This window comes from Paraburkholderia fungorum, from assembly GCF_046026025.1.
In the GTDB taxonomy this organism is placed as follows: Bacteria; Pseudomonadota; Gammaproteobacteria; order Burkholderiales; family Burkholderiaceae; genus Paraburkholderia; species Paraburkholderia fungorum_E.
Genome location: NZ_JAQQFL010000003.1, coordinates 228254 through 339710, shown reverse-complemented (window position 1 = coordinate 339710; position 111457 = coordinate 228254). Strand labels below are relative to the sequence as shown.

General features: G+C 60.3%; 113 protein-coding genes, 2 pseudogenes and 2 riboswitches. Of the genes and pseudogenes, 51 read left to right on the top strand and 64 right to left on the bottom strand.

The window, feature by feature from the left end; genetic code table 11:
• The first annotated feature begins 154 nt into the window (after nucleotides 1-154).
• A complete protein-coding gene (locus PQR67_RS05805; RefSeq protein WP_408455694.1) occupies nucleotides 155-808 on the top strand; it encodes a TetR/AcrR family transcriptional regulator in 654 nt (217 codons plus the stop codon).
• Nucleotides 809-931: 123 nt separating this feature from the next.
• On the opposite strand, the gene PQR67_RS05800 is transcribed toward PQR67_RS05805, so the two are convergent.
• Nucleotides 932-1522 carry a TMEM165/GDT1 family protein gene (locus tag PQR67_RS05800; protein WP_408455691.1) on the bottom strand — a complete coding sequence of 197 codons (591 nt, stop codon included), beginning with the start codon at nucleotides 1520-1522 and terminating at the stop codon, nucleotides 932-934.
• Nucleotides 1523-1531: 9 nt separating this feature from the next.
• Nucleotides 1532-1719, bottom strand: a riboswitch (yybP-ykoY riboswitch).
• A gap of 95 nt (nucleotides 1720-1814) precedes the next feature.
• Nucleotides 1815-1981, top strand: a riboswitch (yybP-ykoY riboswitch).
• Between the two features lie 10 nt (nucleotides 1982-1991).
• Here PQR67_RS05800 and mntP point away from each other — a divergent pair.
• Nucleotides 1992-2561, top strand: coding sequence for a manganese efflux pump MntP (gene mntP / locus PQR67_RS05795; protein WP_408455688.1), 570 nt, complete (start codon nucleotides 1992-1994; stop codon nucleotides 2559-2561).
• Nucleotides 2562-2661: 100 nt separating this feature from the next.
• Here the strand turns inward: mntP and PQR67_RS05790 are convergent, their stop codons facing one another.
• Nucleotides 2662-3897 (bottom strand): NADH:flavin oxidoreductase/NADH oxidase family protein, encoded by a 1236-nt coding sequence (locus PQR67_RS05790; RefSeq protein ID WP_408455685.1) that lies wholly within the window; start codon nucleotides 3895-3897, stop codon nucleotides 2662-2664.
• A gap of 70 nt (nucleotides 3898-3967) precedes the next feature.
• Between PQR67_RS05790 and PQR67_RS05785 the strand changes: the two genes are divergently transcribed.
• The gene (locus PQR67_RS05785) at nucleotides 3968-4405 is read left to right on the top strand and encodes a MerR family transcriptional regulator (protein WP_408455682.1); all 438 of its coding nucleotides are present in this window, start codon (nucleotides 3968-3970) and stop codon (nucleotides 4403-4405) included.
• A 27-nt stretch (nucleotides 4406-4432) separates the two neighbouring features.
• Here the strand turns inward: PQR67_RS05785 and PQR67_RS05780 are convergent, their stop codons facing one another.
• The 4 genes from PQR67_RS05780 to PQR67_RS05765 all read right to left on the bottom strand — a co-directional run bounded on the left by PQR67_RS05780 (nucleotide 4433) and on the right by PQR67_RS05765 (nucleotide 11141).
• Nucleotides 4433-5392, bottom strand: coding sequence for an alpha/beta fold hydrolase (locus PQR67_RS05780; RefSeq protein WP_408455679.1), 960 nt, complete (start codon nucleotides 5390-5392; stop codon nucleotides 4433-4435).
• Nucleotides 5393-5451: 59 nt separating this feature from the next.
• Nucleotides 5452-7314, bottom strand: coding sequence for a dihydroxy-acid dehydratase (gene ilvD / locus PQR67_RS05775; protein ID WP_408455676.1), 1863 nt, complete (start codon nucleotides 7312-7314; stop codon nucleotides 5452-5454).
• Between the two features lie 380 nt (nucleotides 7315-7694).
• Nucleotides 7695-9059, bottom strand: coding sequence for a DUF1214 domain-containing protein (locus tag PQR67_RS05770; RefSeq protein ID WP_408455673.1), 1365 nt, complete (start codon nucleotides 9057-9059; stop codon nucleotides 7695-7697).
• Between the two features lie 504 nt (nucleotides 9060-9563).
• Complete coding sequence (locus tag PQR67_RS05765; protein ID WP_408455671.1) at nucleotides 9564-11141, bottom strand: MFS transporter; 1578 nt, start codon at nucleotides 11139-11141, stop codon at nucleotides 9564-9566.
• A gap of 165 nt (nucleotides 11142-11306) precedes the next feature.
• On the opposite strand from PQR67_RS05765, the gene PQR67_RS05760 reads away from it, so the two are divergent.
• Nucleotides 11307-12203, top strand: a complete 897-nt coding sequence (locus PQR67_RS05760; RefSeq protein WP_408455668.1) for a LysR family transcriptional regulator — start codon at nucleotides 11307-11309, stop codon at nucleotides 12201-12203.
• Between the two features lie 80 nt (nucleotides 12204-12283).
• Here the strand turns inward: PQR67_RS05760 and PQR67_RS05755 are convergent, their stop codons facing one another.
• On the bottom strand, nucleotides 12284-13546 hold the full coding sequence (locus PQR67_RS05755; protein ID WP_408455665.1) for an SGNH/GDSL hydrolase family protein: 1263 nt from the start codon (nucleotides 13544-13546) through the stop codon (nucleotides 12284-12286).
• Nucleotides 13547-13615: 69 nt separating this feature from the next.
• Nucleotides 13616-14917 carry an aspartate aminotransferase family protein gene (locus PQR67_RS05750; protein ID WP_408455662.1) on the bottom strand — a complete coding sequence of 434 codons (1302 nt, stop codon included), beginning with the start codon at nucleotides 14915-14917 and terminating at the stop codon, nucleotides 13616-13618.
• Between the two features lie 79 nt (nucleotides 14918-14996).
• Here PQR67_RS05750 and PQR67_RS05745 point away from each other — a divergent pair, with 79 nt between their 5' ends.
• Both PQR67_RS05745 and PQR67_RS05740 read left to right on the top strand, forming a co-directional pair.
• Complete coding sequence (locus PQR67_RS05745; RefSeq protein WP_408455659.1) at nucleotides 14997-15881, top strand: LysR family transcriptional regulator; 885 nt, start codon at nucleotides 14997-14999, stop codon at nucleotides 15879-15881.
• Nucleotides 15882-16157: 276 nt separating this feature from the next.
• Complete coding sequence (locus PQR67_RS05740) at nucleotides 16158-17285, top strand: methyl-accepting chemotaxis protein (protein ID WP_408455656.1); 1128 nt, start codon at nucleotides 16158-16160, stop codon at nucleotides 17283-17285.
• Nucleotides 17286-17292: 7 nt separating this feature from the next.
• On the opposite strand, the gene PQR67_RS05735 is transcribed toward PQR67_RS05740, so the two are convergent.
• Complete coding sequence (locus PQR67_RS05735; RefSeq protein ID WP_408455654.1) at nucleotides 17293-18057, bottom strand: SDR family oxidoreductase; 765 nt, start codon at nucleotides 18055-18057, stop codon at nucleotides 17293-17295.
• Nucleotides 18058-18195: 138 nt separating this feature from the next.
• On the opposite strand from PQR67_RS05735, the gene PQR67_RS05730 reads away from it, so the two are divergent.
• Entirely contained in the window at nucleotides 18196-19119 is a 924-nt protein-coding gene (locus tag PQR67_RS05730) for a LysR family transcriptional regulator (protein ID WP_408455651.1), read from the top strand.
• Between the two features lie 43 nt (nucleotides 19120-19162).
• On the opposite strand, the gene PQR67_RS05725 is transcribed toward PQR67_RS05730, so the two are convergent.
• Entirely contained in the window at nucleotides 19163-19630 is a 468-nt protein-coding gene (locus PQR67_RS05725) for a GNAT family N-acetyltransferase (RefSeq protein ID WP_408455649.1), read from the bottom strand.
• 244 nt (nucleotides 19631-19874) lie between these two features.
• Between PQR67_RS05725 and cqsA the strand changes: the two genes are divergently transcribed.
• Nucleotides 19875-21167 carry an alpha-hydroxyketone-type quorum-sensing autoinducer synthase gene (gene cqsA / locus PQR67_RS05720; RefSeq protein ID WP_408455646.1) on the top strand — a complete coding sequence of 431 codons (1293 nt, stop codon included), beginning with the start codon at nucleotides 19875-19877 and terminating at the stop codon, nucleotides 21165-21167.
• Nucleotides 21168-21186: 19 nt separating this feature from the next.
• On the opposite strand, the gene PQR67_RS05715 is transcribed toward cqsA, so the two are convergent.
• The 3 genes from PQR67_RS05715 to PQR67_RS05705 all read right to left on the bottom strand — a co-directional run bounded on the left by PQR67_RS05715 (nucleotide 21187) and on the right by PQR67_RS05705 (nucleotide 24785).
• Nucleotides 21187-22215 carry a response regulator gene (locus PQR67_RS05715; protein WP_408455643.1) on the bottom strand — a complete coding sequence of 343 codons (1029 nt, stop codon included), beginning with the start codon at nucleotides 22213-22215 and terminating at the stop codon, nucleotides 21187-21189.
• Nucleotides 22212-23558, bottom strand: coding sequence for a sensor histidine kinase (locus PQR67_RS05710; protein WP_408455641.1), 1347 nt, complete (start codon nucleotides 23556-23558; stop codon nucleotides 22212-22214). The genes PQR67_RS05715 and PQR67_RS05710 overlap by 4 nt, the downstream gene beginning before the upstream one ends.
• Nucleotides 23559-23876: 318 nt before the next feature.
• Nucleotides 23877-24785 (bottom strand): LysR family transcriptional regulator, encoded by a 909-nt coding sequence (locus tag PQR67_RS05705; RefSeq protein ID WP_408455638.1) that lies wholly within the window; start codon nucleotides 24783-24785, stop codon nucleotides 23877-23879.
• Between the two features lie 132 nt (nucleotides 24786-24917).
• Here PQR67_RS05705 and PQR67_RS05700 point away from each other — a divergent pair, with 132 nt between their 5' ends.
• Nucleotides 24918-25691, top strand: coding sequence for an SDR family oxidoreductase (locus PQR67_RS05700; RefSeq protein WP_408455635.1), 774 nt, complete (start codon nucleotides 24918-24920; stop codon nucleotides 25689-25691).
• Between the two features lie 136 nt (nucleotides 25692-25827).
• On the opposite strand, the gene PQR67_RS05695 is transcribed toward PQR67_RS05700, so the two are convergent.
• The 4 genes from PQR67_RS05695 to PQR67_RS05680 form a co-directional block, all read right to left on the bottom strand.
• Nucleotides 25828-26211: a nuclear transport factor 2 family protein gene (locus tag PQR67_RS05695; protein WP_408455632.1), complete on the bottom strand. Its 384-nt coding sequence runs from the start codon at nucleotides 26209-26211 to the stop codon at nucleotides 25828-25830.
• Between the two features lie 36 nt (nucleotides 26212-26247).
• Complete coding sequence (locus PQR67_RS05690; RefSeq protein WP_408455629.1) at nucleotides 26248-27189, bottom strand: aldo/keto reductase; 942 nt, start codon at nucleotides 27187-27189, stop codon at nucleotides 26248-26250.
• 93 nt (nucleotides 27190-27282) lie between these two features.
• A complete protein-coding gene (locus PQR67_RS05685; RefSeq protein WP_408455626.1) occupies nucleotides 27283-28521 on the bottom strand; it encodes a serine hydrolase domain-containing protein in 1239 nt (412 codons plus the stop codon).
• Between the two features lie 198 nt (nucleotides 28522-28719).
• Complete coding sequence (locus PQR67_RS05680; RefSeq protein WP_408455623.1) at nucleotides 28720-30147, bottom strand: cytochrome P450; 1428 nt, start codon at nucleotides 30145-30147, stop codon at nucleotides 28720-28722.
• 81 nt (nucleotides 30148-30228) lie between these two features.
• Between PQR67_RS05680 and PQR67_RS05675 the strand changes: the two genes are divergently transcribed.
• A complete protein-coding gene (locus tag PQR67_RS05675; protein ID WP_408455620.1) occupies nucleotides 30229-31167 on the top strand; it encodes a helix-turn-helix domain-containing protein in 939 nt (312 codons plus the stop codon).
• A gap of 39 nt (nucleotides 31168-31206) precedes the next feature.
• Here the strand turns inward: PQR67_RS05675 and PQR67_RS05670 are convergent, their stop codons facing one another.
• Nucleotides 31207-31437, bottom strand: a complete 231-nt coding sequence (locus PQR67_RS05670) for a hypothetical protein (RefSeq protein WP_408455617.1) — start codon at nucleotides 31435-31437, stop codon at nucleotides 31207-31209.
• 92 nt (nucleotides 31438-31529) lie between these two features.
• A complete protein-coding gene (locus PQR67_RS05665; RefSeq protein ID WP_408455614.1) occupies nucleotides 31530-31778 on the bottom strand; it encodes a hypothetical protein in 249 nt (82 codons plus the stop codon).
• A 150-nt stretch (nucleotides 31779-31928) separates the two neighbouring features.
• Here PQR67_RS05665 and PQR67_RS05660 point away from each other — a divergent pair, with 150 nt between their 5' ends.
• Both PQR67_RS05660 and PQR67_RS05655 read left to right on the top strand, forming a co-directional pair.
• Entirely contained in the window at nucleotides 31929-32798 is an 870-nt protein-coding gene (locus PQR67_RS05660; protein WP_408455612.1) for an alpha/beta hydrolase, read from the top strand.
• Nucleotides 32799-32879: 81 nt separating this feature from the next.
• On the top strand, nucleotides 32880-33281 hold the full coding sequence (locus PQR67_RS05655; RefSeq protein ID WP_408455609.1) for a hypothetical protein: 402 nt from the start codon (nucleotides 32880-32882) through the stop codon (nucleotides 33279-33281).
• Nucleotides 33282-33377: 96 nt separating this feature from the next.
• Here the strand turns inward: PQR67_RS05655 and PQR67_RS05650 are convergent, their stop codons facing one another.
• The 8 genes from PQR67_RS05650 to PQR67_RS05615 all read right to left on the bottom strand — a co-directional run bounded on the left by PQR67_RS05650 (nucleotide 33378) and on the right by PQR67_RS05615 (nucleotide 41647).
• Nucleotides 33378-33980 (bottom strand): TetR/AcrR family transcriptional regulator, encoded by a 603-nt coding sequence (locus PQR67_RS05650; protein WP_408455606.1) that lies wholly within the window; start codon nucleotides 33978-33980, stop codon nucleotides 33378-33380.
• A 105-nt stretch (nucleotides 33981-34085) separates the two neighbouring features.
• On the bottom strand, nucleotides 34086-35333 hold the full coding sequence (locus PQR67_RS05645) for an MFS transporter (protein WP_408455603.1): 1248 nt from the start codon (nucleotides 35331-35333) through the stop codon (nucleotides 34086-34088).
• A 98-nt stretch (nucleotides 35334-35431) separates the two neighbouring features.
• Nucleotides 35432-35878, bottom strand: a complete 447-nt coding sequence (locus PQR67_RS05640) for a MaoC family dehydratase (protein ID WP_408455601.1) — start codon at nucleotides 35876-35878, stop codon at nucleotides 35432-35434.
• A gap of 15 nt (nucleotides 35879-35893) precedes the next feature.
• Entirely contained in the window at nucleotides 35894-37066 is a 1173-nt protein-coding gene (locus PQR67_RS05635) for a thiolase family protein (RefSeq protein WP_408455598.1), read from the bottom strand.
• Nucleotides 37063-37518, bottom strand: coding sequence for a Zn-ribbon domain-containing OB-fold protein (locus tag PQR67_RS05630; protein WP_408455596.1), 456 nt, complete (start codon nucleotides 37516-37518; stop codon nucleotides 37063-37065). The genes PQR67_RS05635 and PQR67_RS05630 overlap by 4 nt, the downstream gene beginning before the upstream one ends.
• Entirely contained in the window at nucleotides 37515-38672 is a 1158-nt protein-coding gene (locus PQR67_RS05625; RefSeq protein WP_408455593.1) for a thiolase family protein, read from the bottom strand. The genes PQR67_RS05630 and PQR67_RS05625 overlap by 4 nt, the downstream gene beginning before the upstream one ends.
• The gene (locus PQR67_RS05620) at nucleotides 38669-40633 is read right to left on the bottom strand and encodes an acetoacetate--CoA ligase (protein ID WP_408455591.1); all 1965 of its coding nucleotides are present in this window, start codon (nucleotides 40631-40633) and stop codon (nucleotides 38669-38671) included. The genes PQR67_RS05625 and PQR67_RS05620 overlap by 4 nt, the downstream gene beginning before the upstream one ends.
• A gap of 222 nt (nucleotides 40634-40855) precedes the next feature.
• Nucleotides 40856-41647, bottom strand: a complete 792-nt coding sequence (locus PQR67_RS05615) for a GntR family transcriptional regulator (RefSeq protein ID WP_408455588.1) — start codon at nucleotides 41645-41647, stop codon at nucleotides 40856-40858.
• A gap of 463 nt (nucleotides 41648-42110) precedes the next feature.
• On the opposite strand from PQR67_RS05615, the gene PQR67_RS05610 reads away from it, so the two are divergent.
• The 10 genes from PQR67_RS05610 to PQR67_RS05565 all read left to right on the top strand — a co-directional run bounded on the left by PQR67_RS05610 (nucleotide 42111) and on the right by PQR67_RS05565 (nucleotide 51938).
• The gene (locus PQR67_RS05610; protein WP_408455585.1) at nucleotides 42111-42938 is read left to right on the top strand and encodes an SDR family NAD(P)-dependent oxidoreductase; all 828 of its coding nucleotides are present in this window, start codon (nucleotides 42111-42113) and stop codon (nucleotides 42936-42938) included.
• A gap of 22 nt (nucleotides 42939-42960) precedes the next feature.
• Nucleotides 42961-43605 carry an L-fuculose-phosphate aldolase gene (locus tag PQR67_RS05605; RefSeq protein WP_120345581.1) on the top strand — a complete coding sequence of 215 codons (645 nt, stop codon included), beginning with the start codon at nucleotides 42961-42963 and terminating at the stop codon, nucleotides 43603-43605.
• Between the two features lie 116 nt (nucleotides 43606-43721).
• Nucleotides 43722-44741 (top strand): sugar ABC transporter substrate-binding protein, encoded by a 1020-nt coding sequence (locus PQR67_RS05600; protein ID WP_408455583.1) that lies wholly within the window; start codon nucleotides 43722-43724, stop codon nucleotides 44739-44741.
• 111 nt (nucleotides 44742-44852) lie between these two features.
• Nucleotides 44853-46376, top strand: coding sequence for a sugar ABC transporter ATP-binding protein (locus PQR67_RS05595; RefSeq protein WP_408455580.1), 1524 nt, complete (start codon nucleotides 44853-44855; stop codon nucleotides 46374-46376).
• Nucleotides 46373-47419 carry an ABC transporter permease gene (locus PQR67_RS05590; RefSeq protein WP_408455577.1) on the top strand — a complete coding sequence of 349 codons (1047 nt, stop codon included), beginning with the start codon at nucleotides 46373-46375 and terminating at the stop codon, nucleotides 47417-47419. The genes PQR67_RS05595 and PQR67_RS05590 overlap by 4 nt, the downstream gene beginning before the upstream one ends.
• Nucleotides 47416-48414, top strand: a complete 999-nt coding sequence (locus PQR67_RS05585; RefSeq protein ID WP_408455574.1) for an ABC transporter permease — start codon at nucleotides 47416-47418, stop codon at nucleotides 48412-48414. Before PQR67_RS05590 ends, PQR67_RS05585 begins: the two co-directional genes overlap by 4 nt.
• 17 nt (nucleotides 48415-48431) lie before the next feature.
• Entirely contained in the window at nucleotides 48432-49406 is a 975-nt protein-coding gene (locus tag PQR67_RS05580; RefSeq protein WP_408455571.1) for a carbohydrate kinase family protein, read from the top strand.
• 16 nt (nucleotides 49407-49422) lie between these two features.
• Nucleotides 49423-50184, top strand: a complete 762-nt coding sequence (locus PQR67_RS05575) for an SDR family NAD(P)-dependent oxidoreductase (protein ID WP_408455568.1) — start codon at nucleotides 49423-49425, stop codon at nucleotides 50182-50184.
• 51 nt (nucleotides 50185-50235) lie between these two features.
• A complete protein-coding gene (locus tag PQR67_RS05570) occupies nucleotides 50236-51657 on the top strand; it encodes an aldehyde dehydrogenase family protein (RefSeq protein WP_408455565.1) in 1422 nt (473 codons plus the stop codon).
• Between the two features lie 32 nt (nucleotides 51658-51689).
• The gene (locus PQR67_RS05565) at nucleotides 51690-51938 is read left to right on the top strand and encodes a hypothetical protein (protein ID WP_408455564.1); all 249 of its coding nucleotides are present in this window, start codon (nucleotides 51690-51692) and stop codon (nucleotides 51936-51938) included.
• A gap of 23 nt (nucleotides 51939-51961) precedes the next feature.
• Here PQR67_RS05565 and PQR67_RS05560 read toward each other — a convergent pair whose 3' ends face one another.
• Nucleotides 51962-52879 (bottom strand): LysR substrate-binding domain-containing protein, encoded by a 918-nt coding sequence (locus PQR67_RS05560; protein ID WP_408455562.1) that lies wholly within the window; start codon nucleotides 52877-52879, stop codon nucleotides 51962-51964.
• 180 nt (nucleotides 52880-53059) lie between these two features.
• Here PQR67_RS05560 and PQR67_RS05555 point away from each other — a divergent pair, with 180 nt between their 5' ends.
• The 4 genes from PQR67_RS05555 to PQR67_RS05540 all read left to right on the top strand — a co-directional run bounded on the left by PQR67_RS05555 (nucleotide 53060) and on the right by PQR67_RS05540 (nucleotide 56128).
• The gene (locus PQR67_RS05555) at nucleotides 53060-53758 is read left to right on the top strand and encodes a pirin family protein (RefSeq protein ID WP_408455560.1); all 699 of its coding nucleotides are present in this window, start codon (nucleotides 53060-53062) and stop codon (nucleotides 53756-53758) included.
• A gap of 47 nt (nucleotides 53759-53805) precedes the next feature.
• Nucleotides 53806-54228 carry a DoxX family protein gene (locus tag PQR67_RS05550; protein WP_408455557.1) on the top strand — a complete coding sequence of 141 codons (423 nt, stop codon included), beginning with the start codon at nucleotides 53806-53808 and terminating at the stop codon, nucleotides 54226-54228.
• Between the two features lie 288 nt (nucleotides 54229-54516).
• Complete coding sequence (locus PQR67_RS05545) at nucleotides 54517-55248, top strand: pirin family protein (RefSeq protein ID WP_408455555.1); 732 nt, start codon at nucleotides 54517-54519, stop codon at nucleotides 55246-55248.
• A 49-nt stretch (nucleotides 55249-55297) separates the two neighbouring features.
• A complete protein-coding gene (locus PQR67_RS05540) occupies nucleotides 55298-56128 on the top strand; it encodes an aldo/keto reductase (RefSeq protein WP_408455552.1) in 831 nt (276 codons plus the stop codon).
• Between the two features lie 26 nt (nucleotides 56129-56154).
• Here the strand turns inward: PQR67_RS05540 and PQR67_RS05535 are convergent, their stop codons facing one another.
• From PQR67_RS05535 to PQR67_RS05520, 4 genes are all read right to left on the bottom strand, one after another.
• Complete coding sequence (locus PQR67_RS05535; protein WP_408455549.1) at nucleotides 56155-57459, bottom strand: dicarboxylate/amino acid:cation symporter; 1305 nt, start codon at nucleotides 57457-57459, stop codon at nucleotides 56155-56157.
• A 294-nt stretch (nucleotides 57460-57753) separates the two neighbouring features.
• Nucleotides 57754-58368, bottom strand: coding sequence for a 3-isopropylmalate dehydratase small subunit (leuD, locus tag PQR67_RS05530; protein WP_408455546.1), 615 nt, complete (start codon nucleotides 58366-58368; stop codon nucleotides 57754-57756).
• Nucleotides 58365-59783 carry a 3-isopropylmalate dehydratase large subunit gene (gene leuC / locus PQR67_RS05525; protein WP_408455543.1) on the bottom strand — a complete coding sequence of 473 codons (1419 nt, stop codon included), beginning with the start codon at nucleotides 59781-59783 and terminating at the stop codon, nucleotides 58365-58367. The genes leuD and leuC overlap by 4 nt, the downstream gene beginning before the upstream one ends.
• Before the next feature lie 86 nt (nucleotides 59784-59869).
• Nucleotides 59870-60763: an alpha/beta fold hydrolase gene (locus PQR67_RS05520; protein ID WP_408455540.1), complete on the bottom strand. Its 894-nt coding sequence runs from the start codon at nucleotides 60761-60763 to the stop codon at nucleotides 59870-59872.
• A gap of 116 nt (nucleotides 60764-60879) precedes the next feature.
• Between PQR67_RS05520 and PQR67_RS05515 the strand changes: the two genes are divergently transcribed.
• From PQR67_RS05515 to PQR67_RS05505, 3 genes are all read left to right on the top strand, one after another.
• Nucleotides 60880-61770 carry a LysR family transcriptional regulator gene (locus PQR67_RS05515; RefSeq protein ID WP_408455537.1) on the top strand — a complete coding sequence of 297 codons (891 nt, stop codon included), beginning with the start codon at nucleotides 60880-60882 and terminating at the stop codon, nucleotides 61768-61770.
• Nucleotides 61771-61909: 139 nt separating this feature from the next.
• Nucleotides 61910-62869, top strand: coding sequence for an MBL fold metallo-hydrolase (locus tag PQR67_RS05510; protein WP_408455891.1), 960 nt, complete (start codon nucleotides 61910-61912; stop codon nucleotides 62867-62869).
• Between the two features lie 18 nt (nucleotides 62870-62887).
• Complete coding sequence (locus tag PQR67_RS05505; protein ID WP_408455534.1) at nucleotides 62888-63973, top strand: CobW family GTP-binding protein; 1086 nt, start codon at nucleotides 62888-62890, stop codon at nucleotides 63971-63973.
• 65 nt (nucleotides 63974-64038) lie between these two features.
• On the opposite strand, the gene yfcF is transcribed toward PQR67_RS05505, so the two are convergent.
• Nucleotides 64039-64614 (bottom strand): glutathione transferase, encoded by a 576-nt coding sequence (yfcF, locus tag PQR67_RS05500; RefSeq protein WP_408455888.1) that lies wholly within the window; start codon nucleotides 64612-64614, stop codon nucleotides 64039-64041.
• A 447-nt stretch (nucleotides 64615-65061) separates the two neighbouring features.
• Between yfcF and PQR67_RS05495 the strand changes: the two genes are divergently transcribed.
• Nucleotides 65062-65628 carry a cysteine hydrolase family protein gene (locus tag PQR67_RS05495; protein ID WP_408455531.1) on the top strand — a complete coding sequence of 189 codons (567 nt, stop codon included), beginning with the start codon at nucleotides 65062-65064 and terminating at the stop codon, nucleotides 65626-65628.
• Between the two features lie 114 nt (nucleotides 65629-65742).
• Here the strand turns inward: PQR67_RS05495 and PQR67_RS05490 are convergent, their stop codons facing one another.
• Nucleotides 65743-66654, bottom strand: a complete 912-nt coding sequence (locus PQR67_RS05490) for an AraC family transcriptional regulator (RefSeq protein ID WP_408455885.1) — start codon at nucleotides 66652-66654, stop codon at nucleotides 65743-65745.
• 166 nt (nucleotides 66655-66820) lie between these two features.
• Here PQR67_RS05490 and PQR67_RS05485 point away from each other — a divergent pair, with 166 nt between their 5' ends.
• Nucleotides 66821-67654 carry an oxidoreductase gene (locus PQR67_RS05485; protein WP_408455528.1) on the top strand — a complete coding sequence of 278 codons (834 nt, stop codon included), beginning with the start codon at nucleotides 66821-66823 and terminating at the stop codon, nucleotides 67652-67654.
• 90 nt (nucleotides 67655-67744) lie between these two features.
• Here PQR67_RS05485 and PQR67_RS05480 read toward each other — a convergent pair whose 3' ends face one another.
• Entirely contained in the window at nucleotides 67745-68302 is a 558-nt protein-coding gene (locus tag PQR67_RS05480; RefSeq protein ID WP_408455525.1) for a sugar O-acetyltransferase, read from the bottom strand.
• 255 nt (nucleotides 68303-68557) lie between these two features.
• Here PQR67_RS05480 and PQR67_RS05475 point away from each other — a divergent pair, with 255 nt between their 5' ends.
• Nucleotides 68558-69199, top strand: a complete 642-nt coding sequence (locus PQR67_RS05475; RefSeq protein ID WP_408455523.1) for an MAPEG family protein — start codon at nucleotides 68558-68560, stop codon at nucleotides 69197-69199.
• A 52-nt stretch (nucleotides 69200-69251) separates the two neighbouring features.
• Here the strand turns inward: PQR67_RS05475 and PQR67_RS05470 are convergent, their stop codons facing one another.
• Entirely contained in the window at nucleotides 69252-70217 is a 966-nt protein-coding gene (locus PQR67_RS05470) for an alpha/beta fold hydrolase (protein WP_408455520.1), read from the bottom strand.
• Nucleotides 70218-70334: 117 nt separating this feature from the next.
• On the opposite strand from PQR67_RS05470, the gene PQR67_RS05465 reads away from it, so the two are divergent.
• Nucleotides 70335-71270, top strand: coding sequence for a LysR family transcriptional regulator (locus PQR67_RS05465; RefSeq protein ID WP_408455518.1), 936 nt, complete (start codon nucleotides 70335-70337; stop codon nucleotides 71268-71270).
• On the opposite strand, the gene PQR67_RS05460 is transcribed toward PQR67_RS05465, so the two are convergent.
• Nucleotides 71267-71998 carry a class I SAM-dependent methyltransferase gene (locus tag PQR67_RS05460; protein ID WP_408455882.1) on the bottom strand — a complete coding sequence of 244 codons (732 nt, stop codon included), beginning with the start codon at nucleotides 71996-71998 and terminating at the stop codon, nucleotides 71267-71269. The genes PQR67_RS05465 and PQR67_RS05460 overlap by 4 nt on opposite strands.
• Nucleotides 71999-72182: 184 nt before the next feature.
• On the opposite strand from PQR67_RS05460, the gene PQR67_RS05455 reads away from it, so the two are divergent.
• A complete protein-coding gene (locus tag PQR67_RS05455; protein WP_408455515.1) occupies nucleotides 72183-72605 on the top strand; it encodes a RidA family protein in 423 nt (140 codons plus the stop codon).
• A 172-nt stretch (nucleotides 72606-72777) separates the two neighbouring features.
• Here the strand turns inward: PQR67_RS05455 and PQR67_RS05450 are convergent, their stop codons facing one another.
• Nucleotides 72778-73353 (bottom strand): hypothetical protein, encoded by a 576-nt coding sequence (locus PQR67_RS05450; protein ID WP_408455512.1) that lies wholly within the window; start codon nucleotides 73351-73353, stop codon nucleotides 72778-72780.
• Nucleotides 73354-73628: 275 nt separating this feature from the next.
• On the opposite strand from PQR67_RS05450, the gene PQR67_RS05445 reads away from it, so the two are divergent.
• A complete protein-coding gene (locus tag PQR67_RS05445; protein WP_408455509.1) occupies nucleotides 73629-73904 on the top strand; it encodes an immunity protein Imm33 domain-containing protein in 276 nt (91 codons plus the stop codon).
• Nucleotides 73905-74195: 291 nt separating this feature from the next.
• Entirely contained in the window at nucleotides 74196-74576 is a 381-nt protein-coding gene (locus PQR67_RS05440; RefSeq protein ID WP_408455507.1) for a hypothetical protein, read from the top strand.
• Nucleotides 74577-74632: 56 nt separating this feature from the next.
• Here PQR67_RS05440 and PQR67_RS05435 read toward each other — a convergent pair whose 3' ends face one another.
• The gene (locus PQR67_RS05435; RefSeq protein ID WP_408455504.1) at nucleotides 74633-74965 is read right to left on the bottom strand and encodes a barstar family protein; all 333 of its coding nucleotides are present in this window, start codon (nucleotides 74963-74965) and stop codon (nucleotides 74633-74635) included.
• Nucleotides 74966-76059: 1094 nt separating this feature from the next.
• Between PQR67_RS05435 and PQR67_RS05430 the strand changes: the two genes are divergently transcribed.
• The gene (locus tag PQR67_RS05430; RefSeq protein WP_408455501.1) at nucleotides 76060-77526 is read left to right on the top strand and encodes a surface-adhesin E family protein; all 1467 of its coding nucleotides are present in this window, start codon (nucleotides 76060-76062) and stop codon (nucleotides 77524-77526) included.
• Between the two features lie 302 nt (nucleotides 77527-77828).
• Here PQR67_RS05430 and PQR67_RS05425 read toward each other — a convergent pair whose 3' ends face one another.
• On the bottom strand, nucleotides 77829-79508 hold the full coding sequence (locus tag PQR67_RS05425; RefSeq protein WP_408455498.1) for an ABC-F family ATP-binding cassette domain-containing protein: 1680 nt from the start codon (nucleotides 79506-79508) through the stop codon (nucleotides 77829-77831).
• A 207-nt stretch (nucleotides 79509-79715) separates the two neighbouring features.
• Nucleotides 79716-80444: a hypothetical protein gene (locus PQR67_RS05420; protein ID WP_408455496.1), complete on the bottom strand. Its 729-nt coding sequence runs from the start codon at nucleotides 80442-80444 to the stop codon at nucleotides 79716-79718.
• A 336-nt stretch (nucleotides 80445-80780) separates the two neighbouring features.
• On the opposite strand from PQR67_RS05420, the gene PQR67_RS05415 reads away from it, so the two are divergent.
• Entirely contained in the window at nucleotides 80781-81449 is a 669-nt protein-coding gene (locus tag PQR67_RS05415; RefSeq protein WP_408455494.1) for a hypothetical protein, read from the top strand.
• A gap of 66 nt (nucleotides 81450-81515) precedes the next feature.
• Here the strand turns inward: PQR67_RS05415 and PQR67_RS05410 are convergent, their stop codons facing one another.
• Nucleotides 81516-82193, bottom strand: coding sequence for a DJ-1/PfpI family protein (locus tag PQR67_RS05410; RefSeq protein WP_408455491.1), 678 nt, complete (start codon nucleotides 82191-82193; stop codon nucleotides 81516-81518).
• A 131-nt stretch (nucleotides 82194-82324) separates the two neighbouring features.
• Here PQR67_RS05410 and PQR67_RS05405 point away from each other — a divergent pair, with 131 nt between their 5' ends.
• Entirely contained in the window at nucleotides 82325-83320 is a 996-nt protein-coding gene (locus PQR67_RS05405; RefSeq protein ID WP_408455489.1) for a GlxA family transcriptional regulator, read from the top strand.
• Nucleotides 83321-83356: 36 nt separating this feature from the next.
• Here the strand turns inward: PQR67_RS05405 and PQR67_RS05400 are convergent, their stop codons facing one another.
• Entirely contained in the window at nucleotides 83357-83737 is a 381-nt protein-coding gene (locus PQR67_RS05400; RefSeq protein ID WP_408455487.1) for a DUF1090 domain-containing protein, read from the bottom strand.
• Between the two features lie 144 nt (nucleotides 83738-83881).
• The gene (locus tag PQR67_RS05395; RefSeq protein ID WP_408455484.1) at nucleotides 83882-84844 is read right to left on the bottom strand and encodes a GlxA family transcriptional regulator; all 963 of its coding nucleotides are present in this window, start codon (nucleotides 84842-84844) and stop codon (nucleotides 83882-83884) included.
• Nucleotides 84845-84956: 112 nt separating this feature from the next.
• Between PQR67_RS05395 and PQR67_RS05390 the strand changes: the two genes are divergently transcribed.
• Together PQR67_RS05390 and PQR67_RS05385 are read left to right on the top strand one after the other, a co-directional pair.
• Entirely contained in the window at nucleotides 84957-85673 is a 717-nt protein-coding gene (locus tag PQR67_RS05390; RefSeq protein ID WP_408455482.1) for a GNAT family N-acetyltransferase, read from the top strand.
• 333 nt (nucleotides 85674-86006) lie between these two features.
• Nucleotides 86007-86456, top strand: coding sequence for an ester cyclase (locus PQR67_RS05385; protein WP_408455480.1), 450 nt, complete (start codon nucleotides 86007-86009; stop codon nucleotides 86454-86456).
• 185 nt (nucleotides 86457-86641) lie between these two features.
• Here PQR67_RS05385 and PQR67_RS05380 read toward each other — a convergent pair whose 3' ends face one another.
• Nucleotides 86642-87379, bottom strand: a complete 738-nt coding sequence (locus tag PQR67_RS05380; RefSeq protein ID WP_408455477.1) for a transporter substrate-binding domain-containing protein — start codon at nucleotides 87377-87379, stop codon at nucleotides 86642-86644.
• On the opposite strand from PQR67_RS05380, the gene PQR67_RS05375 reads away from it, so the two are divergent.
• Complete coding sequence (locus PQR67_RS05375) at nucleotides 87357-88172, top strand: cysteine hydrolase family protein (RefSeq protein ID WP_408455475.1); 816 nt, start codon at nucleotides 87357-87359, stop codon at nucleotides 88170-88172. The two genes, PQR67_RS05380 and PQR67_RS05375, sit on opposite strands and share 23 nt — an antisense overlap.
• Before the next feature lie 72 nt (nucleotides 88173-88244).
• On the opposite strand, the gene PQR67_RS05370 is transcribed toward PQR67_RS05375, so the two are convergent.
• The 3 genes and pseudogenes from PQR67_RS05370 to PQR67_RS05360 form a co-directional block, all read right to left on the bottom strand.
• The gene (locus tag PQR67_RS05370; RefSeq protein ID WP_408455473.1) at nucleotides 88245-89093 is read right to left on the bottom strand and encodes a tetrahydrofolate dehydrogenase/cyclohydrolase catalytic domain-containing protein; all 849 of its coding nucleotides are present in this window, start codon (nucleotides 89091-89093) and stop codon (nucleotides 88245-88247) included.
• Between the two features lie 208 nt (nucleotides 89094-89301).
• Nucleotides 89302-89553: pseudogene (locus PQR67_RS05365) on the bottom strand (hypothetical protein); the annotation flags it as partial.
• Nucleotides 89554-89592: 39 nt separating this feature from the next.
• Nucleotides 89593-90912, bottom strand: coding sequence for an adenylosuccinate synthase (locus PQR67_RS05360; RefSeq protein WP_408455880.1), 1320 nt, complete (start codon nucleotides 90910-90912; stop codon nucleotides 89593-89595).
• A 144-nt stretch (nucleotides 90913-91056) separates the two neighbouring features.
• Between PQR67_RS05360 and gcvA the strand changes: the two genes are divergently transcribed.
• Nucleotides 91057-91956, top strand: coding sequence for a transcriptional regulator GcvA (gcvA, locus tag PQR67_RS05355; RefSeq protein WP_408455471.1), 900 nt, complete (start codon nucleotides 91057-91059; stop codon nucleotides 91954-91956).
• Between the two features lie 252 nt (nucleotides 91957-92208).
• Here the strand turns inward: gcvA and PQR67_RS05350 are convergent, their stop codons facing one another.
• The 4 genes from PQR67_RS05350 to PQR67_RS05335 form a co-directional block, all read right to left on the bottom strand.
• On the bottom strand, nucleotides 92209-92871 hold the full coding sequence (locus PQR67_RS05350; RefSeq protein ID WP_408455469.1) for a dihydrofolate reductase family protein: 663 nt from the start codon (nucleotides 92869-92871) through the stop codon (nucleotides 92209-92211).
• Between the two features lie 199 nt (nucleotides 92872-93070).
• Nucleotides 93071-93553, bottom strand: a complete 483-nt coding sequence (locus tag PQR67_RS05345) for an amidase family protein (protein WP_408455466.1) — start codon at nucleotides 93551-93553, stop codon at nucleotides 93071-93073.
• Nucleotides 93528-94175 (bottom strand): amidase family protein, encoded by a 648-nt coding sequence (locus tag PQR67_RS05340; RefSeq protein ID WP_408455463.1) that lies wholly within the window; start codon nucleotides 94173-94175, stop codon nucleotides 93528-93530. Before PQR67_RS05340 ends, PQR67_RS05345 begins: the two co-directional genes overlap by 26 nt.
• Nucleotides 94176-94387: 212 nt before the next feature.
• The gene (locus tag PQR67_RS05335; protein ID WP_408455461.1) at nucleotides 94388-94999 is read right to left on the bottom strand and encodes an NIPSNAP family protein; all 612 of its coding nucleotides are present in this window, start codon (nucleotides 94997-94999) and stop codon (nucleotides 94388-94390) included.
• Between the two features lie 116 nt (nucleotides 95000-95115).
• Between PQR67_RS05335 and PQR67_RS05330 the strand changes: the two genes are divergently transcribed.
• Nucleotides 95116-95994, top strand: coding sequence for a LysR family transcriptional regulator (locus PQR67_RS05330; protein WP_408455459.1), 879 nt, complete (start codon nucleotides 95116-95118; stop codon nucleotides 95992-95994).
• Between the two features lie 231 nt (nucleotides 95995-96225).
• Here PQR67_RS05330 and PQR67_RS05325 read toward each other — a convergent pair whose 3' ends face one another.
• The 5 genes from PQR67_RS05325 to PQR67_RS05305 all read right to left on the bottom strand — a co-directional run bounded on the left by PQR67_RS05325 (nucleotide 96226) and on the right by PQR67_RS05305 (nucleotide 99552).
• Nucleotides 96226-96648, bottom strand: coding sequence for a YunG family protein (locus tag PQR67_RS05325; protein ID WP_408455457.1), 423 nt, complete (start codon nucleotides 96646-96648; stop codon nucleotides 96226-96228).
• Nucleotides 96649-96755: 107 nt separating this feature from the next.
• Nucleotides 96756-97433, bottom strand: coding sequence for an HAD family hydrolase (locus PQR67_RS05320; RefSeq protein ID WP_408455877.1), 678 nt, complete (start codon nucleotides 97431-97433; stop codon nucleotides 96756-96758).
• 587 nt (nucleotides 97434-98020) lie between these two features.
• On the bottom strand, nucleotides 98021-98350 hold the full coding sequence (locus tag PQR67_RS05315) for a TfoX/Sxy family protein (protein ID WP_408455454.1): 330 nt from the start codon (nucleotides 98348-98350) through the stop codon (nucleotides 98021-98023).
• 42 nt (nucleotides 98351-98392) lie between these two features.
• Complete coding sequence (locus tag PQR67_RS05310) at nucleotides 98393-98917, bottom strand: P-loop nucleotide/nucleoside kinase family protein (protein ID WP_408455452.1); 525 nt, start codon at nucleotides 98915-98917, stop codon at nucleotides 98393-98395.
• A 167-nt stretch (nucleotides 98918-99084) separates the two neighbouring features.
• The gene (locus tag PQR67_RS05305) at nucleotides 99085-99552 is read right to left on the bottom strand and encodes a hypothetical protein (protein WP_408455450.1); all 468 of its coding nucleotides are present in this window, start codon (nucleotides 99550-99552) and stop codon (nucleotides 99085-99087) included.
• 681 nt (nucleotides 99553-100233) lie between these two features.
• On the opposite strand from PQR67_RS05305, the gene PQR67_RS05300 reads away from it, so the two are divergent.
• Nucleotides 100234-100803 (top strand): YdeI/OmpD-associated family protein, encoded by a 570-nt coding sequence (locus PQR67_RS05300; protein WP_408455448.1) that lies wholly within the window; start codon nucleotides 100234-100236, stop codon nucleotides 100801-100803.
• A 367-nt stretch (nucleotides 100804-101170) separates the two neighbouring features.
• Nucleotides 101171-101653, top strand: coding sequence for a GlcG/HbpS family heme-binding protein (locus tag PQR67_RS05295; RefSeq protein ID WP_408455446.1), 483 nt, complete (start codon nucleotides 101171-101173; stop codon nucleotides 101651-101653).
• 175 nt (nucleotides 101654-101828) lie between these two features.
• On the opposite strand, the gene PQR67_RS05290 is transcribed toward PQR67_RS05295, so the two are convergent.
• The 3 genes from PQR67_RS05290 to PQR67_RS05280 form a co-directional block, all read right to left on the bottom strand.
• Nucleotides 101829-102131: a hypothetical protein gene (locus tag PQR67_RS05290; protein ID WP_408455443.1), complete on the bottom strand. Its 303-nt coding sequence runs from the start codon at nucleotides 102129-102131 to the stop codon at nucleotides 101829-101831.
• Nucleotides 102132-102582: 451 nt separating this feature from the next.
• The gene (locus PQR67_RS05285) at nucleotides 102583-103077 is read right to left on the bottom strand and encodes a GNAT family N-acetyltransferase (protein ID WP_408455441.1); all 495 of its coding nucleotides are present in this window, start codon (nucleotides 103075-103077) and stop codon (nucleotides 102583-102585) included.
• Nucleotides 103078-103316: 239 nt separating this feature from the next.
• Nucleotides 103317-104222, bottom strand: a complete 906-nt coding sequence (locus tag PQR67_RS05280; RefSeq protein WP_408455439.1) for a LysR substrate-binding domain-containing protein — start codon at nucleotides 104220-104222, stop codon at nucleotides 103317-103319.
• Nucleotides 104223-104388: 166 nt separating this feature from the next.
• On the opposite strand from PQR67_RS05280, the pseudogene PQR67_RS05275 reads away from it, so the two are divergent.
• Together PQR67_RS05275 and PQR67_RS05270 are read left to right on the top strand one after the other, a co-directional pair.
• Nucleotides 104389-104502 (top strand): annotated as a pseudogene (locus PQR67_RS05275) (sugar ABC transporter); the annotation flags it as partial.
• A gap of 193 nt (nucleotides 104503-104695) precedes the next feature.
• Complete coding sequence (locus PQR67_RS05270; protein WP_408455437.1) at nucleotides 104696-105541, top strand: MBL fold metallo-hydrolase; 846 nt, start codon at nucleotides 104696-104698, stop codon at nucleotides 105539-105541.
• 91 nt (nucleotides 105542-105632) lie between these two features.
• On the opposite strand, the gene PQR67_RS05265 is transcribed toward PQR67_RS05270, so the two are convergent.
• Both PQR67_RS05265 and PQR67_RS05260 read right to left on the bottom strand, forming a co-directional pair.
• Complete coding sequence (locus tag PQR67_RS05265) at nucleotides 105633-106394, bottom strand: isocitrate lyase/PEP mutase family protein (RefSeq protein WP_408455435.1); 762 nt, start codon at nucleotides 106392-106394, stop codon at nucleotides 105633-105635.
• Nucleotides 106381-107439, bottom strand: coding sequence for a saccharopine dehydrogenase family protein (locus PQR67_RS05260; RefSeq protein ID WP_408455433.1), 1059 nt, complete (start codon nucleotides 107437-107439; stop codon nucleotides 106381-106383). The genes PQR67_RS05265 and PQR67_RS05260 overlap by 14 nt, the downstream gene beginning before the upstream one ends.
• A gap of 136 nt (nucleotides 107440-107575) precedes the next feature.
• Between PQR67_RS05260 and PQR67_RS05255 the strand changes: the two genes are divergently transcribed.
• A complete protein-coding gene (locus tag PQR67_RS05255) occupies nucleotides 107576-108169 on the top strand; it encodes a TetR/AcrR family transcriptional regulator (protein WP_408455430.1) in 594 nt (197 codons plus the stop codon).
• A 72-nt stretch (nucleotides 108170-108241) separates the two neighbouring features.
• Here the strand turns inward: PQR67_RS05255 and PQR67_RS05250 are convergent, their stop codons facing one another.
• Nucleotides 108242-108616, bottom strand: coding sequence for a nuclear transport factor 2 family protein (locus PQR67_RS05250; protein WP_408455427.1), 375 nt, complete (start codon nucleotides 108614-108616; stop codon nucleotides 108242-108244).
• Between the two features lie 103 nt (nucleotides 108617-108719).
• On the opposite strand from PQR67_RS05250, the gene PQR67_RS05245 reads away from it, so the two are divergent.
• Nucleotides 108720-109679 (top strand): LysR family transcriptional regulator, encoded by a 960-nt coding sequence (locus PQR67_RS05245; RefSeq protein WP_408455425.1) that lies wholly within the window; start codon nucleotides 108720-108722, stop codon nucleotides 109677-109679.
• A 171-nt stretch (nucleotides 109680-109850) separates the two neighbouring features.
• On the opposite strand, the gene PQR67_RS05240 is transcribed toward PQR67_RS05245, so the two are convergent.
• Complete coding sequence (locus PQR67_RS05240; protein ID WP_408455423.1) at nucleotides 109851-110246, bottom strand: carboxymuconolactone decarboxylase family protein; 396 nt, start codon at nucleotides 110244-110246, stop codon at nucleotides 109851-109853.
• Between the two features lie 89 nt (nucleotides 110247-110335).
• Here PQR67_RS05240 and PQR67_RS05235 point away from each other — a divergent pair, with 89 nt between their 5' ends.
• Nucleotides 110336-111244: a LysR family transcriptional regulator gene (locus tag PQR67_RS05235; RefSeq protein ID WP_408455420.1), complete on the top strand. Its 909-nt coding sequence runs from the start codon at nucleotides 110336-110338 to the stop codon at nucleotides 111242-111244.
• The last annotated feature ends 213 nt before the right edge of the window (nucleotides 111245-111457 follow it).

Below are 111457 nucleotides of genomic sequence, written 5' to 3'. Positions count from 1 at the left end.
GGACGTTCAGGCAAAGAAGGCTATACTTAAGACAATGGTGAGTAACATTGTCATTGAGGTGAATTGTGGTCGCCCGACATAACGATGTCAATGGTGATCGACATTGTATTTTTTGATGGATCTGATTGGGCCGTGTTTGGCCAAAGGAGGGAGAGTGGGTGTTTCCAGGCAACAGGCGGCTGAAAACCGCCACGCGATCGTGGCCGCCGCCGAGAAGCTGTTTCGTGAGCGCGGCGTCGATGCGGTCGGGCTCGCCGAGCTGATGAAGGCGGCGGGCTTCACGCAGGGTGGTTTTTACAACCACTTCAAATCAAAAGACGCGCTGGTCGCCGCGGTGATGGAAAAGGCGATGGAGGAAGGTGGGGAGGCCTTTGCCACCCAGCTCGCAAGCTCCAGATCGGTAGACGCCGACCCGGTGACACAAAACATTCGGTGGTATCTGTCCGCCGAGCATCGCGGGAATATCGAGGCGGGGTGCCCCTTGTCCGGTTTTGTCGGCGACGCACGCCGGTTTGACGACGTGGCCCGTGGCTCTTACGCGGAAGGCCTCGCGGCGAACCTCGAACGGTTCGCCAAGGTCATCGAAGAGAGAGACGGGGTCAGTGAAGGCAGTCGCAGAAAGGCGATCGCTTTGTTCAGCCAGATGGTCGGCACGCTGCTGCTTTCACGTGCCGTTGCTGACATTGACCCGGCGCTCGCGGATGAAATTCTCGACGAGGGCCGCCAGCATCTCCTCAGCACGGTGGACACGCAACCCGGAACTCAATCGCACGGACACGCGCGCCGATCGAAACAGGCCCGAACGTGAGCGCGACGGCGTGAGCCCTGACCGCGCCGGCGATCCGCACCGGCAAGCGGCGTTCGCGCGCGAGAGACGGCCGGTTCAACCTCATCCCGCCTCGCGGCGTGCGCCAGGCGGTCATAAGGCAAGTTAGAACATCGGGTGTGCCGTCGGATAGAGCGCCGTTCTCAGCGCGAATCCGCCGAGTACGACAAAGATAATGGCGGCAAGAATGTGAACGGCCTTTGTCGGCAAGCGGTCGGCAAACTTGTGCCCAAGATAGATGACCGGCACATTCGCCAGCATCATGCCCAGCGTCGTGCCCGCAACCACGCCAAAGAACTCGTGAAAGCGCGCAGCGAGTGCGATGGTCACGATTTGAGTCTTGTCGCCCATCTCGGCGAGAAAGAACGTGACGGCCGTTGTGCCGAAGACGCCCATCGAATTCTTCGTCAATACCGCGTCGGCGTCGTCCAGCTTGTCTGGAATGAGAATCCACACCGCCATGACAGCAAATGACGCGACGACTGCCCAATTCAGGATCCCTGGGCTCAGAATGCTCGCAAGCCATGCCCCCAGCGCGCCAGATGCCGCATGGTTGATGAGCGTCGCCGCAAGCACACCCAGGACAATAGGAATCGGCTTGCGATATCGCGCAGCCAGTACCAGGGACAGCAGTTGAGTCTTGTCGCCGATTTCAGCGAGGCCGACCACACTGGTCGAGACGAGGAAGGATTGCATGGGGTTGTTGTACCCGGGCCGCGCTGAAAGTACGCGATGACGCGCATTCCGGCGACCCGGTTAGGTCGGAATGCGTGTCATCGGTCTTGCCAGGCATTTAGCTGCGCACGCCATGGCAGGTCTTTCGACTCGCCAAGTATGTTGACATGCGCCCTCGAACATGGCGTTCGAGGCGGCTACTCCCCAATGAGCAGGCGCGATTTTATCGCGTCGTATGCTGCATAAGCAAGCAAGTCGTCACGCCGAAAGCCCTCAGCTATTATTACGAAATGCTTTCTATCGTGATATGCTCGCGTCTGTCTTTGGGGAGTAGCCGGCTTCTACCCAGAAGCGCCTGCGTCAACATTCTCGGTCGCACAGACCGTGGTGCAGGTAGCCCTTTGGTTGGCAAGACCATCGACACACCACGCGACCGGTCGGGCGCGGCGGTGTGTCGCGGTTTTCCGCCCGACCTTGAGCCTCTCCTTCCATGAATCCTGTCGCAACGCTATTCCTTGCTTTCGCCATGTCTACCGATGCCTTTGCAGCGGCAATCGGCAAAGGCGCCACGCTCAATCGTCCTCACTGGCGCGAAGCGCTGAGGACGGGACTCATCTTCGGCGTCATCGAGGCGATCACCCCGCTGATCGGATGGTTCCTGGGTAAAGCAGCAGCCCAATATGTCTCCGCATGGGATCACTGGATCGCGTTTGCGCTGCTATTCGTGCTCGGCGCCCGCATGGTCCTGAACGGCTTGACCGCCAAAGACGTCGAGGAGAAAAAGGCAGCAACCCATTCGTTCTGGTTGCTGGCATTGACCGGCTTCGCCACCAGCATCGATGCGATGGCGGTCGGCGCGGGCCTCGCCTTTGTCGACGTCAACATCTATTCGACGGCAGCCGCAATCGGCCTCGCCACCATGGTAATGGTCACAATCGGCGTCATGCTCGGCCGTGTCATTGGCCACGTCGTGGGCAGACGCGCGGAGATGGCCGGTGGCGTCGTGCTGATCGGAATCGGCAGCACCATTCTGGCCGAGCACCTGAAGATCTTCGGCTAAGCATCGATCGACGGCCCCGCTGACGACGGTGAGCGTCAGGCGCGAGCGCAATCTCCCTGGGGCCGGGGTTCTCCCAGTTCCGCGCCTCGGCTTTGATGCTTCACGCGACTGCCTGCTTCCATTGGCGGTAGCGCCGCGTCAGCCGGCGGGTGCGCAGTTGATCGAGAATCAATGTCAAAACCACGGAATACCGTGCAGGGGGCGTACCTCCTGCGCCAAGCGTATGCAGATGACGTTTGACAACCGCCATGCGGGCCAGCCCCGCGAGCGCCCGGTCGCGCCATTCAATCGACTGAATCTGCGCCCCCAGATCCGCGCCTGCCCGCCAGCGCGCGGGCAGATCGGGGATCACGGCGAGCGCAGTGGCCATCCCTACAACCGCGACGCCGCTGTCCAGCACCTGCTCGGCCACAGCACGCCGCCGGATACCGCCGGTAGTCATGACAGGCATCGCGGCGACGCCGGCCAGATCCCTGGCAAACTCAAGGAAATAGGCTTCGCGCGCGAGAGTGCGGCCGTCGGCGGTATCGCCCTGCATCGCGGGGCTTTCATAGCTGCCCCCGGATAGCTCGACCAGGTCCACTGGCAGCTCATTGAGCCACAGCACGACTTGCCGGGCGTCCTCTTCCGAAAAGCCGCCACGCTGAAAGTCAGCCGAGTTCAGTTTGACGGCCACGCAAAAATCCGCTGAAACCTTTGCGCGTACCGCTCGGACCACATCCAGCAACAGGCGGGCACGGTTGGCAAGATCGCCGCCCCAACGGTCGGTGCGGCGATTGGTCAGTGGCGAAAGAAACTGCGAGATCAGATAGCCGTGTGCGGCGTGAATTTCCACGCCGGTGAATCCCGCCTGCTCGGCCGCACGCGCCGTTGCCGCAAAGCGGGTGATGGTTTCACCGATTTCGTCTTCGCTCATGGCGCTCGGTTGCGCGAACAGCTTGCTGTGTTTGCCGAGCGCCAACGGGATCGCCGAAGGCGCCCACGCCTTGCCGCCCATCGCCGCCATTACCTGCCGGCCCGGATGATTGATCTGCATCCACACCTGGGCGCCGTTGCTGCGTGCCGCTTGTGCCCATTGCACGAATGGCGCAAGCGGCGTATCGGCCTCAAGCACGATCCCGCCTGGTCCGGTCAAAGCCCGGCCGTCGATCATGACGTTACCCGTGACGATAAGACCTGCGCCGCCTTCGGCCCACGAACGGTACAGGCGATGGATGACCTCGCCGGGCAATTGCCCCGCGTCGGCAAGGTTTTCTTCCATTGCCGCTTTGGCCAGACGGTTGGGCAGCCAACTGCCGTTGGGCAACTGCACGGGTGTAAATAGCGATGAAGTCATGGCGACATTGACCTGCAAAATGAGTGATGCCGCTATACTAAGATTCAAGTCAACTTGAAGGTCAAGCGTTATGAGAATTGGCGAACTCGCGGAAAAAACCGGCCTCGCGCCGTCGGCTATTCGCTTTTATGAGCAGAGTGGCCTGCTGCCCGCACCGGAACGCACTGCCAACGGTTATCGCGTCTACTCCGAGGTAGCCGTTGAGCGTCTGCGCATGGTGCAGTTGGCGCAGAATCTCGGCTTCCCGCTCGACAGACTACGGGAGGCGCTGTCCGGTCCCGAGGATTGTCCGAAAGATGATTTGCTGCATGCACTCGATATGCGGCTCGACGAAATCGAGCAACTCATGACCGAGCTGCGCACGCAGCGAAAGGCGGTACGCACGCTTCGCACCACGCTCAGCGAAGCGTGGGCTGCGGGACATTGCGTCGACAGCCAGGAGTTGACCCATCACCTTCTGGCAGAGCAGCAGGAACCGGTGCGCCGCGCGAAACGTCGCGCGCGGTAGCGCACGACAGCGCGAACCCATTGGCGGCTAGTCTGGCGCCTTGATGGTCCGCAGGAAGTCGAGGAGCGCCGCCGTGACCGCTTCCGGCGCCTCCTGCTGTATCCAGTGGCCGATGCCTGGGAGCAGCGTGTTGGAGACAAGGCCCGGCAAAGTCTCCGGGTGGGCAGTGAACGCGTCACGTCGCCAATTCACCACCGGATCGCGCGCGCCCGCGAGAAACATCGACGGCTGGGTGATGCGCGCCCCGGCAAAGGCGCCGAGCAACGCCCAGTTCCGGTCGAGATTGCGATACCAGTCGAGCGGCGCACGAAAGCCGCGAGCGAAAGCCGCTGTCTGCAGGCTAAGGTCCTGCGGCGTCAACCAGTCCGGCAGGCCGGAAGGTACCGGGATAGTCGCAAGAAATCCGCTCTCGGCGACCATGCCGTTCCAGAGCGGATCGGGCGCTGCGCCAGAAAGGCCCCAGTAAATGCGGCGGAGGCTTTCCGCCGGATCCGCGTCAAGTTCGGCTTCGGCGCGGCCCCGCAGTTCGAACCAGAGCCAGTAGAAGCGCTCCCGCCCCAGCCGACGCAGAGTCGCGAGCGGCGCGGAGGCGGTGCGAGGGATAAACGGAACCGACAGTCCCGCGACGCCGATAAACCGGTCGGGCCGCAACATGGCTGCGGTCCAGGCGACCGTCGCCCCCCAATCGTGCCCCACGATCACGGCTTTCGGATGCCCGAGCGTATCGAGCAACCCGACCAGGTCGCCCACCAGATGCAGAATCGTAAAATCTTCGATCGCTTCCGGTGCGCTGCTGCCACCATAGCCTCGCATGTCGGGAGCGATGACTCGATATCCCGCTTCAGCGAGCGCCGGCACCTGGCGGCGCCAGGAATGCCGCGATTCAGGAAATCCATGGCAAAGCAGGACCGGTATACCGCTGCCGGCAATGTCGGCGCGTAGCTCGATGCCGTTGGTGGCAAAGTCCCCAGTCTCGATCTGAATCATGCGGCACCTGTCCGATCGAATTGGCCCTGATCGCCTTGCAGCGACAGGGCCGTTTCACATCACTTACGCTTGAGTTGCGAGAGGTCCCGCACCGCGCCACGGTCGGCCGAGGTCGCCAGCGCGGCATACGCCTGCAACGCCTGCGACACCACGCGCTCACGGTTCACCGGCATCCAGGCCTGGTCGCCGCGTGCCTCCATGGCTTCGCGACGGCGCGCCAAGTCCGCGTCCGATACCACCAGGTGCATCTTGCGGTTGGGAATGTCGATCTCGATCACATCGCCCTCTTCCACCAGACCGATCGTGCCGCCTTCGGCTGCTTCCGGTGACGCATGCCCGATCACGAGCCCGGACGACCCGCCCGAGAAACGGCCGTCGGTAAACAACGCGCAGTTCTTGCCCAGGCCCTTGGATTTCAGATACGACGTGGGGTAAAGCATTTCCTGCATGCCGGGACCACCCTTGGGACCTTCGTAACGGATCACGACCACGTCGCCCGCTACGACCTTGTCGCCCAGAATGGCTTCGACGGCGTCGTCCTGGCTCTCGAAAACGCGTGCGCGCCCGGAGAAAACCCACTGCGATTCGTCGACACCCGCGGTCTTGACGATACAACCCTTCTCCGCGAGGTTGCCATACAGCACGGCGAGGCCGCCGTCTTTCGAATACGCGCTCTCCTTGCTGCGGATGCAACCGGTCTTGCGGTCGGTATCCAGCGACGCGAACGTGGCTTCCTGGCTGAACGCAACGGTGGTCGGAATGCCGCCCGGGGCCGCGCGGAACAATTTCTGTGCTGCTTCGCCCGCGCCACCGGCGATGTCCCACTTGGCAATCGAATCACCCAGCGTGCCGCTATGCACGTTGCCGCACGAGAGGTCGAGCAGATCCGCGCGGGCCAGTTCGCCGAGAATGCCGGGAATGCCGCCGGCACGATGCACGTCTTCGATGTGGTACTTGTCGGTGGCGGGCGCCACCTTGCACAGGCACGGCACTTTGCGCGAGATGCGATCGATGTCGGACATCGTGAAATCGACCCCGCCTTCTTGCGCCGCGGCCAGCAGGTGCAGCACGGTATTGGTCGAACCGCCCATGGCCACGTCGAGCGCCATGGCATTCTCGAAAGCCTGTTTGCTGGCGATATTGCGCGGCAGGACTGACGCGTCTTCTTCCTGATAATAGCGGCGGCACAGGTCCACGATCAGGCGGCCCGCCTGTTCGAACAGACCCTTGCGCCATGCGTGCGTGGCGACGATCGTGCCGTTGCCAGGCAGCGCCAGGCCGATTGCCTCGGTCAGGCAGTTCATCGAGTTCGCGGTGAACATACCGGAGCAGGAACCGCACGTCGGGCAGGCGCTGCGCTCGATTTCCGCCACTTCCGCGTCGCTGACCCTGGAGTCGCCCGCCTTGATCATGGCGTCGATCAGATCGATCTTGGCGATCACCTGGCCGTCGGTCGGCGATTTGACCTTACCCGCTTCCATCGGACCACCGGAGACGAACACGACGGGGATGTTCAGGCGCATGGCGGCCATCAGCATGCCCGGGGTGATCTTGTCGCAATTGGAGATGCAGACCATGGCGTCGGCGCAGTGCGCGTTGACCATGTATTCCACCGAGTCGGCAATCAGCTCGCGCGAGGGCAGCGAATACAGCATGCCGCCGTGACCCATGGCAATGCCGTCGTCCACCGCGATGGTGTTGAATTCCTTGGCGACGCCGCCGGCCGCTTCGATTTCGCTCGCCACCAGCGCGCCCAGGTCGCGCAGATGCACATGGCCCGGCACGAACTGGGTGAACGAGTTCACCACCGCAATAATGGGTTTGCCGAAATCACCGTCCTTCATTCCGGTGGCGCGCCACAAGGCACGGGCGCCAGCCATGTTGCGGCCATGGGTCGAGGTTCGTGAACGATAGTCAGGCATCTGTATCCTCAGATATTGGGGGACGTCAAAATTGGAATTGTGCCCAGGCCGGTCAATGCGCAGTCAAGAACGGTGACGGCATACCGATAACCCACAAGCGGTGGCTCGCGATGGCGCACGGTGTGAGCTGGGAATGTACGAATAGTGCGAGAACGCCGGTAAGACGTCCAATATATTTTTACGGCGCAATTAGGTCGTAAAAGATATTAATCGACAATCGGCTAAGGCAGGAAGGCGCCGGAATGCTGGGCCTGGAACGGCAGCCACGGCGGTTGGAACATGGAACGTCCGGTGGGCACCCGGCTCATGGGGCGCCAGCCCAGTCTGCCGGGAGCATGCCCGGACAGACTGAACCAGCGAGCCCGCCAGCTTCGATAAAGTTAATTCACAGCCTTGATCGGTGCCGGGAACCATTCACCTTGCTGGACTTCGTCCTTCGGAACATAGGTACGGAAGTTCAGCGCGAAGCCCTTGCCCGCCGGCGTAGGCAACCAGTTGCTTTGAGGCACGTTCTTCGGTCGTGCCGGTGCAAGCCAGATGCTCGTGCTGCCATCCGCATTCGCCCTCAGATGGGACACGTTGTTCAGGTTATAGCGGTGCAATGCGTTAGGCACAACGCGATAGTCCGGCACGCTGTACAACGTCACCGACCAGAATCCCTTGACGTGCCCATCCGGCTTTTCGCCCTTCGGGAAGCGGATCTCGTAGGTCTTGCTGCCGTCGAGCGGTTGCTTGTCGCTGTCGTTCAGTCCCACAAAATAGATCGCTTCGCTGATCACGTTGGCCCACAAACCACCGTAGTTGATGATGTCGCGCGAGACGTAGTCGTTGCCAAAGTTGCCCGCCACGTAACTCACCGACCAGCCGTCCTTCTGCGTGCCGAAACCCTTGGCATAGGCAAGGAACGCCGGAAGTGCCCGGGTCTTGACAACATCGTTCACGCGTTTGCGGGCAGCGTCGCTGCTCTTCATGTAGTTGCCAACGTTGATTGCCGCTGCCTGATATTCAGCCGCCTTCGGCATCGCATCCGGATAGGTGGCCAATACTTCGCTTACGCGATCGAAAATCTCGGCGCCGATGGGCGCGGTCGGCGTAAAGACGGGCACAGGAAACGCCGGATCAATCTGCGTATCGGGCGACGCATTGACGGTGAATTGATGCTGCAACCTCACAGCAACCTTGGGTGAGCCTTTGAGTTCGACACGCGCCAGCAATTTTGCCTTGGCCGACGGCAATTCGATCTTGACCGCATCGGCCGGCACCGGCGGATTGGTCCCCTTGATCACCAGCGCAAACTTGCCATACGGGTGATCCGGATACGTGCGCTCATTGATGTTGGTAATGACTTCGCCCCAACCGTCGAGCAACTGAGCCGTGTAGTAGCGGCCCGTGACTTTAGGAACGCTCAGGATAACTGCGTGATCCTTGTCCGCCGCAAGCCAGGCTTCCAGGTAGGCCACGTCGAGGTTCGGATTCACGAACTGGGCGGAACCCAGCGGATTGTATTTGATCTTGTTGTAGCCGACCTTCTCGACGTTGATGTCGTAGTTCTCCTGCTGTAACACCAGATAGCGCCCGTACAGGTAATGCCAGGACGACACGATCTGCTCGTCAGACGGGACATTCGCACTCGCATTGGCCGCCACGTTTGTCCCCGGCGAGCTGCAGGCAGCGATGCCCAAACCGATCAAACCAGCCGCAATCACGGAGCAGGCCCATTTCGGCGCTTTCAAGGTGTTCAACATTTATTTAGCCTTGTTTTAGATGAGTGGAGGCAAGCTTACATTGAACCCGACAACGTTGAAAGCGTACCGCGGGGATTATTAGAAGGATCCGGAATACCCGCATGCAAATCGAATATTTCGCCGAATAACGAAGGCCATCTGTTATTGAAATGATTGAAAATCTGAAAGCAAAACGATCATGGTCATCTTGCTGGATTTAAAACCCGATTAATGGCGGAGTATCAGGCGACGGCAATGCGACTCGTCTTCGCGCGGCGCGCGCTGGGTTATCTTTTCCAACCCATGCGCGCTCCTGTGTGGTTTTTTCGCGACTTCCGCCCCGCCGGGACATGCCAACAGGCCTGTCCGGCAAGGCGGGCGGATGCTTCATACAAAACACCTGATTTGCATGTGCAGCAAGCTTCGATAGCATCAGGAAACACGTCAGCGTTCCCCAACGTCCGGCGTGTGTGTTTGTTAGCCGCAGCATTGTCTGCGGCTTTTTTTATCTGAATCGACGACACGTCAAGCAGGTTCGCGATCACTCGTCATTATCCGGGCATGACGCTCGCGATCCATCGACGAATCGTCGTCGGCGCGAGCGCGGCCAAGAATCGCAAACACCGCAATTGCACACAACAACGTAATGACGGTCAATCCCCCGAGTAAAAGACCGAACGCATCGGTATAGATGTGCAGCAACGTCGTACGAGCGACATGCGGAAGAAGCGCCGATGCGCGATCGAGATCGCCCGCTGCAAGACGCGCCGCCGCTTCGGACACGTCGGCGGCGGATAGGGCGTGGGGGTTGACGATCGACTGCACGCGAGTCTGCGTGAGCACGGCCAGAATCGCGCTGACCGTTGCAAGTGCAATGCACTCACCTGCAACACGCGTGGTGCTGAAGATCCCGGTCGCCATGCCGGCACGCTCTTTCGGCACGACGCTCACCGATAAACCGTCCATCAATCCCCACGGCATCCCCGCACCGATACCGATTGTCAACAGGGGCGCGATCGCGGCGCGGCTCGCACCGTCGCGCAACACAATAGTCAGCCAGCACAGGCCGGCTGCGGCAATCAACAAGCCGATGCCCGAGATGACGCCGGCGGACATCCAGCGCGTCAGCGTTGCGGCAGCGAGCGGCACGACCAGCATGGGGGCGGACAGCGCGAGCATCAGCCAGCCGGCGTCGATCTCGCTGTAACCGTCGACACCGACAAAACGCAGCGGCAGCACGACGAGCAGCACGATGTAGCAGTAGCAGGTCGCGATCGGCAACACTTGCACGCCGACAAAACGCGGATAGCGGAACAACGACAGATCGAGCATGGGCCGCGCGACGCGCGTTTCGATCCCCCAGAACGCGGCGGCCAGCACTACCGCGCCCAACAGGAATCCGACGACGAGAGGGTTCGACCAGCCGCTCTCCGAGGACTGGATCACGCCGAACGTGAAGCACGACAATGCTCCGGTGAACGTTGCGATTCCCGCCCAGTCGATCCGCCGCGCATCCGGGTCACGCGATTCACGCATCTGCGGCACACCGAACAACAGCGAGAGAACACCCACCACGGCACCCGTCGCGAAGATCGCTCGCCAGCCGAAGCGCTCGATCATGACACCCGCCAATACCGGCCCGAATGCCAGCCCAAGCCCGAAGGTCGTACCGAGCAGACTGAATGCACGAGTGCGGGCGCGGCCATCGAACTCCTGTGCAAGGGCCGCGGTCCCGCCCGCCAGCGCGGCTGCGGCGGCAACACCCTGCACGGCGCGCAGCAGATCGACAACCAGGATCGACGGCGCAAAGCCGAGCAGCAGCGAGACCAGCGCGAATCCACTGACGCCGATCGCAAACAGGCGCTTGCGTCCAAACCGGTCCGCGAGTGCGCCCGCCGCCATCAGCAAGCTGCCAAAGGTCAGCATGAATGCGTTCGCGATCCAGTTCATTTCGACCGGGCCACCCGCGAGTTCCCGGCCGATCGCGGGCGTTGCCAGCGCCCCCGCCGAAAAGCTGAGCGGCAACGCGAGCGCAGCGAGACAAACGGCCGTGAGAATTGCGACGGGCCGTCTCAACGAAACGGAAGAAAAAGTTTTGCTCATCACCGCTCCCCAAAGGAAACCGGTCCGCGCGACGCCTCCTGCGCGCGCCTCCCGGTAGAGCGATCAACGATAATTCGGATTCAATCAAACAAAAACCGTGTGAAATTCCGCTGATAAAGGAGTTAAATTCCTTAATTCAATTGACTGTACGGGCATCGGGACGGGATGGACAACCTCAACGGCATCGTCGCGTTTGTGCGCACGGCGGAGGCGCTTAGCTTTGTCGCCGCCGGGCACAAGCTCGGCATCTCGGCGTCGGCGGTTGGCAAGACGATTGCGAAGCTCGAGCAATCGCTCGGCGTGCGGCTCTTCCATCGCACCACGCGCAAGGTCACGCTCACCGATGAGGGACGTCACTTCTACGATCGCTGTCACCGGATTCTGGAAGATCTGCGCGATGCCGAAGCCATGCTCTCGGAGGCCGCACAAACGCCACGCGGCAAGTTGCGTATCAGCGTCCCCGCGATCGGCTATCGATTCCTGTTGCCCGTGCTGCCGGAATTCACGCGCCGTTATCCCGATGTCGAGCTTGATCTGGATTTCAACGACCGGCTCGTGGATGTTGTCGAAGGCGGTTTCGACGCGGTCATCCGCAGCGGCACGCTGACAGATTCGAGTCTGATGTCACGCCGTCTCGGCGCATTCTGCTTCATGCTGTGCGCGTCGCCGGGCTATCTTGCGCAAGCTGGCATGCCGCGCACGCTGCACGACCTGGAAGAGCACGCGTGCGTGCGTTACCGGTTTCCCACCACAGGCAGGCTTCAGCCGTGGGAGCTGTTGGCGGATCGCAGTGAGCCTGCGAACTTGCGCACGGCCATCACCTGCAACAACATGGAGGCGCTGCGCGAGGCTGTCATGGCGGGTTTTGGCATCGGGTACATGCCGGATTTTCTGGTACGCGATGCAGTCGCGACAGGCATGCTCACCACGCTGCTCGACGCGCATCGGATCGCCCCGGGACAGTTCTCGATCTTATGGCCATCAAGTCGGCAGTTGTCGCCGAAGCTTCGCGTGTTCGTCGATTTCATGTGCGCGAAATTGTTCAAGGTTCCTGGCGGCTGATTCATCGCCGGCACCGGACATTCATACGCCCCCCGCTTGAAAGTCCGCTCGCCCAGCCTTTCCGGAAGCCAGCGTGCCGGTTACTCAACAGAAAAGAGTCCTCCGCCGCCGAACGCGACCTTCGCGAACCGCTCGCCAATGCGACGATGCGCAGGCCCATCCGGGTGAAGTTGATCGGGAAGCGGCAGATCGGCGAAATCCTGTTGACCGTAGAGTTCCAGTCCGTCGAGATAGCGCAGATGCGGGTCGCTCACTGCCCGCTGCTGCACGACGCGCCGCAACTCGTCCCGGATGACCGTCAGGGTCAGCTTTCCAGCCTTGCGTTCGGCCGGGTCCCCCGTCGCCCGAAACGAAACCTTCCCTGCGGCCAGCGCATTCATATCGAACGCGCCAGGGCCCGGCGTGTCTTCATGAATCGGGCAATAAAGCGGCGAGATGACCAGCAGCGGCGCGCTGGGGTGGCCGTCCCGGATGGTGTCGAGAAAACCGTGCACTGCCGGCGTGAAAGCGCGCAGCCGCATCAGATCAGTGTTGACGAGGTTGATGCCGATCTTAATGCTGATCACGTCGGCAGGCGTATCGCGCATCGCTCGAGCAGTGAAGGGGTCGAGTAGCGCGCTACCGCCGAATCCAAGATTGATCAGCTCCACATCGCCGAGGGAAGCGGCAAGCGCGGGCCAGATCGACGTGGGACTCGCTGCGTTGGAGCCATGGCTGATCGAACTGCCGTGATGCAGCCAGACTTTTCGCCCCTCGTTGCTGACAGGCTCGACGTGGGCGTTCGAGCGCAACGCGACAAGCTCCGTGATTTCGTTGTGCGGCAGCCAGATCTCGACTTTCTTGTCATGGCCGGGCAGGCCGGCAAACCGTAGAGTGGCCGGCGCGCCGGACTGCTTCGAAACCGTACCGGTGACCATGTCGATGGTTACGGTGTCTCCACCGGCCGCGCTGCGCTGATGGACGAGCCGGCCGTCGACGAGCAGGTCGTACACACCGGCCGGCCGTGGCGGGACACCCGCATAGACGTACCGTGTCGGCAGAACATCGATTTCGATGTCCGTCGCCTGGGTGCGAAACACCAGTCGTACTCCTGAGGGTTGCGACTCGGCCATCGCCAACTGAGGGTCCGCGCATTGAGCGCGCGCTCGGGCAGGCAGGCGGTGCGGCAGCACCCCGCGTTCGGTTTGCTCGAGTTCCAGGGCACCGCGCAGGAACGCCTCGCTAATGCGTGTGGTAATCAAGATGTCCTGGTCGTTCGTCATCTTTGGTTGAGGGCATACGGCTTTGCCCAACTGATGTGTGACGGCGAGGATCCGGAAGGGAACGTATTCCAGCTTTCGCAAGCAGACTGACGTCGCGTGGCTCAGGCGCAGTCCGGCCGCTCGCCGCTCATCGATGAATACCGCGGCGATTTATAGCGAACGCTCAATCGCCTGCCCGAGCAGTGCCAGGCCCAGGTCGATCTCATCCTCGTGTACCGTCAACGGCGGGGCGATGCGGAACACGCCGCCCATCCCGGGCAACTGCACGATGTTCATGCTGAGCCCCAGATTCATGCACTCGCGGGTGATCTTCGCACCAAGACCGTCCGCCGGTTCCTTCGTGCGGCGGTCCTTGACGATCTCCATGCCGAGCAGCAGCCCTCGTCCGCGAATGTCGCCGATGCACTCGAAGCGCTCCATCAAATCCCGCAGCCCACGCTTGAGCCGCTCGCCCATCAGATTGGCACGCGCCACCAGTCCCTCGCGCTCGACCACCTCCAGCACCCGCAGACCGACGGCGGCGGGCAGCGGATCGGACACATGAGTCGTATAGAACAGGTAACCCAGTTCGTGAGCCCGCTCTTCGATCTGTGCGGAGGTCACGACGGCCGCGAGCGGCAGACCGGCGCCTAGCGTCTTCGACAGGGTGAGGATGTCGGGCGTGACGCCATCGCGCTGGCAGGCGAACATCGTGCCCGTGCGTCCCACGCCGGTTTGCGCTTCATCGAGGATCAGCAGCATGCCGCGCTCCTCGCATTTACGCTTCAGCGCGGCCATATAGCCTTGCGGCAATTCGATGATCCCGCCGGAACTGAGGATCGGCTCGGCGATGAACGCGGCGAGATTGCCGCTGGACTGACGATCGATGAGATCGAAGGCGTAGTCCAGTTCCGCGAGGTAATCGTATTCACCATTGCGCTCGAAACGCGGCCGATACAGGAACGGCGCGGGGATCGCGAAGGAACCGGCGGCCGCCGGACCAACACCCTTGCGCCCGGCACTGTAGGTAGCGGATGCCGCGGCGCCCGTCATGCCGTGCCAGGACTGCGCAAAGCCGACGATTTCGTATTTGCCGGTGACCAGCTTTGCCATGCGGATGGCGGCCTCGTTCGACTCCGCGCCGGTGCTGAGCAACAGCGCCCGGTCGAGTCCGTCGGGCGTGATGTCGGCCAGGCGGGTCGCCAGATCGACCACCGGTCGCGAAAGCATGCCGCTGAAGAGGTGGTCGAGCTTGCCGGCGTATTCGTTGATGACCGACACGATTTCCGGATGGCTGTGCCCGAGCACCGCGCTCATCTGCCCCGAGGTGAAATCCAGGATCGCGCGACCGTCCGCGTCATAGACAAAGCTGCCCTGGGCACGCTCAATGATCATTGGCTCGAAGGTGCCGCCATAGCGGATGAGGTGCTGCCTGGCGTTGCGCCAGAAAACTGCGTCATTGTTCCCGGACACTTTGCTTCTCCCTGGACGGATCGCTGGAATAGCTTGCAGTCTAGATGGCTCTCTGCTTTCATAGAATCGAATACTTCTTATGGAAGCTAGAAGCGAGTCTAATATCTTGAGCCTTTCACTCGAAATCGATCTGCTGCGTTCGTTTATCGTCATCGCCGAAGTCCGGGCGCTCAGCCGTGCGGCCGGCCGGATCGGCCGGACCCAGTCGGCGCTGAGTCAGCAGATGAAGCGGCTTGAAGACATCGTCGATCAGCCGCTGTTCCAGCGCACGGGTCGCGGTGTCGTGCTGACGAATCCCGGCGAACGCCTGTTGATCCACGCCCAGCGCATTCTGCGTGTGCACGACGAGGCGATGGCCGATCTTTCCGGCAAAGGGCTGTCAGGGACCATCCGCTTCGGCTGCCCGGACGACTACGCCGCCGTTTTTCTGCCGCATCTACTGCGCCAGTTCTCACGCCAACACCCGCATGCGCTGGTGGAGGTCATGTGCGTGCCCACTCCGCGATTGCTCGAACAGCTGGAGATGCATGCGCTGGACCTTGCGATGATCTCGTTGCCTGAAGACTCACCGAATGCTGACATCATTCGCCGCGAACCGCTGGTCTGGGTAGGCTATCCGGGACTGGACTCCGCGCACTTCGACCCCTTGCCGCTGGCGCTCTCCGATCCAGACATGCTCGACCACGTGGCGGCCTGCGAAGCGTTGCAACGCGCCGGCAGGGCCTACCGCATCGCCTATGCGAGCAGCAGCCTTGCCGGACTCACGGCGCTGGTCCGCTCGGGGCAGGCCATCGCCGTTATTACACAGACTGCCGTCGCCCCGGATCTCAGCATACTCAATGGCGATCCCGGACTTCCGGCTTTGCCCAGCGTGGGCATCACGCTGAAGTTCGAGCGCAAGCGTCCTTCCCATCTGATCACGGCATTCGCGGAACACATCAGGTTGACGCTGCCCTTGCTGTGATCCGGAATTGCCGCCGGCGCGCCCTCCCCCATCAAGCGCGCGATCGCCGGGCGTCCGGTTTCCGCCGCCGGCAATCCCTTGACCGCTGAAGCATTGGCCTTCTTTGCAAGCACGGGTGAGACCGACGACATATTCCGCCGATTGATCAAGTGCGGGCGACAAACGGAGACTGCGTGCCTCCGTCCTCGCTCCTGGCGATGCACGTGCCCGGTGCGTCGCCAGTCATAGTGATTGTGTCTGCACCATGACACGCATCGCCAAACGTTTGCGACGTGCATGCCAACGCCTGCAACGTCCGTGGAACCCACCCGGCCCGATGCTTGCTTTTATGTAAGCACAACAATTTTCAGCCACGGGGGCCAAGCCATGTCGAATCCGCTCGAAATCGTCGAACTGACGCATCACGTCAGGAAACTCGCGACAGGAAAAATCTCCGATATCAACGACATCAATCGCGAGACGACTTTTCTCGCCCTCAATGCCTTGATCGAAGCGGCGCGCGCCGGCAATGCGGGTCGCGGCTTCGCGGTCGTGGCGAATCAGGTCAAGCATGTGTCGGCGCGAATCGGTGAGATCACCACGGTGCTCAATCGCGAACTCGCCGGCTCGCTGACCCGGCTAACCGATCTCGGCGACAGCATGATCGAGCGGCTGCGTTCGCACGAGGGTCAGCGTTGCGCCGATCTCGCACTGAACATGATCGACGTGATCGACCGCAATCTGTATGAGCGCTCATGCGATGTGCGCTGGTGGGCCACCGATTCCGCGGTGGTCGATTGCCTCGCCAATACGAGTGCCGATACGCGCGCGTACGCATCGCGCCGTTTGTCCGTGATTCTCGATAGCTATACCGTGTACCGGGATCTATGGATCGTCGACGCGGCGGGCAATGTCGTCGCGAACGGCCGGCCGGATACGTATGCGGTGCACGGCCGCAATGTCGCTGAAGCCGGCTGGTTTCGCGATGCGATGAAAACGCCTTCGGGTGCGGACTTTATCGCGGGTGATATCGAAGAACTGGCGCTCCTGAAGCATGCGCACATCGCAACCTATGCGACGGCAATCCGCGAAGACGGTGCGGTCGATGGCAAGCCGCTCGGTGCGCTGGTGATCTTTTTCGATTGGGCGCCACAAGCGTCGGCTGTTGTGAAAGGCGTACGGCTCACGGACGAGGAATGGCGGCGTACGCGCTGCATGATCGTCAACGCGCAGCATCGCGTGATTGCGAGTTCGGACGACAAGGGTGTGCTCGATGAACAATTCCGTCTGAATACCAATGGCCGGCCGGCGGGCTTTTATCCGCTAACTGATGGGCGCACCGTATCGTTTGCCGCCACACCAGGCTACGAGAGCTATCGCGGCCTGGGGTGGTACGGCGTGATTGTGCAATCGCCGCCGGCTTGAGCCGTTGTCACGTACGCGTAATCGATGCGCCACCATCCACTAGCGAAGCCGTACCGGTCACGAAGGACGAGTCATCGGACGCCAGATAAAGCACCGAGCGGGCGAGTTCCTCCGGACGAGCAACCCGCTTGAGCGCATGCAAGCCGGTCACGAAGGCCTGCGACTCAGCGGTGTCGTTCATGCCGCGATACATGGGCGTGTCCACGGCGCCGGGCAGAATGGCGTTGACGCGTACACCTTGCGGTCCATACTCGGCGGCCAGCGCCTGCGTCAGCCCGATCAACCCGGCTTTGCTCGCGGCGTATGCCGCGGTGCCCGGGAAGGCGAAGGAATAGCCAACGAAAGTCGACGTAAAGATGATCGACCCGCCCCCTTGCTTGATCATCTCGGGGATCTGATGCTTCGCGCCCAAAAACGCGCTCGTCAGATTGGTCGCCAATGCGGCCGACCAGCCGGCCTCGGACACGCCCGTGGTCGGGCCCATTTCGCCCAAGGTGCCGGCGTTGTTATAAGCGATGTCAAGCCGGCCAAAGCGGCTGACGGCGAGCGCGACCAGTGCCTTCGCGAAGTCCTCTGACTGCACGTCGCCCGCCAGAAACGCGGCCTCGCCGCCTGCACTGACGATCTCGGCAGCGAGCGTTTCAAGTTCAGCTTCGCGGCGCGCCGCGATCACCACTTTTGCGCCTTCCGCAGCGAACAGTTTTGCCGTGGCACGGCCAATTCCCGCACTGGCACCCGTCACGATAGCGACCTTTCCTGTTAAGCGTTGCATGTTCAACTCCTGCTGTAGTGTGCTGACCAGTGCCCTGTGCCCCGGTCCATGAGAAGGACTATAGACTTCAGCCATCAGTACAGAAAGATGAAAAACATGGGTATATCATTCAGCATTTGTGAATGATCGGAGAGGCACATGGATCGGTTGCGCGCTTTCGAAGTCTTCGTGACGGTGGTGAGCCGCGGCAGCTTCACACGCGCCGCCGATGCGCTCGAGACGTCGCCCGCCAATGTGACCCGCTACGTGAACGAGTTGGAAGCGCATCTCGGCACACGCCTGCTGAATCGCACCTCACGCAGGCTTTCTCTCACCGAGGGCGGCGAGACCTTTTACGCCCGCTGCAAATCGATTCTCGACGACGTCGCGGAGACTGAAGGGCTCGTCTCATCTGCGTCGATCGAACCGCGCGGCCGCTTGCGTATCAATGCGCCCGTGAGCTTCGGGATTCTGCATCTGGCGCCGCTATGGCCCGAGTTCATGCGCAAATATCCCGAAGTGGAACTCGACGTTGCGCTGATTGACCGCGTCGTCGATATCGTCGACGAGGGCTATGACCTCGCCATTCGCATCTCACGCGCCGGTTCGACTAACCAGGCCGCCCGCAAGCTGGCGACATCGAGGAACATTCTGTGTGCGTCGCCGGCCTATCTGGCTCGTTGTGGATACCCCGCGGCGCCAGCGGACCTGATCGGGCATCGATGCATCGGTTACTCGTATGCGGCCACCGGCGACGAGTGGCAACTGATCGACCGCGCGCGCAAGACTCATACCGTGAAGGTCGACTGTCACATGCATACCAACAACGGCGATACGGCGCGCGCGGCGGCACTCGCCGGGCAAGGCCTGATCTGGCAACCCACGTTTCTGGTCGGCAACGACCTGCGCGCCGGCACGCTTGTTCAGGTATTGCCTGAGTATCGCTTGCCCGACATCGACGTACTCGCGCTGTACCCAAGCCGCCGGCACGTAAGCGCCAAGGTACGCACGATGATCGATTTTCTGGTCGACGCGTTCGGCGATGTGCCGCCGTGGGATCGGCCCGACAATCAGCGCGCATAGGTGATCGGTTTCCCGTAGATGTCCTCGAACGTATCCCGGCGCATCAGGTCGGCGGCGAGTCACGGTTATCGCGCGTTTCGGGGGTTCTCAGGTAGTAAATGTCCCACTCCGTTTCTTCAATCTTCAGGAAACCATGCCGCTGATAAAAGCGGTTTGAATCGCTATTCCGGAGCGCGCCAACCTTGACCGTAATCGATCGGGAATCGGCGTCGGCAAAGAGGGAGTCGAGCACCGCAGAGCCGATCCCCCTTCCCTGATGTTCCGGGAGGATATAGAGGTGCTCGAGCGCCAGATGATTGTCGGCGGGTTTCGCCACAACAAAGCCCACCGATACGCCATCGACCACGATGAACCTGCAGAACACAGAATCAAACGACGACAGGAAACGATCTCTGGCCCGCAAGGGATCGAAGCGGCCAATACGTTCCAGACTTTCCCGCATGGCCTCGATGCGTATCTGTACTAGCGCCTCGGCATCGCTGTGCGTTGTACCTGCGAATGTGACGTTCACTTAACTGTCCTTATCAGCGGTATGTCGCCTTATGCCTTCCGAGTCTGAAAGCGATAGTTGTTGTCAGCGATTCCGGCATGCGTGTCGAACGAAAGATTCTGGCCGCGCACGATTTTATGCTGAATGAATAAAACGGTGCGCTGCACGGCGGCCAACGCCGATGGCATGACACACACGGAAAAACGAGTGGCTCACTATGGGTCTGCTGTCCATTACGGGCAGCAACTAACCTAAAGGAGCCAAAATGAAAGCCGTTTTTGACCGCTTGGGAAAGAACCAATCCTCACCATCGCTTCCTGCCTTTGTGGCGTCGCGCGTCGAGCAATATTACCGCGAGCGGGTAACGGACACGTGGGGAGGCGGACACATCATGCGCGGCCGCCTTCCCGGACGAGATGCGCTGCATCTGTCGAGCAACGACTATCTCGCCATCGCGCGCCACCCCGACATCATTCGCAGCATGGGCAGAACATTGCGCTCGGACGGCAACGGACTGTTGATGTCGGGCATCTTCCTGCACGGCGATTGCCCCCAGTTGAAGTTCGAGAGCCGGCTGGCGACGTTCATGCGTGCAGAGGCGGGCGTGCTATGTCAGTCCGGCTATGCGGCGAATATCGGGCTGATCCAGTCGATCGCTTCGGCACGAACGCCCGTCTACGTGGACATGATGGCGCACATGTCGTTGTGGGAGGGTATCCGCTGTGCGGGCGCGGTCCCGATACCGTTCAGGCACAACGAAGCGGCGCATCTCGAGCAGCAGATCATGCGATACGGGCAAGGGGTCGTGCTGGTCGATTCGATTTACAGCACGAACGGTAGCGTATGTCCGCTTGTCGCGTTCGCGGATGTGTGCGACAGGCATGAGTGCGTGTTCGTGGTCGACGAGTCGCATTCGCTCGGCACGCATGGTCCGGGTGGAGCGGGACTCGTGGTCGAACTTGGACTGGAGTCTCGCGTCGCGTTCCGTACCGCTAGTCTTGCGAAGGCTTTTGCCGGCCGAGCCGGCTTCATCAGTTGCCCAGCCCGTTTCCAGGAATATTTCAAATTCGAGTCGAATCCGGCGATCTTCAGTTCCACGCTGTTGCCCCATGAGATCAGTGGACTCGACGCGACGCTCTCGGTAATCGAATGTGCCGACCGACGGCGCAGGAGACTGGCGTCGAATGCCGCCTGGCTGCGGGAGCGGCTGACGGAGCTTGGATATAACCTGAATGCCAGCGAGAGCCAGATCATCGCGCTCGAAGCGGGTACGGAACAGCGCACGATCGTGTTACGCGATGCATTAGAGTCGCGGGGCGTTTTCGGCTCCGTGTTTTGCGCACCGGCAACGGCGCGCAATCGTGCGCTGATCCGCATGTCGATCCACGCTGCGTTGACCGACGCCCAGATCGAAAGGATTGTGAGCGTTTGCCGTGACATCCGCGGCGAGGTTGAGCTCGACAGTTGGCCTTCCACCCGGCGTCTCGGCGGCGACCGGCTGTCGTCCCGCAGACACAGTCACGAGCACAGTACGGCAGATAGTGCACTAGCGGTCTGATAGTGGCACGACATGGAGTTCACGCGCGTGAACTCCATGTCTTCTGTATGTCGCGGTCCAGCCATTCGAGGTAGCGGTCGTAACTCAGCACATGGCTCAGATCGAACCCGGGTGGGTTGGGAATCACGGTATAACCGTAATTTCGTTGCCCCGTAAACTGCGTTGCCGGGTGCATATAGCTCTCCCACGCAGCGCCGTCCGCAGGACAGTACCCGCTGGTTTGCCAGAAGTACGGCAGGCTCCGGCCGCTGTCCAGGGCTTCGAAAAAAGCCGCTGGTGCGCCTTGTACGCTGGCTATTTCACGCACACCCCGCAGCGTTTCGTCCGTGTGGACAATCAGCAGATAGGACTTGCCGACACCGTCGAGCATGAGCAGCCCGTTTGGCGAGTATGAAAGGTAATGCTCGACAATACCGAGCGAATCAAAGAGTTCTCTCACCCGCACGCCCAGCGCTTCATCACGCAAGAACGTATATTCCGACGTCACCAGCGTGTCGAGGATGGACTGACACCGGTTATCGAAGTAGGCATGCTGCATATCCCGCACCGCGCGATTCAAAGCACTGATCGCCGATGCGTCCTGCTTGCGAATGAAGCGATGAATGATGCCTTCGTTAAAGCTCTCCACCGCGATACGCTCGTCCGCCTTTCCGGTCAGCATGATCTTGCGTACAGCAGGGTCCGTTATGCGGCGGCAGAATTCGAGACCATTCAGCCCCGGCATGTCGTAATCCACCACAACAACCGATGCCGCCTGAAACCGGTCGTTGTCGAACACCTGATTTCGCACGGCGTCGACGCTCATTGCGATGACCTGATGCGCCTCGTCCTCGTCGGTTCGGTCGCGGTACGGAGCGAAGATCTGCTCCTCGGGCGCACCGTGACGCGGGCGTTCATTCACGAACTGCAGCGCTTCCCTTGATGAACTGAAGAGCCGGAAGGCAAGGTTCGGTTCGAGCTGCAGACACAGATTCGACAGGAATGCCGAACTGTCGTCGACGAATGTGACGGTCGTCGGAAAATAGAATGGTTTGATCGTATCCATCATGATGGCTTGGGAAAGGTCAACACAAACTCGGTATACACGGACTCGATAGACGTACAGTCGATCGAACCACCCATTACACGCATGACGTCGCGACAGAATGCGAGGCCGATGCCGGTACCGACGGAGGCGTCATCCGCTTCGGCCGACGACGTGTAGAAGCGCGTGAAGATGTGAGGAAGGACATGGGGCGCGATGCCCACACCGGTATCGCGAAAGAGGAGCTGGTTCGCGCGCGCGCCAGGCGCAAGCCGGATCGAGATCAGGGCGCTGTCGACATCCGCCATGCCGCGGAAGGCATTTTTCAGCAGATTGAAGAGCACATGGACCACCAGCATGCCCGAGCCCTCGAACGTGAAGTCATTGATGAGATCCGTGAGCACCTGCTGCTGCTCGCCTTCGCGAAACGGATAGCGGCCGAGCGCGGTCTCCACACATTGCCTGATCGAGCAATCCGCGACCTGCTGGGAATGCCCGTCGGTAAACCGTGCGTTCGCGAGCAGCATGTCGATAATGGTATTGGAATGAACCGCCTCCTGCTCAATGCGGGAGAGTACGCCGTCCATGGAATGAAGGTGAACGGCGCGGATCTTGGGCACGCGCAACCCGCTGTCCTGAGCGATGCCGTACGTTTCGAGTAGCAAGGGCAGATAGCTTCCGAGTCCTGCGGCACCCGCGCGAATGGCGAGTAGCGGAGTACGCAGTTCGTGGGCAATGCTGCCGGCGGTTGCGAGCATGGCCCGTTCCTGCTCGACCCGGATCCGCTCAGTGTCATAGTTGGCGATGGCGCCGATCGCTATCGCAAACGAAAAAATCGCCAGATGAACAAGATACGACGAGTTCACATTGACAACGTCGGTTGTTGCCCAATAAGCGAGGTACGCAAGCGCAATGCCGATCAGGAAATTGAGCAGCAGCATGAGCCAGTCGAGCAACAACACCATGACGAAAGCGGCAATCAGCGCGCTTTCGACCCATACGTTTGAGCCGTTGTTTTTCAACAGCATGAACGTGAAAAAGAACGGCAGCGAATAAAAGATGGTCGCGTACCAGTAGTACGGCATGAGCTTTTTCGCCCACGACGGCCAGCGGTCGGAAAATACAATGGGAATAAACAGCGCGGAGCCGATCAGCCGCAGCGGCAGGTTTTCGTAGGGCTGGGGGAAAAGATCGTTCCAGATGTAGTAATAGAGCGGGAAGCCGACGATCGCAATGATCGAGAAGGGGCGCATCCGGCGGCTCACGTATTGCAGGTTTCGCAAGGCAGGAGCGAACACCTGGGCAACGAATCGACGGATCGGCACCACCGTGCGGGCGCCCCGCGGAGGGTTTCTCGTTGCGTGCATTATTTCCAGAATAAAAGATTTACCGGCTCTCTCAGGCCAGGTTCCGGCGTTGAAACTGTTGATGCATTACGCGGCATCATCTGGATTATGCGGCGCGCGCATTTGTCTGCCCCAATTTACCAAGCTGCCGAAGTTATTTGCCACGGCCTAAGCACAAATCTTGACCTAAGGCGACGCCGATGTCACGGCAAATAATTGCCTTCAATCGCTTGGCCGACGGTTGTCCGCGTACTGCCGTCTTGTCACCCGGGAAAGAATGCGCGCGCATGTATGCATAGCGAATCAAGTGACTATTCGTTGCTGAGGCTGAGATTGGGGCTAAGACTCGCAAGCGAGTTGCCCTTTCAGCAGCGCGTCGAGCCAGTCGGCGAACACCTGAACCCGGCGCGACAGATGTTGCCGATGCGGATAGAGCAAGTTCATCGGCATTGGCGCAGCCCGGTATTCGGGCATCACCTCGATCAGTTCTCCCGCACGCAGATGCTGCTGCACATCGTAGGCCGGAATCTGGATCAAGCCGAGTCCTGCAAGGCAGCATGCGATGTACGCCTCCGCGCTGTTGACGCTCACGCGCCCCTGCGTTGTCACCGTTCTTACCGTCTCGCCGTCGAGCCATTCCCAGAGCGCGATACGGCCGCTCGAGGGCGACGCATACTGAACGACCTGATGGCTGGTCATGTCGCCGGGCGTGGAAGGCGTACCGTGACGAGACAGGTAAAGACGGCTCGCAACATTGATCAGCGGCAGATTGCCAATCGGACGCGCGATCATGCCGGAATCCTGCGGTTTGCCTACGCGCAGCGCGCAGTCGACGCCTTCTTCGACAAGGTCGATCGTGCGATCGGTCAGGCTGAGCGCGATATCGATTTTCGGGTAGGCGAGGAGGAATTCCGGCAGCGCGGGGGCGATGATCAGCCGGCCTATGCGGCCCGGCACGTCGACGCGCAGCATGCCGCCCGGCCCTACCGACGTCTGCCGGAACAGGTTCTCGGTCTCCTCGACATCGGCGATCAGGCGCAGGCAACGCTCATAGAGCGCGGCGCCGTCCTGCGTCGGCGACACTTTCCTCGTTGTCCGATGCAGCAGGCGGGCGCCGATCCGTCCTTCCAGCTCCTGGATCGCCGCGGATACCGACGAGCGCGGCAAGCCGAGCGTGTCCGCCGCGCGCGTGAAATTCGCACATTCGACAACCCGCGTGAAAACGCGAAACAGGTCAATCCGATCCACGTTCACTCCCACCACTGTTCGACTTTTCTGACCAGTGATGTCAGAAACAGTAGGTTTAAATGATTTTTCTGGAATATATCATCCAGCAGGACGAGAGGCTGCATCGGGCGGCTTCGGCACTGGGGATGAACCATGGCAAACCACAGCATCAAAGGCAAAACCGTTGTCATTGCGGGCGGCGCGAAAAATCTCGGTGGATTGGTTGCACGTGATCTCGCCGCCCAGGGCGCCAAGGCGGTCGCGATCCATTACAACAGCGCGAGTTCGAAGGGCGCGGCGGACGAGACGCTTGCCGCGATCAGGTCGGCTGGCGCCATGGCAGTCGCATTCCAGGCCGATCTGACCTCGGCCGGCGCGGTCGAGAAGCTGTTTGCGGATGTCGTCGCTGCGGTTGGCCGCCCTGATATTGCAATCAATACGGTAGGCAAGGTATTGAAGAAGCCGTTCGTCGACATCACCGAAGCCGAATACGATGAAATGACGGCGGTGAATTCCAAGTCTGCGTTTTTCTTTCTCAAAGAGGCAGGCAAGCACGTCAACGACAATGGCAAGATCGTCACGCTCGTCACGTCGCTGCTTGGCGCATTCACGCCGTTTTATGCTGCCTATGCAGGCACCAAGGCGCCGGTCGAGCATTTCACACGCGCCGCTGCCAAGGAATTCGGCGCGCGTGGCATCTCCGTCACGGCCATCGGCCCAGGCCCCATGGACACGCCGTTCTTCTATCCCGCCGAAGGCGCGGACGCGGTGGCTTATCACAAGACCGCCGCGGCTCTCTCGCCGTTCTCCAAGACCGGTTTGACCGACATCGAGGATGTGGTGCCCTTCATCCGCCATCTGGTCAGCGACGGGTGGTGGATTACGGGGCAGACCATACTGATCAACGGCGGTTATACGACCCTGTAAGCGAGCGAACGGCCCCTCTCTTCTGATCGAGGAGAGGGGTTGGTTTTGCCGCAAGGGTTGGTTTCACTGCAAGCGCGGGTACAGGCACGCTGGATGTCATGCCCGGCAAGCATGTCGTTGATTGCCGGCTTCCACTTCACGCGATCTTCTGAACCCATTGGCTTCGCCAGGCCGGCGCTTCGAAGGGATCCGAAAAATATTGGGTCTCATGAACGACTTTGCCGTCGTGGAACTCCATGATGCTTACCGTGTAAGCCACGCGCCCCTGATAGGTGATGCTGTATTCCGTGACCCAGAGATTCCCCTCTCCTTGAATTCGCTTGACGTCGAAACCTGACGGCTTATCTGGATGATGACCCCGCAGTGCCTGCAAATTAGCCCGCCCAACGATTCGTTCACCTGATTGGGGATAGTCACAGATGGAGTCGTCGGCATAGATAGCGTGTTCCGCGTCGAGATCGCCGGCCGCCGACGCCTGCCAATGCGCATTCAGGGCTTCACGTACGGTTTCTTCGTGCATGGGGTGCCTCCGGATATCGTTCACATCTATCCATGTTTATTGCGGACGGCGAGGAATAAACCCGGGGCTGCCTGTCTTGACGACTTCGTTGAACCTCTGCCTCGTCTCAATCCGGTTAATCTCGTCGAATGCATCTGCCGGGAGTGCGGCGACATCGAAATTCTCGCGTGCGCGGACTGCGGTTTTAGGGGTGGTGAGCAACGCCCCGCCACGCTGGATCGCCCAGGCAAGCAGTACCTGCGCCGGCGTCCGTCCAATTCGCGCGGCGATCTGCAAGACGACTGGATCCTCGAGCGGCCCCGGCCGGATTCCGTGACCCAATGGCGCAAAAGCCAGGAACACGATGTCTTTCTCTTTGCAGAATTCCAGAAGTTCGGTTTCCGGAAGATACGGGTGGGCCTCGACCTGCACCACCGCCGGCTTGATTCGCGCCGCTTCATAAAGAGGCCGCAGTTCGTTCAGGCCGATGTCGGACAGTCCGATGGCCCGGCATCTTCCCTGGTCGACGAGCGCTTCCATCGCGCTCCACGTGTCCAGCAAAGTCACGCCTTTGTCGTAAATGACATCGCCGTTTTCATCGCGCGGGTCCTGCTCGTCTCCCGGTTGAAATGCAAACGGCGTGTGGATCAGATAGAGATCAAGATAGTCGAGCTTGAGCCTTTCAAGACTTGCTTCGAAGGCCGGCTCGACACGCTCGGGCCGATGATTGGAGTTCCACAATTTTGTGGTCATGAAGAGGTCTTCGCGCGCGATCCCTCCGGCAGCAAGCCCTATCCGCAGAGCCTCGCCCACTTCGCGTTCGTTCCGATATCGCTCGGCGCAATCGAAATGTCGATAGCCGGCTTCCAGCGCGGCGCCGGTCGCACTGGTCGTGGTCGCGGCATCGGGAATCAGCGTGCCGAATCCGAGCGCGGGCAGACGGCCGTCTCCATGATTAAGCGCGATCTTTTTGCTCCGGAAATCGGAAGACTCAATCATGGCGACATCTCCGCACTACTTCATGTTTTGCGACAAAGGATCGACGCTTGATCAAGTGTAGCAAACGAATGCGGGGCGGCAGCGGACAAAAGTCTATCCGTACCGCGCAACAAGTGCGTTCCACAATGCGTAGATTTCCCGCATACCAGGATCGTGATCGCTGGTCCACACGGCTGTTTGCACCAGTACAAGCTTCGAGCGTGGATCGACAATGATTCGTTGACCATCCATTCCTTGCAGCGCGAACATGCGGTGATCGCCCGGCAATATCCAGACCTGATACCCGTAGCCGAAAATCGGGTTGGCCTTACCTGGGGCAAGAAAGCTACCGGGCGACGCGACGGTCGTCGCCTGTAGCACCCAATCGCGCGGGACGATCTGCTTGCCGTTCCACTTGCCGTCGTACGCGAGCATCAGTCCAAGTCTCGCCCAATCACGCAACGTAGCGTTTACGCAGCAAAACGTAATGTCCTGCCCGGTCGAGTCGCTTCCCCATGAAGCATCCGACTCCATGCCCATCTTCTTCCAGATGCGCTCGCTCGCGTACTGCGCCACTGACATATGGGTTGCATGGCTCAAGACGAGACCAAGCACTTCCGTTTCGATACTTGCGTAACTGAAATGGGTGCCGGCTGCACGTTCGCGTTTATCGAAGCGCTTGACGGCTTCGATAGCGCCTGCGCCGTTCGGGCTGAAAAGATCGCGCCCCAGCTTGTCGCGATCATCGCCAGGATTGTCGTCTTCAAAGAAATGGACACCGGAAGACATATGCAGCAGGTCGCGAATCGAAGTTTGGCCGTAAGGATTGTCAGCCAACTCCGGCACATAGACATCCGCAAGATCGTCGATCGAGTGGATTGCCCCTTCTGATAGGGCGATACCGATCAGCATCCCGACGATGGTTTTCGCCATGGATTGCGACATGAACCGGTCGGTGTCTTTCCGGGCGTAGCGATAATGCTCGTAGAGGATGGTGTCGCCGCGCGCGATCAGCAAGCCGGTCACCGGGTTGCGATCGAGATAATCGTTGACGGTGCGATAGCCGGCGCCGTACGGGTACGTCAGCGTCAACTCGTGCTCAGAGGTCTTGAGTATGGACGGCGCACCGGCCCGGGCAATCGGATCGCCTGGATGGACTTCGTCGTAGTGCGTGTAATAGCCGACGAACTGCTTTTGTGTTCTCGCCTTGCCGGGTACGGGTAGCGGATAGTGGTCCGCGGCGCCGTAAGCGTCGGCAGCATATCCGGTGTCGGAGAAGACCGGGCCCGACTGCGCCACCACACATGACAACGCCAGAATGCAGCCTATGGCTACCTTAACGCTTTGCAGCATTGCACAGCTCCTTTCTCATTTGAGGGAGACAGGTGCCAGCTGCGACACCGGTTCTCACTAAACGGCTGAGCAATAATCTGGTTGACTCTCGTCGGTGCGCCCGTCGCGCCAGGTGCACGACTGTGCTGCCCGATTACGATTGAGCTTCGACGATGCTTCGATCGCGCTCCTGTCGATCATCGACCATACCGCTGCATATCAGCTTGCTCCAGCGTTAGCCGGCGCGAGTGCCAGATGCACCGGCTGATCTGCCCGCAGGGTGACGTTCATGACGGGATTCGGATGCGCCATTCCATCGGGAACCGACAGGGTAAAGCGCTGCAGGATCATGGCCGCGATGACCGTCATCTCAGCCATGGCCAGATGTTGCCCAAGGCAAACGCGTGGACCCGCGCCGAAAGGCAGATAGGCGCCGCGCGGAATTCGCGCTGCGTCGGCGGCAAAACGTTCGGGTCGAAAGGCCGCCGGCTCAGGGAACCACCGCGGGTCATGATGCAATAGTTGAACCGGCAGCATGAACAGCGTGCCGGCGGGGAATTGCCAATCACCCAAGGCGATCGGCCCCGACGCGCGACGGCTGATCAGAACGGGCGCAGCGGGGTAAAGGCGCAGCGTTTCCTCGATGGTTTGCGTCAGGTAACGCAGCAATGGCAGGGTGTCCGTCGTCGGCGTGCCGCCGCTCAGCGCTGTCTCGACTTCGTGACGCGCGGCGGCCTGGGCCGCCGGGTTCGACGCCATGCACCACGCCCACCAGATCAGCGTCCCCGCCGTGGTCTCGTGCCCGGCGAGGAAGGTCGTCATGCATTCGTCCCGCACCGCCGCCAACGGCCACGTCCGCGGATCGTCCCGATGCAATCGCAGAAGACGGGACAACAGGTCGTCGGGCCAGGCGTCTTCCGGTGAGCTCATGCGAGCCTGAAGATGGCGATCGATCAAACCCTTGAGCACCGCAAGGCTTTGTCGCTTGCCGCGTTTCCAGGGCACCCAGTCGGGCGAACTCGCGGGCCAATAGAACTCGGCATTGGCCGCCTCGCTGGTCGTGCGCATGGCCTTCTCAACGTCTCGCGCGTCCTCGCCGATTTCATCCGAGAACGTCATGCGCAAGATGACGTCCATGGTCAGGGATGTCAGCGCGCTTTCGATGGGCCAGTGGCGATCGCTAGCCGGCCACTGCGCGAGTGCGTTATCGGCCGCGGCGGCGATGGTCGAAACAAAAGTCTGCACGGCCTTCGGGGTGAAGCTCGGCTGCAGCGCGTGCCGCTTGTCGCGCCACGCGTCGCCCTCGGCGATCAGCACGCTGTGTCCGTGCAGTTGGGCAAAGACATGGGTGGCCCGCTCCCAGCGGCGCAGCGAATCGTGATGCGTCACCAGCAGCTCGCGCACGAGTTGCGGATCGGCGACCACGATCGCATGCTCCGGCCAGAGACGCAGATGCACCACGTCGCCAAACGCCTGCCGCCATTCGGCCAGCGCGCCGAGCAAATCGCGCGACATGCGGCGCAGAAATCCCCAGCCGGTCAGGGCCGCATGCGGCCCGGGCGGCCAGACGCCGAGTGGATGTCGTACAGGCGCGGGCTGCTGCGTGTCCGCGTGGAATGGGCAATGAGATGAAGGTCGGGTATCCATGCGCTGCATTGTCCATGCGGACGGAAAGCATGTCTTGAACGCAAACGACGCCGACAGACACGCACGCTATACTTTCCGGCCATGTCCGCCAATCCGATATCCACGCTGCCGCCGTGCCCCGCCCTGGCCGACCGGGCTCCCCGAGTGCTCGACGGCGGCGAGAGCCCTCGCTCACGGTTGTATCTCCCACCGCCTGCCTTGCAAGACGCGGTCGTGGCAATCGTCTGCCGGGACACGCGCGGCTTCGAGTTGAATGACGCGCAGCGTTTAAACCACTTTCCAGCGTCGCCGCTCGTTTGCCTGTCCTGGTACCGGGAGCTCGACGCGGGGCTCGTGGAAGCGACCCCCAATGGCCCGCTGTGGCGGCCGTTCGGTACAGCCGTCATCCTTTCGGGCAGTCAGTCCAGCCCGAGCGCAAGCTGGGCGCCGACAACCGGACACGGCGGCATGCTGTGCTTCACCGCAGACGCAGCTCAGGCATTACTGGGCGTCGATCTATCCGCCGTTCACGATCGTTTTCTTTCTGCTCCCGACCTGCTCGGCGATGCCTGGCGACCGTTCCTCGACGCATTGCTCAACGCCGACGATGACGCAGCCACGCTGGCGGCGCTGGAGCAGCATCTCGCGCCGCGCTGGCTGACGGTTCGCGGGCGCAGCTCCGCCATTGAATCGCTACGCCAGGCCGGCCGTCACTGGGTCGGGCGCCTCGCGAGGCAAGCCAGTGAATGGCGGCAAACGCATAGTCCGCGTCAGGTGGAGCGCCGCATCAAATCGTACAGTGGGCGATCGTTGCGTGAGTGGCAATCGCTTGTGAAAACAGAGGGCGTGTTCTTCGCTGCACGAGAGCAATACGAAGCAGGACAAGCATTCAATTGGGCCGCGCTTGCTCACGACGAGGGCTTTGCCGACCAGGCTCACCTTAGCCGTGCGGTGAAGCGCATCACGGGCTTCTCGCCGAGCGAGTTCGCACAACGCTTTATCGAAGACGAGTCGTTCTGGATGTACCGGTTATGGGTATGACCCGCGCCGATCTAGCCGGTCTACCGTGGCGGGATCGCCTCAAACAACCTGGTCAGTAATGCGAATATGAGCATCGGTGACGTGAAATCCGTGCTTCTCGATGTCGTCGAGACACTCACCCGAGTCAACACCTGGCGTCGGTTTATCCCGGCTCAGCTCCACCGATCTGAATGAAACCCACGGAGCGAACCTTGCCGGCAGATTCGCCGCCGTGGCGTCTGCCGTAAAACCGAACACGCGACCGGGTCCCCGAAAAATATGGACAAGCATTTCGCTCACTCCTGAGATGGATGAATACGTTGCGTGCGGCTGCGAATCGATCTGGTGCGAACTGCTTGCTGTCATTCGGCGACCGCCAGGACTCAGTCTTTGCCCCACCGCCAGCGCGGCGGCTCGCCCTTGAGCCAGCATATGGCCAGAAGGGCGGCACTCAATAGCACGACAACGAGCGCAAAAGTGACAGGCTCCCGATCCGGAGGGAAACGGTATGCATCCAGACACATCAGCGCAATGTACACGATCAACACGACCCATCCTTGCCAACGTGACGGGAAACCCCAACCCCAGCCGTAGCGTTTTGCGGGAAACCAGTACTTATGCTCAGATGACATTGGGTGATCCTGTAGCGCGGATGGTGGGAAAAATTCTGCACATCCCCGATTGTTGCACGTGAAGCGGCCTGCTTCCTTGACGGTTATTGCTGCTGCGTCTCTTAGGCGATTCACGTATCCTGTGAATCGAACAATCAGGCGGCCCTCAAAATGCGCGATCGGAAATCGACACGAGCAAGACCCGTAACCTGTTTCGCCAACAGACTGTGGAAACCGTTGCTTAAATTTGCGGCCCCTGTCTGCGCGTTCGCATGCACGGTCACAGCCGCTCTGCCGGCGTATTCGGGTGAACTGCTGCAAGTACCTGTACGAGAGTCTCAAACCCAGGCAGTCTTCATCGATAAGCCCGCCGGCGCACCGCCATGGATCATCCTGCTGTTTGCTGGAGATCAAGGCGCGGTCGGCCTCCATGAGGCCGGCCCCACGGCAATGCAAGCAAATTTCCTTATCCGGACCGCCGGCTATTGGACGTCCGTAGGCGATGCGAGTGTCATTGTCGACGCGCCTTCGGATCAATCATCCGGTATGAATGACGCGTTCCGTCTGAGCGACGCTCACGCTCAGGACTTACACGTCGTGGTCGCCGCGCTCAGGCAACGTTTTCCTGACGCAAAGATCGCGCTCGTAGGTACCAGCCGGGGCACGATTTCAGTTGGCAACCTGCTCAAACGGGAACCGCAACTGGCCGACGCGTATGTTCTGACCTCGCCCGTCACGATCGCCTCGCGTGGCGAGTCCGGGCTTTCAGGTATGCACTGGAACGTCGGTGCTACGCCGGTCCTGGTGGTGTCGAATGAAAACGACGGATGTCGCGTTTCACCATTTAGCGCGGCCCGCGCGCTCGCTGAGGACAACCGGCTGCAGTTCCTGGCCGTATCGAGCAGTGAGCACGGCGGGGCGCGCGCCAATGAATGCGGAGCGAAGTCGCCACATGGTTTTCTTGGCATCGAGGCGCAGGTGCTGTCCGCTGTCTCGCGATGGCTCCAGGATCCGGCTTCAGTCGCAGCCCTGCCGCACTAGCGGGCCAGCCCAGCTATCCGCTCTCCTGGACAAGATCCCATTACAATCCAGCACTTCGATCCGAACACAGTGATTTGCGCCATGAAACTCCTTCTTGCATCGACATTCGCGGCGGTCATCGCGACCGCAAGCGCGGCCGCGATAGCCCAAACATCCGGGAGCAGCGATACGCCCAAGATGCAGTGCGCTATTGGGTATGTCACCGGCATTGGTGGCGCCGCACAGAGCTTCAGCGAATATCTTGCGACCCCCGACAGAGACAGATATCGCTACCTTGCGGACAACCCGATCCAATGCAAGGTTTCCGACGAGGGCCGCGCATCGGGTTGTACCGGTGTCACAAATCTTCGGAATGAAAAGGTCAGCGTGTACGACGACGTCGACAACGCGACAATGGCCGTGGTCGCGCGCGTGGAACTCGACCACGGGACGTACCCGGTGATTATCGTTGTGCGAAAGCAGGATGTGCGCTGCGAGGAGTGAATGCTTCACGGCGCCAAGCGATGGTGATTTTGCCGGATCGTCTGGCTCGAGCGCTGGCAAATCCGGGCCACCCCGCAAGAGCCACGTACGCGCTACCTACGCGACAGGCCCCTGGATATCGAGCATCCTCAGCGCCAGCTCATTGAGGCGCTCCGCAATACTAGCCGGGGTCAGACGGCCGTCCGGTTTCATCCAGAGATAGCTGTAGAAATACATACCCAGCACGCCTTTCAGCACGATCGGGTCGTAGGGACGAAAAAGACCCACATCCGCACCATCGACCATCGCATCGCGCCACACTTTCTCGTACTTGCCGTGCAGCGCCAGGACTTCCGAGCGGCGCGGCTCCGTCAGCGACTGAATCTCGCGAAAACACACCGTCAGTTCGGCCTGATGTGAAGCGATCTTCAGGACGAGCTGTTTGCCGAGCATCCGCACCCGTTGCGCAGGGTCGGGCTCCGCGCGCGCGACTCGCTCCCCGAAATCCGCCAGGTCGGCGATGTATTCCTTCGAGATGTCGTAAAGCAGATCCTCTTTACTCTTGATGTGGTGATACAGCGCACCGCGGCCAAGTTGGACCGCATCGCCGAGTTCGCTGATGCCGATCGCGTGATAGCCGCGCTCCGCGAACAGACGTGCGGCGACTTGCAGGATGCGTTCGCGTTGCGACTGGCCAGCCGACCGTTCGACGGTATCCATGTTCTGTTCTCTCCTCCCCTTCTTCCATGCTTCCCGGCGCACGTTGCGCCTCTTTTGGGACTCACCATCCGCGTGAACCCAAGCTTCGAGCGTTGATTGTACCGGTCAGTCCATCGCCCTGTCAGCCCGCCTGAGCGCGGGCCAGAATCCCCACAAACCCAATAAAGGGCCGGGCAGCAGCAGCCATGCGGAATCGAGACCGAGGCGTTCGAACAGCGTAGTGGCGAGCGCAATCGATACCACGGTGAGCGCGAAACCGATCGAATTCTGAATGGCGAGCGCGCTGCCCACCCACTTGCGCGGACACGCTTTCGCCGAGAGCGCCGAAAACTGCGGCGAATCCGCAATGACCGCTGCGCCCCAGACGAGCAGCACGGTCAGCAGCGCGCCTGCGGGCAGCGTGCGCCAGCCGCACACGAACACCACGCTGCACAATCCGGACAACGCCAGCGCGCCTGCCGCCACACGGGCGCTGCCGATACGGCGCGAGAGCGCGCCGCCAAAAAGACAGCCCAGCGCGCCGCAGCCGATGATCAGAAACGACAATCCCGACACACCGCCCAGACGAAACTGCTGCGCGAGCGCTGCCTTCGCGACATACAGCGGCACGACAGTCCAGAACGCGTACAACTCCCACATGTGACCGAAATAGCCAAAGGCCGCAGCGCGAAACTGCGGCAGGCGAAACGCAGACAACACGCCCTGCCCACCGTCGCGCTTTTGCTCGCGCGTGGCCGCGGGCGTCTTCAGATGTGGCCCGTCGCCCAGGAGATGAATCAGCGCGGCGCCGCCCAGCGCGAGGATCGACGAAGCCAGAATAACCTCCTGCCACGGCAGGTTTGTACCGATGAGCCGCAGGCCATGCGGTAATGCCGTACCGAGCGTGAGCATGCCGACCAGTTGAGCGAGCGCAGCGCCCGCCCGTTCAGGTGCCCAACTCAGGATCAGTTTCATCCCCAACGGGTAGATCCCGGCGAGCGAAACCCCAACCAGAAAGCGAAAGATGCCCGCCGAAATCAACCCTGAGGAAAGCCAGGCGAACCCCGCATTGAACGCCGCGCCCGCGATCGCACTGCACACGAAAATCGTGCTTGCGCGAAACCGGTCCGCGCATCCTGTCAGCGACAGGGTCAGCGTGCCAAGGATAAAGCCAAGCTGCACCGCGCTCGTCAGCAGCCCGATGTCCGACGCACTGGCATGCCATGCGCGCATCAGATCGGCGGCGGCACTGTTAGCGCTGAACCATAGCGATGTGCCGAACAGCTGCGCGAGCGATATCGTCGCCACCGGCCCAAGCCATCGGATCAGCACATGATGAAGCGAGCGCCCGCTTGCTGGTTTTGAAAGATTCATTATTGATGTACGTACCCGCTGAAGCAAAGGATAGCGGCCCGCGCCCACGGGTCGCCGCTGCTGATTCGGCAGGCGTTGGTTGGCGCGTCGGGTGTCCGCTAGTTTTTCAGAAGCGGCGTCGTATACGTGGTCGCAGTGCCGCTGACGCAGACATCACCTTTCTGATTCCTGATCGATATCTCGATCGTGCAGATCGGCTTATCCTCGCGAACCGTCTTGAGCTCGACGCGCCCGGTGATCGTATCGCCAACATACACCGCTTTAGAAAATTTCATCTCCATGCCGAGAAAAACGGTACCCGGTCCCGGCAAGTCTTCGGCAACGAGCGCATTCAGAATGCCGGTCGTCACGCCGCCCTGCACGATCAATCCGCCGAACATCGACCCACGCGCCAGCGCTTCGTCGTAGTGCAGCGGATTACGATCGCCCGAAATCTCGGTGAACAGTTCAATGTCGCGCATGCTCATCGTCTTGTTGCGCTCCGCTATCGCACCCGCAGCGGGCATACCGCGAATCGTGCCGGTCCAACCATTCTTGTCACTCATTTCCGCTCCTCCTGTTCATTGAAAACCGGCGTTCTCGATCAACACCGCCAGACCTTGCCCGCCGCCTCCGCATAGCGAAGCGATGCCACGCCGCGCACCGCGCCGCCTGAGTTCCAGCGCCAGCGTGAGCAACAGGCGAAAACCGGATGCGCCGAGTGGGTGACCAATCGCAATAGCGCCACCGTTCACATTCACGACGTCCACTGACAAACCGAGGTCACGCGCGGACGCAATCGCCACCGACGCAAACGCCTCGTTGATCTCGTAGAGATCGATATCCGATACACGCAGATTCTGCTTTTGCAGCAGCATTCGGATCGCCGCCGCCGGCTTCAGATGCAAGGTCGCGTCCCGGCCGGCCACCCAGCCCCAGTCGACGATACGGGCCAGCGGTTGACTTCCTTGCCGCGCGACGACCGCTCCGCTGACCACGATCCCGGCGCTCGCACCATCGGACATCTGCGAGGCGTTGGCCGCGGTGATCGTGCCGTCCGGGGAAAACGCAGGCTTCAGCGCGGAAATCGCAGCTAGCGAAACATCGCCGCGAATGCCTTGATCCGACGACACGCGCACGCCATCGCACACTATCGGCACGAGTTCGTTTTCCTCGCGAAACGCGGCGCTCCTTGCCGCGCGCTGCTGTGACAGCATGGCCCATTCATCCTGTTCCTGCCGGCCAATACCGAGCGCGCGGTTGCACTGCTCAGATAAGTCGCCCATTGAAAGACCGGAGATCGCGCAACTCAGGCCATCGTTTTGCAAGGCACTGCGCAGCGGTGCATCAGGTGGATCGAATTCGCCCGGTGCCAGCCTTGCGGCGCGGGACATCGAATCGAATCCACCCACCAGGTACTGGTTTCCCTCTCCACCGCGTATCCGCCGTGTTGCGTCGCACACTGCTTCAAGACTCGCGAGACATACGCTGTTGAGCGTGAGTGCCGGTGTGGACGGATCGACGCCGGCGCGCACCGCCGCAATGCGCGCTGGATTCTGTCCGAGCCCGGCCTGCACGACCACGCCGAACAGCGCCGCATCGGGCCGCGCCGCGCAGGGATGCCGCGCGATCATTTCACCGATCACGTGCTGCCCGAGTTGCAACGAATCGAGCGCGGCCAATGCGCCGCGATACTTTCCAAACGGAGTGCGCCGGCCATCCAGCAGATAGGCTTGTCGCGCGTCGTGGCTCATGCCTGCCTGCTCCCTGCTGTCGATTCAATGGCTCCTGGCTGCAACCGGAAGAACGGCAGGATGTGCTTGCCAACCTGCGTACAACTCACATGCACGAACTGGCCGACCTTGACAGCCTCGGTGTCCGCACCGGTCATCTGACTCAGCATCGTGGGTCCTTCCCTGAGCTCGATCAGCGCAATCACATACGGCGCGGCCTCGGTCCACGCAAAGTGACCTGGCCGGTGAATGATTGAAAAGCTCTTGACGACGCCCTCCCCACTGGCGCGTCGCCATGTCGTCCGCTCGCTCCAGCAATGCGGACAGAAGGCACGCGGATAAAAGAAGTACTGCGTGCATGCATCACATTGCTGCAACGCCAGTTCGCCTTCACGCGCCGCTGCCCAGAACGGCGCACTGATGCGGGTTGTTGTGGGGCCGGGAACGACCAGGCCTTCATAGGATTCGATCACGAGTCGGCTCCCAGAACGAGTGCGGTGGCTTCACTGACGGTCGCGCCGTTGCCGGTGACGAGCGCAGTCTGCGCATTGGCAATCTGCCTCGCGCCTGCTTCGTGACGCAGCTGGCGGACCGCCTCGACGATATGTGTCATGCCGCCCGCCAGATCGGCCTGTCCGCAGCCAAGCTGGCCGCCGTGCGTGTTCAACGGAAAGTCGCCATCGTGGCCGAACGTGTGCCCGTCCATCCAGTGGCCGAACTGTCCGGGCGCGCAGAGGCCCGCGTCCTCGATTGTCAGCGCGACCATGATCGTGTAGCAATCGTAGAACGACAGCAGGCTCATCTCGGCGGCGCTCAGACCAGCACGTGCCAACGCATGTTGCATTGCGGGCTTCAATGGCCCCGAGGTCAGCGAAGGTGCCTGACTGATCGCACGATGCGTGAGTTTTTCGCCCGCGCCAAGCAGATGCACGGGGGGATGCTTCAGCGATTTCGCGCGTTCCGGACTGACCACCACCACCGCCGCGCCGCCTGCCACCGGCATGACGATCTCGAACAGATGCAACGGACTGGCGATCACCGGCGACGCCAGCACGTCCTCGATGCTAGCCGGCTGACCGTAAAAAATCGCATCGGGATTGAGCTGCGCATTCTGACGGGCGAGTGACGCAATGCGCGCGAACTGGCGCAGCGTCGAGCCGAATTCGGCCATGTGCCGCTGCATCGGCAACGCGTAAGAAATGTTGGCGCCAGACGCGCCGAACGGCACGTCGAACTCACGGATCGGATTGCGGTTCGGCGAGCGCGGCTGTTCCGCTTCGCGCACATTCGCGAGAACGCACACCACCGCGTCGCACATGCCAGCAGCAATCGCGGCCGCAGCACGCCATATCATGCCCGCACCACTGGCACCGCCCAGGTCCACCACGTTCGACATACGCGGCTGCAAACCGAGATATTCGGCAACCGTGGCCGGGACATGCTGCGGTGTTTCACCAACCTGCGGACCGACCAGCAGGCCGTCGATCGCGTCCTTATCCAAACCTGCATCGGCAACGGCGAGCCGTACTGCTTGCGCAATGAATTCGAGTGTCGTGGCGCCTTCCGTGCGCCGCACCGGTTTCAGCTCACCGATGCCGGCGATGGCGCCCATCGATCGACGGTTCATGCGTGCTCCTCGATACGCAGCGCGGCGTACTCGTCAAGACAATCAGGGTTGGCGAGCGAACCGAGGTTCTTCACCGGCTTACCGGCAACGATCGAACGCGCCGCCCCTTCAACCCGCTTGCCGTTGATCGTATAAGGCACGGCGCCCACCTGGTAAACATGCCGCGGTACATGACGTGGCGAGGCCTTCTGCCGTACTTCGCTGCGCAGTTTTGCGATGAAGGCCTCGTCCATCGTATGGCCTTCCTTCATCACCACACAAAGCACGACTTCTTCGTCACCAGGAATCGCGCGGCCGAACACGATACAGTCCTGAATCTCCGGCTGCGCCTCGACGACGCGATAGATTTCCGCCGTGCCGATCCGCACGCCACCGGGTTTGAGCGTCGTATCCGTGCGCCCGTAGATGATCACCGAGTCGCGCGCCGTCTGCTCGGCCAGATCGCCATGCGTCCAGATACCTGGGCGTGCTTCATAATAAGCCGAGTGGAAACGCGCGTCGCCATTCTCGCCCCAGAAGGTCAACGGCGCGCTCGGGAACGGCTCGGTGCAGACCAGATCGCCCTTGCGCCCGATCACCGACGCCCCGCGTTCATCGAGCACGTCGACCGCCATGCCGAGGCCCTTGCACGCAATTTCGCCGCGCCGTACCGGATGAAGCGGCGAGCCGAGCACGAAGCAGCCGATGATCTCCGTACCGCCCGAGATCGACGCAAACATCATGTCGTTGCTGACCGTCCGATAAAGCCAGTCGAACTGTTCCGCCGACACCGGCGCGCCGGCCGACAGTACGCTGCGCAGCGCGCTCAGGTCATGCGAGCGGCCCGGCTCGTAGTGCGCTTCGGCAAGCGAGGCAAGATAACGCGGACTGGTGCCGAAATGCGTGACCCCGGCTTTCTCGGCCACGCGCCACAACACGCCATTGTCGAGGCCGTCTTCCCGTTTGACGATCGGTGCACCGTCGTACAGCACCACGGCCGCGTGACTCGCCAGGCCCGAAATCACCCAGTGATACATCATCCAGGCCGTATTCGTGTACCAGCTCATCACGTCGCCGGGACGCACGTCGCAATGGAACATGTGCTCCTTGCGATGTTGCAGCAATACGCCACCCGTCGTATGCACGATGCCCTTCGGTAATCCAGTCGTACCCGAGGTGAACATCACATACAGCGGATGCGCGAACGGCACACGGTCGAACGTGAGCGTCGCGTCGGTGTCCTCGCACATGGCGTCCCAGGTCAGGCAGTCCACGCCGTGTGCCGCCAGCGGACCGGGTTCGTCGGCGATCACAACCAGATGCTCGAGACCGGCGAGGCCCTTCATCACCAGCGCCAGGTTCTCGTCGAGGGTGAAGCGCTTACCGTTGTAGACATACGAACGCGCGGCGATCAGCACTTTCGGATTGACCTGGCCCGCACGGTCGATGATGCCCGGCGCACCGAAGTCCGGTGAACAGGACGCCCACACTGCGCCAAGCGAAGCCGTAGCGAGCAAGGCGACCAGCGCATCGACGTTATTCGGCAAAATGCCCGCGACGCAATCGCCGCGCGCCACACCTAGCCGCTTCAAGCCGGACTGCGCCCGCGCAACGAGCGCGCGCAGCTCGCCCATCGTGACGCGTCGTAGGCCACCGTCTTCGCAGGCTTCGATCACGGCTAGACGCCGGTCGTCGCCACACAGCAGATTCTCGGCAAAATTGAGCGACGCCTGCGGATACCAGCGCGCGCCGAACATCTCGTTCTCGCCCGCGCGTTCAAGCGCGACCTCCCCGCGTTCGCCGATCACCCCGGTGAAGTCCCAAACCGCATTCCAGAAAGCGTCGAGCTCGCTGATTGACCAGCGATGCAGCGTGGCATAGTCGGCCGGATCGAAACCGTACGCGGTCGCGAAGCGCGCGAGGTTCGAGCCGGTCAGTTCGTCATGCCCTGGCTGCCAGAGCGGCGCGGTATCGCTGTTCATACGTCTCCAATGAATATCTGCGATGACTTGAATGGTGTGCACGGCCGCGATCGCGCCACGCTTTTTCGATCGAATATGGACCGACTGATCGGTACAATATGTCGCGTGAATCGTCGTGTCAAAAGATTTTGTGCCGGGGTTTACGACAACCTGTAAGACGACCTGCCGAATCGCCCGGCTCGCGACGCATACGCGTGAACCGGGCGACGCAAACGCGGATTGCTATGCCCCGGTGCGAGCGTGCGCCGTCACGTGGATCCTGCTGTACGCGGTGCTGTAAAGACACTTGTAGTACTCGAGCGGCAAATGGTCGCCCGTACGGCCAATCGACTCGATCGCGACCACCGCCTGACCGTCCGATAGTTTCAGCAGCGCCGCCTGCTCCGCGGTGGGAACGGCCGCCTCGAACCAGCGTTCCGAAAAATCGATGCGCAAACCGTAGCGCTCGGACATCACGTCATAGGCGGAGACGTTGTCGGCGATCAGCGCCTCGAGACCCGGCACGCGATGTCCGGCCAGTACGAGCCAGGACAGCGCGGTCGGCACGTCGTCGACCGAGTAAAGACGGTAAAGCCGCAGCACGTCAGCGCCCGGCGGCAGCGCGAGCACCTCGCGCTCGTGTTGCGTCGGCTTGTCGCGCGACATGGACAGCACGTGCGTCGTGACCCGGTGCCCTCGGCTGATTTCACCGAACAGGCTCTCGTTCATCGAAGCGAACTCCACGTCGGTTTTTCGTGGCGTGACGTAAATGCCCTGCCGCGGCACCTTGGTGATGAGTCCGGTTTTGACCATCGCGTCGAGCGCGAGCCGCACGATCGGCCGCGAGACACCTAGCAATTCGCACAGGTTCTGCTCCGACGGCACGCGTGCGTTCGGGCCGATGCCCGGATGGCCGATGGCGGCCTCGAGCGTGTTCTTGACCTGCACCCAGAGCGGCAACGGACTGTCGCGATCGAGTGCGTGCACTTCGCGCAACAAGTCGTGGAGATCGATGTTTTCAGAGGTAACTGACATAACTGACCAATATAGATTCGCTGCGATTATCCGGCATACGGAACAACCCTGAGCCCTGCAAAACCTGAAAAAAGCGTCTTGACTTTGCTCCGGTCACCGACCATTATTCTGGTTATAACCAGCTGGTACTAACCACGTCAAGCGCTGAATTCGATAAGCGCGGATTCATGGAGACACGCAATGCCCAAGCCTCGCTGCTTTTCCCGCTGTGGCGCCCTGCCGCGCCATCCGGCGCGAGTCCGCGTGGCGAGCGGCCGCTCTGCTACGTTCCCTTCGGTCCCGCTATACGCACTCCGCGCGCAGCCTTAACCCGTCTCAATCCAGTAGATCGATAGCTTCCCGCTGCCACCGCAGGTCCGGCATTGAAGTGTGAACTGTCGATCTAATCTGTACCGTTCGGTCGGTACAGATTCAGATGTGGTCATCGGGACACGAGACGCGTCGACATCGACACGAGGAGATCATGAGCAGCACGCAAGTTGAAGCCGGACAGGCCGGCCGCATTGAAAACCACGCTTCCGGCTACCGGAGCCGATTTGCGCTCGACGGGCAGATCGCGGTCGTGACAGGCGGGGCCAGTGGAATTGGTCTCGAATCCGCCCGCGCGTTGGCGCAATGCGGCGCACGCGTCGTCCTGCTCGATCGCGATACACAATCGTTGGACCACGCCCTTCAGACCTTGCGCGACGAACAACTCACGGCGTCGGCGCATCCCGTCGACGTCACCGACCCGTCCGCGCTGCAAAGCATTGCGGATCGGGTAGTCAGCGAGCACGGACAGGTCGACGTGCTGGTGAATAGCGCAGGCATTGCCCGCCTGAACGCGGCACTCGATACGCCGGATGAAGAATGGCGCCAGGTGATGGACATCAATGTGAATGGTCTTTTCTGGGCTTCCCGCGCGTTCGGCCGGCACATGGTCGCGCGCCGCTCGGGCAGCATCGTAAACCTCGGCTCCATGTCCGGAGTGATCGTCAACCGGCCGCAAACCGCGGCGTCCTATATGACCAGCAAGGGCGCCGTTCACATGCTGACCAAAGCACTGGCCACCGAGTGGGCGCGCGACAACGTCCGCGTGAACGCGCTGGCGCCCGGCTATATCGGCACGGAAATGACGCTTGCCATGCGCGCGCGCCCCGAACTCTTCGACGTCTGGATGGACATGACGCCCATGGCCCGCTGCGGCGAGCCGCACGAAGTGGCCTCGGCAGTCGTCTTTCTCGCGTCTCCCGCCTCTTCGTATATGACGGGTTCCATCGTCCCGGTAGACGGTGGCTACACCTCCTGGTAATTCCGGCTAACAGGCACACTCCATGAACAGCAACGACATCCAGAAGCGCCAGGCGATCATCGACGCGTGCCGCCGCATGAACGCACTAGGCATCAACCAGGGCACGTCGGGCAACATCAGCGTACGCGAAGACGAAGGCATGCTGATCACGCCGACCAGTATGCCCTACGAAACCATGACGCCCGAGGACATCGTATACATGACCCTGGACGGCGAATGCCAGGGCATCCGGCAGCCCTCGAGCGAATGGCGTTTCCATCTGGACATTCTGCTCGCGCGCCCCGACGTCAACGCGGTCGTGCACGCGCATCCGCCGTACAGCACGTCGCTGTCGATCCTCGAACAGCGCATTCCGCCGATCCACTATATGGTCGCCGTTGCGGGCGGCAGCGATATTCGTTGCGCTCCCTATGCAACGTTCGGCACAGACGAGCTCTCGGCCAACGCGGTCGCCGCGCTGCAGGACCGCAAGGCCTGTCTGCTCGCGCATCACGGCATGATCGCCACCGGCACGTCGCTCGACAAGGCGATGTGGCTGGCTGTCGAAGTGGAAACGCTCGCCCGCCAGTATCTGACCTGCCTGCAGATCGCCGAGCCGCCGTTGCTGTCGGAGCAGGAAATCGAGCGGGTCATTTCGAGGATGGCGAACTATGGCCATCAGGATTAGCTGTCGAAACAACGTGCCGCATCGCACGTCACACGTTAGAAAGAAGCTGTCAAACCCCGGCCTCGATCCGTTGTTAAGCAGGCCACAAGACAAGTTCACACAATCAGGAGACAGGCATGAAAACTATTAAGGCCGCCGCACGACGCACGCCGGGTGCCCTGCGCATTGCTTCATTCGCGACACTGCTCGCTCTTGCGTCCGGCTTGCTCGCTCAGGCAGCCCACGCGGAGCCGTCGCTCGCGGGCAAGCGCATTGGCGTATCCATTACGGGCACCGACCACTACTGGGACCTGATGGCGTTTCGCGGCGTGCAGGACGAGATCAAACGTCTGGGCGGCACGGCCATCGCGCTCGATGCCGGCCGTAAGGATCAGACGCAGATCGCACAACTGCAAACCCTGATCGCACAGAAGCCAGATGCGATCGTGGAGATTCTCGGCAACGTCAGCGTGCTGAATCCGTGGCTCGCGAAGATCCGCGCGGCGAACATTCCGCTCTTCACCGTCGACACCGCCACGCCCTATTCGCTGAACGTCACCACCTCGAACAACTATTCGCTGGGTTCGGAGGTCGCGCTGCAAATGGTCTCGGACATGGGTGGCAAGGGCAACGTACTGGTGTTCAACGGCTTCTACAGCGTGCCGGTCTGCAAAATCCGCTATGACCAGATGAAGTATGTGCTGAGCGCCTACCCCGATGTGAAGATCATCGAACCCGAGTTGCGCGACGTGATTCCGAACACCGTTCAAAGCGCGTACTCGAACGTCACGGACATGCTGACCAAGTATCCGGCGAAGGGCTCCATCAACGCGATCTGGGCCTGCTGGGACGTGCCGCAGATCGGCGCGACGCAGGCGGTTCAGGCGGCCAGGCGCAACGAGGTGCGCACCTACGCGATCGACGGCAGCCCGGATGTGATCAAGATGGTTGCCGATCCGAATTCGCCGGCGGGTGCGGTGGGCGCTCAACGGCCGTATGAAATCGGCCGCGCGTCGGCCATGAATGTCGCCAAATATCTGTCTGGGCAAAAGGTGCCGCCGTTCACGTTCGTACCGTCCGTTCTCGTCAGCAAGGAGAATGCAGCAACGACGTCCAAGCCGCTGCTCGACGACGCCGCCAAGGTCGGTGCGAAGTAAGCGCGGGAGTCCGCGCCGGACCTCTGTCATCTCATGCGCGCCGTTGTAGGGCGCAAACGCATTTGCGATGTCCGGCGCCGCCCTCGCGGCCACGCGATTTAAGGAGGAAGTATGCGCACAGGCGAACAGCGCATTGCCATTTCAATGAAAAACATTGGGAAACGGTTTGGCGCCGTGCAGGCGCTCGACGACGCGAATCTCGAAGTGGCGTGCGGAACGGTTCACGGTTTGGTGGGCCAGAACGGCGCCGGCAAGTCGACGATCATCAAGGTACTGGCCGGCATCGTCACGCCGGACAGCGGCACTATCGAGATCATGGGCGATCCGGTCGGCCGTCTGAGCCCGGCAAGTGTCGAACGGCTTGGGGTCCACTTCATCCACCAGGACCGCTTGCTGGTGCCCACGGCTACCATTGGCGAGGCCGTTTTCCTGTGCCATGAGCCACGTTCAGGCATCTTCATCAGCCGGCGTGCGATGGACCGCCGCGCCGCCGAATTGCTGAAGACGTACTTCGATCTGGAGCTCGATCCGGGCTTGCTCGTGCAGGATCTGACCACGGCCCAGCAAAAGATCGTTCAGATCACGCGCGCACTCGCCCAGCAAGCCCGCGTGTTGGTGCTCGACGAACCCACGGCCGCGCTCGTCAAACGAGAAGTGGACAGTCTCTTCACCGTGTTGCGCCGATTGCGCGATGACGGCATCGCGGTGATTTTCATCTCGCACTACATGCAGGAAATCGAATCACTGTGCGATACCGTCACCGTGATGCGCAACGGCACGGACGTCGGCGTCGTCTCGCCGAAACAGACCCCGATGGACGACATCATCTCGATGATGATCGCCCGGGACGTCGGCGAAATGTTCCCGCCGCGCGAGTGCGAGATTGGCGCACCCATGCTCGAGGTCGCGAACCTCACGCGTGACGGCAGCTTTTCCGGCATCAGCCTGAACGTGCGGCGCGGCGAGATCGTGGGCCTGACCGGTCTGCTCGGCTCTGGCGCGAAGGACATCGTGCAGTGCCTGTTCGGCCTGAAGCAACCGGATAGCGGCACGATCAGCGTGGCAGGCAAACCGGTCACCCTCGCCTCGCCGATGCAGGCTGTGAGCCACGGCATCGCCATGCTGCCCGAGGACCGCCGCGCACACGGCGTCGCGCTCGGCCTTTCGGTACGGGAGAACGTCAGTCTCGCCAGCCTCGGCCGCTACAGCCAGTTCGGTTTCATGCGGCGTGGCAGCGAACGCTCGATCGTCGCGGATCTGATCCGCGAACTGTCGATCAAAACGCCCGGCGGCGAAGCATTGGTGCGCAATCTGTCGGGCGGCAACCAGCAGAAAGTTGCGATCGCCAAGTGGCTGAGCTGCCAGTCCAAGGTCTATGTGCTGGACGAGCCCACCGTTGCCGTGGATGTCGCCGCGAAAGTCGAGATCTACACACTGCTGAACCGGCTCGCCAAAGAAGGTGCCGCCATCCTGATGCTGTCATCCGATCTACTTGAACTCTCCGATTTCTGCGACCGCGTGCTGGTGGTGTATCGCGGCGCGCTCGTCGGCGAATACAGCGGCGCGCGCCTCGATAGTGATCATCTGCTGGCGGCTTCGTCGGGTGCGCAGCTTAACGAAGGAGCCACCGTATGAGCGCCATTCACCGTCCTCTCGTACACGATCCGGCCGCCTCCGGCAGCGACGCCAGCACGGCGACGCCCCGTCGTGCGCGCCGCCGGTCGATCGGCGCATTCGCGATCCGCATTGGCGCGGTCGCGACGTTCGCCTTGATCCTGCTTTACTTCGCCCTGCTGGCACCGGGCTTTCTGATGCCCGGCAACCTGATCAACGTCGTCGAGCAGTCCGCGATTCTCGGTGTGATGGCGTTCGGCATGTCGGTCGTCATCATTGCGGGCGGCTCGAACGTGACCGAAGGCGGCATTGACCTCTCCATCGCCGCGAACATGGGGGTTTGCGCTGCCGTGTTCGCCAAGCTCCTGACGCTCGGTTATTCGGACGGCACCGCCGTGCTCGCGGTCATTGCGGTGGGCCTTGCGATCGGCGCGCTCAATGCCGTGGCGGTGGTATGGCTCGGCATCCTGCCCTTACTCGCCACGCTCGCGGTCATGAACATCGCGGCGGGCGTCGAACTGACGGTCACGCAGAACACCGTGCTGAGCGTGACGTCGCCGTTGATCACGGCAATCAGCACATGGTCGCTATTCGGCATTTCCGCGCTTGCGTGGATCCTCATCGCGGCATCGCTGTTCATGATCGCGCTCGTCCACTTTACGAGTTTCGGCTTGCGTCTCTACGCGGTGGGCGGACATCCGGAGGCAGCACGTGCCGCGGGTATCGGCGTGTCGCGCTACGTGATGTTCTCGTACCTGTTCAGTGGCCTGAGCGCGGCGATCGCCAGTGTCCTCATGGTCTCGCGGCTGAGTTCGAGTACCCCCGGGTCCGGCGACATGCTGCTGAGCGTGCTGGCCGCCGCGCTGCTCGGCACCGTATTCTCGCGCCGCTTCGTGCCGACCATCGGCGGCACGATCCTGAGCGTGCTGTTCATCGGCTGCCTCGCGAACGGCTTCCAGCTGCTCAACGTTTCGAGCTACTGGGTCAACGGGGTTCAGGGCGCGTTGATCCTGCTGGTGGTCGCCACGACCTCGTTCGCCCGCAAACCGGAGAGTGGTCAATGAGCACAACGCCTACCCCAGCGCACACCCCGTCCCGCCACGCGCAGCAAGTGCGCAGCCTGCTCGGCAATTACGCGCTGCTGTTCGTATTCATCGCGATCTGCAGCGTATTTTCGATTGTCACGCCGACGTTCCTCGACCCGGCAAACCTGTTCAACGTGCTCGTGAACAATGTCGTGCTGCTCGCGATCGTCGCGCTCGGCCTGACGCTTGTTGTGTCGTCCGGCGGCATCGACCTGTCGGTCGGCGTTGCCGTGGATCTGGCGAGCATGGTGTTCGTGATGCTGCTCGCGGCAGGCTACGGCAGCGTCGTCGGGGTCGCGGCGGGCTTGAGCGCGGCGGCCGTTGTCGGGCTGATCAATGCGGTGCTGATCACGCGTTTCAAGATCAGCCCGTTTCTCGCCACGCTCGGCATGCTGTTCATCGGCCAAAGCACACAACAACTCGCCACGGCAGGCGGCCAGCCGATCTACCTGATCACCGGCGAACCCGCGCACCAGTTCGATCAGATCGCGCGGTCGGTGTTGCTGCATATACCCACGCCGGTCTGGGTACTGCTCGCCTGCGCGATCGTCGTCTTTCTCGTTCTGCACCGTTCAGTGTTCGGACGGCAGATCGTCGCGCTCGGCGTGCAACCCGGCGTCGCGCGGTATTCGGGTATTCGTGTCGCGCGTCAGCTCTCATGGGTCTACGTGGCCTGCGCGCTGCTCGCGGGCATCACCGGCATCCTGCTGTCGGCCACCGTCAAATCGTACGTGCCGCTGTCCGGCAACGCGTTCCTGCTCGACGCAATCGGCGCGACATTCATTGGCACCACGCTGAGCCAGGAGCGCCGCCCGAGCGTGATCGGCACCCTGCTCGGCGTTCTGATGCTGGCCGCCATGAAGAACGGCTTGCTGCTGGTGGGATGGAACTTCTACTGGCAGCAGGTTGGAATCGGCATTCTGGTTTTCGTCGTGCTCGCGGCCAGTTTCGCGATGCGTCGCCGCTCACACTAAATATAAGAGGATAGACAGTGACCACTTTCGATGTCAGTTCAATCGGCTTTCACGTCCTCGACGTGCTCGGCCGCCCTGTCACCGCGATTCCACCTGGCGGCCGCGCGGCGTTCATCGACGAAATCTGCATGACGGTGGCCGGTACGGCCGGCGCCACGGCGGTTGCGTGCGCGATACTCGGCGTCAAGACACGCTCCGTGACCACCGTCGGCGACGACGACATGGGGGGCTTCCTCGTGTCGAAGATGCAGAACTACGGTGTCGAATGCTCGCTCGTCAAACGCACGTCGGCGGTGCAAACGTCCGCGACGATTCTGCCGGTGCGGCCCAATGGCGAGCGGCCCGCCCTTCACGTACCGGGCAGCGCGACCGTGTTCGAAGTCGCGCCAGGCGATCTCGACGCCGCGCTCGACGCACGCATCATTCATGTGGGCGGGACCGGCCTGCTGAAGGCGTTCGACGGCGAGCCGACCGTCGCGTTACTACGTCGTGCGAAGGAACTGGGGCGGATTACCACGTTCGATCTGATTCAGGCGAATCCGGAGACGATCGCGCTCGTCGAACCGTGCCTGCCCTACCTTGACTATTTTGTGCCGAGTATCGACGAAGCCTCTGAAATGGCCGGCACGACCAGCGTGCCCGCGGTTGCCGATTTCTTCCTCTCGCGCGGCGTCAAGACCTGCATCCTGACCTTGGGCGCGCATGGCGTCTACGTCGCGTCCGAACACGGCCGCGTGTTCCATCTGCCTGCGTTCGAGGTGCCCGTCTCCGATACGACGGGGTGCGGCGACAGCTTTACTGCGGGGATCATCGTTGGACTCATCAAAGGGTGGTCGCTCGAAGAATGCGCAAGATTCGCCTCGGCCGTCGCGGCCAAGGTTGCGATGGGACTCGGCTCGCAAGGCAAGCTCAAATCGTTCGACGACACGATGGCGGCCATGACGTCGCTGCCCGTGCGTCAGGACACGCCAATGGCAACTCACCAACTCTGATCGATAGAGACATCACATGCAAAATACCCAGGAACGCCGCGTCGCATTTGTCACCGGCGCGAGCCGTGGAATTGGCCAGGCCGTCGCGGTTGGTCTGGCGCAGGCCGGCTACGACGTTGTGATCACCGACCTCGCACGTCAGGAGGCCGATCTGCGCAAGACCGCCGGCCTGATTACCGGTCTCGATCGCAAGGCCTATACGTACTTTGCCGACGTCAGCAAAAAGGACGAGGTCGACGCCACGGTGCAAGCCGCATTGCGCGACGCGGGCCGCATTGACGTGCTCGTGAATAACGCCGGCATCCTCAAACTATCACTGCTTCAGGACCTCGACGAAGCAACGTGGGACGCTCATTTCGACGTCAACGTGAAAGGCGTGCTGCTGATGTGCCAGGCGGTCGTGCCGCATATGCGCGCGCGCAAGTCCGGACGCGTGATCAACATCGCTTCGATCGCCGGCCGCCAGGGCGTGGCCAACCAGGGCCATTACGCGGCGACCAAATCGGCCGTCATCACGCTGACCCGCGTGCTTGCCCAAGAGGCCGGCATGGACGGCATCACCGTGAATGCAATCTGTCCTGGCATCATCCTGACCGAGATGGGCCGCAACAACCTGGGCAGCGACGAAGCCGTCAGGCACTGGGAAGAAGTCGCTGCGTTGAAACGTCTTGGCACGCCCGAGGACATCGTCGGGCCGGTGTGCTTTTTCGCTTCCGAGCAGTCGGCATTCGTCACCGGCCAGGCGCTCAACGTCTGCGGCGGCATCTATTTTCACTGACCGTTCAGCGCGCGGCCCGTGCGTCGCGCGTCTCGAACCTGGAGACGTCACATGAACAGGACAGACAGTTTCTATATCAACGGCGAGTGGGTTGCTCCGTTGGGGGACGACCGGTTTCAGCTGATCAATCCCGCCACGGAGCAGTCCATTGGCAGCCTGGCAATGGGTAACGCCGAAGACGCCAATCGCGCGGTCGCCGCAGCCAGAGCAGCATTCGGCAACTGGGCCGCGACTTCGCGCGACGAACGCAAGCGCTTGCTGACCCGCCTGCTCGATCTGTACAACGCGGCATCCGACGAAATGGCCGAACTGATGACCGCTGAAATGGGCGTTGCCAACAGCTTTTCCCGCAGCGCGCAGATCGCACTTGGCCGCGCGCATCTGGAAACGGCGATCCGCGTGCTCGACGAATTCGCGTTCACCGAACAGCGCGGCGATACCTTGTTGAGCCGCGAGCCGATCGGGGTCTGCGCGCTCATCACGCCGTGGAACTGGCCGATGAACCAGCTCGTCGTCAAGGTCGCGCCGGCGCTCGCGGCGGGCTGCACGATGGTCGTCAAACCCAGTGAATTTTCGCCGCTCAGCGCACTGCGCTTTACACAGATGGTGCATGAGGCGGGCTTCCCGCCCGGCGTCTTCAATGTGCTGAACGGCGACGGTGCGATCGTCGGCGATGCGCTCGCGAGACATCCGGACGTCGATATGGTGTCGATCACCGGCTCAACGCGCGCGGGCGTGGCTGTGGCGAAAGCGGCGGCCGATACGGTAAAACGCGTGCATCAGGAGCTCGGCGGCAAGTCGGCCAACATCATTTTCGCGGACGCCGATTTCGAGCGCGCTGTCGCGCACGGCGTGCGGGCAAGCTACCTGAACTGCGGCCAGTCGTGCAGCGCGCCGACCCGCATGCTCGTCCCCAAAGACATGATGCAGCACGCGGCGCGGATAGCCGCCCGCGAAGCCGAAGCGATCCGCACCGGCTCGCCCGAGCACGCGGACACGGAACTGGGACCCGTGGTCAACGGGCGCCAGTATCAGCATATTCAGGCGTTGATCGAAAGCGGCATCAAGGAGGGCGCCACGCTCGTCGCAGGCGGGCCGGGCCGTCCTGCCGGGCTGCAGCAAGGCTATTTCGTGCGGCCCACCGTATTCGCCGACGTGCTGCCCGGCATGCGTGTGGCGCGCGAGGAAATCTTCGGTCCGGTGCTGTCCATCATCGGCTTCACCGACGAAGAAGACGCGATCCGCATCGCCAACGACAGCATCTATGGATTGGCCGGCTACGTGCAGACCGCCGACAAGGAAAGGGCCCGCCGCGTTGCCGCGCGACTGCGCGTGGGGAACGTCTACATCAACGAGGCGCCGTGGGACGCCGGCGCGCCGTTTGGTGGCTACAAACAGTCCGGCAATGGTCGTGAGCATGCGGAGTTCGGGCTGAGCGACTATCTGGAGTTGAAGGCAACAGCAGGGTACTAGTCCACCGCGGACCGCCCGGGAGCAGCATTCAGATGAATATGCCGACGCAGATTCGCGGGAAGACATCGCGCGCCGTACAGAACCCTGACGAACTCGGCGCCCGCGACCGGGCCTTGCTGGTCGACGCCCTCGAGGCCTTGTTGCGGGAACGCTTGCGCGCTGTCGAAACCATCCGCGAGGTCGGCAGCGATCGAACCCGTGGCGCCTTTATTCACGACGACTTCGGCATTGCCGATATCCTGCGTCTGGCGCGGATGCTCGACCGGCACGCCAGGCTTTGAAGAACGAAGAGCATCCGGCCGCGCTAGCGCTGCCAGTTCGGATCTTCGCATCCCGTGACGAGTGCATCGAGCAGATGACGCACGGCCGGAACCATGCCGCGACGCGTGGGGAAGATCGCGTGTACGAGGCCGGGTGTGGTCGTCAGATCCGGCAGCAGATGCTGCAACCGGCCGGCCTGAATATCGGCCTCTACCAGCTCTCTCGGCAACAATGCCACGCCGACGCCTGATATCGCCGCCACCCGAAGGCTGGCCAGGTCGTCGGTCGCGAGGCGCGGCTGATGCGCCCATGAGGTCACGCCTCCCTCGGCGTCGACCAGGTTCCAGACAAATCGCTCACTGCTGCTGGCCATGGAGAGTGTGGGCCATCCCTTCACCGATTCGATCGAACTGGGCGCCGGATGGCGCGCCGCCAGTTCGGGACTGGCAACCAGAATGTGGATCGACAAACCCAACTGGCGGACAGCGAGATCGGTGTTCTCCAACGGCGGAAGCCTGACCCGGATGGCAAAGTCCAGCCCTTCTTCGACAACATCCACACGACGGTTGGTTGCATCCAGCAGGACCTGGACAGCGGGGTTGTTCTCGATGTACCGCGCGATGATCCTGGAGATGCCGGACTCCAGCAAGGCCACGGGGCAGGCGATGCGGACGGTGCCCTGCGGCCTCGCGCGCGTGCGGTCCACGATGTCTTTGGCGGCCTTTGCTTCGGCCACCAGGGCCAGGCAATGCTGGTGGAACTGCCGCCCGGTTTCCGTCAGAGACAGGCTCCGGCTCGTGCGATTGAGCAGGCGGACACCCAGCTCTTCTTCCAGGGCGCGAATGCGCCGGCTGAGCTTTGACGTCTGCAGACCGAGACTGCGCGCGGCCGCCGTATAGCTTCCGTGCTCGACCACCTCTGAGAAGAGCCGAAGATCGTTGAGATCCGTGATTGCGTTCATGGGCAGCCTCCAACCCCTTCCGATCGTTCTATTCAGAGCAATGATGCGTTCCAATCCAGCATCTATGCGCGACTTCATTGCAAATATAGCATTCGTCTCATGGCCTGCACCAGTGCTGAATCTGGCAGGTGGCACAGGTCACAAGCGTCGCATTGGCGACGGCGGAAAACGGAGGCGGACATGCTCACACACAGGCGTTGGGAATCATTGGATCGAGGAAATCTCGGCTGGCTGCGCGCGAAACACCATTTCGCGGTCAGCGCCGACGGCAACCCCGCGCACGCCGCCCTGGGTCCCCTGATTGTCTGGAACGACGATGAGATCGCCGTTGACAGCGGGTTCCCCATGCATGGGCACCGTGACATGGAAATCATCACCTATGTGCGCCAAGGCGAGCTCGGACACCGGGACACCTTGGGCTCCGAGGGAACGATCCGCACCGGCGACGTCCAGGTCATGAGCGCCGGCACGGGCATACGCCACGCCGAATTCAACCGCGGCGAGGTACCGCTCAAGCTTTACCAGATCTGGCTTCTACCGCGTAAAGCCGGTGGTGAACCCGCATGGGATACCAAGCCGTTTCCCAAAAGCGACCGGTCCGGGCGCTTTGTAGTCCTCGCCAGCGGCTTCGACGGCGATGAAGGTGCGCTGCCTATTCGCGCCGATGCGCGGGTGCTGGGCGCAATGCTGAAGGCAGGCGAAAGCGTTCGACACGAACTGGACTCTGCGCGCCGCGCCTATCTCGTGGTGGCCTCAGGACGCATCGAAGTGAACGGCGAGCCCGTTGGGCCGCTGGACGGCGTGGCGATCACAAAGGTCGCTGCGGCGCAGATTTCCGCTCTTGAAGATTCTGAGCTGGTGATGGTGGACGCCGGCTAACTCTCTTTTTTCAATCCACCTCAGTCATTTCATTTCTGGAGATTGTCATGGAACGTTTTAAATTTCTTCCGTTGTTAGGCCGCATTCTGATCGGTGCGCCGTTTGTCATGAGCGGGCTGGGCAAGCTCGCCGCGTATGGGGCGACGGTTGGCTACATCGCGGCCATGGGGCTGCCCGTTCCGCCACTTGCGTTCGTTCTTGCCGTGCTGACCGAATTGGGTGGCGGCCTGCTGCTGATCTCGGGCTACCGGACTCGCGCCGTATCGCTGGGAATGGCGGTGTTCTGTGTGGTCACTGCAATGTTCTTTCACCACAACTTTGCGGATCAAAACCAGATGATTCACTTCCTCAAGAACGTGATGATGGCTGGCGGCCTCCTGCAAATCACCTGGTTCGGCGCCGGCGCTTTCAGCCTGGACGCACTTTCAGGTCGGGTCGCTTTGCGTGTTTCGCCCCTCAAGGCGAGCTAAAACGATGGACTCGTCGAGGTGATTGCTTGCCCGATGCGGTGGGCAATCATCTCGTTGTGAGGTTTCTCTGTTGTCGGTGTACCCGTAGGAGTCGACACCATGTCTTTCGAAACGATCCCATCGAGCGTCCCATCGCTCAGTTTTGCACAAGATGGAGCATTGCCCGATATGCCGGCCACCGCCCCATCCTCTGCTCCTCTGCGGCGCGAAAGAGCGATTGTCACGCGAACCGCGGGTCGGCAACACGGTCCTGTGAATCGGCTCGTCAGCCCGTCCGACCTTGGAGAGGTGCTAAAGCCATTCATCTTCCTCGACTATTTCGATAGCTCGGTGGAAGCCGGAATGCGCTTTTCCATGCACCCTCATTCCGGGCTCGCCACGACAACCGTGTTGCTCGAAGGTGAAGTCGACTACGAAGACACGACAGGGGCATCAGGCATCATGCCGGCCGGCAGCGTCGAGTGGATGAACGCGGGTAAAGGCGTGTGGCATGACGGTCAGGCCAGAGGCGACGGCCCGGTGCGCGGCTATCAATTGTGGGTCGCGTTGCCGCCTGAGCTCGAACTAGGCGCGCCCTTCAGCCAGTATTTATCGGTGGGCGAAGTCCCTCAGACCGGTCCAGCCCGCGTTATCCTGGGTCGTTATGAAAACGTCGAAAGCCCGGTGCCCGCCCCCGCGGGTATCAACTATCTGCTGGTGCGGCTTTCGGCTGGCGAGCAGTGGCAGTACACGCCGCCGGCCGGCCACAACGTCGCCTGGATTGGCATTCAACGCGGCGCCCTACGCATCGCCGAGGAATCGATCGCCAATGAGCTTGTCGTGTTTGACGAATCCGAAAACGTTCTGGCGTTCACAGCCGACGAAGATTCGGAGTTCGTCCTCGGCTCCGCGGTCGCGCATCCGCACGATCTCGTGCTTGGCTATTACTCGGTACATACGTCAGCAGCGGCGTTGCGTGCGGGGGAAGCCAGGATCGCAGAGATTGGGGCACAACTGCGTCGCCGTGGCCGCATCGGGTAATGGCGCAAACGGCTTCGGCACGATACGAACACGCTATCGGGAGACTCTCATGCACAACGTCCAGGTGGGTAACGCAGCCATTCCGGCCATCGGGTTCGGCACTTACGGAATGAGTCCGGCCGAGGTCTATCGACTGATTCCCGCAGCCCTTCATGCCGGTTTCCGGCACATCGACACCGCGCAAATTTACCGTAACGAAGGCGAAATCGGCGAGTGCGTCGCCGCGTCCGGCATTCCAAGAAACGAAATCTTTCTGACGACCAAGGTCTGGGTCGGTAACTACTCAGAGAAACTTTTCGAAGCGTCTGTCGACGAGAGCCTCCGAAAGCTCAAGACAGACTATATCGATCTGCTCCTGCTGCATTGGCCGGGTTCGGACGTGCCGCTGGCCGAACAGATCGCGGGACTCAACGCAGTCGCACGCGCGGGCAAGGTCCGGCACATCGGCGTGAGCAATTTCAACCGCGCCCTGCTGACGGAATCCATCCGGCTCTCCGCGGTTCCTCTCGTGACGAATCAGTTTGAATACCATCCGTATCTGAACCAGTCCTTGCTCATTGAAAGCACGCGGCAGACGGGGCTTGCGGTGACAGGTTACTGCGGCATGGCGATTGGCCGCGTCTTCTCGGACCCGACGCTCAAGGAGATCGCCGCCCGTCATGACAGGACCATCGCCCAGATCGTCTTGCGGTGGCTTGTTCAGCAGCGCGGCGTGGTTGCGCTTTCCAGGACCACCCGGATCGACCGGCTGGCGCAGAACCTGGCGGTATTCGACTTTGAGCTGGATGACGCGGACATGACGGCAATCCACTCGCTGGCGACGACGGACAGCCGGATTGTCGATCCTCCCGGACTCGCGCCGCTGTGGGACCGTGCCTGAAACGGCTACAAGCACGGTCACTCTCTTCACTCCTGAATGGATTCCGTGTCGACGATCGTGGCCTCCCTCTGGGCGGCATTCAACCCGATTGCAAGCTTCTCGCGATCCAGACTGCCTTCCCAGGCCGACACGACGATCGTCGCCACGCCGTTGCCGACGATGTTGGTGAGCGCCCGGCACTCGGACATGAAGCGGTCGATGCCGAGGATCAGTACCATCGCGCTAACGGGGACGGTCGGAACCGCGGAGAGGCTCGCGGCCAGCGTGATAAAGCCCGCGCCCGTCACACCGGTCGAGCCTTTCGACGTCAGCATCGTCACCAGCAACAACGTGATTTCCTGCGCGAGCGTGAGATGCGTATTGGTGGCCTGCGCGAGGAACAACACGGCCAGCGTCATGTAGATGTTGGTGCCGTCGAGGTTGAACGAGTAGCCCGTCGGCACAACGAGCCCCACGATGCCGCGCGGACAGCCCAGCCGTTCGAGTTTGTCCATCAGTTGCGGCAACGCGGCCTCCGACGTCGACGTGCCGAGCACGATCAGCAGTTCGTCACGGATGTACGCGAGAAAGCGCCAGAGGCTGAAGCCGCACAATCGCGCGACCAGGCCAAGCACGATCGCGACGAACAGGAACGACGTCAGATAGAACGTGCCGATCAGCTTGAGCATCGGCAGCAGCGACGCGATGCCGTAACGGCCGATCGTGAACGCCATCGCGCCGAACGCGCCGATGGGCGCGAGACTCGTGATCATGCGCACGATGCGGAAGAACGCCTTCGACAGCGACTCGATCAGACGCGTCACGGGCGCGGCCGTCTCGCCCATCAGCGCGAGCGCGGTACCGAACAGCATCGCAATGAGCAGCACGGGCAGGATGTCGCCTTGCACGAACGCGCCGAGGAAGGTTTCGGGCACCACATGCATGATGAAACCGGCTATGCCGTCGCCATGCGTAGCCTGCTGCGCATAGCTGGCCACGGCGCTGGCGTCGAGCGTCGCCGGATCGACGTTGAATCCCTTGCCGGGTGCGAGCACGCGCGCCGCGAGCAAGCCGATCGCCAGGGCGAACGTCGACGCGACCTCGAAATACAGCAGCGCCTTGCCGCCGACGCGCCCGACCTTTTTCATGTCCTGCATACCCGCGATACCCGTGACGACGGTGCAGAAGATCACCGGGCCGATGATCATGCGAACGAGTTTGATGAACAGATCGCCGAGCGGTTTGAACGCGATAGCCGCATGCGGCGCGAAGTGGCCGAGCACCACGCCCGCAGCGATGGCGAACAGCACCTGCACGTACAGAATGGTGTAGAGGGGTTTGCGGTGGTTCATGATGCCTCCCGCCGGGCCGCCCCAAGGGAGGCATCGGCCCCCTCGGGGGGCAGCGAACGGTAGTGAGCGTGGGGGTGGTTCGTGATGCCTCCCGCCGGGCCGCCCCCAAGGGAGGCATCGGCCCCCTCGGGGGGCAGCGAACGATAGTGAGTGTGGGGGTGGTTCATTTGTCTCCTCCGGTCTTTTTTCGGGCAAAGCGAGTCCGTTCCCTTCTCTATTCGGAGGGGAATCGGAATCTCAGATGGAATCAGCGGCGGCCGCCGCGCTTCGTATGACAGCGCGACGGCCTGGCGGTCATATCACCTGTGCCCAGGGATGTCGCGCAAAGTGCTGGCGTTCGAATGCTTCGATATCGCCGACCGAAGCCAGGGTGAGATCGACGGTATCCATGCCTTCGATCACCATGCGCTTGTGACGCGCGCCGATGGGATACGCGACCTGCTGCCCCGACGCGGACGTCACCGTTTGTCGTTCGAGATCAATCGAGAGCGATGTGCCGGGCGCTTCGATCGCGTCGCGCAACAGCGCATCGATCACGGCGCGCTCCAGTTGCACGAGCAGCAGCCTGTTGTTCATCGCGTTCGAATAGAAAATCTCCGCGAAACTCGGCGCGATCACCACCTGAAAGCCATATTGCTGCAAACCCCACACCGCATGTTCGCGACTCGATCCGCAGCCGAAATTGGCGCCGCCAATCAGGATGCGCGCATTCGCGTAGCCGGGCTGGTTGAGCACACAGTCCGCGCGCGGCACACCGTGTTCGTCGAAACGCAGGTCGTATAGCAGTCCGTCCGCGAGACCGGCCTTGTCGATAATGCGAAGAAACTGCTTGGGCATGATCTGGTCGGTGTCGAGGTTGTCGATCGGCAGCGGCACAGCGTTGCCTTCGATGCTCGTAAGTCGCGTCATGATGGTTGCGCCTCCAGAGTGCGGACGTCGGTGATGCAGCCGGTCAATGCCGCCGCGGCCGCCATCGCCGGGCTCATCAGATGCGTGCGGCCGCCGCGCCCCTGACGGCCTTCGAAGTTTCGGTTCGTCGTCGAAGCGCAGCGTTCGCCGGCTTCGAGCACGTCGTCGTTCATCGCGAGGCACATCGAGCAGCCCGGCTCGCGCCATTCGAAGCCCGCGTCAATCAGCGTCTGCGCGATGCCCTCCTGTTCGGCGACGCGGCGCACACTTCCCGAGCCCGGCACGACCATCGCGCGCACGCCATTCGCGACGTGCTTGCCTCGCACGAGGGTGGCGACGGTCCGTAAATCTTCGATGCGTCCGTTGGTGCACGAACCGATGAACACGCGGTCGATGCGCGTGCCTGCAAGTGGCTGATGCGCGGATAGCCCCATGTAATCGAGCGCGCGGCGCAGCGATGCCGCTGCTTCAGGTGTCGATTGCATGGACTCGTCGGGAATGGGCTGATCGATCGCGACGGCCTGGTCGGGGCTCGTTCCCCAGGTGACGAACGGCGCGATGTTGTGCGCGTCGAAGCGGTACTCGGCGTCGAAGCCGGCATCGGCGTCGGAGTACAGATTGCGCCAGTCGTCGAGCGCGTCCTGCCAGGCCGCTTCGTCGAGCGAGAGCGCATGGGCGCGCACGTAGTCGAAGCTCGTCTGATCGGGCGCGATCAGCGCGGCGCGCGCGCCCGCTTCAACGGTCATGTTGCATAACGTCATGCGCGCCTCGGCGGAAAGCGACGCAATGGTCGACCCGCTGAACTCGACCGCATAGCCGCGCGCGCCTTGGGCGCCGATACGGCTGATGAGCCAGATGACGAGATCCTTCGACGACGTGCCGTACGGTAGCGCGCCGTCGATCGTGATACGCATGGTCAGCGCCACCCGGTAGACGAGCGTTTGCGTCGCCAGCACATGTTCGACCTCCGAGGTGCCGATGCCGAACCCCAGCGCGCCGAGCGCGCCATACGTCGTGGTGTGGCTGTCGCCGCACAGCACGACCATGCCCGGGCGGATCAATCCGAGTTCCGGCGCGACGATGTGCTCGATGCCCTGCAACGGGTCGTTCGCCGCGAATAACCGGATGCCGGCGCGCTCGCAGTTGCGTGCAAGGTTTTGCGCCTGCAGCAATGACGCGGCATCGCGAATCACACGCGGCGACTCGGCGTGCGTAGGAATGATGTGGCTCACGACAGCCATCTGCTGACGCGGCCGGCGCACCGTCCGCCCGCGCGCGTCGAGTGCGCTGAAGGCTTGTGGACTGGTGTACTCGTTCATCAGATGGAGATCGACGTACAGCAACACGTTCTGTTCATCGATTCGCGACACGAGGTGCGAATCGACGAGCTTCTGATAAAGGGTTCGTTTCGACATGACGTTCATCCTGAATCCGCTTGAATCCGCTTGAGGCCTGGTGAGTCCGATTGAGACCGCTTGAGTCCGCTTGTGAACCAGCGTGCTCAGGCCGCGATGGCGCACGCAGTGAGGAAGGGCAGCACGCGCTCCAGCAGGAGCTGCGGTGCCTCTTCGGCGATGTAGTGGCCGCAAGCCAGCGCTTCGCCTTGCACGTGGGGCGCATAGCGACGCCATTCGGCGAGCGGCTCGAAGCATTCCTCGATGACGCCGTGTGCGCCCCACAGCGCCATGAACGGGCAGCCGATCTGCTGTTGCTCATTCAGCGTCGCGCGGTCGTGTTCGAGATCGATCGTCACGCTCGCGCGGTAGTCCTCGCAGATGCCGTGCGCGGTGTCGGGGTCGGACACACAGCGCAGATATTCCGCGTAAGCCGCTGCGGTGAACGGCGCAAGGCCCGCGCTGCGCGCGCCCATCGTCTGCTTGAGGTAGAGGTCAGGATCTGCGCGGATCAGCGTTTCCGGAAACGGCGCGGGGCGTATCAGCATGAACCAGTGCCAGTAGGCGCGCGCGAACTCGAACGAGGTCTTCTCATACATCGCGAGGGTCGGCGCGACGTCGAGCGTGACGAGGCGCGTCACCGCATCCGGGTGATCGAGCGCCATGCGTGCGGCGACGCGCCCGCCCCGGTCGTGACCGATCACCGCGAACGATGCGAAGCCAAGGCTGCGCATGAGTTCGACCTGATCGAGCGCCATACGGCGCTTCGAGTAATTGGAATGGTCGGCGGCGCCCTGCGGCTTGCCGCTGTCGCCATAGCCGCGCAGATCGGCGGCAATCACCGTGAAGTGCCCGGCGAGTGCGGGCGCGACCTTGTGCCAGATTGCATGCGTTTGCGGATGACCGTGCAACAGTAAAAGCGCGGGGCCGCTTCCGCCCTTGATTGCGTGAATCCTGATGCCATCGACGTGTGCCGATGCATTCATGAAACCTTCGAACATGGTTGCCTCCCAACGTTGCTTGAAGTCTAATTGATGACTGAATCGATTGGGTTTCCACAAAAGCAATCCGATCGTAACTTTTCGGAACGAATGAGGCGACGCGAGGGAGTGACGCAATGGATGGCTTCTCAGATCTGAACCTGTTCACGCTAGTGGCGCGGCATCGCAATCTTGCCGCCGCGGCGCGCGAGCTGGGTGTAACGCCGCCTGCCGTCAGCAAGCGGCTCGCGCAACTGGAGCGGCGCCTCGGCGTGCGGCTGATGAACCGCACCACGCGGCGTCTCTCCCTCACGCCGGAGGGTGAGCTCTATCTCTCGAACGGCTCGCGCATCCTCGACGAACTGTCGGAGCTGGAGCAACTCGTGACGCGCAGCCGGGCCGAACCAACGGGCCTGCTGCGCGTGAATGCGTCGTTCGGGTTTGGGCGGGCGCGCATTGCCCCGGCGGTATCGGATTTCGTCGCGCGCTTTCCCGCGATGAAAATCCAGCTGCATTTAACCGACCGGCCAATGAGCCTGCAGGAAGAAGGCTTCGATGTCGGCATCCGCTTCGGCGAGGTGCCCGACGCGCGCATCAATGCGCGTTTGTTGCTGAAGAACCGGCGCATCGTGTGCGCTTCGCCGGCTTATCTCGAGCGGTATGGCAAGCCATCGGTGCCGCACGATCTGACTCGTCACGCGTGCATCGTGCTGCGCGAGAACGACTCGGCCTACGGCACATGGCATTTCTCGCGCGGCAAGCGTGCGAAAACAGTCAAGGTCGACGGGTCGCTGTCGAGCAATGACGGTGGCACGGTGCTTCACTGGGCCCTCGAAGGACGTGGCATCGTCGTGCGCTCGCAGTGGGAGATCGATGGGTATCTCGCACGCCGGGAACTCGTGTCCTTGCTGGACGATTGGGCGCTGCCGGACGCCAATATCCACGCGATCTATCTGGAGCGAAACCAGCTCTCGGTGAAACTCAGGACGTTCGTCGACTTCCTGGGCGCGTATCTTCAAACGTCGTGAACGGCCCAGCCCGCTTCTTTGATAATGTCCACGCGACGTCACACGATCGCGGCGCTAGAATCGGGCACACCCCATCCAAAGTTTCAGGAGACACCGCCCCATGAATGATCAGCCGTTCGGCCGCTCCCGTCGTGATTTCATGCGTATCGCCGTTACAGCAGGCACCACCGCGGCGCTGCCGTGGATGCAGGACGCCCATGCGCAATCGCCGGCCAGCGCCGCAACTACGGCGCCCGTCGCAGGTCATTCGGCAAGGGGCACCCAGTTGATCCTGCTCGGCACCAAGGGGGGCCCGACGCCGTCCGACCTGCGCGCGGCGCCGGCCAACGTGCTGGTGGTCGACGGCCAGCCCTATGTGGTCGATTGCGGCAACGGCGTCGCGCTGCAGTTGACCAAGGCGGGCATCAAGCTGCCGGGCATCCGCGACATCTTCCTGACTCACCATCATTCGGATCACAACGCCGACCTCGGCAACCTCGTGTTCCTCGCCTGGGCCACCGGCCTGCGCACGCCCGTCAATCTGTACGGGCCGCCGCGCATGACAAAGATGATCGACGACTTTGTCGACATGAACGCGATCGACCTCGACGTGCGAATGCGCGAAGAAGGCCGCCCGCCGTTCCGGCCGCTCATCAACATCCATGAATTCGACGGCCCGCGCCTCGTGATGGAAGACGAGCGCGTGCGCGTCACCTCGACCCTGGTCGATCACTACACGATCAAGCCGGCATTCGCTTACCGCTTCGAGACCCACGACCGCACTGTCGTGTTCTCCGGCGACACGACTTACTACCCGGCGCTTGCCGAGTTCGCGAAAGGCGCCGATGTGCTGGTGCATGAAGTGATGTACCTGCCCGCGCTCGAAAAGCTGATGAAGACCGTCGACAACGCACCGACACTGCTCGACCACCTCATGAAGAGCCACACCTCCACGGAGCAGGTCGGCAGGATCGCCGCCGCGGCGGGCGTCAAGACGCTGGTGCTGAGCCATTTCGTGCCGGGCGGCGATCCCGCGATCACCGACGAGATGTGGGCCGCCGATGCGCGCAAGCATTTCGACGGACAGATCATCGTCGGCAAAGACCTGCAGGTGATCTGAGTGTCGGAAAAGGCCAGCATGCAATCCGCAGCAATTCCCCTGACGTTGCTGACCGGCTTTCTCGGTTCGGGCAAGACCACCTTGCTCAATCGTCTGCTGCCGCAACCGGCGCTGGGCCGTTGCGCCGTGGTGATCAACGAACTGGGCGCGATCGGTCTCGATCATCTGTTCGTCAGCACCTCGCGCGACGAGACCATCGCGCTGCTGGAAAACGGCTGCCTGTGTTGCGGCGTGCGCGACGAACTGGCCGCAACCGTGACCGATCTGCTGGAGCGCCGAACGCGCGGCGAAATCCCCGCCTTCGAGCGGATTCTGATCGAGACCACGGGGCTTGCGCGACCCGGCCCGGTGATCTCGTTGCTGCTGGGCGACCCGGCGCTTGAAGGTCGTTTGCAACTCGACGGCATCGTGACGACCGTGGATGCGAAACACGGCGCCGCGCAACTTGCCCGGCATGAGGAGTCGCGTCAGCAGGTGGCGGTCGCGGACCGGCTGTTGCTGACAAAAGCTGAACTGGTCGATGCGGCCGCGCTTGCCGAGCTCGCGGTGGCACTGGAGGCGCTGAATCCAGGTGCGGCGCTCATTCCGGTGCGTAATGGCGAGATTGATGCTCAGCAACTGCTCGACATCCTGACGCCACGCGCCTTGCGACCCTGGCTGCGCGCCGAGCCTTCGCCGCGCAAGTTGCTGATGCGTGGTGCGACGGCGTCACGCGCGGCGCATCCGGACATCGACAGTTTCTGCCTGACTTACTCGCAGGCATTGCCGATGGAGGCATTCGAAACCGCGCTGACCGTCCTGCTCGGCTATCACGGCGAACGTATCCTGCGGGTCAAGGGAATCGGCAATTTCATCGGCGAAACACGGCCTGTTGTGTTCCATGGCGTGCAGCAGTTGCTGCATGAACCGTTGCGGCTGGAAGCGTGGCCTGACGACGATCACACGACACGGCTCGTGTTCATCGTACAGGGGCTCGCCAGGTCGGTGATCGAGGAGACGATCACGCATTTTCTGCGTGAAGCGGGAGTGGAAGATGATGCCGCGCTTTCCGACGGGCCACGTCTCGGTGTCGTGGATCGCACATCGGGTTATCACTTGGGATGATCCCTGCCGTAGGCGGGATGATGCGTATTCACGCTACGCTTGCCCCCCTTTGCGGGTTCACCCGTTCAAAGTGGCGGACGGTTCAACTCAACCCATCGCTGCACGGAGGGTCGCGCCCACTGGCCCGCAGCGTAATCAACTAACCTGGCAGGTACTGGATCGCCGTTCAGGATGAGGCGATTGAGCATTAACGTCAGATCCGTATCGGCAATGCTCCACGTTCCGAACAGATTTTCCGTATCTTCGGGAAGCAACGCCTCAGCCACATAAATCAACTTCTGTACCGCTGCCTCGGCTGCCGGCGTCAGCGCGACTCCTTGCGCCCCGTAGAACACTACCTCCGTCGAGCGCTCCTGCCGGATGGGCATCAGGTCACTGCGAAGCCACGCCTGCACCTGGCGCGCCCTGGCTCGAAGAAATGTATCGTGTGGATAGACGGGTGTTTCCGGAAATGTATCGTCGAGATATTCGGTTATCGCGGACGATTCCGACAGGGTGAAGTCCCCATGCACCAACGTGGGAACGCGCTGCGTCAACGATTTAGCCGCATAGCCCGCTTCGTGATTGGCATCACGGCCGAGATCGACGGTCGCCAGGTCGAACGGCAATCGCTTTTCGGTAAGCGCAACGAAAACCGACATGGCGTAGGGGCTTGCAAACTGAGCATCGGCATATAGACAAAGACGACTTTCCTGCAAGGTGTTCTCCTGCGTAGTTGGATTCGTGCGGAGCCTTGATGATATACGGCGAATGACGGTTTTGGACTGCTGGCGTTCAAGGATCGATCCCGGCCGTGCGCTGCGCTGTTGCTGTTGCTGGCAGCAGGCCTTAAGGATTCGAACTACTCGTCAGAGAGAATTTCGTGCGTGACGTTGCCAACCACGCCGCGGCAGGGCAACTTCATCTAAACAACTGATCGGCGTGACGACATGAAGTATTATTTCCACGGCCGCGAAACGTCGCTTTGACACAGGATGCTTCGCAACGCTCGAGGTTCTCTACCAACGAATATGAGCCGCGTGTCGGAATTAAGGAGAGGTCTGAATGGATGCGATAGCGTTGCCAGCGACTAGTGGGAGGCGTCAGTCATGAGTCCGACAATCGCGCCGGCGCACACCGCGCTTCTCGTCATGCACTATCAGACCGACATTCTCGGGCTCTTTTCATTGGTCGCGCCGGCCTTGCTTGCCAATACGCGCAAGCTATGCGACGCGGCGCGGGCCAAGGGCGTCAGCGTCTATTTCGCCAACCTCCGGTTCAGTCCGGGATATCCGGAAGTCAGCCCATTGAACAAGAATGGGCAGGGCATCAAGCAACTTGGTCTCTTCGTCGACGATCAGACCTCGCCGGAATTAGGCCGGCAGTCCAGTGAACCGGTCGTCATCGCCCATCGCGCCAGCGTGTTCTTTGGCACTGATCTGCAGGCACGCCTTGTCGCACAAGGTGTCGATTCGCTGATTATGGTCGGCATTGCATCGACCGGCGTCATGCTGTCGTCGGTCGCGTATGCGAGCGACGCGGACTTCCGCCTGTTCACGGTCAAGGACTGCTGCTACGACCCGGATCAGGTGGTGCATGAGCATCTGTTCTCCACTGCATTCGATTCGCGCACCACCGTGCTGTCGCTCGCGGATGCTTTGCAGTTGCTCGCCTAGCGCGTCGAGATCCGCTCCGGCGAGCCGGTTGGCGCCCATCACGGCGAAGCGGTCAATCGCAGCAGGTTTCGGGAGCGGCTAACCGCCGAAACGAAACCGCCCTTGATAATCCTGTCAGTGCGATGAGACGAACTTTGACCCCGGAAAGGCTGGAGGCAGCGCGAAGCTCTCGCGAAGGCGTTTCGTCTCCGCGGCGGGCGTTCGGCCAAAGAGCCGCTTGAATTCCCGATTGAATTGAGAGGAGCTGGCATAACCAACAGCGTGACATGCCGCCTCGGCAGTCATGCTTTGGCGCACCATTAGCAAGCGAGCCTGATGCAATCGCGTGGATTTCACGTACTGCATCGGCGACGTGCTTGTGATGGCCTTGAAGTGGCTGTGGAATGTAGGAACGCTCATCCCGGCCCGGTTTGCCAGGCTTCGTAGATCGAGCGGCTCCGCATAGCTCGCATGGATACGCTCCAGCGCTTTCCCAATCTTGCCGAATTGCCCCTGCATCGCCAAAGCTGCGCGCATTGCCTTGCCTTGTCCGCCGGTCAGAACGCGGAAATACAATTCACGTACCAGTCCTGGGCCAAGGATTGCGGCGTCAAGCGGCTGGTTCATTGCCTCCAGAAAGCGCAATACAGACGCTCGCATCGCCGCATCCATGGGACTCGACATCATGGTCTCCGGTACGTCGCCAGCCGATGGCAAGCCATGATGATCGATCTGGATCATGAGCTCGGCCGCCAGTTGAAAATCCAGATGCAGGTACAGCGCCAGTAGCGGACACTCGGGCGTCGCGTCGGTCTCCATGGTGAAGGGGACCGGCACTGCAACAGCGAGATAGTGCTGCTCGTCATACACATAGACCTTGTCACCAAAAAATCCCCGCTTTCTACCCTGGCAGACGATCACGATGCCAGGATCGTATAGCACCGGCGTGCGAGACAACGGCCGGTCCGAGCGCAGGACACGCACGTCGCCCAACGCAGTCAGGTTGTAGCCTTCCTGCGGAGCCAGCGCAGTCAGCAAGGCCACCATCTGACGCCGTTCAGGTGTGGCATCCGGGGAAACAGCTTGCTCAATGCTCTCCTTGCGGGCTGTTTTCTTCATAGAAATAGGCAATAAAGACGAAGAATCGGGTCTGATTATCGGGAGTTATTCAGAATAACATGCAACTCTCGAAACCAACCTCGGAGTCTTTGCAATGCCATCAACCAAAACCATACTTATCACGGGCGTCAGTAGCGGCTTCGGACGCGCCTTGGCCGAAGAAGCGCTCGCCGCCGGGTACCGGGTCGTCGGCACGGTACGAAGCGAGCAGGCAAAGCAGAGCTTTGAATCGCTCAACGCCGCAAGCGCATTCGGTCGGGTACTTGACGTCACTGACTTCGATTCAATCGGCGGCGTCGTCAATGAAATTGAGGAGAACGTGGGGCCATTGGACGTACTGGTGAACAACGCCGGTTACGGTCACGAGGGCGTCATGGAAGAGTCACCGCTTGCTGAAATGCGTCGGCAATTCGACGTGAACGTGTTCGGTGCCGTTGCCGTCATGAAGGGTGTGTTGCCGTATATGCGTGAGCGACGACGCGGACATATTCTCAACATCACGTCGATGGGCGGCTTTATCACCATGCCGGGAATCGCCTACTACTGCGGCAGCAAATTCGCGTTGGAAGGAATCTCAGAGGTCCTTAGTAAAGAAGTCAAGCCGCTCGGCATTCGCGTGACCGCGGTGGCGCCTGGGTCTTTTCGCACTGAGTGGGCCGGTCGTTCGATGGTTCGAACGCCGCGCTCGATCCCGGACTACGATTCGCTGTTCGACCCGATCAGAAAAGGACGGGAAGAGAAGAGCGGCAGGCAACTCGGCGATCCGGTGAAAGCGGCACGTGCCATATTGTCCGTGATCGAAAGCGACGAGCCGCCATCGCATCTTCTGCTAGGAAGTGATGCACTCGGTTTGGTCCGGGAAAAACTCTCGACACTGAGTGCCGAATTTGACGCGTGGGAAGGACTTACCCGATCGACGGACGGATGAGCACGTGTAGCGCCTGGATGGGGGAACGGTCTGAATTTTGTCATTCTTTTCAGATGACGAATCCACACAAGCCGTCTTGCGGACGTTCCCTTACTCAGCAATCGAACGGATGACCCGCGCCGGATTTCCTCCAACAAGCGTATTCGCGGGAACGTCTTTGGTGACGACAGCCCCTGCCGCGACGACCGAATTCTCGCCTACTGTTACGCCACCAATGATGGTCGCGCCGGCCGCGATCCACACGCCCTTCTCAATCGCAATGGGTTTTCCGATTGTGGCGGCGCGTCGCTGCGAGGGTTCAAGGGGATGACCCGCCGTGATGATGCTTACGTTCGGTCCGATCATCACATCGTCGGCGATGTCGAGGCCGCCAAGGTCATAGAAAGTGCAGTTCTGATTGATGAAGACATTGCGCCCGACACGTATTTCGTCCCCACCGGCCGTATAAAACGGCGGGATCAGCAAAAAACTCTCGTCTACTTTTTTACCGATAAGCTCACTGAACAAGGTCCGAATCTCGTCCGCGTCGTTGAACGTCAAACGGTTAAGTGTGGCGGTGATCGCCATCGCTCGTTTGATGTTTGCCAACATGGCCGTTGATTCCGGCGTCCTGCCGTAAATTATTCTGGTGCGATCGTCATTCGGCATTCGTTATTTTCCTCGGATTGCGGTCATGCCATCCTGGCCAGGCAAGGCGTGTCGTGCGCATACGGCGGATAGCGGTAGCCGATGAACTGGCCCTTGCGCCAGAAGTATTGAACGATCTTACAGCGAGCCGGGGTTGTGTCGGCGACGAGCCCGTAGAATGCACTGTGCCCAGGCGACGCAACCCATCAGGTCGCACGAGGCGAATGCGCAAACGACGGCCAATGCCGCCGCACGAAACGCTTGGAGGAAAAAACCATGACCGCCCCGGCTCATCACGCGTCCGACTTTCGCCGGCAGCGCACCGTCGGCATTGCCGGCATCGCAGTCGCCTCGCTGCTTGCCTCCGGACTCTGGTTCGGCATCGATTTTTTTATGTCACCCCTGCCGGGCATGGACACCCTCGGCGCGCGCATGCTGCTGACGCTGAAATGCTGCTGTGCTGCGGTGCTGTTCTGCCTCGTGACGGGCGTCGAAGCCGTGGCACACGAACGATTGACCTCGCCCGCGTTCGATCCGCTGGCAGGCTTCGAGACACACAGATTGCGCGTCAATCAACGATATCTGCAGAACACGGTGGAGCAGATCATCGTGTTCGCGGCGGCGCTGTTCGGACTGGCCGCCTATTGCCCCGACGGCTCCTCCATGCGTGCGGTCGTGGCAACGACCGTGGTCTGGATCGTCGCGCGGGCCGCGTTCTGGCTCGGCTATCACCGCAGCGCAGCGATGCGCGGGCTCGGGGCGCCGGGCATGGCGATCAGTATGATCGTGCTGCTTTATGTGACGAGCCGGTTTGGGCATGAGATCGCGGGGACGGTGGGGGCGATTGTCCCGCTCGTTGCATTTTTCGCGATCGAGGCGGTGTTGTTTTGGGGGACCCGGCCGTTGAAAGAGAGTTGATTCAATAGCCTCCGCCGGCCAGAGCGGCTCAGATTGCCCCTGAACAGCGCATTTAAAGAAACTTTCGCAGCCTGCGCGCGAGCCAGTCTGGCTGCTCCTCGGCGATGAAATGCCCGCAGTCGGGCACAACGTCACCTTCCAGCAATTCCGCACGTCCTTGCAACTGTTCGTGCAGATACGACCGCCAAGGCGAGTGGTCACCCCCCAACGCGAGTACCGGCATGGCAAGTGACACGTCATTCGCCGCGTTGTCGGTCGCATCCTGCGCACACGCCCGGTAGTATTCGAAACCCGCGCGCAGCGACGCGGGACGCGCGTAAGCCGCGGCATAAAGACGGGCATCGGCGTCGGTGATCGCGCCTTTCTGAAAAGCGTTGTTATAGAACCAGCTCAGGTACGTCAATTCGCGGCCTGTCACAAGCGCCTCGGGCAAATGCGGAATCGCGTGAAACGCGAAATGCCAGCGCGGCCACTTGCCCTTGACTACGTCCCAGTCTTTCAGCCCTGGAATCGGGTCATCCATCACCGCGAGCCGCGTGAGCTCCGCGGGAAACTGCTGGGCGTAGGCGTAGGCGACCGAGGCGCCCAGATCGTGACCGATGAGCGCAAAGCGCGAATGCCCGAGCCCGTTCACCAGCGCCCGGATATGACGGGCGAGACCGCGTTTGTCGTAGCCGTCTGGCGGCACATCCGAGTCGCCGAGCCCGGGCGTATCGATCGCGATGACGTGAAAGTCCGTGGCGAGTAGCGGCATCACTTTGCGCCACGCCCACCAGGTCTGCGGCCAGCCGTGCAACAACACGACAACGGGTCCCGCTCCACCTTCGACGTAGTGCATCCGGAATCCATTGACGAACGCATGGCGGCTCGCGAAACCCTTGGGGGTATCGACGGCACCAGGGCCTGCGAGCTCGGCGTGGGCATGGGTCGGCGCGTCGATCAGGGACGAAAGCATCAGCCCGGTCGCGAGGCGCCCCAGCATGCGGCGACGTTGCACGGCTGTCTGAATCTGGGTCATGGGGTTACCTGTTCAAATGAGACGTTGAGCCGCCACCTTCAAGCAAACGAATGCGCGAACACGAGCGGTTGTTAGTCGGTATGATCGCTAGCATTCCAAGGCAAGGAAATACTGGATATGAGCAATCCAAGTTTGTCCGCAAAACAAGGAATGTTCGATATGGAGGACCTGCGGCTTCTGGCCGCGCTGGCCCAGGCGAAAACGCTGGCGGGCGCCGCGCGCGCACTGAAACTTAACCATGCGAGTGCCTGGCGACGGTTGAGCCACCTCGAACGCCGGCTTGGCGTGCGTCTCTTCGACCGCAGCCGGACGGGCTATCTCTCGACGGTCGCGGGAAGTGAAGCCATTGAAATGGCGGAGCGTGTGCTGCACGAAATCGACGAAACCGGGCGGCGGCTCGCCGGACACGACCTGAGGCTGACAGGAACGGTGCGCCTGACAACCACCGAAGCGCTGTTCGGTTTCATCGCCCCCGCGCTTGCGGCATTGCGTGACTCGCATCCGGGGCTTCTCGTGGAAGTGGTCGTAGCAAATGCATTCTCCACATTGACGCGTCGCGAAGCCGACATCGCGCTACGGCCGGCGGCCACGGTGCCGGACGATCTGATTGCGCGCCCTCTTGCCACAGTCGCATCCGCGATCTATGGCGCAGACCGGTACCTCGCGGACAAGGTCGATGCCGATCCACTTACGCTCGACTGGTTGAGTCCTGACGAAAGCCTGGCCCACCTCGCCTCGTCGAAGTGGATCGCGACGCGAATCGATCCCACCCGGATCGTGCATCGGACCAATTCACTGGTTGCGTTGCGAGAGGCTGCGGGCGCGGGCATGGGTATCGCGCTGTTGCCGTGCTTTCTCGGTGATGCCGACGCGCGGCTACGCCGTATTACACCGCCGCTGGCCGCTGTCGCGTCGACGCTATGGCTCGTCGGTCACCCCGATCTCCGCCGCATGCCGCGTATTCAAATGGTGATCAATGCGATTACCGGCTACGTGTCCGACCATCGCCATGTGCTCGATGCACCGCACCATGAACCCAGTTCACCCGCTTAGCAGCGTGCACGCACACAAATGAATGCGGGGGCTTGTGATAGCTCCGCGTGCAGACTTTCCGACACCGCTTGCATCTCGGCGAGCGGTTGAGGTTCGACAAAGCGATCCAATAGCCAGCCGCTTTCAGTCAATCCGTTGAGGATGTCGGAAAGAGGTCGACGGTAAGCCTGCACGTAAGGTTTCGGCTCACCGAAACCTGACCAATGTAGCCCGAAGCGGGAGGTCGTGAAGTATGTCCCCTCGCCACGGGTTCGTTCATCCATCCAGTCGCGCATAGGGTGCGCCATGGAAAACACTAACGTCGCTCCGTGTCGGGCGACACGTCGGAACTCGCTGAAAACCGGTTTAAGGTCTTCCACGTAGTCGAAGGCGAGCGAACACAAGATCTTGTCGAACGATTGGGCAGGAAGCCAGTCGAGCGGAGAAGCAAGGTCGCCTGTCGTCACTTCGACCGGAAGTTGGGCGCATCGATGGCGTGCAAGTTCGACCATCTGTGGTGTTACGTCGAAGGCATGAACCGTTGCACCGCTTCGTGCGAGATGTTCGCTGCAAATTCCTGGCCCGCATCCCGCATCGAGAACATGCAAACCGCTGACGTCACCAAGAAGCGACATGGTCGCGGGGCGTTCGTAGAGCGCGTTGTGCGGCTTTGTCGTCACGGCTTCAGCGTAGCGTTCTGCAAACTCGGAATACGCTTCACGTCCAATGGACTGCCTCGGTTCATTCATGTCTGTCACGCGTTGGCTTCGGCGTCAAAGGGGAATTCTAGTGATTGTCGGCGATCTGGATATCGGTGTCGAACGACCAGTTGACCTTGAGCGAGCACCTGGTCGCGCGGACAACGGTCATTCAATGGCCTCGTCGTTTGCCAGATATTATGCTCGGAGGCACCCCCAACGCAGGAGTCTGGCAATGGTAGATGCAGTCAATCCGATGGAAGTTTGGGCGTCGTTCGGCGCCTTCTCTATGGCGGTTATTCAAGGAGATGGCCGTATCGTCCATCTCAAAGGGCAAGTGTCGCTCGATCGCCACGGGCAAGTCGTCGGGCTGGGGGACATCCGCGCGCAAGTGCGACAGGTTCTGGAGAATATTCGCAGCGTCCTGGCATCGATGGGTGGACAGATGGCAGATGTGATTTCACTGGTTCACTATGCAACGGACATTGAAGCCTTCATGACCACCGGCGACATCCGTCAGGAATTTTTTGCCGCGCCGTATCCCGTCACGACGACCGTTCAAATCCAACGTCTATATCGGCCAGAACTGCTGATCGAGATCGCGGCGATCGCTGAAATTCCCTGTTCGCGGTTTCGCCATCCCGCGCGGGGCGACTAGGCGCTAGTGCGTGTTCTTTTCGACGAGTTTGGCCGCTTACCTCGGCGATCAGTTTTTCCCGACGGAACTCAGCCGGGTCGAGCGACGAGATCGGATCATTTGGCATTCGCGTGGGCACTGTCACGCTTTGACCTGTCAAGCGTCCGATAACTAAGCCGACAAACCCAAGGAATTACTCCAAGACCGCGTTCGCCTGCACCACAACGTGCCGTTGGGTCGCCGATTGCTCAATTGTCCACAACAAAAATTGCCTGAATTCCTTTAAGTCGGATGTTGGCCTCTGTGTAGCATCAAGGATCACGCAAGCAAAATACACCATCAGCATCAAAACCAATATTACGCCGACAACATACTTCATGGACCATTGTCCGGCAACACCACTTAATATCGCCAGGACAGCACCAAGCATAAAAGTGATAAGCGGATGCGACGTTATCGGCGAGCGAGGCCGAGGATCGTTTAGAGTGTCGGCAAAAGCCAGCGCCTCTTTCACTCTTCCCGCAAGAGAATCTACCTCAAGACGCTTCCTGAACGATAGATATCGAATAAATTGATAGTTTTTTGAAAAATACCTCATCGGTTCTGGGTAGAGGCGGTAGAGTTCAGCAAAAACCTCTGAGCGAGCCTTGTGAAAGGACACTGCCAAAATGGCAGTTATTACCAGGAGAGCCATAAAGAATGGATGCCAAGACGATGCAAAGAATCCAAATGGTGCGATGACCAGGAAGAGAACCTTCATCGCCCACATCGTAATTCTCCAGAAAATTCCTGATTCACTGTAAATGCGAGTTATCACCTTCCAGCGAGACATCGACAAATATACATCGTGAATTCGAAGAAACATATCCATGACAAGCACAACTCCCGATTGAGCGATTCGCGTAAAAAATAAATCAAATGATTGCCAGGTCCCTATGGCCTCATACAGCCCAAGATGCATTCTGAATACGAGGCCAAGGCAGGTTCATCGGCAGGGTGGTGTATCTTAACGAACTGACGCATTACACTGAAATGGACCCGCGATTGCACGAACAACAACGGACAGTTTGCCAGCGATTTCACACCCCATTCTTCGCTTGCGATGTGCATCTGAAATTCGGCGTGTCGTTGAACGTAAAGAGCGGAACCCGCCCGCTAAATGGCATCAGAATCCATGCGGATACTGGCACTAGCGGCTGGTTCATCTGGGCGGGCGAGACGCTTTCGCAAGATCCAGACTTCTTCGTCCCGTTGCACGGCGAACATCTTAAGCAATGGGCACCACTCGTCCTGCCATATCTCGCGCTGCCGGTCGGCTGAAGATTTCCGGTCGCGGAAGGCTACGAGGATGTGTGGGAGGATCGAACTCTACTCGCGCAATAGGGGCTAAACGGGCGTCGCTTCGCTCAAGCGCTGCATGTGGGAGCGTGATTGTTGATGATCTACATGCACGTTGCCGCCGACCGTTCGTGGACGGACTCTGCATGGCGATGAGCAGGCCCGTTCGACCCGTAGCGGTCCGTCGGTTTTTCCGGTAACGACCATTCGCCGCGGGGTCGGAGCGCTGGTACGATGCGACACGTGAGCGATGGGTATCGAATAAATCTGCCAATGAAACTCGAGATTGAGGGTAAGACGGGAATGATCGCACCGACACCCGTACAGATCACCCGTGTGCTCAAGTCACTTAGAAGCTATGGAAAGTCGACGCATGCGTCGTTGACTGACACGGCAGGCAACTATGTGCAGGTGGCCGGCGGAGGCGTCAGCTGCATGATTGAGCGCTTCGACGTTGACGTATTAAAACGTTGGAGGGCATTTCACGATTGGCCTTCCCTTGTACGCCCGGATGGCACACACCTAGTCTTCAGAGCGGGAAGTATTCCGATGCTTGCTGATGAATGGTTTATGTCAGATCAGGTTGTGGAAGTCTTTCTGGCCTTCCTCAATGGCGTGCCGTTTCCGGAATTTGTTCACTGGCGGCCAGCATAGGCTCTTGACCTCCTGGTCGGACAAACATCTCGTGATTGCCGGCACACCCCCGAATGTCAGTCGTAGTACGACAGTGCGACCAGAGCGGCTCCGTGCTCGCGTGTGCGACGCCAGTTCACGAAAGCGCACGCGTCTTGCAAAGCCCCAAACTGATCTGGACAACGCTTCCTGAAACTGTCGACAGCGCCAAGCTGTATCGCCAACGTGGCACCCGATCTAACATACACGCCCGTCATCTTGGCGGCGGGCTCATCGAGGTAACTCAAACAGTCAATCAACGCATCCATGTTGTTCCCGTAAAACGCGGGGAAACCAAAGATCTGTGAGAAAACCCGATGGAAGGAAGGCCAATCCGTAATTTCAGTCGTGTCTACGAACACAGTCGTCATCGCGCTTTTCCGATTTCTGTCGCGCCAGTTTCATTCAATCTCATCGCACGCTTTCCTGATGTCCAGTGCGGCCCGTCGACGGCCCATCAACGGTAATTGTCGATGATCTGGGCGCTGACGTCGACCGCCTGTTCCTGCCCCAACTCTGCCCGATGCCTTTTGGCTCCCGTCGACTAATTATGGTCCTTCGTCTCACAGAAGAACGACCTTTGAATCGAAATAAAATTTGAGCGGCTTAGCGCTCTTCAGAGTAGTAAAGCGCTGTCCCGCAAGCTCCACAGAAGTGCTCACGTGTGTATGTATAACGCATTAGACGTCGCGTTTGCAAAAACACGCCGCCGCAAGTTACGCAGATTGGCCGCTTACCAGAACCCGCTCGCTCCTGGTTCACATACCACTCGTACGTTTCGTTCTCGTATCTCCGGAATGATTGATACCGACGTATAAGAAACGCGACAAGTGCACCGGTCACCATAAGAGTCAGCAGACCAGAAATAAACTGTCCGGAGACCAGTTCAGAAAGACCGCTTATGCCATGTACTCCGATAATGATGGCAACGATAAGCGTAAAATTTTTCGCTATTATCCTTCTCATGGTCCTTTGTCTTATCTATCCATGTTCCAATATTTGATCGCGATCCATTGGCTTGTAGCACTGCACACAACAAGCTAGTCGCTCGCGCATCGGTAGTGACGACTACCGCTTCACATCAGCAGGTTTACGGCACAAGGTCCGAGGGACTTTAGCGCTATGGTTCCCGGCCGGGAAGTTCACTCGTGTGAATGCATTTGTGGTTACTGACAGTTGTCAACAATATTGATGCAACTGCCGAGCGTCCGAACCTGGCGGAACGGGGTCCGGCGGTTTCCTCTGCTCAGTTTCCCCGTTCAATACGGGTATCGCCAAGTCTGAGCGAATCCGTACGCCGCTGTCACTTTTCCCAGGCACGAATTCTTCGCGTGCCGAAAATAAAGTTTTCACGGAATTGGCCGAAAACCAATTAAATATCTTTCCTCGACGAGGTGAACAAAGCGTATCGGAAGTACGCACGTCGACGCGAACCTGACCGGACAAACCACCCTCAATCCACTATATGATTTCAACGCCCGACTTCCACCGCCGCTGGCGCATCGCAGTGGTTCCGTTATCGATGGTCATTGTCTGCTTATCCGGGAACGCGGCTGCGGCGAACTGGACGCCGATGCCGACAGATTCCACCCTCACGTACCTGCAGGAGTCGGCCATTCGTATCGGTGAAGACGTCTACTTCGCAGAGCAAGGCCCGGTCTATCGCATGGAGCGCGGTGGTGAGGCAGTCCGCGACGATACGATGCAAGCAACGTCGCTCGAGGAAATCGATTGCGCGGCGCAGCGCGAACGAATGCTGCTGACCGATACCTATCAAAGCGGCAGATTCCTTCGGCTATTTGAGGACGCGTCCAGATCTTACAAACAAGCGGTATTCAAGTCGGATAACGAGCCCCCACCTCGCCTTGAGAGGCTGAAGGCGATATGCGCGCTACCGCTGCATCGGGAGCGTCTCGTTAACGTTGGCAGAGGAGACGGAGATACGCTGTTTCAGATCGACACGCGCAGCGTGCGCGATTCTGGAAACTTGAGACTGGTTTGGGCGCGCATCGACTATCCGAAGACGACACTCAATCCGCCCTATGGCGCGCCATACGATTCAATTCGCGAATTGATCGCGCTCGATTGTGCCGCCGGGAATGCGCAGGTGCCAATTCGCTACTACTTTTCACCGGGGGGCGATATTACTGACGCGACGAAATTGCTCGATGCGCCTGCGCCCGCCACCTCGATTGAATCCGACCCGCTGATTGCACAGGCCGCGCATGCCGTTTGCGGCGCACCGATCGATCCTGAACACTTCGCCGGTCCGATCGGTGGCGACGTTGTCCGTAAGAAGCCGGAAACCCCTGAGATGCCTGCCATCGAAGTCGGCCCGATAGCCGACGACGTACGGGCCGCAGCGGACGCATTCGGTCGGGCACTGCCCGGTATCGCACGCTTTTCAAAAGCTACCGTTGTAGAGACGATGTCCAGTTCTTCACCCCAGCTTTCTCCATCCAGAATCGTGATCGAATTGCGACCGCAGTCGGACGGTACAACGTTGCTGCGAGAATCCTACTCAACCTTATACGTCGATCGCGCTTCCGTCGGCGGGTTTGCACAACTTGGCTCAAGGATGATCACCAACACACCCGAGAGCGGCGGGAGCATTACCGAGCAACTCAGCGCGACGGTATCGACGTTCGCCGACGGAGCGACATTCGACTATCGGAGCAGCTCGAGAAATTCAAGGCTGGGCAGGTTAGTCAAAGACGACGAAACCTGTCGAGTCGGAAAACCCATGGACGCTGCAACGTTGAATGCCAACCTTGCGGGCCGTGCGTGGCCGGTCGATTGTACTGGCGACGGTCGACCGCGGCAGTCGGGCTACTACGTGGAAGCGCTTCGTTACTTCCTCGTCACGGAAAGCGAATCGAGTAGCTACGGCAAATCAACTACTCGTATCGAGTCCGTAACCATCGAGCAATGAGGTGCTATTTGAACGATTCCGCGAATGGCGTGCTTCCGCCTGATGGGCTTGTTCCTGACGGCAATTGCGCTCTTTAGCGTGATGGGTTGTCTTGGACACGCGCCTGGCTCATAGGAATCCACAGGCCTAAATTGTTACCGGTCGGAGGGTGCCGTCTACCGACCGCTGATGGCCGAACGCCGCACGATGGTGAGCGGCCCAGTTCGACCCCGGAGCGGTCGGTCGCGCTCCGGTGAAGCGGCCATTCAACATTCGGTGAGAGACGCACAAGCTCTCAAAGTTGAGCTGCCAGGGGTGGTAACTCAGGCGATAACCTTCTGCTCCCCGGCAGCCTGCTCGCGCATGCGACGGGCTTCGTCGCGCAGGAACTGCTGGTAATCGTCCAGATCGCCGTCGAAGGGCTCGACGCCACCCTTGGTGACGAGCCAGAACTCGTCACATACCGCGCGCAGCAGGGACCGGTCGTGACTGACCAGCAGCACTGTGCCTTCGAATTCGTTGAGTGCCATGCCTAGCGCTTCGCGTGTGGCCAGGTCGAGGTGATTGGTAGGCTCGTCGAGCAGCAGCAGGTTGGGGCGCTGCCACACGATCATGCACAACACGAGCCTCGCCTTTTCACCGCCGCTCATCGTGCCGACCGCCTGATGGACCATGTCGCCACTGAAGTTGAAGGTGCCGAGGAAGGTGCGAAGCGATTGTTCGGTGCCACTCTGGCCCGGGGCACGCAGGTGCGCCGGCGTGTCCCTGGCAAGTCGGATCATGTGTTCCAGCGGCGTGTCGAGAGGACGCAGCACGTCGAGTTCCTGCTGGGCGAAGTAGCCGATGTTCAGGCCTTTGCCTTCGCTGATTTCGCCGGCAATCGGCGCCAGCTCGTGCGCCACCGTCTTTACCAGCGTGGACTTGCCCTGGCCGTTGGCACCGAGAATGCCGATGCGCTGCCCGGCCAGCACGGATCGGTTGATGCCTCGCACAATGACCGTCGGCGGCGTGTCCGGCGGTGCGTCGGCCGGCGCCGGGTAGCCGAAGCTCGCGTCCAGCATCGACAACAGCGGGTTCGGGATGTTGAGCGGCTCCTTGAACTCGAAGGTGAACTCCGCGTCGGCAAGCACCGGCGCGATCTTCTCCATGCGTTCGAGCGCCTTGACCCGGCTCTGTGCCTGCTTCGCCTTCGAGGCCTTGGCCTTGAAACGGTCGATGAACGTCTGCAGGTGGGCGATCTTGTCCGCCTGCCTGGCCACCGCGGCCTGCTGCAACACGAGTTGCTCGGCACGCATGTCTTCGAACTTGCTGTAGTTGCCGCCATAACGCACCAGCTTTGCGTTGTCGACGTGCACGGTCACCTGAGTCACCGCGTCGAGGAATTCGCGGTCGTGGCTGATCACGACCATGGTTCCTTCGTAGCGCTTGAGCCACGCTTCCAGCCAGACCAGCGCGTCCAGGTCGAGGTGATTGGTCGGTTCGTCGAGCAGCAGCAAGTCGGACGGGCACATGAGCGCGCGCGCCAGTTGCAGTCGCATGCGCCAGCCGCCGGAGAAACTGTTGACCGGCTGGCTAAGCTGCGCAGCACTGAAGCCAAGGCCCTGGATCAGCGCCTGGGCACGCGCGGGGGCATCATGTGCACCGGCGTCGTGCAGGGCCATGTAGGCGTGCGCCATGCGCATGCCGTCGTCGCTGGCCTCCGCGGCGGCTACTTCGGCCTGCGCGGCCAGCAGTATGGTGTCACCGTCGATGACGAAGTCGGTCGCACTTTGCTCGGTCTCCGGCATATCCTGCGCGACCTGGCCCATCTTCCATGCGGCGGGAATTGAGAACTCGCCGCCATCTTCGTGCAACGATCCGTTAAGAAGGCCGAAAAAGGACGATTTGCCGGCGCCATTGCGGCCGACAAGGCCAATTTTTTCGCCGGGGGTGAAGGTGACGGACGCGTGGTCGAGTACAACGTTGACGCCGCGGCGCAGCGTGACATTACGGACGGAAATCATAAGGAGCTACTTCGGAGAGGATAGGCATGATAGCCGACCGGACGTGCAAGGCAGCCTCTTTTCTGGCCGCGCGAGTGAAGAGCCGCTTGCGCTTTGCGGCGCCCACCGGCTGCAAAGCAAGGCGGGCTCTGGCGCACCGGGCGTTCCGGCTGCGTGGCTAATCAGGCGCTGCACACGCCATTGATGACGCTTCGGCGGCAGGCTTTTTTAACCTGGGCCCAACACGTACCCCATGACGGGTTGCAGAAAAATATGGGTGCTAACGTGGGCGATTTCTGCCGTTACGAAACCATATCGCCAGTAAAGAAAGCCCCAAAGAATGCCTGTCAGGATAAAGTGCGCAACAACATAGAGCAGGAAAGCAGCCGTTAAGTGTGACGGGTAAAACGGCGCTTCATTTAGCAGCATCGGAATAGCTTGGGCAAGAATAATGGCGATCCAGTAAGCGGCGTTTGGAATCTGTCCTCGCGAATCCCGCCAAACAAGTCCCATGCCCCACAGCATCGTCGACATGAAAACAAGCCGGTAAAAAATGTTCTCGTTGAACGCGCGCAGCATGAAATAAACCAGGCGTTCTGACAGGGGATGCCCGGCGAAAAAGGCAACGTAATCTGGCGGCAGCAATTGCCGGAACACGATGAGGTCGACGGTCGCGACGTAAACTGCGACGAGCAACCCGATACTAAAAGCGACTACAACGGGTCGACCAAGATCATGGGCAGCCAGCCGAAGGCCGGTCCGCTGCGCACAGAAAATCCCGATCACGGTCAATGCAAGAAACAGAACGACGCGAATCCACGGCACACCGCCAGTGATTGCATTGAAAACAATATCAAAACCTGCCTGCGACGCAATCAATGCACCGACAAGCAGAAGCGTGCCGGCCGGTAGCCAGCTCGATCGAGGCGAATTTTCGGGGAGCGCGGGAATACTCATAGGATTGGGAAAACAATATCACACCCTCATAACGGCCATTGCACGATGGTCCGAGTTCGGGCGATGCGCCTACCGTCCGATCCGCTGCCGCGGTTACAAATGTCCACCATCGATCTCATTCACACTATCAGTGAAAGATCCCGTCGGCGCCTTCGTCGAGGGTGGGGAACGTTTGGGAAACTCCGTGCAGCTATGTTGGTGGCGGTTGTCCCGCACCGCCCGTCTCGACCGGGAAGAGAGGCCAGGACAGCGCGTCAGGTGGAAAGGAGCGCCCCAGGCTGCTGTCGGCGTTTTCGGTCCGCTACTCGTCGGATCTACTGAACAGGAGATGGGTCGATGCAAGAGCCTCGCGGACGTGACGATAATAGTGTCCCTGATCTCTTAGATTGGGGCTTTGAAGACAGCGCGCCCAAGGGGCACGACTACGACGCGTTTTGGACATACTTGAGGAGTTGTAGCGGAACGAATGAAATGGGCCTCGTTTCCGTAAGTGGAGCGATCCCTCTTCTCGGAAATAGCAAATTAAGTATCGACACGGGATTTGCCTATGCCGTTGCCAACTCCAACGGCGCATGCGTTCAGATCAGCCTGACCCGCGAAGAACCGTCGGCCAACGCGAGAAAAGTATTTTGGCTGACCTGGGAGCGGTACAAGGTGATGACGGCCCTGAGGTCCGATTACGAGGACAAGTGCGATATTTTTATGACGCCAAAGCTGGAAGGATGCCGATTTGTAATCGATGAGACATCCGTTCGTCATGTCGCGGCTGATTCCGGCCACAAGAGCGCTGGACGAGACGAGGCGGAACTCGCTGTTTCAGGGCCATTTTCGCAGCACAGAAGGAAAGTGAGTATCTCGCAGTCGGATGGAGACGACAGTTATTTTGCCAAAGTGGGCACGGGAACCGCGCAGCTATTCGGAATCAAGGTTGAGAATAAATGGATTTATAAATGGCTAAAGATTAATCGCGACGGCGCTGTCAAGTGGACGATTATCAATATATAAGTCTCTGGCGGGGTACTCAGCGGCGCGTATGCCGTCGCGCCGTTGAATAGCATCGGATGTCCCCTATCAAAGCGTTGAGGCAACCCGGGCAACGATCTGCGAGCGTCGCGCTAGCGAACCTGCCGACCGCTGACGCACCAGCTCCACAATGTGCTGCGGCGCCGTGTCCAGGCTGCCGGCGTCGAACGGCGGATCGGGCGCATATTCGAGCGCCAGTTGGACCGCTTGTGCCTCCTCTGTCCCGACAAGTTCGGCTGCCAGCGTCAGGGCAAAATCGATTCCCGCAGTCACACCTCCACCGGTCACCAGATTGCCGTCGCGGACCACCCGATCGCGCACGGGAATAGCGCCCAACGGACCGAGCAATTCGTGAAACGCCCAGTGTGTGGTCGCGCGGCGTCCACGCAGGAGACCGGCCGCGCCAAGAACCAGAGCACCGGTACAGACGGACGTAACGAAGCGGGCATTGCCGGCCTGCCGCCGGATGAATCCGAGCGTCTCACGGTCCTCCATCAAATCTCCAACGCCGGCACCGCCAGGGATGCATATCACGTCGAGGGCCGGGCAACTGTCGAAGGTGGTGTCGGGTGTCAACGTGAGCCCGCTGCTGGCCTTCAGCGGCGCGAGGTCTTTCCAGACAAGGTGGACTGCCACATCGGGCAGCGACGCAAAAACGTCATACGGCCCGCTCAGGTCAAGCTGTTGTACTTGCGGGAACAGGAGAAACCCAATTTGGAGCGTCATCGCAGAACCTCGTTGCGTAATTGCACATGGCATGCCAGATGTTCGGCGGCCACACAGGGATGGACAGACAAAATGTACGCAAGTAACGTATGGCGGGAATGCCATATCACCAACATTTACCGCCAACTGTCATGTCCAACGCACTTCGATCGATTAACGTGCTCGCCTTCCCAGACGTGCAACTGCTAGACGTTTCGGGACCATTGCAAGTGTTTGCATCCGCGAATGAGCTTGCGCGCCAGCAAGGTCTTGCCGCACCGTATGCTCCCCGCGTAATCGCCGCTCAGTCGGAATCCGTAATCTCATCAGCCGGGCTGGGACTCCTTACCTATCCATTGCCATCCGCTCACGAGCGCTCGGACACCCTCATCGTGGCCGGCGGCGGTGGCGTCCACGCGGCGTCGCAGGACCTCTCGCTGACCGGGTGGCTGCGCCGGCACGCCGCGACGTCCCGACGGGTTGCATCGGTGTGCACGGGCGCCTTTTTGCTCGCGGCCGCGGGGCTGCTCGATGAACGCCGCGTCGTGACCCACTGGGCACATTGCGACGAACTCGCGCAGCGATACCCCACGTTGCGCGTCGAGCCCGACCCGATTTTCATACACGATGGACCAATCTGGACCTCCGCAGGCGTAACGGCTGGTATCGATCTGGCGCTTGCTCTTGTGGAAGAGGATTTTGGACGCTCACTGGCGCTGGACGTCGCCCGGCATCTTGTGGTCTTTCTCAAGCGACCAGGTGGACAAGCTCAGTTCAGCGCGACCTTGTTGCTGCAAAAAGATTGTGATCAATTTGGAGAACTACACGCGTGGATCGTCGAACATCTTACGGCGGACTTGTCAGTTGCGGCTCTCGCTGCCCGCGTGGGGATGAGCGAACGCAGTTTTATGCGTCACTATCGCGCAAGAACCGGAAAGACACCGGCGCGGGCAGTCGAGCAGATCCGGTCCGAAACGGCTCTGCGCTTACTCGGCGATACGTCATGGCCAATCAAACGCATAGCAGCACGATGTGGATTCGGCAGCGAAGAGACCATGCGACGCAGCTTGATGCGGGCAATCGCCGTCACTCCGCAGGCGTATCGCGAACACTTCGCGTCACGACATGGCAACACTGACGGTCGGTAGCGCGCATTAGCGACCGCAATCCGCGCTCAGGACCGATTACTGCGACGCGTCTAGCTGCACTCTTTCGAGTTCAGCATGTGCCTCGTCAACCTTGCGCTGTCGTTCGGCGATTTTCTTCGCGCTCTTGCCATCGGCTCTCGCTTCCTGCAGGTCGCGCTGGCGTTCAGAGAGCTTTTTTTGTGCCGCATCCACCTTGCGTTGCGCATCGCTGCGCAGCACGGCATCTGTACAGTTCGCGTTCATCTGAGCGAGCGCGGTTTCGAGGCCATCAATGCGTTTCGCATTGCCGTGTGCTTGCGCATAGTCGATTTCTTTCTCTATCGAGGCGCGCTTTGCATCGCAACCGTTTGTTTGCGCTGAACACACCATCGGATAGATCACCATACCGAGCAATAACGCCTTGATCGCCATATTCATTAGAAGCCTCACAATAATAGGGTCCGCTGCTATCCGCAAAGCGGACCCTCGTTGAATAACCGATTACCACCTCGCTCTATCGCGAAGGTGAACGCTGTGTTCCGGTCGCCGTTCGCGAAGAAGCGCAAATCCGCCGTCAGAACACTACCGCATTTCGGCACGAAGTTCCCGCACTCCACGGCCGAGCCTCCGGCGCAGCAACGTCCGCAATGTCGCCGTGTCGGCGTAGCCAACCTCGCTTGCAATTGTCTCGAGGTCGTAGCCAATCGAGACGAGGTTCTGCGCCCGCTCGATTCGCAGGTCCTGGAAAAACGCCAATGGCGACTTGCCCAGCACCGCCTCGGTACGGCGCTGCAAGGTGCGTGGTCCAACGGACAACGCACCCGCCGCTGCCTGAAGCGAAAACCCCAGGGAAAGATTCTCGCGAGCCCATCGTTCGAATCGCGCGACCAGGGGGTCGGCGTGGGCGAGGTGATCGGGAATGATGTACTCGGCCTGGGATGAGCGCTTGTCAATCAGCATGAAGCGGGCAACGAGCGTCGCAAGTTCGGGACTTGCCTGGCGCAACAACCATAGCGCAAGGTCGAGATGACCCATTGCCGAACCTGCCGTGACTACGCGATGCGAGGCGACGACCATGCGTGAATCATCCAGATTGACAGCCGGATAGCGTTGGCGAAAGAAAGGCGCCAGTGACCAGGTGGTCGTCGCCTCGCGATGATCCAGAAGCCCGGCTTCGGCCAACAGGAAAGTGCCGATACAGGCGGCCGCAATGCTAACGCCGTCAGCATGCCAGGTACGCAAGTACGCCATGGCGTCGCGCACGTCTCGACGCTGTAGCGCCTCGATCAGGCGCTCTGGCTGCCTGACACTCGGCGCCGGCACCACGACCCAATCTGGGTGGCGGACGGTGCTTGCCGGTTCCACCAGAGTCGACAATCCGCGCGCGGTACGAATGCGTCTGCGCACGCCAACCAGCTTGACGTCGAAGGGCGGCGTGGCAAACCCCTGAGCAGCGGCCAGTTCATTGGCCATCGCGAAGGTATCCAGCAACACCGTGAGCCCAGTGTCGAATAGACCGTCAAGCGCCAAGATGACCAGTCTCATGTCGCAAACACCGCTATTAATGTCATTTACGACTATAGCTCTGTTTCGGTATGAGGCCTAGACTGCACAGCAATGCGGCGAAAATACGCGCTGCCTGACAAAAGGAGAAAGCATGAGCGGTCCGAACCAAGCTGACCTCGACCGTCCGATCTGGACGGCCCTCACAACAAAGCAGGCGCACCTTGGGCAAGGAGACGCGCTCGCCCGTCGCTACCATCCCGATGTGGCGCCTTTTGCTGCGCTAGCCACCGAAACGCCCGCTGCATACCAGGCGCTCCATCAGCTTTTGCGGCCTCACGAGCAGGTCGCCTTGCTATGTCTGGAACCGATGGGTCCGGTCGACGGACTGCAAGCGACGTACATCGGCGTGATCCATCAAATGATCGCCCCGCAGCGAGAAGCACGAAGTACGAACGACCAGGAAGTCATCCGGCTAGGTCACGCGGATGCAAACGATATGCTCGATCTGGCCCAGAAGGCCAAGCCCGGACCTTTCGGCAAGCGGACTGGCGAGATGGGCAATTACATTGGGATTCGCGACCACGGGCGTCTCATTGCGATGGCCGGTGAACGGATGCGCGTCGACGGATACGTTGAGATTAGCGCCGTTTGCGTGGATGAAGCGCATCGCGGAAAGGGTCTCGCCGGGCGGCTCGTAAACGTCTTGCGCAAAGAAATTGTGCAACGGGAGGAAACGCCGTTTCTGCACGTGTTAAGTGACAATATTTCCGCGATTCGGTTGTATGAAAGTCTTGGTTTCCAATTGCGCCGCACGTTTCATCTTAATCGCATCGGACATGCCGATCCGGGTTCGGCTGCGGTTCTTTAAACCCATTTAGCGAAGACAAACTCACCAGGTCTAAAAATGTCCTGATCACCGGAGCCAGCAGTGGCTTCGGTTGCGACACTGCAGAGACGCCCGCACGCGCCGGGCACCCGGTATTCGCTTCGATGCGCAACGCCGTCGACCACAACCGCCCCATGCCGAGACCCTGCAAGCCAAGGGTCCGCGTAGAGACCATCGTCTCCATCACTCACATGTCGGTCCATCGAGTATTGCAGCAAGAAACGGGGGGCACCCGACTGCTTGCGCCAATATCGTTCAGGCAGAGGGAAGCGATGGCGTCTCCCTCATCCAACTTCAGTCAATGAGGAATTCACCATGTCCAAGGAAGATGACAACAAATCCGTCGTGGGGCGCTGGTTCACCCATTTCTGGGGCGAGACGTGCAATCTCGACATCGTCGATGAACTTGCTGCGCCCGACATGCTGCTTCGATATTCGCTGCACGAACCGCGACGTGGCCGCGAGGATATCAAGGCATTCATGACCGATTTCCGCGAAGCGTTCCCGGACCTCAACTTCTGGGGCGCCGCTGATCTTATCGCCGAAGGAGACTATGTCGTTGGTCGCTGGGAAGGCGGTGGCACACATAGCGGCCCGGCATTCAGCGATTTCCTGATTGGCTCGTTGCCTGCTGCGACCGGTCGCACAATGCGCTTCACCGGCACAACCGTGCTTCGGCTCAAAGACGGCAAGATAGTCGAAGAAATCGGACTGGACGACGGCGTGACTGCGCTACAACAACTTGGACTCATCACGGTAGCGTGATAGAAGGCAGCGCGTTTTCGCCGTCCCCAAGCAACGCTGCGCGCATCTAATACCACGACGACAACGGGCCGGGCGCACCCCGGCCTGTTCCATAAGCATGGCGCTAACCGTGAAGAGCAGCCCTCGGGTAAAGAGGGCCATCCGAAGCGATGCTGTCAATCGTCGCTTTGTGGCCGAAAACCGTCTCATACTCGACGGGCGAGAACAGGATCGACCTCGTTATGTGTCAGGCCGAATCTCGCCACGCGAGCGCGGTGGTCTGACGAGCCCAGATACGAACGTAGCTGCCCGTTTACCGCATTGAGCAAATCGCTGTTTCTTCTATTGAAGGAGAATGCCCCGAGAGGAAGGTCCTGCTGCTTGCCATGCGTTCCCCTCTCGAACTCCACGGCCTCAAAGACCGAGCCGCCGATACGATCCGCAAGCACGCGATTTCCCACGGCGGTGCTGGCGTACGCATCGATCGCCCCCGAGCGCACCGCCGCGATCGCGTCGCTCTGATGCTCGAAGATGGCTATCTGGTCCTCGCTTACGCCTGACGCTCTCGCCGAGTCGTGCTGTACCTGGCCGGCAATGATGCCAAGGCGTGCATCGTGGCGTTCGGCAAGCGACGCATAGCTCTTGAGCGCTTTCGGATTGCCGGCCCGAACCAGGAAGCCGTCTCCGATCGCCCACACGGGTACGCTGAACGCCACCCGTGTGGCACGTTCGGGTGTAACGAAGAGCGGAACGTTCATATCCCACCGGCCGGCTTCCACACCCGGCAGCAGTTCACTGAAGGTCGTCAGACGATGCTCGATCCGGGTGACACCGATCGCCCGAAGAACCGCGTCGGCCAGATCAATGTCAGCGCCCGTAGCGGTACGATCCGCTTCCGTCCAACCGAACGGTGGTTCCTCGATGTACGCAATCGTTACCTTCATCGCTGTGTCTCGCGAAAGGGGAACGGCCATCAAATTTCTTGAGCCGATTGTCGGCAATTCTACTTGCATGCGCGATTTTTTTGACCGCACGGAGCCGAACGACGAACGCCCCAACCTGCCCCGTTACGCACTTTCACCTGCCACATCCGAACCTCCATTGAACGTATCCAGTCGGCCTGTCGTGTTACCGGCAGCGGATCCCGCTAAGATAGGGCTCTTTGCCGAAAGGTACCTGCTCATGACCACGCTCACCGATCGTCCCAACACCGCACTCGTCGTTATCGATCTTCAGAATGAAGTCGTCGCGAACGCATATCGGCGTCATGAAGTGCTCGACACAGTCAATATGCTTATTGGCCGGGCACGCAGTGCAAAGGTACCGGTTGTTTGGGTGCGCCACGCCGACGAAGACCTGAAAGCCGGTAGCGAAGCGTGGCAGATCGTTGCCGAACTTTCCCCGGCGCCGGGGGAAGCGATCGTCGAAAAGAGTTATCGCGACGCGTTTGACGGCACCGATCTGGAACAGGTGCTATCGAGGTTGGGAGTCGGCAAACTCCTTGTGACTGGCGCACAGACGGACATGTGCGTTCGCTCGACGCTGCACGGCGCAGTCGTACGCGGCTACGACGCGATTCTCGTCAGCGATGCCCACACAACGGAAGACATGACGCAAAGAGGCGCACCGCCACCGGATGCCGTAATCAGGCATACCAACCTTTACTGGAGCAATCAGCGGGCACCGGGCCGCACGGGCGGAGTCATCGCGAGCAAAGACGTCGAGTTCGCGCGCTGAGGTTGCTAACGAACCCAATGCCGGATTTCTTTGCGATCGTCGGCGATCCCCGGGACCGCGACGAACGTCTCGTCACGAGCGGCCACACGCACGTTCAGCTGCTGTCACTGTCTGAGCGATAAGCGTCGAGATGGTCATGGGGCCAACGCCTCCCGGCACTGGCGTCACTGCGGCACATCGGTCCAGCAGACCCGCGGGATCGATGTCGCCCACGCCACCCACGTGGTAGCCCGCATCGACAACGATAGCGCCGTCACTGATCCACTCGCTCGGAATGAAGTTCGGCTTTCCCACTGCGCCGACAATGATCTGTGCGCGCCGAACTTCAGCCTCGAGATTGACGGTCTTCGAATGACATAACGTAACCGTTGCGTTGGCGTTGGACAACATGAGCGCCATCGGTTTTCCGAGAATCGGACTGCGTCCCACGATCACGGCTCGCTTGCCTGATATGTCGATGCCGTAGTGTGAGAGCAGATGCATGATTCCGGCTGGCGTCGCCGAGCCGAATGCGGACTCGCCGAGCGCCATTAAGCCAAAGCCGTGGCTAGTGACGCCATCGACGTCTTTTGCAATCGAGATTCGATCAAAGCAGACGCGTTCGTCGACGTGAGCCGGAACCGGATGCTGGAGCAATATGCCGTGCACCGCCGGATCTGCATTCAGTTGGTCGATTTGTGAAACAACCGTTTCGGTGCTCGCCGATGAAGGCAGTGTGATCGCGCGTGAGTCCATCCCCACCCGGCGACACGCATTGCCTTTCATTCGAACATAGGTCGCGGACGAAGGATCCTCGCCTACTAAAATCGTCGCCAGTATTGGCGTTTGGTTGCCATTCCCTGCCCTCAGCGCCGCAACGCGATCTGACAATTCGCGTTCACGCAGCATGGCCAGGTTCTTGCCATCAAGCAGGATAGTCATGCGGTCTCCCAAAGCACACACCTGACCACAACACGCTTACAAGCAGGCGAACGGCGGCGCAAGTTCTACGCTCCCCGATAGTGTTCCATCTCTTTCGCCAGTCAGGCAGACGCCTGATTTTATCTCGCGTCACGCGGATCATAGAAAACAGCGGAAAACATGTCTATCTCGTAGCCAATTGCGCCGCACAAGCAGCCACCGTTCATTTTCATCTACCTCGATCCAATCTGGACTTGCGTCTTTGCCCCTCACCTGTGCGCTCTCCTATGCGAACGGCGACTTCGTCGAAAATCGTCTCGGCGAATTCAACAGCAACCGGCATCCTGGCGTCGTACATCATGACGAATTCAATTTCCGGCAGTTCCGGTAAGCCTTCGGCGACGCCCAATTCGCGAAGCTCGTCGTCGATCGCGTTACGCGACACCGGTGCGATGGCAATGCCGGCTCGGACGAACGCCCGGGTGGCCACCCGTCGCGACCGTCCGCATTTGTGGCTTGCTTATTTGCCGACTGCCCTGGAATCGATGCTGTCCGTTTCCTCGAATGGCGATCGCAAGACAATCGCGTCATCACGTTCAGGGCCAGTGGTAACCATTGACACCCGAACGCCGACTTCCTGCTGAATCGCTTCGATCAGCGCCACGGCCTGGCTGGGCAGGTCGCCATAGGACCGGATGCCCCGGGTCGAACCGTCCCAACCATCAAAGCGCTTGAGAACCGGCTGCAGACGCTGCTGCTCGGCGTTGGTGGACGGCATGTAGTCGATGCGCTTGCCATCGAGCTCATAGGCTACGCACACGTAGATCGAATCGAAGCCATCGAGAACGTCCAGCTTGGTCAGCGCCAGCAGGTCGATGCCGACGACCTTGCTGCTCTGCCGCAGTTGCACGGTGTCGAGCCAGCCGCAGCGGCGCGGGCGACCGGTATTGACGCCATATTCGCCGCCGCGCTGCCTGAGAACGTCACCGAGTGTCCCATCCACTTCGGACGTGAAAGGGCCTTCTCCAACACGCGTTGCGTAGACCTTGCTGACGCCAAGTACATGTCCAAGGTGCGAGGGAGCGATGCCGGTGCCACTGGCCGCGCCGGCGGCCACGGTGCTCGACGACGTCACATAGGGGTAGCTCCCCCAGTCCACGTCGAGCATCACGGCTTGCGAGCCTTCGAATACCGTGCGCTTACCCGATGAATGGGCCTCGTCGAGTTGTTCCCAGACGCGGCCCATGAACGGCAGGATTCTTGGTGCGATGGCAAGCAGGTCGCTCAACATCGGGTCTCGCGGGAAAGGTTCCTGACCAAGGCCGCGGAACCACGCGTTATGGTACTCAAGCAGTGCATCGAGTTTTTGAGCGAGCAGTTCCGGTTCAGCAAGGTCGCAGACGCGCAAGCCTCGGCGCCCAACCTTGTCTTCGTAGGCCGGACCGATACCGCGTAGCGTGGTGCCGATCGGCTTGGCGCGCAAGCGTTCCTGAGCGGCGTCGATCGCGCGATGGACCGGCAGCACCAGCGTAGCCGTCTCTGCGATCTGCAGCACCTCTGGCGTAACGCGGATGCCCAGCGCGGCCATACGGTCAATCTCCGAAAGCAGCGCCTCGGGGTCAAGGGCGACGCCGTTGCCGATCAGACCCAGCTTGCCGCGCACGATACCGCTGGGAAGCAGCGCCAGTTTGTAGGTCTGACCATTCACGACAAGCGTGTGACCGGCGTTGTGGCCGCCGTTGTAGCGGGCGACGATGTCCGCCTTCTCAGCAAGCCAGTCCACAATCCGGCCTTTTCCTTCATCGCCCCACTGCGCGCCAACCACAACAACATTCGACATACGGTAGTCTTCCTGGTGACTTAATCGAACAGATCCAGAACCAGACCTGCTGCCAACGGGCTCAATATATTGGACTACAGCCGTCGCGAAAATCGATATAAACTCATCTGAATTGTCAGGAAAACTCACATAGAGATTCGCCGCATGCCACGTCGTCTGCCACCGTTGAACGCACTGCGCGTATTCGAAGCCGCCGCCAGGCTCGAGAGCTTTTCCGCCGCGGCCGACGAGCTGTGCGTCACGCACGGGGCCGTTAGCCGGCAAGTGGGACAACTCGAGGCCTGGCTCGGGCACAACCTGTTTGAGCGCCGCGGCCGAAGGGTCGTACTGAACGCGCCGGGGCGTGCTTACCTGCCGGAGATATCGGCGGCGCTCGACCGCATTGCGCTGGCCACCAATGAACAGCTGCGGGTCACGCGACAGCAGATCATCAGGGTCAATGCACCGACTACGTTCGCGTTGCGATGGCTATTGCCGCAGCTTTCCAATTTCCAACTGACCAACCCAGCGGTGGAAGTCCGGCTGACTACTTCGGACGAACCGATCGAAAGGCTGCGCGACGAATGCGATGTGGCGATTCGCGGCAGCGAGCAGAAACCGGCCGGGTATGTAGTCAACGAATTTCTGTCGGAAGTCCGACTGCCGGTGTGCTCGCCCAAAGTGTTGGAATCGCATCCGATACACCAGGTCTCCGACTTGGCGTATCACACTCTGCTGCACACGGCGACCTATCCCGGCCTTTGGGCTGAATGGCTTGCGGCGTGCGGCAACCCCCGGCTTGCCGCACGCAATTCCCAGCAACTGGACCACTTTTATTTGACCTTGCAGGCCGCCATTGATGGCCTGGGTATTGCGATGGGCCCGACCGCGCTTGTCGCGCTCGATGTCGAAGAGGGCCGTCTGGTGTTTCCGTTCGACGGCCCGGCCTTGCCGGCGTGGCGCTACTGCAGCTATGTCCACCATGCACGCCTTGGCGATCCCGCCATCAATACCTTTCTGACGTGGTTGCGCGAACTGGGGCATCGTTTCTCGCGCAATGCATAGTGGCAAGTAACGGTTCGTCGGCACATGCATGTCATGGTCACCATGGCCATGATTGCGGTCACGGTGGAAGTATTACTGCAGCGATTTTTAATTTCATTGGTTTGAATCAGCCGCCTTATCCCGCCAGGCAGCAGGCTTCCGCTAGCCGAGTCATGGACGGATTCACGCTTGCTTGCCATGGCGCTTTCATGAGGGCGGCCAAGCCCGAGCTAAGGCCGCGGCCCGTCAGGGACGTCGGCCTTCAGCGAGTGCTTAGGCGTCCGTGTGCCCTTGGCGCCGTAGGGTGACATGCGTGGCCTTCTCCGACGCGACGAATTCAACGCATTCGTATCCCGCAGCCCGTAAGTCAATCCCTCCGAACAGCGTTTCTCCCCGGCCGAGCAGGACCGGCGAGATAGCAATATGCAGTTCATCGATGAGACCTTCACGCAAGTACTGGCGGATTGTGTCCGGCCCACCGCCGATCCGCACGTCCTTTCCGGCAGCGGCCTCGCGTGCACGGTCCAGCGCCTCGCGAATGCCACCTGTTATGAAGTGGAACGTCGTGCCGCCTTCCATCTCGATGGGGGCCCGAGCATGATGGGTCAAGATGAAGACGGGCCCGTGATACGGCGGATTGTCTCCCCACCAGCCTTTCCAGTTTGTGTCCGGCCAGTCCCCGCGAATGGGTCCGAACATGTTCCTTCCAAGAATCCAGGCCCCGACATTCTGAAAGCCACGGGCGGCGAAATCATCGTCAATCCCGGTCGTACCGCCCTCGTTGCCGAACAAGGTCTGCTGGAACGTGCGTGTCGGGACAAGCCACTGATGCAGCTCCGTTCCGCCAATGCCGAGCGGATTGTTGATGTCTTGATTCGGGCCTGCTCCGTATCCGTCGAGCGAGATGGTGAAACCCGCAACGCGAACTCGTGTCATCGTTTGCCTCCGTTTAGACGCCTAACGTAATGTGGACAACAAATCGGCATGGTTTGCCGGGATTATGCGAAATATTCTGGCAGTAGAGTTTTGCCCCCTTCGCATAGCTACGACGAACGACGGGGGCGCGATTCGACATGGTCCCGGGCACGGACTCAGAGGACCCGTGGAGGGTTGGCGTGCCAGATGTTGCCGTGACTTAGCCTGGCCAGCGTCCCGCCCATGGCGCGGATTGCTCCAGCTCGTAAGCCAACTCGAAAAGCATCCGCTCATTGCCGAGGCGGCTGGCGAAATGACTGCCGATCGGCAGCCCGGAGGGTGACACCCCCAACGGAACCGACATTGCCGGCACGCCCGCGGCGTTATGAACCGGCGTGTAAGAGGCGTAGTGGCGCAGCCGTACCCCCATCACATCAACGGGCGTCTGCGGCCCCAGATAGCCAAGCGGCGGAGCTTCACTGTGAAGGACTGGCGAGAGCATCAGGTCGAAGCGCTGAAAGAAAACGTCAAATCGTCGCGATAGTTCGGCGAAATAGCCCACGGCATCGCGCAATGCTCGCGCCGGCTTGTGTCCGAAATGTTCGGAGACGTAACGTGTCCAAGGCTCAAGAACGGCGTCTGGATCGACCGCCATCGACTTCGCCTGGTCAACGATTTCATCGGCCCAGACACCCCAGAGCACGAGGTAGTTCCTGGCTGGCGTAAGCGACAGGCAGCATGCCTGACGCCACGGCAGCGGCGGCCCCGCCAGAGGAGCCGCCGCTTGAATGGTTCAGATCCCATGGATTGTGGCAAGCACCCAGTAAGACGGATTCGGTCGTGGCGTTCAGACCGAACTCAGGCGTGTTTGTCTTTCCGAGGACCAGAAAGCCAGCCGCGATCGAGCGCGCCACGATCGTCGATGTCGTGGTCGAAATGTGATTGGCGAACAGCCGCGAGCCGGAGGTTCGGCGCGTTCCTTTCAGGTCGGCCAGATCCTTGATCGCGTACGGTACGCCCTTGAATGGGCCATCCGGCAACGGGCCTTTCGCGGCCGTTCTTGCCTGATCGAAGAGGGATAAAACGATCGCATTGACTTTGGGATTCAGTGTTTCGATGCGCGCGACCGCGTCTTCCAGAAACGCCGACGGCGTGACTTCGCCTTTGGCGATCAGCTCGGCCTGGGCTGTGGCGTCCAGTCGGGCGAGTGGTGACGCGCTGGCGATGGCAGTAGCGCCAACTGAGGCGAACGCCTCGGCGTTGAGGAAGATCAGCGCCCCAGCGACGGCCTGGACGCCGCGGTGCAAGGATTCTCTTCGATCCATATCACCCCTCGATCTGCGACTGAGCGTGAAGTAATCAGCACAACCGGAATGGGTTGGAACACAGTCTCCGGATCATAGACTGAAAACTTGACGGCGCCAGCCGCGCCTAGGGACAGGATCGTGTCGGTGAGCGGCTCTGATCGACCCGTTGCAGCCCATCTTTGTGAACTGGTCAACGTCCGCTTTTCGGAGAGAAAATTGCCAGACCCAACTCACCGCAGTGGCGAATTGATGGTCGGTATCCAGATAGTGGATGTCGCCTCATAGAAGTTCTCAGGCCCGCCTTTTGGCGGCCAGATTCCATCAGCGAAAGACTTCGCACGTATCGCGATGCGTTCATCCAGGCTTTCCCAAGGCCATATGTGCGTGATGCGCGGCACGCCATCAAGCGCGTACATATTGACTGTCAGACGGGACCGTTTTGACCGCTCGGGCATCGCGGCCTCCCACGCCTCAATAGTAGGCGCCAGTCCACCTGGTCTTAGCCAGTAGGTGCGAAACTCGTAGTACCTGCCGAACGAACCCGGCTCGACGGGAGGAAGGAAAGGAAAGCCAGCGTAGCTCTCCATCTCAATCGTACAGGTGCTGTCGGCCGCCCCGAAAGGATTGGCGTGATGTAACGCACGCGTTCTTTCCTGCGACAGTGTCCCGGGATCGACGAACCCCCGCAGAATACGCACGCTCCCTAGCCGCCCGTTTTCCGAAGTCCATGCGCCGAGCCAGCACCCCGCGGCTTTGGGATGATTGAGGTAGGTCTCCGCGTTCGCGATCACCTCCGGCAGTTTCAGAATATGCGACGACAAGGTGACCAGTTCGTAGAACATGTCAAATTCTCCTGAGTCCGTGAACGGTCACCAGACGACCGCTACAAAGGAGACTAGACTTGCCCTGGTCGCTTGGGAATTCCTCATCGGTTCACAAACTCTGTTAAAAAATCGCTATGTTCGATTGGCAAGATTTGCAGTACTTTCTGACACTTGCGCAGACCGGAACGCTCTCAGGCACTGCCAGCAAACTGTCAGTCGAACACGCCACCGTTGGGCGGCGTGTAACGTCCCTGGAGTCGGCGCTCGGATTGAAACTGATTCATCGACTCCCTCGTAGCATCCGTTTGACCGAAGATGGAAAAGCTATCGCCGCGCTCGCCCGATCAATGACCCACGGCGCTGAGACAGTTGAAACATATGCGTTGCGGGCGTCGTCCGCGCTGTCCGGAACGGTCCACATCAGCGTACCGCCTACGGTGGGTAACTACTGCATCGCACCGCACATACGCACGTTCCGTGAATCGCATCCGGCCTTGAAGATCGTGATGGAGGGATCGCCCGACATAGCACCGCTGGACCGCGGCGTCGCAGATATTGCCGTTCGTATGGTCAAGCCGGAAGAAGGCGGCCTCGTTGCCCGACGGATAGGTACAGTCCGATTTGGTCTATATGCCAGCCACACCTATGCGGCTCGCCCTTCTGCGCAATGGGAGTTCATCGTTTATGACTCGTCGTTGGACCATGTAAAACATCAAAAGTGGCTACGCAAAAATATCGACGGACGGCCTATCATATTCGAAACGAGCGACGCGATTGGGCAGCAGATGGCCGTACGCAACGGCGTCGGGGTTGCGGTCCTGCCTACGATGATCGGCGATAACGACGCAGAACTGGCCAGACTTGACATTGGATCCGAGCCGCCCGAAACAGGGCTTTGGCTGGTGACCTACCCCGACCTGCGGCGTACGCCAGCGATCAAGGCTGTTATGGAATTTTTAGTCCACTGCATCGGTCGTGAAACCCATTACACAGATAAGGACGCTCGCAAATAAATCGCCGTCGCCGAACGGTTCGCTTTACTCCCCGATAATGCGATCCTCCGGAAAGCAGCCATTCACTGAATGGCTCGCGAACGGCCGAAGCTGGCCGCGTGCTGCCTCATGCAATCGACATGCACAGGCTGAAATTCGCAAGTCGACGATCGGCAGCAAGCGACCCTGAACGGTCAACGGCCTCGCTCCACAACGGCCATTCGACACGAACGTCGAACACTGGCTATCGCGTCAAGCCGATGGAGATATGGAACCGTTGCGGGCCGCCGTTAGGTAGTCGTCAACCCGCTTCAACAACAACGCGCAGCGTTGCATCGTCCCTTCACTATCATTCAATTCGTGACGTTCGAGGATATCGAATTCCTGAATAGTTGAACCGGCCGGGAACTGCTGCCAGCTTAGATCGATGTGGTACCAGTCGTCGCCAACACGAAGCCCGTTCCAGAAGTGAACGTCTGCGGCCTTTCCGGTCCATACCTTCCCTTTGATGATTTCCGTTTCGGGGTAGTAATGCTGCACCAGCCGCGACGTTGGATAGCACTGACCGAAAGCAGGATTGTCCACTTGCTCAACCCCTAAATAAGCCGTCCGCTTGTCCCAGGAGGCGGCTAGCGCTTCACGAAGGCAGAGCATGAAATCCGGGTTGCGCGCCATAGTCACGTCCAATCTATCGCATTCGATGGGGTTCGCCGTTCATCGATTCGCGTCGGACAGAAGTCGACCCTGTACAGCGGTCAACCAACTTTCTCGACAACGAACGTTCACGCAAATTTTGTGTCGCTCCTCGTGAACCAGTCAGCAACGTGTTCAATCGCTCCGTCGAGTTTCCCTAATATCCGGAAGCTCAGTTCGGCGACCTCAGCAGTCGGTGGCTTTAGGTCTGGAACGATGACCACTGCTATGCCAGCGCTAGCGGCCGCGTGCGCGCCGTTATCGCTATCTTCAAAGGCTAGACAAGCATCCACCGGCACACCCAGCCGATGGGCTGCAAGTCTGTAGACCGCCGGATCGGGTTTCCCACGATCCACCTCATCGCCGCCAGCGATCACCTTAAAAAATTGAAGCACGCTTACACGCCCAAGGCGCGATCTAATCTCATCCAAAGGAGATGAGGAAGCGACAGCGCATGGAATGCCTGCTCTCGCTAACTCAGTCAGTAGGGTCCACGCTCCAGATTTCAGCGGAAATATCGGATGCACTGATGGCTTGCCCAAGTGCTGCCGGACCCGGGCCAGCGCCTCCCGAAATGTAGCCGCCCCGCCGAGCAGCTCTGTCAGTATCAACTCGCATTCCGTCGCCGACCTTCCGACAATCCGAAGGTAATCGCTAGCCGACAATGCGATCCCAAAGTCCAATCCCACTCTGATCCAAGTGTTCATAATCGCGCGCTCTGAATCGACCAGCAGGCCGTCCATGTCGAAGATCGCCGCTGAGAACATCTGCTTCACTCCCTGAACTCCCGTCGCGAAACCGCACTGTATCAAACGTAGCGTCGAGAAAGCGGTCTGCTGCACGGACGATCGGGAGGTAACCCATGGTGTACCGTGAACGCTTCGGAAATGAGCGCCGATTTTAGATCACTCGAGCCGCCGAATGGCGGTCTTGTCCCAGTCAGATGATTGTTGACGATCTGGCAAGCGACCGCGACCCGCGGTTTTTGGCCGAACTCGGTGTCGCCGAGCGCGAGGTGGTCCGATGGGCCGCTTAGGGACACGACGAGCGATCACTGTCGTCCTCACCACGCGAATGACCATCGACGTCGGGAGCCCGCCGTAAAGCGTGGCCACGCGCGAGACTACGATTTCCGCCAGCGGATATTTGAGAACGCACAATGCAAAGTAGGTGAGATTTTCACTCCATGGATCGCCAATAGTCTTGCGGACTGTCGGACCGATAATTCCAGCTAAAAACCGCAGGTGATTGTTCTCCGCTAACCTGACCTTTCGCAAAGCTAAACGTGCAGCACCTGTGTGTTCCTATCGAGAATGGGCGAATGGTCTAAGACGACAAAAGACGAAACGTCACGTTATTTTGCAGGTAAAGACCGGACAAACGTGAGAGCCGAATTCAATAATTTCTGACGTAGCGCGTCGTTTCCATAAACCTCCGACGCGGCCCGTACCCAGCCGTGCATTCGCCGGCCGCGCGAGACCATCGGAACGATACCCGGTAACTGAAGTGCCCAACCGTCGTTGTCCTTGCCTAGTCGCACCAACATTCCATCTTCACGGGCGCCGCACAGGAGGTTGCCATTCGCCAGCCATGCCCACCCACCGAACATGGCCTTCTCCGCGATGTCCTGCTCGGACCTCAAGTCGTCGCTCAACAATTCTTCCAGACCTCTATCACGCGTCACGTCGTTCTCCTACCCGCCGTTCGATACGAACCTTCCCGAACCCTAAAGCATTCGAGTCTCTGGAGACACCATCGACAGCCGATGAGTGATAGTTTCGACGACCTGCTCAACGGAAACGTTAGCTGTGTCGACGACAAGATGCGCTGATTCCCATGGATCATACTGACGTTCAAGCACACCCTTCCAAGTCGGCAGCTTGTGGCCCGGGATATCTGCTTGTCGTGCTTCGACCCTCAAACGGTGCGCCGTCGCATCAGAACACATCAACTCAATTTCGAAGATGGGCACACCGGCTTCGAGCGCAACACGTCTCCAGGCGTTACGCGTCACATGCAGCGCATTGACCGAGTCTGCGATGACGGTCAAACCAAGGCGCAAATTGTCTTTCGCGACCGCATATCCGGCCAGGTAACCGGCAGGTCCGACATCCGCCCCACCGCTCCCGGATGCGATAAACGCCTGTTCCAATGTATCGATACGCAGATAAACCGCGGCGAGTTTGCGAGCCAGTGTTTGCGCTACCGTTGTCTTGCCGGTGCCCGGTAGTCCTGCGAAGGCGATCAACATTTTCGACGCTCCCAGCATATCGAGTTTTGTCTGATTGTCGCGGATTCCTGCCGCGATCTCCAGTGGGCAGTACGGGCAGCACTGAGACGGGCGAAACCTGTCTCAGTGCACGAATCTTCGACGGATTCGGACGCGCCGTTCTGCCGCTCGCTGTTTTTCACCATCGCCTAGTTTGGCTCGGCGACCGGTTCCTGCGCTGCGTCGTCTCTTGATGCCGCGGCGCTTTCCGACGACGGGCTTTTGCGCTGTGAAGCTTTACCGGCAACGATAGAATCTCCCGCTCGCTGCGCCACCTCTTCTGCAAGCAGGTTCGCTGCATGGCGCGCCGTGATGCGGCTTTGCGGAACGCCCTTCGCGTCGAGCGCAATCACCTTGTACAACTCACGGTCGCATTCGAGTTCCTGCTGATATTGCTCCGCCGTGTCCACCAGCAATTCAAGAAGCGTCTGACGGCGCCGTCTTTCCTCAAGTGTTATGGAAGGATTCCTACATATCGAGGACGCAAGTGTGATCACGGTATCCAATTGACTCAAGTGCCGGTTGCATAAATCGAAAGCGGAAAGGGCAAGTTTTTCGTACTGGAGTGCGTCGACAGGCGGGCGCGAAGCGGGTTGGTTTTTTGTGGACTTGCTCATGGTGCGATCTCCCTGTTACTTGCTGGATCGCCCGACACTCGCTTGCAAAGGGGGTGAGCGGGCACGTAGCAGGTTAGCAGACCGGGTCGAAAACAATCCGGCGAGCCTTGCGGCTCCCCACCACGGCCCGCCCATAGAAATGTAGACGTGCAGAGGTAGACGCACGACCCGCCTGAGCGGGTGTGCGGTTTTCGACTACAGGCTGCTAAACCCGGTCGCCAAGTGTTTCCCGACGACTTGATAATTATAAGGCAGCCCACCGGGGTTGACTTCAACCTTGTAGGCTAAATGTTTGATTTGGCCGAACGGATAAGGAGATGTAGGACGCAAGCGGCGAGTGTTCCGCGGAAGCCGCCAATCGTTCATCGGCGTTCGCATAGCCATCAACTGCCGCTAACGGGACGCTCGACATGCCACAGTTCCGAACACTCGATGTCAACTTCGGCGAGTGTGCCTTGTCGAGCCCTACCGGTCGTCGACGGAACCGATGGCAATGGCAGATGCTAGCGGGAAACCGGTCAACTGGAAGCTCCGCCAGGAAAGACCTCCATCGTCCCTCCGATGGATACACGCTGAATTGTCAGTAAATCGGGTATTCCCAAATCCGCGCAATTCGGTAATCTGCGAGGTTTCAGTGAACGAAAAAGTCTCGCTGCCTGAATGCCACCATTCGGATCCTCCATGACTGAGCCTCGTCTGACATTCCTTGACCAGAATGAATGGGAAAGCTGGTTGACGCAAAACGGCGGTACCTCGACCGGAATATGGCTGCGCCTTGCAAAAAAGGGTGCCGGGCAGCCTACCTTGACTTACGAACAGGCGCTGGAAAGTGCCCTGTGTCATGGCTGGATCGACGGTCAAAAACAGACTGAAAGTGCAGAGTACTGGTTGCAACGCTTCACTCGACGCTCGGCAAAAAGTATCTGGTCCAGGCTCAACACAGACCGGGCCGAAGCGCTGATCGCCGCAGGCAGAATGCTTCCTTCGGGCATGCGGGAAATCGAGAAAGCCAAAGAGGATGGCCGCTGGGAGGCGGCCTATACGTCGGCCAGCAACTCGGTCGTGCCGGATGACCTGCAGGCCGCACTGGATGCCAATCTCAAGGCCAGCGCGTTCTTTGCGACGCTGAACAGCCGAAACCGCTACGCCATCCTGTTTCGGATACAGAATGCCAAAAAACCCGCAACACGCGTGCGAAAGATTGAGGAGTTCATCAGCATGCTGAATCGCGGCGAAACCATTTATCCCTAGACCAGGACGTTCGACAGGCGGTGAACGTCGCCGGACGATGCCGCGCTCAGGGCGGATAACCCGCAGCGCGCTCCGATATCAGCCCCTATCCAGCGTTGCATGCCCGACGCATCAGCAGCAGCTTTCGAGGATGCGACCACCATTCCTTTGCCTGCGGCGGCAGCCGACAAATCACCGAGACCTTACCCACTCTCACTCATGCGCCAGATGGCCCTTGCGCGCCGACACGCCTCGCGCTACGTTTGAACCCAACCGGCCACCGTGCGCAGTGCTCCGACCACGGCTCAACGAACGCACCTGCGGCCAACCCATGGGAGATGGTGCGATGCAAAATCTCGTTCAAATCGCATGCGCGGCCTGCCTCGTCGTGGCAACCGCTGCGGCAGCGCAAACCTCAGCTTCACAACCCTCCGCGGGCGGGACGCCCGACAAGATGCCATTCGATATTCCGTATGGCACGACGATCGGTCTGGACACCGCGAAAAGGCTGCTCGCGATTGCAGAAGCCGAAGCGAAAAAGCACGACTGGAAAATGACGATTGCGGTCGTCGACACGCATGGCGAACTCCTCGCGTTCGAGCGGATGGACGGCGGGCAGTACGCTTCGATCGAGATATCGCAGAACAAAGCGCGCACGTCAGCAAGATTTCGTCGCGAAACCCGGGTCTTCTACAATCAGTTTGAGAGCGGACATGCGTATGTGAACACGCTGGACGCCGGGCTGGCGGCATCGCCGGGAGGGTTCCCGCTCGTGGAAGGAGGAAAGCTTGTCGGCGCGATCGGTTGTAGTGGCGGCACCGGCGATCAGGATGCCGATGTATGTAAAGCTGCCGCCGACACGATCAAATAACGCGGCGCCACTGCCTGCAACGGTCGTGACATGGTCGACGGGAAAGGTGTCGACGATTCGAAGAGGGATGACGTTATGAGCGTCGCGAAGTTATTACTATCCGCGACGCTCGACAGCATGCAACCGTGCAGGTCGATCGTATTAACTAGCGCCCGGTTGTCATCCTCAATTGCTGCTATTGGGCAGCCGGCGACACCGTGCTCGGGGTCGCTAGCGTATTGTGACTTCCGGGAAGGTTGGTGAGGGACGTCGAGCTATTGCTGGTGCTATTCGGTAGGCTCGAGTTCGGCGACCCGACGCCCATGCCGCTGTCCGAGTTGGTAGCACCGGGTGTGCCGTAGCCGCTCGTTGCGTTGGTAGCGGCGGCCGGCGAGACAGTGCTCGGGGTCGCCAGCGTGTTATTGCTCTGCGCATAAGCGCCGCCCGACAGCGCGAGTGCGGCGACGGCCGCGATTAGTGTGCTGGTTGCCTTGTTCATGACCCGTGCCTCCTTGATTGGACTGGAATTTCGATGCAAACGATCCATTCGTATTTCTCCATAGCGGTCGTTGCGCTTTAGGCCCACAACGCCCTCTTCTATGTCTCAATCAGCTCTAGCGACGTGCAATAAGGCTCTCAGGCCGGTATTTCACAGCATTGATCACATACAGTGCGCCGATAGCGCGGAATCGAGTGCATAGCAGGTGACACTAAGTTTAGGAAAGCGCTCGCTGATAATTAAGCGCATTGTTCGCAAGGGTCTATTTCGATTTCTGGAATTACCCCTAATGGGTACCGGTCCCCAATCTTGAGAACCACGCTAAGACACACGTTAATGGCGCATGTCATCGATCCTTTTATGCAGCTCCGAATTGCGATGCGACGAAAGCATCATCCGATTCACTCTGCATATCGGTGACTTCAACTTTCATGGTTATCTGGTCGATAAGCTAATGGGCCAGTTTTTCGTACAGTGACCAGACATAGCCGTCTGATTTCAGTCCTACGCGGGTAAAGCCGAGCGACTCGTAGTAGGCGCATAGCTTCGCATTCTGGACGTCGCAGTCGAGTCGCACAAAACGCCGGTTCATGCCGCTCACCTTGTTGGCACACCAATCAAGCATGAAGCTGCCGAGGCCGAGTCCGTTAAAACCGTTTCTCACACAAAGCCCATGCACATAGCCGGCGATTGGTTCTTGCGGCCCCCAGTGGCTGTCATCGTCGAAATCGAGTGAAAACGTTCCGGCGGGCGTGTCATCTTGCTCGACGACATACACTTCTCTTTGAGAAACATTGCTTAACACCCATCTCTCGGAAAATCCGTCTCCTTCCTTGCCCCACGCATAGTCGCAGTGCACGACCTTCTTTGCGTGTGCGTCATTACGGATTTTCGTAAGAGCCGGTACGTCCCCTTCCCCTGCCAAGCGGATGATTCTTTTTGTCATCACTTATCTCTTCGATAGCTACGGGAGAGCGAATGCTAGCAGTGTGCCCTTACGTTGACCCGACCACTGTTCAGATTGCGATCCGCAGCACGCCACCCGTTGCGTGCCGTCGACCCCGCGCGGCATCTACTGCGGCGTTCAAAGTACAACGGCTGTTCGCCGACTCGCGACGGTCAGTTCGAAGCGAGGCGACCACCTGGCGATTGCGCCCCTGCGGGATAGCTCTTTTGTGATGAACGTCAGGCGTTGCTTTCAGGCGCCAAGCCCCGGGCTTCGTGAAGAATCCATTTCGCAAATGCCTGTAGCGGCCCGTCACTCAACTCGATCGGCTCAGGCAGGACGAGGCAGAAGTTCTTGGTAATCGCTTTGCCGTCCGGCCAAGGCGCGACCAAACGGCCTTGTTCAAGCTCTGCCCCGATGTAAAGGCGCGGCACCAGTGCAACACCCAAGCCGGCTAGCGCCGCCTCGATCAGCATGGAATGAAGATCGTAACGCGCACCAACCGCCGAATTGCTCAGCAAGATGCCGGCCTCTTGTGCGTAAAGCTGCCACGCGTCCGGATTTTGTCGCCTGTGAAGGCGTGGCAACTCATCCAGCGATATGTTCGCATCGGCGTGTGCGAGGAGCGCCGGACTACAGACGGGCACAAGCACCTCCTCCAGCAGGCGATGTAGCCGCATACCCGCCCAGGCCGGATGCTCAAAATGGATTGCTGCGTCGAAACCGCTGCCAGCCAGAATGAAGGGTTCCATGCGTTCCGCGATATGCACGGTGATGTTCGGATGCCTATCCTGGAAGCGCTTCAGCCGAGGGATAAGCCAACGGGTGGCGAAGGTTGGGATTGCGGCGATATCAATGCTCGCACCCTCGATGGGCTGACCCATCAGATACAGGCTGTCCCGTTCCAGCCGATCCAGACTCTCGCGAACCTGCACCGCGTATCGCGTGCCATTGGGTGCAAGCCGAACGCGATTTCCAACGCGCTCGAACAGCGCGACACCCAAAAACGCCTCCAATCGACCGATCTGACGACTGATGGCGCCTTCGGTCAGCGCTAACTCCTCGGCCGCGCGGGCGAAGCTGCCGTGTCGAGCCGCGGCCTCAAAAGCCAGGAGTGCGGAATTGCTTGGAATCTTACGTCGCATTGGGGTCTCGCCAGCTGGTATGCATTCGACGCCAGCTTGAGCAAACATCACTGAAGGCTGACTTTATATCGCTATATACACCGAAAATCCCAGATTAGCATGACGTTACCGCAATGAGCATGGGTCGTTTGCAGCAATATGCTCACCCGTCACGAAGGATAATCTGATGATCTACACCGTGGAATGCAGCTTCGCCGATCCCAACAGCGAAGCCGAATGGAACGACTTCTACAGCCTTGAAAAACTGCCCGCTCTCATCTCGGTGACTGGCTTTCACACACGGACATCCCGTCTTCGCGGAAGTCCAATATCGCCTCGAGACGTTTCGCACGCCCCCGGTAATGAACCGTTTCATGGAAGCCCTGGACGACGCCATCGCGCGCTGCACGGGTCTCACTGCACGCATCCGTTGTTTCGGTTATGCCGCATCGACTATTCACGCCCGAAATTAGGAAGTTTTCTGGAGAAGCATTGTGTCCGCCTTTACCTTTCCAAGTCAGCGAGTCGGGGATTTCACGATCACCGCAATCAGCGACGGCTACCTCACCGCCAGCCTGGACTTCCTCTCCAATATCGATCCATCCGAAGCCTTCAGAATGCAAGGTGATGCAGGGCAGAAGGAGCCTGCCGCCGTGCATATCAACTGCTACCTGGTACGCGGAGCGGGCCGCACTATTCTCATCGACGGTGGGGCTGGTGGTATCAAGCAATGGGGCGGCCACCTGAGAACTAATTTATCGCTTGCTGGCGTCGAAGCATCCGAGATCGATACGATCCTGCTCACACACGCCCATCCCGACCATGTTGGAGGGCTAGTGGACACAGCCGGACACATTGCCTTTCCGAATGCAGAGCTTGTTGCTCATCAGCGAGAGGTCGAGTTTTGGCAGGACGACGGAAATCTAAGTCGTGCCAACGAACGCGCCCGCGGTAACTTCGCGATAGCACGTCAAGTGTTCGACGGCTATCGCGACAAGCTCCGTACTTTCGATGAGGGAGAAGTACTTCCCGGTATCCGAGCGATGTCGCTACCGGGACACACAGCCGGACACTCCGGATATCTTCTCGAATCCCATGATCAAGGCCTGCTTGTCTGGGGAGATATTGTTCATTTCCCTCACATCCAGATTGAACGGCCAGACGTATCGATTGCATTCGATCAGGACCCGTCTCTCGCAGCCACGACACGATCGCGGCTTCTCGACCTGGTCAGTTCGGAGGGACTTTTGATCGCCGGCATGCATTTGGGGGAACTCGGCTTCGCGCGAATCAAGCGAACGAGCGGAAGCTACGGTCTGTTTTACGAGACCGAAGCATGAGGTTGCGAACAGAAGCAATCATGTCTGAGACCACTTCCGCGCTGTGCACTGGAGCAACGTCGGTCGGATACGAAGACAGTGGATGAATTCGTTAGCTGACGCCCTGCATGGCCGCCGCTAGCGCTTTCATCGCCAGCATGTACGGGTACGGGCCATGGCTGATTCGGGCGGCGCCGTTTTCCGCGAGTGCAGCAATGGAAGGCGTTTCTCCCAGACGCATGATGTTGACCGGGAGAGGCGATGCAGCCGTCAACTCGCGAATGAGCGCCGGTGATTGAAGGCCTGGCACGAAGAGACCGTCGGCCCCTGCTTTTGCATAGGCCTGTCCTCGCGCCAGCGCTTCCTCGACCATGCGACTATCGTGCTCTTCCGGTGGGCGTGTGAAGAATACGTCGGTGCGTGCATTGATGAAGTACTCAACTCCGGCGCGATCAGCAGCACTTCGCGCGGCGGCGATACGGGCGGCCGCGTCCTCGACAGCGCGCAAGGCACCCGTTGCAGGAAAACTGTCCTCAATGTTGCAACCGGCTGCCCCTGCTTCGATGCTGAGCGTTATCGTTTCGGCCACGTCCTCGAGTCTTTCTCCATAGCCACTTTCCAAATCCACGGTGACCGGAAGATCCGTCGCACGTGCGATCTTTGCGAGCACCTCCATGACGAGCGACCGCGGCATCTTCTCTCCGTCGGAAAAACCGTTGGCCATGGCCACTGACCAGCTTCCAGTTGCCAGCGCAACGGCGCCTGCCTTGGCCACGGTGGCGGCGCTTCCGGCGTCCCACACGTTGAACAGGATCAACGGATTTCCTGCGCGATGAAGCGATCGAAAATAGGCACCTTTGTCATTGCTGCTCATGCTCACCTCTCCTCGTAAATATCGGGTTCGACACTGCGCCATAGGAAACCGTCACCGTATCTAGCGCGGCGAGAAAATCCCGGGCATCAAAAATCTCTCCCAGACTTACAACACCGCCTCCCGGCGCGAACTTGCCGCTCAGCAGCCGCTCGGCCGCCTCCACGACGATCGGTGCACTGACCGCATAGATGTCGCGTCCCGTTGCCGTGACACGGCGCGTCGTTCCGCTCTGCACGACGACGACGTCTACAACGAATTGTTGAGCCGAGCGTCCCTGCTCATCGTGAGGCTTGGGTGCTGGCGTATTAGGATCGCGAATGTCGCGCAGAGCCGAAAGAGCGAACCAGGACTCAACCGTGTCGATGCGTAAATGACGCGAGACGGTGAGTACCTCCGTAAAGGGGAGCATCACCACGTCCATGTTGCCGAATGGCGGCCGGAACGACCACACGCCTTCGGGCGCAGGCTGCGGGACAGGCGCCAGCCGCCCCTCCTCCTGGATGAGTCGTATTGCGCGATTGCGTTCGCCAGTCAGGCGCGTTCCACGCGTCGGATGCCAACTGTCTAGGCCAATGGCGATATCGACTCTGTCGAGCGGCTTATCTCCGTCTGCGACTGCCGTGACGAGCAAATCGGCAAGTCCGCCATAGAACGCCGCTGCAGGGATGAGCGCCACCCCCGCAGCGCGCGCGTTCGTATCGCGTTGCTCGACCAGCGCCTGGAGCGCGGGCTGTTCCGCCGTGACGTCGAGATAAGGAATCCCGGCGCGCAGCGCAGCATCGGCGACCGGCAACGCCGTATCGAGAAAAGGTCCGGCGCAGTTAATGACGGCGTGCGTGCCGCGGAGCGCCGCATCGAGTTGCTCAGGGTCGTCAATGCCAGCAACGCGCCATGGAGTCGAGTCACCGATACCGCTTTCCCTCAAGCGCGCAGCATCACGCCCTATCCGGACAACGCCGAGGCCACGCCGCTTCAATTCCGCGACAACAAAGCTCCCCGTGTGGCCTGTGGCCCCGTACACCGCAACAGTCATTCGGTCGTTCATGGTTGACTCCGATATAAGATTGACTACGCTACAGACCTGTCTGTGTTTGTAATACAGATCTGTAGCGCCGTCAAGCTTCGAGTGCTATGCTTGGCAAAACTGTTTAGGCACAAGAGATCTTTGAGGTTGAACCCGAATGAAAAAGGAAGAACAAGCGCGCGGACTCGCACCTGATACGCGCGAGCGCATTCTGCGGACGGCCAGCGAACTTTTCTATCGGGAGGGCACGCGCGCGGTCGGCGTCGACCTTATCGTGGCGCGGGCGGGTGTCGCCAAGACGAGTCTCTATCGTCATTTCGGGACGAAAGATGACCTGATCGAAGCTTTCCTTCACCTTGAGGACGAGGACTTCTGGCAGCATTGGGATGCGGTTGCCGCACAGCACAAAGGCGCGCCGCGTAAGGAACTGGACGCACAACTTCAATGGATTGGCGAACGCATTGCGCGTCCGGGATATCGCGGCTGCCCGCAGATCAACATCGCTGCGGAATATGCAGACGAGAATCATCCGGCCCGCAAGGTCGCGGTAGCCCACAAGCGGGAACTGCGACGGCGGCTCGCGGATCTGGCGCGAGAATTGCGCGTCGAAGCGCCGGAGACTTTTGCTTTACGGCTGGGCACGGTCATCGACGGCGCACTCAGTAGCGGGCAAGCGCTGCACGCGGAGGGGCCCGTACGGTTCCTGCAGGAACTGGCGCAGATACTGATCCCGAAAAAAACAAGGAAGTGACCTACGCATCCTGTTGCGCAAAGGTGGGGCTTCGTTCTTGCTCGACAAGATCCGCATCTGCAACCCTGCTCTTCATTCGAACGTATGCACTACGAATGACGACTTGTTTGTTATCAACCAGCTACCGTCCACCTTATGCAGGACGAAGTGATCGTTGAACAGCTTCTTTCCGATCCGCACCCTCACTGTTGCCGTTGAAAGGCTGTCCGAGATGTTCTCCATGGAGAGGATCGCCTCATCTCTGGGCGCGCCTGTTGATTGAGGACTCGGCCTCCCGTTGATGAGCGCCGCATAGTCCAGCGACGACAAAGTGTTCAGTTGGCCTTCGTGAAGCCACTGGACAAGACAGCTCGGGTGGAAGACCTTATTGAAGTCACGGCTCTTCGGCTCATAAGCCAAATTGAAATAGTCCTCAATCAAAGCAACTACGGCATAGGTCTGGGTCATTGCCAGCTTTCCTCAATGGTTGAAAGAACCGTATAGTGAAAGATCCTCCCGCTCTCGGCTACTGCGAATCGGTTATCGCTGTCATTACCGGAACACATAGATCATGGAAGACCTCGATGGACGACTTGTAAGCGGCTTGCTTGCCCTTGCAGCCGTAGCCGAAACCAAGAGCTTTGGCCGTGCTGCATCTCGTCTGGGCAAGACTCAGCCTGCGGTGAGCCGCGCTATCCAACGATTGGAGGACCGCCTGCACGCGAAGCTCCTGCAACGCACCAGCCGACACGTTGAAGTGACGGACGCTGGGCATGAGCTGTTATCAAAAGTGCTGCCGTTACTCCAGGGGATTGAAGAGGCGACTGTCGGAGCCTCGAACCAGACCTCAGTCGTCAACGGAACACTGCGTGTGGCGTGCGATGCTGTGTTCGCCCGCCTTGTGTTAGCTCCGGAGTTGGCCCAGTTCCTGAAGGACCACCCGGCTCTTCAACTGAAGCTGGAGACCAGGAACGATCTCTCAGACTTGGTGAGCGACGGATTTGATCTCGCCATACGGTTTGGACCGCCATCCGTTTCTACCTTGGTCTGTCGCAGGCTATACAGTCCGCGGATCCTGACTGTGGCCGCGCCGTCCTACCTGGAGCAACGCGGTCGACCGAGGTCGCCGAAAGATCTGGTCGATGATGGCCACGAATGCATCCTGGCCATCGACCCGGCTACCGGCAGGCCCTTCGAATGGGAATTCTGGCGTGGCAATGAGAAAGTGAAGGTGGCCGTTAGCGGGAACCTAACCGTCACGGATGCGGGAACCAAAATTGGGGCTTGCCTTGCGGGCTACGGAATCACTCAGGTGATCGACCTCGGAATCGACACGCACCTGCGTGCAGGTACGCTAGAGCCCGTCCTGACGGACTGGCCTGACGAGACGTTCCCTCTTTATGTCTACTACCCCAGTCGGAACCACGTTCCGGCCAAGGTAAGAGCGTTCATCGACTTTATTGCCCGCATGATGCCTGGGCCGCAATCGGAAGCTCGCCACGCAATCGGGGCGTATGAAGTCCCGAGTTGAGGACTTCATAGCCGCCATGTTGACATCTTAAATGCGTTCTACGGCTGTGTCCTTTACAGGCTGCAGTCGCATCCATATCCCCCATGCCCCCCGATCGTTGCTGGGCTAAGACAGGGTGATTCAGCGAAGCTATCATGACGAGCACGAGGAATATGGACCGGAAAACGTACTTCACTCAGCCGGCTCTTGCGAGAAGATTTCTTTGGCCGCAAACAGTCCGTTGAGCGCAGCGGGGAAGCCGGCATAAACAGCCATTTGCATGATGACTTCCACAATTTCTTGCCGCGAGCAGCCTACGTTACGAGCGCCGTGAATATGCACCTTCAGTTGCGGCGACGCGTTGCCCATGGCGGTGAGAGCCGCCACCACGGCGAGCTCTCGAATCTTAAGGTCAAGCCCCGGCCGCGAATAGATATCACCAAACGGAAATTCAATGATCAGCTGCGCAAAGTCGGGGGCAATATCTTTCAAGCTTTCGATGACGTTTTCGCCAGCTTGACCATCGACTTCCTTCAACTTCGCCCAGCCTCGGACATAGCGTTCGTTGTTCATCAGATTACCGTTCATAAAATCACTCCCGTGTTTGTTTCAGTACGTCTACTGTATGTTTCGCCACACGGGTTCATCCAATACCTTTTCTGTGATACCTTTTTGGTATGAATGAGTCAATCGATCTGCGCCAGTTCCGGTACTTCATCGCCGTCAGCGAGGAGCTCAATTTTGGGCGAGCAGCGGCGCGTCTCTTCATTTCCCAACCGCCATTGAGCAGGCAGATCCACCAGTTGGAAGACCAACTCGGCGTTGAGTTGTTCGTGCGGACTAAGGCTGGCGTGACGCTGACGAAAGCGGGGGCGGCATTTCTGCCGGAAGCGAGGCGTACAGTGGCTCAGGCAGAGAAAGCTATTGCGGTTGCAAAGGCTGCGCGAGGTGTCGAGTGCGGTCAATTTACCGTGGGCTACACGACGGTATTCGATCGAAGTGCCATTCCTGATGTGTCCGCGCCGTTGCAGAAGTGCTTTCCAGACTTGCGGGTCGTCACCAAGGGCAAGCACTCGATCAGCCTCGTCCGGGATATCAAGAATGGAACGATGGATGTCGCCTTCATTGGCTTGCACACCGAGGCCAAAGGTCTCAAGGTCGAGACGCTGCTTGAGGAGCCTGTCATGGTCGCGTTGCCCGCCAGTCATTCTCTGGCTCATAAACGCCGGGTTGGATTTGATGATCTCCGCAAGGAGCCAATATTCAGGTTTGAGCGTCGGCTGAATCCGGGCTTTTACGACCACTGCCAGGCATTCTTCGAACATATAGACTTCAGGCCCCGCACCATTCCGGAGCCGGACGACCACCACATCCTGCTTGGTCTCATCGCAGAGGGGCAAGGCATCGCGTTCATCCCCGCATCACTGCAGAACGTCAAGCGCCAAGGCGTTGTCTTCCGACCACTCAAGGAAGAAGGTAAGCGGTTGACCAGCGGCATCGCCGTCGCTTATTCGGAAAGTAACCAATCGGCAGTTCTGGCCCAGTTCCTTGTGCTTGCAATGAATTGGTCAACTGTCCGAAAGTGAAACGGCACGGCGTCATGCGGCGTGCTCGATGTAGGCTTGGTTTGGTTAGCAGTGCACGCACGACGGCCACGGAGTCGCACTGAGTGACGGGGCGGCCCCATCGGCATTCGTCGCGCGTGTCGGCACCGAACCCCGCGACGATCGGCCGATGCAATCCGACGCTGGGTTGCGACGAGCCAAGCCGGCTGTTCGCATTCCTCTGAATCAGGCTCT

What these genes read in the sequence shown, in the direction of transcription:
- PQR67_RS05800 (WP_408455691.1), bottom strand. Translation starts at nt 1,522, where the DNA reads ATGCAATCCTTCCTCGTCTCGACCAGTGTGGTCGGCCTCGCTGAAATC.
- mntP (WP_408455688.1), top strand. Translation starts at nt 1,992, where the DNA reads ATGAATCCTGTCGCAACGCTATTCCTTGCTTTCGCCATGTCTACCGAT.
- PQR67_RS05790 (WP_408455685.1), bottom strand. Translation starts at nt 3,897, where the DNA reads ATGACTTCATCGCTATTTACACCCGTGCAGTTGCCCAACGGCAGTTGG.
- PQR67_RS05785 (WP_408455682.1), top strand. Translation starts at nt 3,968, where the DNA reads ATGAGAATTGGCGAACTCGCGGAAAAAACCGGCCTCGCGCCGTCGGCT.
- PQR67_RS05780 (WP_408455679.1), bottom strand. Translation starts at nt 5,392, where the DNA reads ATGATTCAGATCGAGACTGGGGACTTTGCCACCAACGGCATCGAGCTA.
- ilvD (WP_408455676.1), bottom strand. Translation starts at nt 7,314, where the DNA reads ATGCCTGACTATCGTTCACGAACCTCGACCCATGGCCGCAACATGGCT.
- PQR67_RS05770 (WP_408455673.1), bottom strand. Translation starts at nt 9,059, where the DNA reads ATGTTGAACACCTTGAAAGCGCCGAAATGGGCCTGCTCCGTGATTGCG.
- PQR67_RS05765 (WP_408455671.1), bottom strand. Translation starts at nt 11,141, where the DNA reads ATGAGCAAAACTTTTTCTTCCGTTTCGTTGAGACGGCCCGTCGCAATT.
- PQR67_RS05760 (WP_408455668.1), top strand. Translation starts at nt 11,307, where the DNA reads ATGGACAACCTCAACGGCATCGTCGCGTTTGTGCGCACGGCGGAGGCG.
- PQR67_RS05745 (WP_408455659.1), top strand. Translation starts at nt 14,997, where the DNA reads ATGGAAGCTAGAAGCGAGTCTAATATCTTGAGCCTTTCACTCGAAATC.
- PQR67_RS05740 (WP_408455656.1), top strand. Translation starts at nt 16,158, where the DNA reads ATGCCAACGCCTGCAACGTCCGTGGAACCCACCCGGCCCGATGCTTGC.
- PQR67_RS05735 (WP_408455654.1), bottom strand. Translation starts at nt 18,057, where the DNA reads ATGCAACGCTTAACAGGAAAGGTCGCTATCGTGACGGGTGCCAGTGCG.
- PQR67_RS05730 (WP_408455651.1), top strand. Translation starts at nt 18,196, where the DNA reads ATGGATCGGTTGCGCGCTTTCGAAGTCTTCGTGACGGTGGTGAGCCGC.
- cqsA (WP_408455646.1), top strand. Translation starts at nt 19,875, where the DNA reads ATGAAAGCCGTTTTTGACCGCTTGGGAAAGAACCAATCCTCACCATCG.
- PQR67_RS05715 (WP_408455643.1), bottom strand. Translation starts at nt 22,215, where the DNA reads ATGATGGATACGATCAAACCATTCTATTTTCCGACGACCGTCACATTC.
- PQR67_RS05710 (WP_408455641.1), bottom strand. Translation starts at nt 23,558, where the DNA reads ATGCACGCAACGAGAAACCCTCCGCGGGGCGCCCGCACGGTGGTGCCG.
- PQR67_RS05700 (WP_408455635.1), top strand. Translation starts at nt 24,918, where the DNA reads ATGGCAAACCACAGCATCAAAGGCAAAACCGTTGTCATTGCGGGCGGC.
- PQR67_RS05695 (WP_408455632.1), bottom strand. Translation starts at nt 26,211, where the DNA reads ATGCACGAAGAAACCGTACGTGAAGCCCTGAATGCGCATTGGCAGGCG.
- PQR67_RS05690 (WP_408455629.1), bottom strand. Translation starts at nt 27,189, where the DNA reads ATGATTGAGTCTTCCGATTTCCGGAGCAAAAAGATCGCGCTTAATCAT.
- PQR67_RS05685 (WP_408455626.1), bottom strand. Translation starts at nt 28,521, where the DNA reads ATGCTGCAAAGCGTTAAGGTAGCCATAGGCTGCATTCTGGCGTTGTCA.
- PQR67_RS05680 (WP_408455623.1), bottom strand. Translation starts at nt 30,147, where the DNA reads ATGGATACCCGACCTTCATCTCATTGCCCATTCCACGCGGACACGCAG.
- PQR67_RS05675 (WP_408455620.1), top strand. Translation starts at nt 30,229, where the DNA reads ATGTCCGCCAATCCGATATCCACGCTGCCGCCGTGCCCCGCCCTGGCC.
- PQR67_RS05670 (WP_408455617.1), bottom strand. Translation starts at nt 31,437, where the DNA reads ATGCTTGTCCATATTTTTCGGGGACCCGGTCGCGTGTTCGGTTTTACG.
- PQR67_RS05665 (WP_408455614.1), bottom strand. Translation starts at nt 31,778, where the DNA reads ATGTCATCTGAGCATAAGTACTGGTTTCCCGCAAAACGCTACGGCTGG.
- PQR67_RS05660 (WP_408455612.1), top strand. Translation starts at nt 31,929, where the DNA reads ATGCGCGATCGGAAATCGACACGAGCAAGACCCGTAACCTGTTTCGCC.
- PQR67_RS05655 (WP_408455609.1), top strand. Translation starts at nt 32,880, where the DNA reads ATGAAACTCCTTCTTGCATCGACATTCGCGGCGGTCATCGCGACCGCA.
- PQR67_RS05650 (WP_408455606.1), bottom strand. Translation starts at nt 33,980, where the DNA reads ATGGATACCGTCGAACGGTCGGCTGGCCAGTCGCAACGCGAACGCATC.
- PQR67_RS05645 (WP_408455603.1), bottom strand. Translation starts at nt 35,333, where the DNA reads ATGAATCTTTCAAAACCAGCAAGCGGGCGCTCGCTTCATCATGTGCTG.
- PQR67_RS05640 (WP_408455601.1), bottom strand. Translation starts at nt 35,878, where the DNA reads ATGAGTGACAAGAATGGTTGGACCGGCACGATTCGCGGTATGCCCGCT.
- PQR67_RS05635 (WP_408455598.1), bottom strand. Translation starts at nt 37,066, where the DNA reads ATGAGCCACGACGCGCGACAAGCCTATCTGCTGGATGGCCGGCGCACT.
- PQR67_RS05625 (WP_408455593.1), bottom strand. Translation starts at nt 38,672, where the DNA reads ATGAACCGTCGATCGATGGGCGCCATCGCCGGCATCGGTGAGCTGAAA.
- PQR67_RS05620 (WP_408455591.1), bottom strand. Translation starts at nt 40,633, where the DNA reads ATGAACAGCGATACCGCGCCGCTCTGGCAGCCAGGGCATGACGAACTG.
- PQR67_RS05615 (WP_408455588.1), bottom strand. Translation starts at nt 41,647, where the DNA reads ATGTCAGTTACCTCTGAAAACATCGATCTCCACGACTTGTTGCGCGAA.
- PQR67_RS05610 (WP_408455585.1), top strand. Translation starts at nt 42,111, where the DNA reads ATGAGCAGCACGCAAGTTGAAGCCGGACAGGCCGGCCGCATTGAAAAC.
- PQR67_RS05605 (WP_120345581.1), top strand. Translation starts at nt 42,961, where the DNA reads ATGAACAGCAACGACATCCAGAAGCGCCAGGCGATCATCGACGCGTGC.
- PQR67_RS05600 (WP_408455583.1), top strand. Translation starts at nt 43,722, where the DNA reads ATGAAAACTATTAAGGCCGCCGCACGACGCACGCCGGGTGCCCTGCGC.
- PQR67_RS05595 (WP_408455580.1), top strand. Translation starts at nt 44,853, where the DNA reads ATGCGCACAGGCGAACAGCGCATTGCCATTTCAATGAAAAACATTGGG.
- PQR67_RS05590 (WP_408455577.1), top strand. Translation starts at nt 46,373, where the DNA reads ATGAGCGCCATTCACCGTCCTCTCGTACACGATCCGGCCGCCTCCGGC.
- PQR67_RS05585 (WP_408455574.1), top strand. Translation starts at nt 47,416, where the DNA reads ATGAGCACAACGCCTACCCCAGCGCACACCCCGTCCCGCCACGCGCAG.
- PQR67_RS05575 (WP_408455568.1), top strand. Translation starts at nt 49,423, where the DNA reads ATGCAAAATACCCAGGAACGCCGCGTCGCATTTGTCACCGGCGCGAGC.
- PQR67_RS05570 (WP_408455565.1), top strand. Translation starts at nt 50,236, where the DNA reads ATGAACAGGACAGACAGTTTCTATATCAACGGCGAGTGGGTTGCTCCG.
- PQR67_RS05565 (WP_408455564.1), top strand. Translation starts at nt 51,690, where the DNA reads ATGAATATGCCGACGCAGATTCGCGGGAAGACATCGCGCGCCGTACAG.
- PQR67_RS05560 (WP_408455562.1), bottom strand. Translation starts at nt 52,879, where the DNA reads ATGAACGCAATCACGGATCTCAACGATCTTCGGCTCTTCTCAGAGGTG.
- PQR67_RS05555 (WP_408455560.1), top strand. Translation starts at nt 53,060, where the DNA reads ATGCTCACACACAGGCGTTGGGAATCATTGGATCGAGGAAATCTCGGC.
- PQR67_RS05550 (WP_408455557.1), top strand. Translation starts at nt 53,806, where the DNA reads ATGGAACGTTTTAAATTTCTTCCGTTGTTAGGCCGCATTCTGATCGGT.
- PQR67_RS05540 (WP_408455552.1), top strand. Translation starts at nt 55,298, where the DNA reads ATGCACAACGTCCAGGTGGGTAACGCAGCCATTCCGGCCATCGGGTTC.
- PQR67_RS05535 (WP_408455549.1), bottom strand. Translation starts at nt 57,459, where the DNA reads ATGAACCACCGCAAACCCCTCTACACCATTCTGTACGTGCAGGTGCTG.
- leuD (WP_408455546.1), bottom strand. Translation starts at nt 58,368, where the DNA reads ATGACGCGACTTACGAGCATCGAAGGCAACGCTGTGCCGCTGCCGATC.
- leuC (WP_408455543.1), bottom strand. Translation starts at nt 59,783, where the DNA reads ATGTCGAAACGAACCCTTTATCAGAAGCTCGTCGATTCGCACCTCGTG.
- PQR67_RS05520 (WP_408455540.1), bottom strand. Translation starts at nt 60,763, where the DNA reads ATGTTCGAAGGTTTCATGAATGCATCGGCACACGTCGATGGCATCAGG.
- PQR67_RS05515 (WP_408455537.1), top strand. Translation starts at nt 60,880, where the DNA reads ATGGATGGCTTCTCAGATCTGAACCTGTTCACGCTAGTGGCGCGGCAT.
- PQR67_RS05510 (WP_408455891.1), top strand. Translation starts at nt 61,910, where the DNA reads ATGCGTATCGCCGTTACAGCAGGCACCACCGCGGCGCTGCCGTGGATG.
- PQR67_RS05505 (WP_408455534.1), top strand. Translation starts at nt 62,888, where the DNA reads ATGCAATCCGCAGCAATTCCCCTGACGTTGCTGACCGGCTTTCTCGGT.
- yfcF (WP_408455888.1), bottom strand. Translation starts at nt 64,614, where the DNA reads ATGTCGGTTTTCGTTGCGCTTACCGAAAAGCGATTGCCGTTCGACCTG.
- PQR67_RS05495 (WP_408455531.1), top strand. Translation starts at nt 65,062, where the DNA reads ATGAGTCCGACAATCGCGCCGGCGCACACCGCGCTTCTCGTCATGCAC.
- PQR67_RS05490 (WP_408455885.1), bottom strand. Translation starts at nt 66,654, where the DNA reads ATGGTGGCCTTGCTGACTGCGCTGGCTCCGCAGGAAGGCTACAACCTG.
- PQR67_RS05485 (WP_408455528.1), top strand. Translation starts at nt 66,821, where the DNA reads ATGCCATCAACCAAAACCATACTTATCACGGGCGTCAGTAGCGGCTTC.
- PQR67_RS05480 (WP_408455525.1), bottom strand. Translation starts at nt 68,302, where the DNA reads ATGCCGAATGACGATCGCACCAGAATAATTTACGGCAGGACGCCGGAA.
- PQR67_RS05475 (WP_408455523.1), top strand. Translation starts at nt 68,558, where the DNA reads ATGACCGCCCCGGCTCATCACGCGTCCGACTTTCGCCGGCAGCGCACC.
- PQR67_RS05470 (WP_408455520.1), bottom strand. Translation starts at nt 70,217, where the DNA reads ATGACCCAGATTCAGACAGCCGTGCAACGTCGCCGCATGCTGGGGCGC.
- PQR67_RS05465 (WP_408455518.1), top strand. Translation starts at nt 70,335, where the DNA reads ATGAGCAATCCAAGTTTGTCCGCAAAACAAGGAATGTTCGATATGGAG.
- PQR67_RS05460 (WP_408455882.1), bottom strand. Translation starts at nt 71,998, where the DNA reads ATGAATGAACCGAGGCAGTCCATTGGACGTGAAGCGTATTCCGAGTTT.
- PQR67_RS05455 (WP_408455515.1), top strand. Translation starts at nt 72,183, where the DNA reads ATGGTAGATGCAGTCAATCCGATGGAAGTTTGGGCGTCGTTCGGCGCC.
- PQR67_RS05450 (WP_408455512.1), bottom strand. Translation starts at nt 73,353, where the DNA reads ATGTGGGCGATGAAGGTTCTCTTCCTGGTCATCGCACCATTTGGATTC.
- PQR67_RS05440 (WP_408455507.1), top strand. Translation starts at nt 74,196, where the DNA reads ATGAAACTCGAGATTGAGGGTAAGACGGGAATGATCGCACCGACACCC.
- PQR67_RS05435 (WP_408455504.1), bottom strand. Translation starts at nt 74,965, where the DNA reads ATGACGACTGTGTTCGTAGACACGACTGAAATTACGGATTGGCCTTCC.
- PQR67_RS05430 (WP_408455501.1), top strand. Translation starts at nt 76,060, where the DNA reads ATGATTTCAACGCCCGACTTCCACCGCCGCTGGCGCATCGCAGTGGTT.
- PQR67_RS05425 (WP_408455498.1), bottom strand. Translation starts at nt 79,508, where the DNA reads ATGATTTCCGTCCGTAATGTCACGCTGCGCCGCGGCGTCAACGTTGTA.
- PQR67_RS05420 (WP_408455496.1), bottom strand. Translation starts at nt 80,444, where the DNA reads ATGAGTATTCCCGCGCTCCCCGAAAATTCGCCTCGATCGAGCTGGCTA.
- PQR67_RS05415 (WP_408455494.1), top strand. Translation starts at nt 80,781, where the DNA reads ATGCAAGAGCCTCGCGGACGTGACGATAATAGTGTCCCTGATCTCTTA.
- PQR67_RS05410 (WP_408455491.1), bottom strand. Translation starts at nt 82,193, where the DNA reads ATGACGCTCCAAATTGGGTTTCTCCTGTTCCCGCAAGTACAACAGCTT.
- PQR67_RS05405 (WP_408455489.1), top strand. Translation starts at nt 82,325, where the DNA reads ATGTCCAACGCACTTCGATCGATTAACGTGCTCGCCTTCCCAGACGTG.
- PQR67_RS05400 (WP_408455487.1), bottom strand. Translation starts at nt 83,737, where the DNA reads ATGAATATGGCGATCAAGGCGTTATTGCTCGGTATGGTGATCTATCCG.
- PQR67_RS05395 (WP_408455484.1), bottom strand. Translation starts at nt 84,844, where the DNA reads ATGAGACTGGTCATCTTGGCGCTTGACGGTCTATTCGACACTGGGCTC.
- PQR67_RS05390 (WP_408455482.1), top strand. Translation starts at nt 84,957, where the DNA reads ATGAGCGGTCCGAACCAAGCTGACCTCGACCGTCCGATCTGGACGGCC.
- PQR67_RS05385 (WP_408455480.1), top strand. Translation starts at nt 86,007, where the DNA reads ATGTCCAAGGAAGATGACAACAAATCCGTCGTGGGGCGCTGGTTCACC.
- PQR67_RS05375 (WP_408455475.1), top strand. Translation starts at nt 87,357, where the DNA reads ATGTACGCAATCGTTACCTTCATCGCTGTGTCTCGCGAAAGGGGAACG.
- PQR67_RS05380 (WP_408455477.1), bottom strand. Translation starts at nt 87,379, where the DNA reads ATGAAGGTAACGATTGCGTACATCGAGGAACCACCGTTCGGTTGGACG.
- PQR67_RS05370 (WP_408455473.1), bottom strand. Translation starts at nt 89,093, where the DNA reads ATGACTATCCTGCTTGATGGCAAGAACCTGGCCATGCTGCGTGAACGC.
- PQR67_RS05360 (WP_408455880.1), bottom strand. Translation starts at nt 90,912, where the DNA reads ATGTCGAATGTTGTTGTGGTTGGCGCGCAGTGGGGCGATGAAGGAAAA.
- gcvA (WP_408455471.1), top strand. Translation starts at nt 91,057, where the DNA reads ATGCCACGTCGTCTGCCACCGTTGAACGCACTGCGCGTATTCGAAGCC.
- PQR67_RS05350 (WP_408455469.1), bottom strand. Translation starts at nt 92,871, where the DNA reads ATGACACGAGTTCGCGTTGCGGGTTTCACCATCTCGCTCGACGGATAC.
- PQR67_RS05340 (WP_408455463.1), bottom strand. Translation starts at nt 94,175, where the DNA reads ATGGATCGAAGAGAATCCTTGCACCGCGGCGTCCAGGCCGTCGCTGGG.
- PQR67_RS05335 (WP_408455461.1), bottom strand. Translation starts at nt 94,999, where the DNA reads ATGTTCTACGAACTGGTCACCTTGTCGTCGCATATTCTGAAACTGCCG.
- PQR67_RS05330 (WP_408455459.1), top strand. Translation starts at nt 95,116, where the DNA reads ATGTTCGATTGGCAAGATTTGCAGTACTTTCTGACACTTGCGCAGACC.
- PQR67_RS05325 (WP_408455457.1), bottom strand. Translation starts at nt 96,648, where the DNA reads ATGGCGCGCAACCCGGATTTCATGCTCTGCCTTCGTGAAGCGCTAGCC.
- PQR67_RS05320 (WP_408455877.1), bottom strand. Translation starts at nt 97,433, where the DNA reads ATGTTCTCAGCGGCGATCTTCGACATGGACGGCCTGCTGGTCGATTCA.
- PQR67_RS05310 (WP_408455452.1), bottom strand. Translation starts at nt 98,917, where the DNA reads ATGTTGATCGCCTTCGCAGGACTACCGGGCACCGGCAAGACAACGGTA.
- PQR67_RS05305 (WP_408455450.1), bottom strand. Translation starts at nt 99,552, where the DNA reads ATGAGCAAGTCCACAAAAAACCAACCCGCTTCGCGCCCGCCTGTCGAC.
- PQR67_RS05300 (WP_408455448.1), top strand. Translation starts at nt 100,234, where the DNA reads ATGACTGAGCCTCGTCTGACATTCCTTGACCAGAATGAATGGGAAAGC.
- PQR67_RS05290 (WP_408455443.1), bottom strand. Translation starts at nt 102,131, where the DNA reads ATGAACAAGGCAACCAGCACACTAATCGCGGCCGTCGCCGCACTCGCG.
- PQR67_RS05285 (WP_408455441.1), bottom strand. Translation starts at nt 103,077, where the DNA reads ATGACAAAAAGAATCATCCGCTTGGCAGGGGAAGGGGACGTACCGGCT.
- PQR67_RS05280 (WP_408455439.1), bottom strand. Translation starts at nt 104,222, where the DNA reads ATGCGACGTAAGATTCCAAGCAATTCCGCACTCCTGGCTTTTGAGGCC.
- PQR67_RS05265 (WP_408455435.1), bottom strand. Translation starts at nt 106,394, where the DNA reads ATGAGCAGCAATGACAAAGGTGCCTATTTTCGATCGCTTCATCGCGCA.
- PQR67_RS05260 (WP_408455433.1), bottom strand. Translation starts at nt 107,439, where the DNA reads ATGAACGACCGAATGACTGTTGCGGTGTACGGGGCCACAGGCCACACG.
- PQR67_RS05255 (WP_408455430.1), top strand. Translation starts at nt 107,576, where the DNA reads ATGAAAAAGGAAGAACAAGCGCGCGGACTCGCACCTGATACGCGCGAG.
- PQR67_RS05250 (WP_408455427.1), bottom strand. Translation starts at nt 108,616, where the DNA reads ATGACCCAGACCTATGCCGTAGTTGCTTTGATTGAGGACTATTTCAAT.
- PQR67_RS05245 (WP_408455425.1), top strand. Translation starts at nt 108,720, where the DNA reads ATGGAAGACCTCGATGGACGACTTGTAAGCGGCTTGCTTGCCCTTGCA.
- PQR67_RS05240 (WP_408455423.1), bottom strand. Translation starts at nt 110,246, where the DNA reads ATGAACGGTAATCTGATGAACAACGAACGCTATGTCCGAGGCTGGGCG.
- PQR67_RS05235 (WP_408455420.1), top strand. Translation starts at nt 110,336, where the DNA reads ATGAATGAGTCAATCGATCTGCGCCAGTTCCGGTACTTCATCGCCGTC.